A 111,713-nucleotide genomic window follows, 5' to 3' on the forward strand; every position below is an offset into this window, starting at 1 on the left:
GCGGGCAGCCGGGCGCTGGCCGGGGCCGAGGCGCTGCTGCGCTGGCGCCATCCGCAGTTGGGCCTGGTGCCGCCGGCGCGCTTCATCGCGTTGGCCGAGGAGACCGGGCTGATCAAGCCGATAGGCGACTGGGTGCTGCGCGAAGCCTGCCGCCAGCTGGCGGCCTGGGACGCGCTGGGGCTGCGGGTGCCCCGGCTGGCGGTGAACCTGTCGCCGCGCCAGTTCGGCCAGCCGTCGCTGCCGGCCAAGGTGGCGGGCGCGCTGCAGGCCGCCGGCCTCGCCGCCGGGCGGCTGGAGTTGGAAATCACCGAGAGCATGATCATGCAGAGCCCGACCGAGGCGGTGAGCCTGCTGTCCGAACTGAAGTCGCTTGGCGTATGGCTGTCCATCGACGACTTCGGCACCGGCTACTCGTCGCTGTCGCACCTGAAGCGCTTCCCGCTGGACACGCTGAAGATAGACCAGTCCTTCGTCGAGGGGCTGCCGGACGACGACGACAACGCTGCCATCGCCGAAGCGATCCTGGCGATGGCGAAGAAGCTGAAGTTCCAGGTAGTGGCGGAAGGGGTGGAGAACGAAGCGCAGGCGGTGTTTCTGGAGGGCAAGGGCTGCCATGTGCTGCAGGGCTACCATTTCGGCCGCCCGCTGCCGGCCGACGAGTTCGCCAAGCTCGCCGCCGGCTGGCGGCGCGAGGCCGAGCCGGCCTAGAGGGCGCGTTCCCTAGGCCGGTGGGCGGCTTGCGGCTACAATGGCGGGAATTGAGAATTCGAGACATCCCCGCCATGAGCAACAAACGCCTGATCCACGGCTTCCATGCCATCAACGCCCGCCTGTGGCAGAACCCGAAAAGCCTGCTGGAAATCTGGCTGGCCGGCGGCCGCCACGACGCCCGCGCCAAGGCGGTGCTGGACAAGGCCGGCGCGGAGAACGTCAAGCTGCACATCGTCGACAAGGAACGCCTGGACAGCATGAGCGGCAACGCCCGCCACCAGGGCGTGGTGGCGATGATAGACGCCAGCATGAACTACGTGGACCTGGACGACGTGCTGGAAAACCTGTCCGAGCCGCCGCTGCTGCTGATCCTGGACGGCGTCACCGACCCGCATAACCTGGGCGCCTGCCTGCGCGTCGCCGACGCGATGGGCGCGCACGCCGTCATCGCCCCCAAGGACCGCTCCGCCACGCTGAACGCCACCGTGTCCAAGGTGGCCTGCGGCGCGGCCGAGGTGGTGCCCTACATCACCGTCACCAATCTGGCGCGCACGCTGCGCGACCTGAAGGACGCCGGGGTGTGGATCGCCGGCACCACGATGGAGGCCGACACCGACCTCTACCATTTCGACGCTTCCGGCCCGCTGGCCTGGGTGATGGGCGCCGAGGGCGAGGGCATGCGCCGCCTGACGCGCGAGCACTGCGACGTGCTGGTGTCCATTCCGATGTTCGGCAGCGTGGAGAGCTTGAACGTGTCGGTATCGTCCGGCATGGTGCTGTCGGAAAGCCGCCGCCAGCGGGTGTTGAAGACGCAGGGCTGATCCGCCCGCCGCAAGAAAAGGCCGCGCAGCGGCCTTTTCAATCCTGCCCGCCCAGCGTCTCCCGCGTCAGCGCCAGCCAGGCGCGGGCGGCGTGGGACAGATAGCCGCCGCGCTGCCAGATCAGCGCCAGGTGCCAGTACAGCTTGTTGTCGTACAGCGGCACCACGTCGAACAGCTGGCGGTCCAGCCGCTCGACGATGCTGCGCGGCAGCAGGGTGACGCCCAGATTGGCCGCCACCAGCTCGACGATGAAGTCCCAGTGCGCGCTGCGGCCGACGATGTTGGGCGTCTTGCCCAGCTCGCGGAAGGCGTCGCCGACGCGGCGGCTGAGGGTGAAGTCGTCCGGGTACAGCACCAGCGGCTGATCGGCGATGTCCACCAGACGCACCAGCGACTTGTCGCGCCAGCGCGAACCGGCGGGCGCCACCAGGCACAGCGGGTCGCGCACCACCGAGTAGTGGTCGAACAACTGGCTGTCCACCGGCAGCACCGCCACGCCTATTTCCAGCTCGCCGCTCTTGATGCGGTTTTCGATCGCCAGCGCGCCGTCTTCCACCATCTTCAGCTCGATCTGCGGATAACGGCGGCGGTAACGGCTGACCACCGGGGCGAAGAAGGCGACCCCCACCATGGGCGGCAGGCCCACCACCAGCTCGCCGTGGCTGAGCGAGGCCAGATCGGCCAGCTCGTGCTTGAGCTTGTTCATCGCCGACAGCACGTCCAGGCCGCGCTCGTAAGTGACGCGGCCGGCGTCGGTCAGGCGGAAGCTGCGCCCCTCGCGCAGGATAAGCGGCATGTCCAGCTCTTCCTCCAGCTGCTTCACCATCTTGCTGATCGTCGGCTGGGTGACGAACAGCGCGTCGGCGGCGCGGGTGAAGCTCTGGCATTTCACCAGCTCGACGAAATAGCGTAGCGCGCGTATGTCCATTTGCATTCCTATATGGAATCGTCTTGATAATTTTAATTCATTTTTAGAATGAATGCCGGCTGGCTATACTTTGCTCAACTCCTAAGTTGATGGAAGCCAAGCATGGCCCGCCTGTTTCACCGCCTGTCGCAACCGCTGCAAACCTTTTCCCAGGTTCTGCTGCTGAGCCTGGTGTGGATGGCGGCCAACCAGCTGAGCCACCGTTTCCTGCCGGTAATGCCGGCCGGCGTGCTGGGCATGTTGCTGGTGCTGGCCGGGCTGTGGTCCGGTTTGCTGCCGGTGGACTGGCTCCGCCAAGGGGCCCGCTGGCTGCTGGCCGAGATGCTGCTGTTCTTCATCCCGGCGGTGGTGGCGGTGGTGCAGTATCCGGACGTGATTCTGTCCGCCGGGGTGCGCCTGCTGCTGGTGATCGTCGCTTCCACCGCGCTGGTGATGGCGGTGACCGCGTTGGTCGTGGACCGCTGCTACCGGCTGGAAATCCGGCTGCGCCGCCGCGACAGCAACCGCAAGGCGCAGATGAGGGCTGAAGTCCATGGAGCATGAGATTGCGTTGATCTCCTTCGTACTCACCGTGGTGTTGTACTGGGTGGTCAAGAAGTATTACCTGAAGACGCGCAGCTGGTGGAGCACGCCGATTTTGGCGGTGCCGTTGCTGATCATCGGCCTGGTGGTGTTGACGCGGGTGCCGTACCAGACCTACTTCGCCGATACGCGTTGGCTGACCTGGCTGTTGGGGCCGGCGACGGTGGCGTTCGCGGTGCCGATCTACGAGTACCGGGCGCTGATCCGCAGGCATTGGCTGTCGCTGGGTTGCGGCGTACTGGCCGCGATTCCGGCGGCGGTGGCCAGCTCGGTGATGCTGGCGCGCTGGCTGGATCTGCCGGATTTGATGCAGAAGAGCCTGGCGCCCAGGTCGATCAGCACGCCGTTCGCGCTGGCCGCGGCGCAGACGCTGGGCGGCTCGGCCGACCTGACCGCGCTGTTCGTGGTGGTGACCGGGGTGTGCGGCATGATGCTGGGCCAGTTGATGCTGGCGCTGTTGCCGATCCGCTCCAAGCTGGCGCGCGGCGCGCTGTTCGGCGCGGCGGCCCATGCGGCCGGCACCGCGAAGGCGAGCGAGATAGGCGCCGAGGAAGGCGTAGTGGCCAGCCTGACCATGATGCTGGCCGGAGTGGCGACGGTGTTCGCCGCGCCCTTGATCAGCCACTGGCTGTAACGATTTTGTTGTGACCTGACTGCCGTGGGGTGGTGGTCAGTGGGTTTCTCCTCTTCCCCAAACGAGCGTTGATTTAGGGCCGATCCTTGTTGGATCGGCCATTTTTTTTGGCCGTGTGGTCGTAATCCTGGCTGTGGCCGTGATTGTCCTGGCCGAAGGGCGTGTGGCAGACGCAGGGCGCGCCCTCGGCCGCCTCCACCAGCGTCTGCAGGATGCCGCAATCGGCCGCCGCGTGGCTTTCGTGGCATTTGTCGCGCAGGGCCAGCAACTGCTGCTCCAGCAGCCGCAGCGCCTCCACCTGCTGATGCACCTTGGCGATCTGCTGGTCGATCAGCAGATTGATGTCCTCGCAGTCGTGATCGTGGTCGGCCTTGAATGCGGCCAGGTTGCGGATGTCGGCCAGCGACATGCCCAACGAGCGGCAGTGCAGGATGAAGTTCAGCTCGCCCAGCTGCTCCGCAGTGTAGCGGCGATAGCCGGAGCTTGAGCGCTGCGGCGCGGACAGCAGGCCTTCGCGCTCGTAATAACGGATGGTTTCCACCTCGCAGCCGGTCTGGCGGGCCAGTTCTCCGATCAACATGACGCTCTCCCGAAAGAAACGCTTGACCCTGTAGTGACTACAGGGTGTGCAATGTGCCCAGACTACCAATGGAGGCGCATATGTCAAGCGTGACGCGTTACCGCAAGGCCGTACCGCCGCATCAAGGCCATCAACACGCCCGCGGCGGCGATTGCTGCTCGGCCAAGGCCGAAGCCGCGTTGGCGCTGAAGGGCGCGGACCCGCATCAGCATGCCCATGGCGGCTGCGGCCACGACCACCAGCCGGGCGACCGGCATGAGCACCACCAGCATGAGCGCCGGCACGGCGCGGGCTGCGGCCACGCGCATGGCCATGAGCATGCCGGTCCGTCCCGCGTGCAACTGGGAGAGGGCAAAGGCGCGAAGCAGTCGCGGCTGCAGATCCAGGCGATGGATTGCCCGACCGAGGCCAGGTTGATCGAAAAGGCGCTGGGCGGGATGAGCGGCGTGGTGGCGCTGGAGTTCAACTTCATCGAACGGGTGTTGCTGCTGCGCCACGACCTGCCGCATCTGGACGGCGTGAAAAGCGCCATCGCCAAGGTGGGTATGCAGGCGGTGGAGCTGGATGCCGGCGCTCAGGCGCAGGCGCCGCAAGGCCATGGCCGCCGCGCCAATCTGCTGTTGATCGCTTCCGGCCTGGCCGCCGCCGCGGCCGAGGGCATCGCCTGGAGCCTGGGCGACGGCCGGCTGGAAGTGGCGGCGCTGGCGCTGGCCTCCATCCTGCTGGGCGGCATTCCCACGTTGAAGAAGGGCTGGATCGCGCTGTCCACCCGTACGCTGAACATCCATTTCCTGATGTCGGTCGCCGTGATCGGCGCGATGCTGATCGGCCAGTGGCCGGAAGCGGCGATGGTGCTGTTCCTGTTCGCCATCGCCGAGCGGCTGGAGGCGATGTCGCTGGCCAGGGCCGGCGAGGCGGTGCGCGCGCTGATGGCGCTGGCGCCGGAAACTGCCTGGGTGGCCGACGGCGCCGGCTGGCGCGAGGCGCAGGCCGCCGAGGTTGCGGTGGGCAGCCGAGTGCGGGTGCGTCCCGGCGAGCGGGTGCCGCTGGACGGCCGCATCGCCGATGGCCACAGCAGCTTCAACGAGGCCAGCATCACCGGCGAGAGCCTGCCGGTGGACAAGGGGCCGAGGGATGCGGTGTTCGCCGGCAGCATCAACGGCAGCGGGGTGGTGGAGGTCGAGACCACGGCGCCGGCGTCCGGCTCGGTGCTGGCGCGCATCATCGCCACCGTGCGCGACGCGCAGGCATCCAAGGCGCCGACGCAGCGCTTCATCGACCGCTTCGCTTCGGTCTACACCCCGGTGGTGCTGGTTCTTGCCTTGGCCTTCGCCGTCGCCGCGCCCCTGCTGGGCCTGATGGCCTGGCATCAGGCCATCTACAGCGCGCTGGTGATGCTGGTGATCGCCTGCCCGTGCGCGCTGGTGATCGCCACGCCAGTGACGGTGGTCAGCGCGCTGGCCTCGGCCGCGCGCCACGGCTTGCTGGTCAAGGGCGGTGCGCCGCTGGAGATGGCGGCCCGCATCGACACCGTCTGCCTGGACAAAACCGGCACGCTGACGCTGGGCGAGCCGCGGGTCACCCGCGTGGCGGCGCTGGGCGGCGGCGACGAATCAACCGTGCTGGCGATGGCCGCCGCGCTGGACAGCCATTCCACCCATCCGCTGGCCAAGGCGGTGCTGGACGAGGCCGCGCGGCGCGGCATCGCCGTTCCGGCGGCTGAGCAGGTAAGCGAATTGGTGGGCCGCGGCGTGCGCGGCCGCGTGGACGGCCGCGCGCTGCAGCTGGGCAGCCGTCGGCTGGCGGAAGAACAGGGCGCGCTGACGCCGGAGCTGGCCGCCGAGCTGAGCCGGATGGCGGAAGCGGGCGAGGGGGCGCTGGTGCTGTTGGACGGCGGAAGGGCGCTGGGCGTGCTGGCCGTCGCCGACCAAGTGCGGCCGGAAGCCGCGGCCACCATCGCCCGTCTGGGAGAGATGGGCGTGCGCGCGGTGATGCTCAGCGGCGACAGCCCGCAGGTGGCGGCCGCAGTGGCGGCGCAGACCGGCGTCTCCGCCGCCCACGGCGGCCTGCTGCCGCAGGACAAGCTGCGCTTCATCGAGCAATTGCAGGCCAGCGGCAAGGTGGCGATGGTGGGCGACGGTGTCAATGACGCGCCGGCGCTGGCGCGCGCCGACCTGGGCGTCGCGATGGGCGCCGCCGGATCGGACAGCGCCTTGGAAACCGCCGGCGTGGCGCTGATGGACGACAAACTGTCGCGGTTGGCCGATCTGATCGCCCACGCCCGCCGCACCGCGGCGGTGCTCAAGGTGAACATCGCGATCGCGCTGGGCATCAAGCTGGTGTTTTTCGGCCTGGCGCTGGCCGGGGTGGCCAGCCTGTGGATGGCTGTGTTCGCCGACGTCGGCACCAGCCTGATCGTGATCGCCAACGGCTTGCGGCTGGCGCGGCGGGTTTAAGGCCTGATCAAGCTTTTGATCAGCATCGGGCGTAGGCCTTGGAACGACCAAGGGCTACGCCTTTCGATTTGCATTCAGTCTGTTGGATGGCCTTGCGCGGTTCGGCAAAAGACGGTGAGCGGGCCCTAGGCGTAGGTGTCGATATTGCCGCCCTTGGCCTGGGCGCTTCCGGTCGGGGCGGCGGCCTGCTGCATTTTCTGCAGCGGGCTGAGATTCTGATTGCCGTGCTGTTGCTGAAACTGCTGCGCTCGCGCCTGTTGCTCCATCTGCGAGGCCTCGGCCGCCACCGCGCGGTCCTGGCCGGACGGGTCGGACGGGGCCAGAGCGGCGGCGCGCACCGTCTGGGCGTTCTGTATGGTTTCCTGCGGCGTGCTGCCTTGGCTCAGTCGGATCGGCACTTCGCCGCCTATCGCGTACTGCTTGCCGTCCGGCCCTTGTTGGTAGGTGAAGCTGGCCGCACCGGCCAGCGCGCCGCCGGCGGCCTGGTGCGCGGCCTCGTGGCGGCGAACGTCGACGTCGCGCGATCTCAGATCTTCCACTTCCTTCTGCTGCGCGTCGTTCAAAGGCTTGCCGTCCGGCCCTTTGGGCGCGGCGGCATTGGTTTGCTGAGAGGTTTGCGCATTGCCGGAGCCATTCTGGCTGGAGGCATCGTTGCCGGCTTTGTCCCCGGCCGACGCGGGAGGCGCGGCGTTGGCGGTTTGCGGCGAAGAGGAGGCTGACGCGCTGGAAACAGGCGCAGCCTGCGAGCGCAAGGCTTGGCAGGCGGGACACTGGCAATTGGCGCCATGCATGCTGAATCCGTAGCTGGAAGAGCCGCCGGCTACACTGGAAATGGACATGAAACGCGTTCCTCTGTCCATTCAGTATAGAAGCGCCTGCCCGCTATTCCAATCAGCGTGGCAGAATGTCCGCTTGTACACATGCGGGAGCAGACGATGAGCGAAGAGGCCCAGAGGCAAAGAGAGCTGGTGATGTCGGTGCTGATGACGCCGGACATGGCCAATTTTTCCGGCAATGTGCACGGCGGCGTGCTGCTGAAGCTGCTGGACCAGGTGGCCTACGCCTGCGCCAGCCGCTATGCCGGCTGTTACGTGGTGACGCTGTCGGTGGACCAGGTGCTGTTCAAGCAGCCGATACACGTCGGCGAGCTGGTGACCTTCCTGGCCAGCGTCAACCACGTCGGGCGCACCTCGATGGAGGTGGGCATCAAGGTGGTGGCGGAAAACATCCAGCAGCGCAGCCAGCGCCACACCAACAGCTGTTATTTCACCATGGTGGCCTATCAGGACGGCAAGCCGATGGCGGTGCCGACTCTGGTGCTGGAGACCGAGGAGCAGCGGCAGCGCTTCCGCGCCGCCGAAATGCGCAAGCAGTTGCGGATCGAGATGCAGCAACGCAAGGAGTCATGAGCGGAAAACTGTGGCGGTCGCTCGGTCGATACTGCCGGGCGGCTTATGTTTCGTCGTCCTCCACGCAATTGCTCGGCGCGTATTTGGATGGAAGGCCAGTATTTGTCGGTAGTTTGCAATCCCATTTGATGCTGCCGCTGGCAGTGCTTGGAGAGAGCGTCAGGGTGTTTTTCCCCGCCTCTTCATAGACCTTTTCGTTGTAGGCGACAGTGATGACGCCGCTTGCGCCCACGTTGATGCTGGCGACCGCGTTGCCTTGGATCTTATCGCCTGCGGCCAGCCCCAGTTGTTGGTGGATGGTTTTGCCGCTTGCCTCCTCGGCGTGTTTACCATTCACCGCGTAATAAGTCACCACCGCGGTTTTAGCGCCGCTGGCCAATTGCAGGCCTTCGGTGACATGGGTTCGTCTGGTGTAGTCCTGATAAGCTGGAATCGCCAATGTCGCAAGAATGCCGACAATAGCCACGACGACCATCAGTTCTATCAGGGTAAAGCCCTGTTGCGAGGCGTGTTTCACGGAAAGTCCTTTCTGTTTTGGCGAAGGTGCGCGGTCGGTTTCGGCTGCATGCCGCGTCGCGGGAAAGGCTATCAATTTGACCTTGACATGCTCAAGGCATAATTGGTCTTTTGTTGCCATTTGTCATGTTTTGCCCGGCGTTGTCGCCGGCGCGGCGCCTGCTCTACAATCGGCGGCTGATTCGAAGCCGGAACCGCCATGTACACCCTGATTCATCAAGATCCCCGTTTCTATCTCGTCGACAAGCATCCCGGCGTCGGTTTCCACCGCGAAGACAACCAGCCCGGGCTGATGGACGCCCTGCGCGAGGGGCTGGGCGACGCGGTCTTGTGGCCGGTGCACCGGCTGGATCGCATCACGTCCGGATTGATTCTGGTGGCGCGTTCGGCCAAGGCCGCGCGCGCGCTGGGCGACGCATTGGCCGGGCGGGAGATGGAGAAGTATTACCTGGCTTTATCGGACCGCAAGCCGCTGAAAAAGCAGGGCAGGGTAGCGGGCGACATGGTCAAGGGACGCGGCGGCGCTTGGCGCTTGGCGGAGGGCAGGGAGAATCCGGCCATCACGCAGTTTTTCAGTTTTTCGCTGGAGCCGGGGCTGAGGCTGTTCCTGCTGCGGCCGCGCACCGGGAAGACCCATCAGCTGCGGGTGGCGATGAAGTCGCAGGGTGCGCCGATATTGGGCGATGCGCTATATGGCGGCAGCGCGGCCGACCGCGGCTACCTGCATGCCTACGCGCTGCGTTTCGAGCTGGATGGCGAACGCTTTGCCTTCATCTGTCCGCCAGAGGCGGGAGAGAAATTCGCCGGGGAGTCTTGCCGAGCCAAGTTGGCTGAATTGGGCGAGCCCTGGGGCCAATCCTGGCCTGGGGCCTGAGAGCCTGTTCAAAGTTTCGCGAGCAAGGGCGAGACTTTGAACAGGTTCCGAGCGTTCAGGCCTTTTACGCGGTGGCGACGGGGTCGGGCTGGAAGCGGGCGATGCAGACTCGGCGTTTGAGGCACTGTTGGGCGAAGGCGTCGCCGGCCAGGTAGTCGAATTCGCGGCTGCGGCTGGCGGCGATGGGATCGGAGGCGTCTGCGGCGGGCAGGCCGGGATGGCACATGATCAGCGCCCGGTCCGGGATCTTGGCCAGCCAAGCCTGCATCAGGCCAGGAAAATCGGCCTGGGGGTTCAGCGAATACATGCCGCCGAACCAGGGCGAGGTGGCGAAGCCGCGCTCGCGCGCCTGATCGTCGAAATTGGTGCACACGCTGCGCAGCACCAGCGCCTTCAGCCGATTGTCGCCGGGATGGCCAAGGCGGTCAGGAGAACGCAGGTAGGGCAGCGGATCCTGCTGCCAGCGCCGAAGAATGGCGTCGAACAGCGCGTCGCGTATCACCGGCAGCGCGTGAACGTGCTGGTGGCCGTCGACGAAGTCCGGCAGCCGGCCGAAGTGGTCGGCGAAGCGATCGATCTGCGTCAGAGCCTCATCGCGCAGCGTTGCCAGCGACAGCTGGCGCAACTGGCTCTTCATCAGCCAGTGCGACAGCGGCTTGACCGGCGCGTCGAACGGGTGGGTGAGGTTGAAATGCAGGCCGACGTCGACCCGTTCCGCCCGCGCCTTCAGTTCGCCGGCCAGTTCCGGCCAGTGCGGGGACTGGCTGAATGCGCTGGTGGCGGACAGGCGGCCGGCATCGATCAGTTGCAGGATGCCGGCGCTGATGCTGCCGGACTGGGCGAAGTCATCGGCGCAGAGTGTTAATCGTTTCGTCATGCGCGGTAGGACTGTCGGTGATTCCAAAAGTTTTCCGTCGTCATCGCGACTGCGTTAATTTGTTTGCGGAGCGGAGGCGAACGCCCACAGCTTGCCCAGCAGGAAGGTGAGCGCCGCCACCGCGAACAGCACGATGGCCAGCGAGACCCGGTAGTCCAGCGGAGTGAGGCGCAGCAGCGCGAAATACATGGCCTCGTTGACGCAGAAGCTCAGGCAGGACACGCCGAAAAAGCGCGGCAGCGCCTGGCGGTGCGGCACGTGGCCGGCTTCGAAGGTGAAGCGGCGGTGGCCCCAGTAGCTGAGCTGAAAGGCGCCGAGGAAACCCAGTACGTTGGCGACGAGCGGCGGCACGCCCATCGGCACCAGAACCAGGGTCACCAGCGCGAAGTGCAGCAGCATCGCCGACACGCCGACGACGCCGAACCAGAACAGCTGCTTCTTCATGCGTCCCGCCCGTCCTTGCGCTTGGAGATGCGGCTGATCAAATAGGTGGGCCGGCCCTTGACCTCGTTGAAGATGCGGCCGACGTATTCGCCGAGTATGCCTATCGACAGCAGCTGCACGCCGCCGAGGAAGGTGACGGCGACGGCCAGCGTCGGCCAGCCGCTGACCGGGTTGCCGAACAGCAGCGTGTGCACCAGCTCCCAGATCGCGTAGCCGATCGACAGCATCGAGATCACGCAGCCGACCAGCGTCCAGATTCGCAGCGGCATGTTGGAGAAGGCGGTGAGGCCGGTCAGGCCCAGATTGAACAGGCTGCGGAAATTGAAGCTGCTTTTGCCGGCGCGGCGTTCTTGCGTCTGCGTCTCCATCGCCAGCTGGGTGAAGCCCACCCAGTTGTACAGGCCTTTCATGAAGCGGTTGCGCTCCGGCATCCGCCGCAGCGCTTCCAGAATGCTCTTGTCCAGCACGCGGAAATCCTGGGTGTTTTCTGGGATCTTCAACGGCGCGCCGCTGTTCAGCAGCGCGTAGAACACGCGGGTGAACGCGCGCTTGGCCAGGGTCTCGCCGTCGCGGTTGGCGCGCACGCTGTAGACCATGTCATAGCCCTCGCGCCATTTGGCGAGGAACACCGGCACCATTTCCGGCGGATGCTGGAAGTCGCCGTCTATCAGCACGGCGACGTCGCCGCCGATATTGTCGATGCCGGCGGTCAGCGCGATTTCCTTGCCGAAGTTGCGCGACAGCTGGATCACCGTCACCGGCAGGCGCTTGGCGGCTTCCAGCGCCTTGGGCACGGTGTCGTCGCGGCTGCCGTCGTCCACCACCACCAGCTCGTGGCGATAGCCGTGCTCGGACAGCAGCCGGTGTAGGGTTTCCAGCATCGGCGCGATGTTTTCCGACTCGTTGTAGGCCGGAATCAGGCAGCTGACCAGCGGGTCGGCCGGGCGCTCGGCGGCGTGCAGCTCCAGCAGATAGGGAGGAACGAAATTGCGTGCGTCGGTCATGGCGGTTTGCGCTTTCACTGGGCCGCGGCCGGTTTCAGCAGCAGCATTCTGTCCTTCATCACCGGGAACTCCCCGGCCTTGGCGTAGCCCGCGGCGATGGCCGGCGGCAGGCTGGCGAGGTCGCGCTGCTCGGTGACGATCCAGCTGCCCGGATGCGCGGCAAGCTGCGGCGCCAGCGCATGGGCGTCGGCGGTGGTGCGTACCTTGCCCTGGCTGTAGAACTCGGCGGAGAACTCGCGGCGGCTATCCCAGTAGAATAGCCGGGCCTGTTGCGCCGGCTGCTGCGCGCGCCAGGCGGAGATCACCGGCTTCTGGGTGCGGAAGTAGCGGGCGCCGTCATGCCATTGCAGGCCGATGGCGGCCAGCACCAGCGCGCCGGAGGACAGCGCCAGCCACGGCAGCGCGCGGCCGGAGCGCTCATGGCGGCCGCGATGCCACAGCTCGGCCATCAGCAGCGCCGCGCCGGGCAGCATCGGCAGCGAGTACGGGAAGATGATGTTGCCGGACATTGTGAAGAACAGCAGCGTCATCACGGTCCACAGCGAAACGTACAGCAGCCAGCCGTCGCTTTCGCCGGCGCGGACGATGGCCGGCAGCCGGCGCGCGCGGCAGGCCAGCCAGGCCAGCATGGCGATGGACCACGGAAACAGCGCGCCCAGCGCGTACGGCCAGATCATGCCGCGCGGGGTGGCGTGGGCGAAGCCGTACTTGTCGCCCTTCCAGCCGGAATCGAGGAAGCGGCTGACGTGCTCGCCCATGATGAAGTAGTTGAGGAAGCCCGGCGTGCGGATTTCCGCCCAGGCGTACCAGGGCAGGGCGATGGCGGCGGCCAAGAGCGTGCCGGAGATCCACGGCAACTGGCGCCACAGCGCCTTCCATTGATTGCGGATCAGTACCCAGAAGAAGATCGGCATGCCCACCAGCACCACGGCCAGCGGACCCTTGGCCAACAGGCCCAGGCCCAGGCCGGCGAAGAAGGCGTAGCGCCAGATCCGGCCGCCGCCGTTCATCGCGTGCCAGAAGGCCACCTGGCTCAGCGTCACGCAGAACATCAGCGACGGGTCGGTCATCACGGTGCCGGCCGCGCCGTAGAACAGCAGGCCGCCGGCCAGCATCAGCGCGGCGGCCATCGCCGCGTCGCGTCCGGCGCGGCGGCGCATCAGATCGGCCGTCAGCCACAGCGCGCCCAGCGCCAGCAGCAGAGCCGGCAGGCGGGCGGCGAATTCATTGACGCCGAACAGGCCCATGCTGGCCGCGGACAGCCAAGTGGACAGCGGCGGCTTGGCCCAGAACGGCACGCCGTAGTCGTGCAGCGGCGTCACCCAGTTGCCGGTTTCCAGCATCTTGCGGGCGATCTCGGCGTAGCGCGCCTCGGTGGTGTCGGTGAGCGGGATCGCCCACATCGCCAGCAGGCGGATGGCCAGCAGCGCCAGCAAGGCGTAGCCGGCCGCCTTCCGCCAGGAAGAAGTTGCAGCGGTATTCATCCGTAAATTTGTTTTCAAAACGGGGTAGAGGATCGGCGCAAGGCTATCACAGACCGGGATCGGCGTCTGCCGTCCCGCCAGCGAAAACGCCGCCCGGAGGCGGCGTTGGCTTGGATGCGGCAAGCGGCGGATCAGCGGCCGTGCATCATTTTCTTCAGCACGGAGGACAGCCCGAACAGCACCAGCGAGCTGGCGCCGGCCATCATCACGAACAGCATGAAGAAGTCGTGCAGATTGGTGACCGCGTAGCCGAGGAAGTGCGGCACCGGCTTTGCCGGGTCAGGGTACAGTTCAGACAGCGTGCCGGCGAACTTGTTGGCGGCGGCGTTGGACAGGAACCAGATGCCCATCATCAAGCCGGTGAAGCGGGCCGGGGACAGCTTCACCACCAGCGACAGGCCGATCGGCGACAAGCTCAGTTCGCCGAAGGTGTGCAGCACGTACAGGCTGACCAGCCACAGCATGCTGACCTTGACGCCTGGCGCCAGGCCGTCGACGCCGAAGGCGATCACCAGGTAGCCGAGCGCGAGGAAGAACAGGCCCAGCGCCATCTTGGCCGGCGACGACGGCTCCATGCCCTTGCGGCCCAGCTTGGTCCAGATCCAGGCGAAGATCGGCGCGAAGATCACCACCGAAACCGGGTTCAGCGATTGGAAGAACGAGGCCGGGATCACGTAGCCCATCAGGTTGCGGTTGGTCTGCTCTTCGGCGAAGAAGGTCAGCGAAGCGCCGGCCTGCTCGAAGGCGGACCAGAAGAAGATCACGAAGGCGGACACGATCAGGATCACCGCCAGGCGCTGCTTCTCGATGCCGGTCAACGGCTCGTGCACCACTTTTTCGCCGCTGTCGTGATGGCGCTTGGGCGCCAGGCCGATCGGCTTGCCTTCCGGCGTCACCAGATATTTGTTCTTGAACAGGGTGAACACGACCAGCGACAGCAGCATGCCGAAGCCGGCCGCCATGAAGCCCCACTTGAAGTCGCCCGGATTGCCGGTATCGCCCAGGGTGCCGCACACCAGCGGCGCGATCAGCGAGCCGGTGTTGATGCCCATGTAGAAGATAGTGAAGGCGGAATCGACGCGCTTGTCGCCCGGGGCGTACAGCTGGCCCACCATCGACGAGATGTTCGGTTTGAACAGGCCGTTGCCGGCGATCAGGAAACCCAGGCCGCCGTACAGCAGCCAGGAGGCGGCTGCGACGTTGGTTTCATGCAGCGAGCCGGAGAAGAACAGCATGAATTGGCCGATGGCCATCAGCACGCCGCCGGCCAGGATGGAGCGGCGATTGCCCCAGTAGCGGTCGGCGATGTAGCCGCCGACCAGCGGGGTGAGATACACCAGGCCGGTGTAGGTGCCGTAGATATCCGAGGCATGGGCCTTGTCGAACAGCAGCGCCTTGATCATGTAAAGCGTGAAGATGGCGCGCATGCCGTAGTAGCTGAAGCGCTCCCACATCTCCGTCACAAAGAGCAGATAGAGCCCTTTGGGATGCGATTGTGTAGACATAAGGGTTTCCTTCGAGTGACTTGAGATATCACCAGCAACGAGCGGTGTTTTTGTTTTTTATGCATGCCTTGGATTTTGTAGGCAGCGCAAGATCATATCGATTAAATGTTGAGATGTGAAAATTTTTTTTAAGCCAGATCAATTACATTGTAATAAATGGAGCAAATACTTTTCTTTGGTGATGATTTTTTGCTAGTTAATACTCTAGGCGTGATGAGTTTATTGCATAGTGGTTATTGTTGACTGTATACAAATCAACATTGAAATAGTTTTTCCTAATCCTAAATTGTTGCGCAGTCTGACAATCCTGCCCTATCTTGAAGGTACGCCCGCGTCCGGGCGATCATGCAACTGCCTCAAGGTGTGGCGATGAATATCGAACCCCATGCTGGCCAGGCGCTGACTCACCTCAATGGCCTGCGCCCCAATTGGTACACCGTCGACATCATTCTGACGTTCGACTTCCCGCGCGCCTGACCTCCTCCGGCAATCGTTCCCTATTTGTTTCGACTGCATGATGGCCCGCCGCCGCTTCGCCCGCGCTTGTCCGGGCGGCGCGCGGCCGCGCCGAGGAGAAGATCATGGCACGACGCATTCCCGAACCTTTCCGCATCAAGATGGTGGAGCCCATCCGGCAAACCACGCCGTCAGACCGTCGCCGGGCGCTGGCCGACGCTGGCTGGAATCCCTTCCTGTTGAAAGCCGAGGATGTCTACATCGACCTGCTGACCGACAGCGGCACCGGCGCGATGTCCGATCGCCAATGGGCCGGCCTGATGATGGGCGACGAGGCCTATGCCGGCAGCCGCAATTTCCTGCGCCTGGCCGACACGGTTCGGGAGCTGTTCGGCTACGCGCACACCATCCCCACTCACCAGGGGCGCGGCGCGGAGCAGATATTGTTTCCGGAACTGGTGAAGCGTTGCCGGGGCGAGCGACCAGTGTTCCTGTCCAACTACCATTTCGATACCACCAAGGCCCATGTCGAGCTGGCGGGCGCCCGCGCGGTCAACGTGCTGACGCCGCAGGCGTTGGACACCGGCACGGCATACGATTGGAAGGGAGACTTCGACCTGGCGCGGCTGGGGCAGATCATCGAGGCCGAGGGCGACAACGTCGCCGCTGTCATCATCACCATCACTTGCAACAGCGCTGGCGGCCAGCCGGTGTCGATGGACAATATCCGCGCGGCCAGCGAGCTGGCGCGCTCGCGCGGCATTCCGGTGGTGATCGACGCCGCCCGCTTCGCCGAGAACGCCTGGTTCATCCGCGAGCGCGATCCGGCCTATGCCGGCGCGTCCATACCGACCATCGCGCGCGAAATGTTCGGCCACGGCGACATGTTCACGATGTCGGCCAAGAAGGATGCGCTGGTCAATATCGGAGGACTGTGCTGCTTCAAGTACGACGAGGCGCTGTTCCGCGAGGTGCAGGTGCGTTGCGTGCCGATGGAGGGCTTCGTCACCTACGGCGGTTTGGCGGGCCGCGACATGGAGGCGTTGGCGATAGGATTGAGGGAAGGACTGGACGATGCTTTCCTGGACTACCGCATCGGCCAGGTCGCCTACCTGGGCGAGCGGCTGCGCGAAGGCGGGGTGCCTATCCAGTATCCAACCGGCGGCCATGCCGTTTTCGTCGACGCCGCGCGCCTGCTGCCGCATATTCCGGCCGAGCGGTTTCCCGCGCACGCGCTGGCCTGCGAGCTGTATCTGGAAGGCGGCGTCCGGGCGGTGGAGATCGGTTCGCTGCTGCTGGGCCGAAATCCGCAGACCGGCCAGCAGGAACCGTCGCCGTTCGAGCTGATGCGTCTGACGATACCGCGCCGGGTGTACACCAATGATCACATGGACTACATCGCCGAATGTCTGATCGAGGTGAAACAGCGCGCGGCGGCGGTGAGGGGGCTGGCCTTCGACTACGAGCCGCCGATACTGCGGCACTTCACCGCGCGGCTGAGGCCGGCGTAGCGCTTGCGGGCGGGAGGCTGCGATTCCGCCTCCCGCGCGTGGCTGGCGTTTACGCCTTGCTTGCCTGCCACTGGGCGGCCTGCTCGGCGGCGCGCAGCAGGGCCGGCCGGTTTTTCAGTCCATCCCAGTAAGCGACCAGCTCCGGCCAGTCGCGCATATTGCCGAACTCGATGCCATAGCCGATCGTGCGGCCGACATACACGTCGGCGGCGCTGAAGCGGTCTCCCGCGAGATAGCGGCGGCCGGCGACGGCTTTGGCCAGGGTGTTCAGCGTCGCCTCGTATGAGCCGTAGCCGAACATCCGCTGTTGCTCCTGGGTGGGCGTGAAGCCCGCGGCCTGATTGGTCCAGGCGTGCTCGACACAGCTGGCGGCGAAAAACAGCCAGCGATAATAATCGCCGCGTTCGGTGGGCGCCGGTGCGAGCCCTGCCTCGGGAAAGGCGTCGGCCAGATAGGCGCAGATGGCCGCGCCTTCGGTGACGACCTGATCGCCATGGCGGATGGCCGGCACCTTGCCCATCGGATTGATGGCCAGATACTCCGGCGCCTTCATCGAGGCGCCGTACTCCAGCAGCACCGGGCGGTAAGGCGCGCCCACTTCTTCCAGCATCCAGTGCACGATATTGCCCCGCGATTGCGGGTTGGTATAGAAGACAAGCTCTTTCGACATGATCTTCAGCCTTTCTGTACGGTGGTTGCGGCTAGGACGCGGATGGCGGAACGCCAGTTTTCGCCGCCGTCCGGCTATGCATGATGCATGTCTGGCGAATGGCGGGCAAGCGGCTTGTGCGGCTGGGCGGCGATGCGCCGGGCAGGTCCCGGATCGGGATGCGTGGAGCGAGCGTCAGCCGGCGAAAGCCGGTTTGCGGATGCGCATCACGAAAGTGCAGTCGCCGATCACGTTGTAGAAGTTCTGCACCGCCAGCGTGATGTCGTCCTCGGTGAGTTGGCCGCCGTTGAAGCGGCTGGCCCAAGGCTCCAGTATCTTCACATCCGACGATTCCAGTGCCCAGTCGACATTCAGATAAATACCCAGCGGCGTGCTGGAGCCGCCTTCCTGGATGCTTTGGCGGTTCAGCTCCTGGTTGAACATTTGCAGGCCCATCGCCGTGATCGGCCGCACATGGGTGGGATCGGCCAGGTAGTTGTCGCTGCGCGGATGCGGCACGGTGATGGTGACGCGGGCATCCGGCGCGCACACCCGGTACAACTCCTTGATGATGGCCAGATAGGTGTCGGTATCGGCGCCCAGATGCTCCAGCACGTGGCTCATCACGATCTCGTCCACCGATCCGTCGGCCCAGGGCCAGGGGAATCGCTCCAGGTCGACCACCTGGTCTGGCTGGCAAGCAGCCTGAGAGTCGACATTAATGAAGCCGGTCCGCTTGTCGTGGCCGCAGCCGAGGTTGAGTTTGAGCATGGGAGGCATGGATGGGGACGAGGCTTGCAGTGTAGAGGTTGGCTGGGTTGGGCAACAAGCGGCATTCGGGGCTTGTCCATCCGCTTTCCGGCCTCATGTTGTTTGGAACGATCCAGTATTTGCGGGAGGCGCTGACCGTGTTTGAACGTTTGCGGAACATATTGGAACAGGGCCAGGCCCGTTTCCGGGTGATAGAGCATCCATCCGAGGGCAATTCGCACAAGGTGGCGGAGATACGCGGCACCGAGGTAGGGCAGGGGGCCAAGGCGATGCTGTGCAAGGTGGCGGACGCGCCTGGCCGGTTCGTGCTGGCGGTGCTGCCCGGCGACGAGCGGGTGGATTTCGCCAAGGTGGCCGCCGCCGTCGGCGCGCGCAAGGTGAAGCTGGCCGACGCGGCCGACGCCGAGGCCGCCACCGGCTGCGTGATCGGCTCCATCCCGCCGTTCAGCTTCGATCCGTCCATCCGGCTGGTGGTCGACCCGCAGCTGTTGGCGCGCTACCGGGAAGTCGCGTTCAACGCCGGCCGGCTGGATGCGTCCATCGTGCTGGACGGCGACGATTACCGGCGTCTGGCGCAACCGCTGCTGGCGGACATCCGCAAGGAGAACGCTTGATGGCTGGCGCGAGCGAGCCGCTGGCCGGCTATGCGCGGGCGATCATGGGCGGAGCCGGCGCGGAGCGCATCGTCGGCCGCGAGGATAGGCAGGACAGCTGGCGCGAGGCCGATTGCGAGGTGACGCTGCGGGAGCGCGTGTACCGTTTCGACAACGGCGTGGCGATCCGCCGCAGCATCGAGGTGGACGATTACCCCAGCGAACTGGCCTGCGCCGAGAGCTGGATCACCTATGAAGTGCTGGAGCTGGGCAGCTCGCCGGGCATCGAGCCGATGAGCAAAAGCTTCGACAACGGCTGCCGCGAGGCTTTCTGGCTGCGTTATCACTCGGACGCCGCCATCTGAGCCAGGGCTTGCTCAGAGCGGGGGAGCCAGCCACGCTTTGCCGAAGTCCATCCAGCCGCACTGCGCCAGCGTGACGCCCCGCAGCTGCGGCGCGAATTCCATCGTCTGGACATGATGCCGCAGCGGAATCAGGCTGGCTTCCTCCACCAGCGTTCGCGCCAGCGCTTCGTAGCCTTGCCAGCGCCGCTCCGCGTCCGGTTCCATCGCCAGTCTTCTTTCCGTTAGCCGGATTTTTTGTCGAGTCCCTTCTTCCAGCCAATGGCGGTAGCCGGCATCCTGGCACAGCCATTGGTAGACGCCGAAATCCACATCGTCGGCCATCACTTCGCCGGTCAGCAGCAGGTCCGCGTCGTCCAGCCAGTCGTAGCGGGCGAAATCGGGATAGGACATGACGGTCAGCGCGATCCGGCTGCCAATGTCGCGCAAGCGGCGCGCCACAGCCTCGGCCAGCTCGATATGGGCCGGCAGTTGGTAGGTGACCAGCCGCAGCGTCGGCGGCAGGCGCGGGGGCTGCGGCTGGACGGGCGCCGGGCGGTGCCGCCATTGCGGCAGCATGCCCAGCGCCGGTTCGCCGGCAAGCGCGGCTTGCCAGACGGTTGGGTGCAGCCAGTCGGCCAGCGCCCGCCGTTGCACGGCATCCAGCCGGGCCGGGTTCGCGGCCAGATAGCTGCAGCCGGCCTCCAGTTGGTACAGCGATGGCCGGACGGCAGGCTCATCCGGGTGGCAGAAGCGGGCATCCAGCCGCGCCCGCACGTCGGGGTCGTCGACGACCCATATGTCCACCGTGTCCAGCAACGGCCTTTCCTTCCAGTGGCGGTCGAAGGCGCGCAGCGTGGCGCGGTAGTCGTTATTGACCTCCAGCTTGAATGCGCCGGTGCCGATGGGGAGGTGGCCGAAGTCCGTTTGCGGCCAGCAATCGCGGGGCAGGATGGAGGAGGCGCTGTCGGCCAGCCGCCGCGGCAGCAGCGCGTCGGAGTGTTTCAGACGGATGTCGACGGTCAGCGGCGCGGGCAGGCTGGCGTCTTCCAGATGGGACAGCAAGCTTTGGTGCGGACCGGCCTCGTCGCGCAGCCGCAGCAGGGTCTGGCGGACGTCTTCGCCATCCAGCGCTCGGCCATGATGGAAGGCGACGTGGGAGCGCAGATGGAAGCGCCAGTTCCGCCATGCGCCGTCATGGCTCCAGTGGTGGGCCAGCGCCGGGACGATTTCCCCCTGGGCGCGGTCGTAGCGGGTCAGGCCGTCGAAGATCTGGCGGATCAGGTGGCATTCGGTGCGGCGATTGATCCGGACCGGGTCCAGGCTGTGCAACGGCCGGTAGAAGGGCAGGCGCAGCGTTTGCGGTTGGGCCGGCGGGACGCCGAGATAGGCGGGCAGCAGCTCGGCCACTTGGCGGCGCGCGGCCGCGGGCAGCAAGCGCATCGCCTTTTCGATGTCGCCATCGGCCAGATGGCCGCGCACCGCGTCCATCTCCAGCTGGCCGGCCGGCGCAAGCAGGCTCAGCCGCGACGCATGGCCGCGCCCCAGCCCCGGCTGCCATCGCAGCCAGCCGTTTGCCGCCATGCTCTGCATCAGTTCGCGGGCATGGCGCGGGCTGCAATGCAGGGCGGCGGCGATGTCGGCCAGCCGCGCCGGGCCGTCGTGCGCGGGGAGGGCTTGGCTCAGGCGCTGGTAGTGTTGGAGCAGGCGCATAAAAGGGGAGGAATGGTTTTAAAATGTTCCATTTTTGTCTCCGCTTTTGTGCCGGATACTGCCGCTTCTGTCAAATGTCATGGAGCGCGCATGTCCGCGGTTTCTTCCTCTTCCTTGTGGCGGCAGCCGGTGTTTACCGGCCTGTTCGCTTCCACCGCGCTGCTGGCGCTGGGCGGCCAGATTTACCAGTTGGCGCTGCCGATGATCCTGTACGAGCTGACGCATTCCTTGGCGGCGATGAGCAATCTGCGCGCGGTGGAGTTCCTGCCCAATCTGCTGTTGGCGGCCTTCATCGGCGTGTGGGTGGACCGGGTGTGCCGCCGCAGCTGGGCGCAGCGGGCCTTGCTGGCGATGGCCGCATTGCTGGGCGTCTGCGCGCTGGCGCTGGCCGGCGGCGGAATGGCCGCGTGGCTGTTCTATCCGCTGACTTTCTGCGTGATGCTGTGCAACTACGTGACCGCTATCTGCCGGATGGCTCTGGTGAAGGAGAGCGTGCCGGCGGCGCAGCTGGTGCAGGCCAATGGCTATCTGGGCAGCTTGTTCGACGTGTTCGCCGTCAGCGGCCCGATGTTGTCCGGCCTGCTGATCGCCTGGGCCAGCCCGCACTGGAGCCTGGGCGCGCCGGCGCTGATGTTTTTATTGTCCTCGTTGCTGATGGCCAGAGTGCCGGCGCTAGCGCCGCGGGGGAGCGGCGAGCGGCGTTTCTTGGCGGAGCTGGCTACTGGCTGGCGGACGCTGCGCGGCAATTCGGCGCTGTGGCAACTGAGCTGGGTGGTGGTGCTGGCTAATGGCGCGGCCGGCGTGGCCGAGGTGTTGTTCCTGTTCCGCGCCCGCGACCAGCTGGGTTTTTCTCCAGGGCAACTGGGGCTGCTGTTCGGCTGCGCCGGCGCGGGCGGCATTGCGGCCGGCTTGTGCGTGGCGCGAGCGCGGAGGGCGCTGGGACTGGGGCGGATGATCTGTCTGGCCCTGCTGCTGGAGGCGGCCGGCATGGCGGCGCAGGCTTTGTTGAGCGAGATGCCGTGGCTGGCGGGCGCGATGGCGCTGCAGAGCTTTGTCGTGGTGTGCGGCAATGTCGGCGTGTGGAGCTACCGGCAGGAAGCGACGCCGGCGGCGCTGATCGGCCGCGTGTCAGGGCTGACCGGCTCCTTGTTCAAGCTGCTGATGCCGTTGGCGCTGGTTTTGGGCGGCGTGTTGTCGGCCGGCATGCCGCTGCGGGACTTGATGCTGGCGACGGCGGCGTGGCAGGCGGGCGCGGGCGCGCTTGCCTGGCTCAGCCGGGTGAGGGCGGTGGCGTAGTTCGGGGGGCGGCCAGGCAAAGAAAACGGCCCGCGCGTGGGCCGTTTTGATAGGGGTCGAGTTTGGCGCTCAGTGCTCGACCGGTTCCAGATGCGGCTGGCCCAGCATCGCCATCTGCCCGGAGCCCGGCTTCCATTCGCCCTGGATCCGCCATTTCTTGTCATGGTCTTCCAACTGTACGTACCAGTGGTTGGCGTTGACCGGGATCTTGGGCAGGATGCCCTGGTACAGATTGGGACCGGCCATGGTCATCACGGCGGACAGGTCGTAATCGTCCTGGGCCGGGTGGATCATGTTCAAGGACAGGGTGTCGGGCAGCTTGACCTTGCTGCTTGTGACCAAGCGCAGGCTGCGGCCGTCGCTGCCGAACATCAGCTGGGCGGACAGGCCCATTTGCGCCGCGGCCTTGTCGCGCCGCAGCTCCATATTGATCGCCTTACCCTTCTTGTAATAGTCGTCGGTGACCAGGCCGTCGTCGGACTTGATCGCCGCCATCAGGAAAAAGATGCCGACGACGACGGACACCGCCGGCAGGCCGAACAATATCCAGGGCCAGGGTTCCTTGTACCAGGGGCGGGACGGGTGGTGGGCGGTGTGCTGCATGTCATTCTCCGATGAAGCTGGATTTTTCTTCTACCCGCAGCGAGGGATCGCCGGCGGATTCTACGATGAAGCGGATCGGGTGGCTGCCCTTGGTCGCGTACTGCGGATCGGCTTCCACGTGCACGGTTGCGCTGTCGGTGGCGGCGGCGGGAATGGCCACCAGCGGCGTTTCGGTCTTGACCTTGATGTCGGGCAGGCCTTCGGCGGTGATCCGGAATTGCTGCGGACGTTCCGTGGTGTTGATGATCTTGATGATGTAGGTGTTTTCCAGCCAGCCTTCGTCGGTCTCGCGCACCAGCGAGGCGCGGTCGCGCAGGATGTCCACCTTGAACGGCTTGCGCATCGCCAGCGAGGTGACGGCGGCGATGATCACCGCGCTCAGCACCAGGATGTACAGCACCACGCGGGGCCGCTTCAGCCGCGACGCGATTTCCTTTTCCGGGTACTTGCCTTCCAGCGCGTTCTCGGTGGTGTAGCGGATCAGGCCGCGCGGATAGCCCATCTTGTCCATCACTTCGTCGCAGGCGTCGATGCAGGCGGCGCAGCCTATGCATTCGTATTGCAGGCCGTTGCGGATGTCGATGCCCACCGGGCACACCTGCACGCAGATGCTGCAGTTAATGCAGGAGCCCAGGCCTTGCTCCTTGGGGTCAGATCCCTTCTTGCGCGCGCCGCGTGGCTCGCCGCGGGCCTCGTCGTAGGAGATGATCAGCGTGTCGGCGTCGAACATCACGCTCTGGAAGCGGGCGTACGGGCACATGTACTTGCACACCTGCTCGCGCATGAAGCCAGCGAACAGATAGGTGAAGCCGCCGTAGAAGAACATCCAGAACGTCTCCCACGGACCGTAGCCGAAGCTGGGCAGCGCTGCGATCAGGCTGCGAATCGGCGTGAAATAGCCTACCAGCGTGAAGCCGGTCCACAGCGAGAAGACGATCATGATGAAGTGCTTGGCGGTTTTCAACCTGAGCTTGCGCATGCTCATCGGCGCGGCGTCCAGCTTGATGCGCTTGTTGCGGTCGCCCTCCACCCATTGCTCTATCCACAGCATGATCTCGGTGTACACCGTCTGCGGACAGGAATAGCCGCACCACAGCCGGCCGGCGATGGTGGTCCAGGTGAACAGGCCGAAGGCGCAGCACATCAACAGCGCGGCGAGATAGACGAAGTCCTGCGGCCAGACGGTGAGGCCGAACAGGTAGAACTTGCGATCGGCCAGATCGAACAGCACCGCCTGGCGGCCGTCCCATTGCAGCCAGGGCAGGCCCAGGTAGACCAGCTGGGTGCCGAGCACGAACAGGATGCGGAGGTTGTTGAACATGCCTTTGGCGGCACGGACGTAGATTTTCTGGTGGGATTCGTACAGCGAGACGGTTTCGTTGTCCTGGCCGGCGCCTTCAACCTTGATCGGGATTTTCTTCAGCGATTCGGACATGTCGTTTTCCTGAAGAGGGTTTGGTGAAACTCACCGGTCGATGCGCTCTACCAAAGCCTCTGGGTGGGGGAGAGGCGAAGCGCGCCGCCCGCGCGGGGCGGACGGCGCGCCGGGCAAGGCGCTTACTGCTGCGCCTTGGGGTTGTTGGACAGGCTCCAGACGTAGGCGGCCAGCAGGTGTACCTTGCCTTCGCCGAGGAAATCCTTCCAGGCCGGCATCTGGCCGTTGCGGCCGTTGGTGATGGTCTCGATGATAGCCTTCTCGGTGCCGCCGTACAGCCAGCTGCCCGACGGATGGGTCAGGTTGGGCGCGCCCAGTTGCTGGTTGCCTTTGCCGTCCGGTCCGTGGCAGGTGGCGCATACCGCGGCGAAGGTTTCCTTGCCTCGGGCCGCGCGCTCCGCGTCGAACTTCTTCTTGTGTTCGGACAGCGACATCACGTAGTTGGCCACATCCTTGACCTTCTCCTCGCCGAAGGCCGCGCCCCAGGCTGGCATCTGGCCATGGCGGCCATTCAGAATGGTGGTCTTGATGGTGTCCGGCTCGCCGCCGTAGATCCAGTCATGGCTCACCAGATTGGGGAAGCCCTTGGCGCCGCGGGCATCCGCGCCGTGGCACTGCACACAGTAGGTCTGGAACAGGCGACGGCCCATTTCCTGGGCTTTGGGATCGGCGGCGACCGACTTCATATCCTGCTTCAGGTACTTGTCGTACAGCGGCTGGTATTTTTGCTCAGCGGCCTTGCTCTCGGCCTTGTACTGGTCGATCTGGGTCCAGCCGAAAGCGCCCTTGTAGTCGCCCAGGCCCGGGTACAGCACCAGGTAGACCACGCCGAAGATCAATGTGATGTAGAACATCAGCATCCACCAGCGCGGCAGCGGGTTGTTGTACTCGGCCAAGTCGCCATCCCAGATGTGGCCGGTGATGTCGACTTCTTCGCCCTTTTTGACCGTGGTCTTGGATTGGGTGAACACCAGCAGCGTCAAGCCGATGATGCCGCCCAGTACGATCACGATAATCCAGATATTCCAGAAACCGCTTGTGAATTGACTCATTTTCTTGCTCCGTGGGCAGCCTCGTCGTGCGGGGCTTCCTCTACCTTGTCGTCGTCCAGGAAGGGCAGGTTGGCCGCCTCCTCGTACCGGTTCTTGGAGCGTTTGCTGTAGGCCATGATCAACACCATGATGAAGAACGCGAAGCAGACCACGGTGAACAGCGAACGCCCGAAAGTGACCCAGTCCATGGCTTAGCGCCTATTCTTCACGGCAAGGCCCAGGCCCTGCAGGTAGGCGACGACGGCGTCCTGCTCGGATTTGCCTTCCACTTGAGACTTCGCCTCGGCGATGTCTTTGTCGGTATAGGGCACGCCGACCAGGCGCAGGGCTTCCATCTTCTTCGGCACCACATCGGCGTCGGCTAGGTTCTTGGACAGCCACGGGAAGGCCGGCATGTTCGACTCCGGCACCACGTCGCGCGGGTTGTTCAAGTGCACGCGGTGCCATTCGTCGGAATAGCGGCCGCCGACGCGGGCGAGGTCGGGGCCGGTGCGCTTGGAGCCCCACAGGAACGGGTGGTCGTACACGGATTCGCCGGCCACGGAGTAATGGCCGTAACGTTCGGTTTCGGCACGGAACGGGCGGATCATCTGGGTGTGGCAGGTGGTGCAGCCTTCGCGGATATAGATGTCGCGGCCAGCCAGCTGCAGGGCGGTGAACGGCTTGACGCCGGCCACCGGTTCGGTCACGGATTTCTGGAACGCGAGCGGCAGGATTTCCACCAGGCCGGCCACGCTGACCACCAACAGGGTCAGCACGATCAGCCAGCCTACATGCTCTTCAATCAGTTTCTGGATTCTGTCCATGATTATTCTCGCCTGTTAATGTGCTTCTGCGGTGATGGCCGGGATCTTGGCATCGACGGCGCGGCCTGCGACGACGGTGCGGTAGGTGTTGTAAGCCATCAACAGCATGCCGGAGAGGTACAGGAAGCCGCCCAGCAGACGCACCGTGTGGTACGGGTAGGTGGCTTTCACCGCCTCGACGAAGGCGTAGGTCAGGGTGCCGTCCGGGTTCAACGCGCGCCACATCAGGCCTTGCATCACGCCGGAGATCCACAGCGCGGCGATGTAGAGCACCACGCCGACGGTGGCCAGCCAGAAGTGGGCCTCGATCAGCTTGACGCTGTGCATGGTTTCGCGGCCGAACAGGCGCGGGATCAGGTAGTACATGGAACCGATGGTGATGAAGCCCACCCAGCCCAGCGCGCCGGAGTGCACGTGGCCGATGGTCCAGTCGGTGTAGTGGGACAAGGCGTTGACGGTCTTGATCGACATCATCGGGCCTTCGAAGGTGGACATGCCGTAGAACGACAGCGATACCACCAGGAACTTCAGCACCGGGTCGGTGCGCAGCTTATGCCAGGCGCCGGACAGGGTCATGATGCCGTTGATCATGCCGCCCCAGGACGGCGCAAGCAGGATCAGGGAAAACACCATGCCGACGGACTGGGTCCAGTCGGGCAGCGCGGTGTAGTGCAGGTGGTGCGGACCGGCCCACATATAGGTGAAGATCAGCGCCCAGAAGTGCACCACCGACAGACGGTAGGAATATACCGGACGGCCTGCCTGCTTGGGAACGAAGTAGTACATCATGCCGAGGAAGGCCGCGGTCAGGAAGAAGCCCACCGCGTTGTGGCCGTACCACCACTGCACCATCGCGTCGACGGCGCCGGAGTACACCGAATAGGATTTCCACATGGTCACCGGCACGAAGGCGGAGTTGACGATGTGCAACAGCGCCACGGCCAGGATGAAGGCGCCGTAGAACCAGTTGGCCACGTAGATGTGCTTGACCTTGCGGATGGCGATGGTGCCGAAGAACACGATCGCGTAAATCACCCAGATCACGGCGATCAGCAGTTTGATCGGCCATTCCAGCTCAGCGTATTCCTTGGAGGTGGTGAAGCCGAGCGGCAGCGTGATGGCCGCCAGCACGATCACCAGCTGCCAGCCCCAGAAGGTGATAGCGGCCAGCTTGTCGGAAATCAGTCTGACGTTACAGGTACGTTGCACCACGTAGTAGGAGGTGGCGAACAGACCGCAGCCGCCAAAGGCGAAGATGACGGCGTTGGTGTGCAAGGGGCGCAGGCGGCCAAAGTGGAACCAGGGCCCGAAATTGAGCTCCGGCCACACTAACTGGGCCGCAATGATGACGCCCACCAACATGCCGACTATGCCCCAAACTACGGTCATGATGGCAAATTGGCGCACCACCTTATAGTTATAAGTGGATTGCGTTTCCATTTAAGGTTTTCTCCAAGGTTGCTAACTCAGAACATGACAAACCGAGGCGGCTTGAACTTTTCAACCTCATCCCAATCTGGAAATAGGAAAGCAAGCCGCGGGGAACCGTGTAGTGAAAGTCGAATCAGGTGCTTGACCTGTACCGATAGGCTTTGATGTCTGTATTAGCAGTTTGCCGGCCTTTTCGATAGCACCAAATTTCCACGTATCCAATGCCGTTATTCTAAATCAAATGCCTTATGCGAGCCAGTTGCATAGTCGGCTTGGATCGGTTCTTGTCTGTCCCAATTCTCGCGGTATTACGAGGGTAGCGATACGAATAGTACATGTTGCTACGCATGCAATTGTATTGTCGTATTGGTATGACTTCTTGACATGGATCAATACGCCACGAGGACAACCGCCGAAATCGCGGAAATGCTAAAATCATCAAGTTTTGCAACGCTTGCAGGCCGATCATGACCCAATCCGTCCCAGTACATTACACGCTGCGCCCGGTGTCGCCGGATGCGCATCTGTTCGAGGCAACCGTCACAGTCACGCACCCGGCCAAGGATGGCCAGGTGTTTTTTTTGCCGGCATGGATTCCCGGCAGTTATATGATCCGTGAATTTTCCAAGCACATCGTCGAGATGGAGGCCCGCGCCGGCGGCAAACCGGTGGCGCTGCGGCAGCTGGAAAAGAACCGCTGGCAGGCGGCGCCGGCAAAAGGTGCGCTGACGCTGCGCTATCTGGTTTACGCGTTCGACCTGTCGGTGCGCGGCGCCTATCTGGATGGCGAGCGCGGCTTCTTCAACGGCACCAGTGTGTTCCTCGCGGTGGAAGGCTATGAGGGCGAGCCCTGCGCCGTGGACATCCACGAGCCGGAAGGCAAGGTCTACGCCGGTTGGAAAGTGGCGACCAGCCTGCCTGCCGTCGACGTCAAGAAAAAGAGCGGCTTCGGCGCTTACCAGGCATCCAATTACGATGAGCTGATCGACCACCCGGTGGAAATGGGCGAGTTCCAAAAGGTCAGCTTCAAGGCTTGCGGCGTGCCGCACGAGTTTGTCGTTTCCGGCCGGTTCCAGGGCGATCTGAAGCGATTGGCCGAAGACACCAAAAAGATTTGCGAATACCAGATCAAGCTGTTCGGCGAGCCGGCCCCGTTCGATCGCTACGTGTTCATGCTGTTCGTCGGCAAGGACATCTATGGCGGCCTGGAGCACCGCGCGTCCACCGCGCTGGTGGCCAATCGCGACGATTTGCCCGCGCCTGGCGCGACCGATATCGGCGACGGCTACCTGAAGCTGCTGGGCCTGATCAGCCACGAGTACTTCCATAGCTGGAACGTTAAGCGGATGAAGCCGGCGGCGTTCACGCCCTATGACCTGAACCGCGAAGGCATGACTCGGTTGCTGTGGGCATTCGAAGGCATCACTTCTTATTACGACGACCTGACCCTGGTTCGCTGCGGCCTGATCGACGAGAAGCGCTACCTGGGCCTGCTGGCCGAAACCATCACCAGCGTGCAACGCGGCGCGGGTCGCCTCAAGCAGACGCTAGAGCAGTCCAGCTTCGAGGCCTGGACCAAGTACTACCGCCAGGACGAGAACAGTCCCAACAGCATCGTCAGCTACTACACCAAGGGTTCGCTGGCCGCGCTGGCGCTGGATCTGCTGATCCGCCGCGACAGCAAGGGCAAGCAGTCGCTGGACGACGTGATGCGCGCGTTGTGGAGCAAGTGGCTGGCCGACGGCAAGGGCCTGGAAGAGGACGAGTGGGAAAAGATCGCGATCGAAACCACCGGCCTCAAGCTCAAGCCCTTCTTCGACTTAGCGCTGCGCAGCACCCAGGACCTGCCGTTGGCCGAGCTGCTGAAGAGCCAAGGCGTGGAACTGAAATTCGAGGCCGCACAGGGCGCGTCCGACCGCGGCGGCGTGGTGGACGCCTTCGCCGGCAAGCCGGCGCCGCTGACGCTGGGCGTCAAGGCCGCGGCCGACGCCGTCGGGGTCAAGCTGGTTCAGGTGCTGGACGGCGGCGCGGCGCAACAGGCCGGCCTGTCCGGCGGCGACGTGGTGGTGGCGGTGGACAAGCTCCGAGCCTACGATTTGGACAAGCAACTTGTCCGCCTGTCTGCGGGTGACAAGATCAAGCTGCACGCCTTCCGCCGCGACGAACTGATGACGTTCGACGTCGCGCCGCAGGCCGCGCCGGAGGACACCTGCCGCCTCAAGTTGGAAGCCGACGGCGGCAAATGGATTGCAGGCCGCTGACAGAACGGCTGATTTCGACCAGGAGCGGCGCTTACCGGGCGCCGCGCCGTCTATGAAAGAGACCGGCCACGAGCCGGACCGCAAGGAGACACGAATGGCTCAACAGCCGGAAGTGAAGTACCGCAAGGATTATCAGGCCCCCGCTTTTCTGATCGACCGCGTCGATCTGGTGTTCGACATCGAGGACGAATCCACCCGCGTGCAGTCGCGGCTGGTGGTGACCCGCAACGGCGAATCCGCCGAGCGTGACCTGAAGCTGGACGGCAGTGCCAAGCTGGTGGCGGTGCTGCTGGACGGCGAGAAGCTGGACGAAACCCGCTACGGCCTGGCCGATGACGTGCTGACCGTGAGCCAGGTGCCTGACAGCTTCATCCTGGAAGTGGAAACTGAGCTCGAACCGGCTGCCAATACCAGCCTCATGGGCCTGTACGCGTCCAGCGGCAACCTGTTCACCCAGTGCGAGCCGGAAGGCTTCCGCAAGATCACCTACTACCTGGACCGTCCGGACGTGATGGCCAAGTTCACCACCACCATCAAGGCCGACAAGCAGAAGTACCCGGTGCTGCTGTCCAATGGCAACAAGGTGGGCGAGGGCATGGTGGACAAGAAGCGCCACTGGGTTAAGTGGGTAGACCCGTATCGCAAGCCGTCCTATCTGTTCGCGCTGGTGGCCGGCAAGCTGGTGGCCTTGCGCGACAAGTTTGTGACCATGCGCGGCCGCGAAGTGGCGCTGGAAATCTGGACCGAGCCCGCCGACCAGGACAAGACCGCGCACGCGATGGAGTCGGTCAAGCATTCGATGAAGTGGGACGAGGAGCGCTTCGGCCTGGAATACGACCTGGACATCTACATGATCGTCGCGGTCGGCGACTTCAATATGGGCGCGATGGAGAACAAGGGCCTCAACATCTTCAACACCAAGTACGTGCTGGCGCGCCAGGACACCGCCACCGACGCCGACTTCGAAGGCATCGAGGCGGTGATCGGCCACGAATACTTCCACAACTGGACCGGCAACCGCGTCACCTGCCGCGACTGGTTCCAGCTGAGCCTGAAGGAAGGCCTGACCGTCTATCGCGACCAAGAGTTCAGCGCCGACATCTACAGCCGCGCGGTGAAGCGCATCGAGGACGTCAAGGGCCTGCGCATGGCGCAGTTCCCGGAAGACGCCGGCCCGACCGCGCACCCGATCCGCCCGGACAGCTATATCGAGATGAACAACTTCTACACCATGACCGTGTACGAGAAGGGCGCGGAAGTGGTGCGGATGTATGAGACGCTGCTGGGCCGCGACGGTTTCCGCAAGGGCATGGATCTGTACTTCAAGCGCCATGACGGCCAAGCCGTCACCTGCGACGACTTCCGCGCCGCGATGGCCGACGCCAACGACGTCGACTTGTCGCAGTTCGCGCTGTGGTACAGCCAGGCCGGCACGCCGCGGCTGGCCGTTTCCTCCAGCTACAATCCGGCCGAGCGAAGCTACACGCTGACCGTCAAGCAGAGCTGCCCGGCCACGCCGGGCCAGCAGGCCAAGCTGCCGTTCCACATCCCGCTGGCGCTGGGCCTGATGGGCGCGGACGGCCAGGACCTGCCGCTGCGCCTGAAGGGCGAGGCGGAGGCCGTCGGGGCCTCGCGCGTGCTGGACGTCAAGGCCGCCGAGCAGAGCTTCACCTTCGTCGACATCCCGGCCGAGCCGGTGCCGTCGCTGCTGCGCGGCTTCTCCGCGCCGGTGAAGCTGGAATACGACTGGCGCGACGACCAGCTGGTGTTCCTGATGGCCAACGACAGCGACAGCTTCTGCCGCTGGGAAGCCGGCCAGATCTTCGCCGAGCGCCTGTTCAAGCAGTTGCTGGACGACGCGGCCGCCGGCCGCGGGCTCAAGCTGTCGGAAACCTTCATCGGCGCCTTCCGCGCGGTGTTGAAGGACCATAGCCTGGATCCGGCGTTCAAGGCGCTGATGCTGAATCTGCCGAGCGAGGGCGAGATTCTGGAAATGGTGGACGTGGCCGATCCGGCGGCGATCCACCTGGTGCGCGAATTCGTGCTGGACCAGCTGGCGCAGGCGCTGCGCGGCGAATGGCGCGAGGCTTACGAGCTCAGCCTCACCCGCGACTACAAGCCGCAGGATTCCGGCAAGCGCAGCCTTAAGAACCGCGCGCTGTGGATGCTGAACCGCCTGGACGACGCCTGGCCGGCCGAGATGGCCGCCAAGCAGTTCCGCGACGCGGACAATATGACCGACCAGATGGGCGCGCTGCTGGCGCTGCGCGACCGCGACGGCCAGGAGCGAGACGATTGCTTCACCGATTTCGCTTCTCGTTGGCAGAACGAGGCGCTGGTGATGGACAAGTTCTTCACCTTGATCGGCGGCAGCCAGCTGGACGGCACGCTGCAGCGGGTGGAGGCGGCGCTGCATCACCCGGCGTTCAGCATCCGCAATCCGAACAAGGTGCGCTCGCTGCTGGGCGCTTTCGGCGCCAATCTGCACCACTTCCATGCCGGCGACGGCAGCGGCTACCGTTTCATGGCCGACCGCATCCTGGAGCTGGACGCCATCAATCCGCAGGGCGCCAGCGGCCTGACCCGCGCCTTCCGCCGGATGCAGAAGCTGGAGCCTGGCCGGCAGGCGCTGATGCGCGCCGAGCTGGAGCGGATGGCCAAGGCCGAGCTGTCCAAGGACGTGTACGAGATCGTTTCCAAGATCCTGGCCTGATTCGCGTCATCGCCAGTGAAAACGCGCCGGGAGACCGGCGCGTTTTTTATTGCCGCGGGGCCGAGGCTGAGCTTATTCGATCCGCAGCCGCTGGCCGGCGCCGCCGCTGCGGCGCTTCGGCAGCGTCAGGCTCAGCACGCCGTTTTCATACCGGGCGCTGGCGGTTTCGCGGTCGATGTCCTGCGGCAGCTGGAAGCTGCGCGACACCAGGCCGTAGTAACGCTCGCTGCGCAGCGGACGTTCGTCTTTGCCTTGCTGGTCGAACTGTTTGATCTCGGCTTTGATCGTCACCAGCGCGCCGTCGATGTCGACGTGGATGTCTTCCTTGCCGACGCCCGGCAATTCGGCTTCCACCTGATAGGCGTCGCCGGTTTCCTTCACATCCATCTTGATCTGCGCCGGCAGCGCGTCGCCGTGCAGCGGCTTGACGAGGAACCCCGGGGTGAAATCGCGGAAAAACTCGTCAAACAGGCTATGGTGGGCAGGTAGCATGCTCATTTGCTTCTCCTTTCAGTTCATGGGCTTACGGCGGATTCGCCGTCCTGTGGATGAAGATGAGGCGCATCTCCGCGGTTTCAAGCGGCGGAGCGCGTTCTGACTTGACGCGCGTCAACTCAGCCGCGCAGCCACAGGCCGGCGAAGTCGGTCCAGCCGTTGCCGCCCAGCTGCAAGCCGGCCAACTGCGGGCTGGCGTCGTGGCCCAGGGTCTCGTGCGACAGCGGCAGCATCCAGCCTTCGGCCACCAGCCAGTCGCCGGCGCGGCGGTAGCCGTCCTGGCGCGCGGCGAATTCCGGTTCCGCCTGCAGGCTGCGCATGTCCCGGGCCAAGCGGGCGGCGGCGTCGGGCGCCAGTCCCAGTTGCAGCGTGCTGCAGCCGCTCAGCCATTCGAACATGCCGTAGTCGCGGTCGTCGTGCAGCAGTTCGCTGCACAGGATCAGGTCGGCGCGGTCGCGCCAGGCGGCGCTGTCGAAGAATTCGCGTCGGGACAGGCTATGGATGTCGAGCTCGACGCCCTGTTGCGCGAGCCGCTGCGCCAGCGCGGCGGCCAGCGGCGGGAAGCAGGGCAGATCGTAATGGAACAGCGTCAGCCGCGCGCCATCCAGCCGAGGCGGCGGAACCGGCGCCGGGCGCGGATGGCGCCAGCCCGGCTGCAGCCCCAGCGCCGGCGCGCGTTCATCGCAATCGGCCACCGGATGCGGCTCGGCCAGGAAGCGCATCAGCGGCAGCCGTTGCCCGGCCGCCACGCGGACGCTGCGCGGCGACAGCAGCAGATAGGTGCAGGCCGACTGCTGCATGGTGGCGCCGCGCTGATTGCCGTATTCCAGTCGCAGGTGGAAGTCCTGTTCGGCCGGGGAAGGGATGATCCACAGCTCGATCGAGTCCAGCAGCGCGCGCTCGCGGTAGTGTTGGTCGAACGCGGCCAGCTTCAGCCGCTGCGGGCTGCTCAGCTCGACGCGGAACGGCCCGCTGCCCACCGGCATGCGCTCGAAATCCGCGCCGCGCCGCATCGGCACGATGGACGAGTTGGCGGTCGCCAGCCGCTGCGGCCACAGCTGGTCGGCTTCGGACAGCCGGCAGCTGAACGACAGCGCGTCATGGACGTCGATCTGCCGCAGATGGCCGTACAGCGAGTGGTAGGGATTATCCGGCTGTTTGAGCCTGAGCAGGCTGGCGGCCGCGGTTTCGGCGTCCAGCGCTCCGCCGTCGTGGAAGCGCAGGCTGGGACGCAGCCAGAATCGCCAGTTCCGGCCCGCCGCGTCAGCCTCCCAATGGTGGGCCAACGCCGGTCGCAACTCCTGGCCCAGGCGGTCGTGGCGGCACAGCCGATCGAAAATCTGCCGCACCAGGTGGGACTCCAGCCGGGAGTTGACGTGCTGCGGGTCCAGCGTCAGCGGTGGGTGCGGAATGGGAATGCGCAGGCTGCGTCCGCTGTCGCCGGCGCCCAGGTGCTGCGGCAGGGCGGCCAGCAGCCGCTGCTGCCTGGACGGTTCCAGCCGGGAGAAAGCCTGCTCCAGCTGGCCTCGCGCCAGCATGCCTTGCAACTGCTGCCACTCCAGCTCGTCCGGCCGCTGCAGCAGCCTGAGCGTGGAGCGGTGGCCGCGTCCGCGGCCAGCCCGCCATTCCAGCCAGCCCAGTTCGCGCATTCTGGCCAGCTGCAGCCGCGCGTTGCGTTCGCCGCATCGCCATAACTCGGCCAGCTGCGGCAGGCCGGGCTGGGCCGGAGCGTCGCCGTAGGCCAGGTAGAGTTGCTGGTATTGCTGCTGCAGGCGCATCGGGTCTCCTGTTGGGATGGGCAGGATAAAAGCGGAAGTATTTATTCTGGATTGTATCCATTTTTACATTCCGCTTTATCGGCAATACTGCAGCGGTTCCCTTTGCTTTACAAGGTGTTGTCGTGGATCTGCGTTCTTCCGTGGTGCGGCGCGTGCTGCTGTCTTCTTTTTTGTTGTCCCTGTCGCGGGCGGTGATCTCGCCGCTCTTGGTGCTGGCGCTGGGCAAGCAATTGCAGTTGTCGGTGCAGGCCACCGGCACGCTGCTGGCGGCGGTGCTGCTGGGGTCCGCCTTGTTCGGACTGTATGGCGGCTACTGGCTGGACCGGCTGCCGAGGGGGCCGGCCCTGCGCGGCGCGGCGGTGCTGATGGGCGCGGGCGGCGTGTTGCTGCCTTACGGCCACAGCTACGCGACGGTGGTGACGGCGCTGGCGGCGGGCGAGCTGGCGATGGTGGTGTACAGCATCGCGGTGAAGGCGATACTCAGCGACGTGGTGTCCGAGCAGTGGCGCAGCAAGGCGTTTTCTATGCGCTACACGCTGGCCAACGTGGCCTGGGCGTTGGGGCCCATGCTGTGCGCCGGCATGTTGTTCTGGCACGAGACGGCGCCTTATTGGCTGGGCGGCCTGCTTGCGCTGGCGGGCCTCGCGGCGCAGCCCCAACTGCCGGAGAGGCGGCATGATCCCGCGGCGCTGCCCGACGGTTTCGCCGCCACGCTGCGCACTTTGGCCGGCGACCGGGTGCTGGTGTGGTTCACCCTCAGCAGCTTGTTGGCCTATGTGGTGTACGGCCGTTTTTCCGGCTATTTGCCGCTGTTCCTGCTGACGCGGATGGACGAGGCCGAGGCGATGCGCTGGATGTCGGCGCTGATCAGCTGCAACGCGGTGGTGGTGGTGCTGCTGCAATATCCGCTGGGCCGGCTGTTGAAGCCGAATCGTTTGATGCGGGCGATCGTCGGCGGATTTCTGCTGATCGGCGCCGGCATGCTGTGGCTGGGCAGCGTGGACAGCCTGCCGCTGATGTGCGCGGCGATCGCGCTGTTCACTCTGGGCGAGATCGTACTGGTGCCGGCCGAATACCTGTACATCGACGCCATCGCGCCGGACGCGCTGAAGGGCAGCTATTACGGCGCGCAGAATCTGGCTTCGCTGGGCGGCGCGCTGGGGCCGGCGATGGTGGGCGTGCTGCTGTCGCATGGGCCGTCCTGGGTGGTGTTCGCCATATTGGCGCTGCTGTGCGTGGCTGGCGCGGGGCTGGCGCTCTACAGCGAGCGGCTGCGTTTGCGGCAGGACGGCGCGCGAACGGCTTTTCCTTTGCCGGGTTCTTTGTCATGATCAAGCGTTTGCTTGAATTGCCGCGCAGACGGCGATGGCATCGGCCAGCGAGGAAAATATGGAGAAACTGCAGCAGGATTTATGGGTGCCGGTCGGAGACGGCGAGCGTTTGTATCTGAAGCGCATCTGCGGCCGCGAAGGCGGCGCGCCGGTGCTGATGGCGCATGGCGTGATGGCCAACGGCCGCACCTTTTATACCGAATCAGGCAAGGGCCTGGCCCACTTCCTGGCCGACGCCGGCTACGACGTGTACGCAGCCGACCTGCGCGGCCGGGGCCGCAGCACGCCCAAGATCGGCCCGCATTCCCGCCACGGCCAGACCGAGACCATTTGCGAAGACCTGCCGGCGCTGCATGACTTCGTCCGCAGGAAAAGCGGCGGCCAGCAGGTGCACTGGATCGCCCATTCATGGGGCGGCGTGCACATGACCAGCTGCCTGGTTCGCTTCCCGGAAATCGCCGCCCAGGTGGCGAGCGTGGTGTATTTCGGCTCCAAACGCAGCGTGCGGGTGCGCAATCTGAACAAACTGATCGAAGTGGACTTCATGTGGTGCACCGCCGCGCGCTGGCTGATCAAGGCTTGCGGCTATCTGCCGGCGCGGCGCATCCGGCTGGGCGCCGACGATGAGAGCGACAAGAGCCATTTGCAGAGCAAGCTGTGGGCCCAGCCCAGGCCGTGGGTGGACAGCGACGATGGCTTCGATTACGCGGTGGCGGCGGAGACCGGCCATTTGCCGCCGATTCTATACTTCGCCGCGGCCAATGACCCCTGCCGCGGCCATCCGGAAGACGTGCGCCGCTTTCGCGACGAATCCGGGCCGCATTTGTCGCGCCTGCATTTGCTGGGGCGTCGGGCCGGCCATCTGCACGACTACAACCACGTGTCGCTGCTGACCCACCCGGATGCGCCGCGCGACCACTTCCCATTGGCGCTGGACTGGCTGGCGGGGCGCTACGACGCGGTGGCGGAGAATTATTGAGCCGGCTTGGCTGGGTGGATGGCTGGGTCTTGGATTTCAGCGCCCATTCTGCATTTTTTGCGTGAGAGAGGCCGCATGGATGCCATGCGGCCTCTCAAGTATTTTTAGCTGCGCCACCGCGCCACGCGCGAGCGGCTTTCCCCGGCTGGCGAGTCATGGCCGCGCGCTAATTTATAACTCGGCCTCTCATTTAAAAACGTGATAAACAACTAATCATTTGGCGCCGAATATTGTCGATGTTGATCATTGTCAAATCCAGCTTCTGTGGAATATGTTTGATCTTGCAATTTTAAAGAGCAGGTGTGAATAAAAAGGCAGTGTGAAGTATTAGCATTAAAGAGCAGTTTTAGTTGAATATGCGACATGATGGATGGCTATGTCCTGTGGCGGCGGCCTTTTACTCAATTCGAATTGATTCTTTACGCCTTGTTTTATGGTCGAGCCGTATTGACAGACCAGGGCGATAAACCGATAAAATCCAGAATCTTGATTGCATTGCTTCCATTTCTCGCGATTTCGGCCTTGATTGGTTTTCGCTTTTGCCAAGGCTTTATCTTGTTGTGGAACGGATTAAATAATGGTAATGCCAATGGAGCGGCGGTTGTCGATGGCGAAGCGATATATATTCGGCCATGCCGCGGATTAATTCGAACGAAACAGGTATACCATCATGAGTAGCTTCAACGCGGTACTGGCAAGGAATTCGGAAAAGGCGCCAAATGGAATGGGGCGGTATTCCCAAACGGTAGCCTTCTCGCACTACAACAATTTGTCGGCTCAGTTGCCGGTGGATCCCGCGACGGGGCGCTTGGTGGCCGGCGGAGTGAAAGAACAGGCCGAAAGATGCTTCAAAAATATCCAGGAAATTATAAAAAGCATCGGCCATGAGATGAGCGATGTGGTGAGGATCACCATTTTTCTGCAAGATATCTCCGACATGGATGCGGTCAATGCGGTGTATTCCGCCTTCTTCCCGGATTATGTTCCTACCTTGACGACTGTCGCGGTCGCGGCTTTGCCGATGGGAGCCTTGTTGCAGGTGGAGGCTCTGCTTTCCAATGGCGAGGGCACGATTCCCAATGCGCCGCAGGCTGGCGATCTGGTTAAGGTCGCAAGCGATAGCCGCAATGCGCCGACCAGCCATTTGTCTACCCAATCGGTAGCCTTTTCCCATTACAACAATATCTCGGCTCAGTTGCCGATTGATCCTGAATCCGGAAAACTGGTCGCCGGCGGCGCAAGAGAGCAGGCAGTTCAGTGCTTGAAGAATATCCGGGCGATTCTGGAAAATATCGCAGTGCCGTTTGACGATATTGTCAAAGTCAATATTTTCCTTAAAAACCTGTCGGATATCGAATCGGTAAACGAAGCTTATCGCGCGTTCTTCCCGGATTCGGCCATCGCCAGGGCCGTGGCCTATGTTCCGGCGCGCACGGTAGTGGAAGCCACGCTGCCTATGGACGCTTTGGTGCAAATTGAAGCGGTGGTGTCGCATGGGGACGGCACGCCGCCGCAAGCGGTTGAAGACAGGCACGGCATCGTGATCAACGCGCATAACACTGACAACGCTCCCCGCTGCCCGCTTTCTACGCAAACGGTGGCGTTCTCCCATTACAACCATCTTTCCGCTCAATTGCCTTTGCATCCGGAGACGGATGAAATGGTGGCCGGCGGCGTGAAAGAGCAGGCCGCGCAGTGCTTGAACAACATCAAGGCCATCGTGGAGAGCATAGGCCACGCGATGGGCGATGTGGTCAAGGTCAATGTTTTCCTTAAAAACATCGCGGATATGGATGCGGTGGACGAGGTTTACGCCACCTTCTTCCCGGGCGGCGTTCCCGCGCGGCGGGTGGTGGGCGTTGGCGCCTTGCCTCGCGGCGCGATGATACAAATCGATGCCGTGGTGGCGAATGCCGAGGGCACGCCTCCGAAAGCATAAACAGTCGTTTTTTTGGCTAAAGAGAGCGGGATTATTTCCGCTCTCTTTTTGCATTGCCCGCGCAGAGCCTGCCCAAGGCTGGCCTGCCCGGAGCCCGCTTGAGGGTTGCGGAGACGCCGTCGCTCGCGGCTCGGCCGGATAAGCGTGCAAGGATTGATATTCGACATTCGCCAGCGGGTGCGGCATGTGGTAGAAAGCGTCAGCCCGTTTTCTGGACAACTTCGACATGACCGCGCTGCAATTCGAACTCGACGCCGTACTCGACACCCTGGCCGACCAGGGCTGGATCGTCATCCCCCGCGCCTTGCCGGCGGAATTGGTCGCCAATCTGCGCGAGGCCTGCCTGCAAGTGTGGGACGATGGCCGCTTCCACGAGGCCGCCACTGGCCGCGCCGATGGCCAGGCGCGCCGGGCAGAGATCCGCTCCGACTCGGTGCTGTGGCTGGATCAGGTGGATGGATTGCCGGCGGTGCGCGCCTACAACGCCGCGATGGACGAAATCATGCAGGCGGTGAATCGCGGCCTGTACCTGGGCCTGACCGAGCTGGAGTCGCATTTCGCCGTCTACCCGGAAGGGGCGTTCTACAAAAAACACCTGGACCGCTTCCGCGACGACGACGCTCGCGTGTTGACCACGGTGTTCTACCTAAACGAGAACTGGCCGGCCGACGGCGGCGGCCAGATCCGCCTGTACCTGGACAATGCCTGCCAGGAATTCATCGACGTGGAGCCGGAAGCCGGCACCTTGGTGTTGTTCCTGGCCGACCGTTTCTGGCATGAGGTATTGCCGGCCAAACAGCAGCGCTTGTCGGTCACGGGCTGGTATCGCCGCCAGGGCGGCAGCTTGCCGTGGTGAACATAGAGCGAAAAAGATCTGATTTTACGTTGTGTCTTGTCGCGGCATTGTCTGTGACGGCATGCTTTATCTCAGAGTTTTTGTCTTCGGTGCATGATGTTTGAGGTCTATTTGTGACCTCTTGCATGATTTTGAAGGCTGAGCGCGAGAAACCACGTTTTCAATGTGACCCGATCCCTTTAAGCCTGCCGCCGGGTGGCAGGCCTGAGGTTTTAAGCGGCTGCCTGTTTGAGCCCCGCGACGCTAGCGCGGGGCGAGTTCAGCCGCGCCTCGGGCCTGACGGGTCCCGGCGGGGAGCCGAAGGCCAGGCTTGCAGGGTGGCCTTTAGGGGTGGAGGGGATATTTGGCCACCCAAATATCCCCTCCCTGCCTGCCGGGCAGCCCCGGCAATGAAAATTTATTATCCGCGCAGCGGATTCAAAAGCAGGGTGATTGGAGCAAGTCCTTAGCTCTTGGCTAAGCAGGCCTGCCTCGCCAACAGCGCCGCCCAGCGCGGATCGGCGGCGCTGCCGTCTTTCAGCCCCACCCCGGTAGCCTGGCGCAGCGCGGCGTCTATCAGCCAGGCGAGCTTGAAGGCCGCCAGCGGATAGGGCAGGCCGTCCGGCCGCACATTGGAAATGCAGTTGCGTTCGGCGTCGCTGCGGCCGGCGCGCGGCGCGGCGGTCAGGTACAGGCCCAGGCTGTCCGGCGAGCTCAAGCCCGGCCGCTCGCCTATCAGCATCGCTGTCATTCTTGCGCCCATGATTTCCCCGGCCTCGTCGCCCAGCGCCACCCGTGCTTCGCGCGCGATCAGCAGCGGGCCGACGCTCAAACCCATCTCCCGCACCCGCGGCAGCAGCTCGCGCAGCAGCGGCGCCGCGTGCAGGGAGGGCGCGCGCGAGGACAGGCCGTCGGCGATGAGGATCAGCAGGTCGCAGCCCTTGTCGGCTTCCGCCAGCAGTAGTTCGCGGCTGGCTTCGTCCAGCTTGCGGCCCAGGTCCGGCCGCTGCAGGTATTCGGCGCGGCTGCCGGCGGCGCTGCGGATGTCTATGACGCGATGGCCGTCGGCCGCGAGTTCGCCGGCCAGCGCGGCGGCATCCAGCGGCGTGTGCACCGCGTCGCGCGCCTGGGCGTGGGCCAAGGCGAAGCGCAGCGTTTCCCTGCAGGGCAGGCTGCTGCCGGCTCGGCCCAGCGCGATGCGGGCGGCGGTGAGGCGGGACAGCTCGCTCCAGCCGTCCTCGGTGATTGGATTTTGCTTTTCTTTCACGCCACGCCCTCCATCAGCGCCAGCAGCCGCTGGCGCTTGTCCTGCGGCAGCAGCCTGCCGCCGCGGGTGATCTCCATTGTCTCCAGCCAGTCCTCGAACTCCGGCGCGCGCTTCAGCCCCAGCGTATTGCGCAGGTAGAGCGCATCGTGGAAGGAGGTGCTCTGGTAGCCCAGCATGATGTCGTCGGCGCCGGGCACGCCGATGATGAAGTGCACGCCGGCCGCGCCCAGCAGCGTCAACAGCGCATCCATGTCGTCCTGGTCGGCCTCGGCGTGGTTGGTGTAGCAGATGTCGCAACCCATCGGCAGGCCCAGCAGCTTGCCGCAGAAATGGTCCTCCAGCCCGGCGCGGATGATTTGCTTGCCGTTGTACAGATACTCCGGGCCGATGAAGCCGACCACGGTGTTGACCAGCAGCGGCGAGTAGCGGCGCGCCACCGCGTAGGCGCGCGCCTCGCAGGTCTGCTGGTCCACGCCCCAGTGGGCGTTGGCCGACAGCGCGCTGCCCTGGCCGGTCTCGAAATACATCACGTTGCCGCCCACCGTGCCGCGCTTCAGCTCCCGCGCCGCCTGATGGGCTTCGTCCAGCACGGCGAGGCTGACGCCGAAGCCGGCGTTAGCTTTTTCGGTGCCGGCGATGGACTGGAACACCAGGTCCACCGGCGCGCCCTGGCGGATCAGGTCCAGCGTGCTGGTGACGTGGGTGAGCACGCAGCTTTGCGTCGGGATCGCGTAACGTTGACGGACCTCGTCCAGCAGGGTCAGCAGGTTGCGGATGTCGTCTGGGCTGTCGCCGGCCGGGTTGATGCCGATCACCGCGTCGCCGGCGCCGTAGAGCAGGCCGTCCAGCGTGGCGGCGGCGATGGCGCGCGGATCGTCTGCCGGATGGTTGGGCTGCAGCCGCACCCCCATCCGTCCCGGCAGGCCCTGGGTGTTGCGAAAGGCGGTGACAACGCGGCACTTCTTCGCCGCCTGCACCAGGTCCTGGTTGCGCATCAGCTTGGACACGGCCGCCGCCATTTCCGGGGTAAGGCCGGGCGCCAGCGCGGCCAGCGTTTCCGCGGCGGCCGCGTCGGACAGCAGCCAATCGCGCAGGCCGCCCACGGTCAGGTGGGAGACGGCGGCGAAGGCGGCGGCGTCGTGGCTGTCCAGGATCAGCCGCGTGACTTCGTCCTCCTCGTACGGGATTAGCGCCTGGTTGAGGAAGACGGTCAGCGGCAGATCGGCCAGGCACATTTGCGCCGCCACCCGCTCCTCGGCGCAGGCGGCGGCGACGCCGGCCAACTGGTCGCCGGAGCGCAAGGGGCTGGCGCGCGCCATCAGCGTTTTCAGGTCGGCGAAACGGTAGGTCCGCGGTCCTATGGCGATGGCGTGGCTCATGTTTGGCTCCGGATGGTGGGAGAGGACTCGGCGGCAATCTCGGCCGAACCTTGCAGTTGAGCGTCGATGCCGGCTTCGGCGCGCTGGCGGGCGGTGGCGAGGAAGTACAGGTAGCCGGCGGCCAGCATCGCGGCGAAGATGCCGGCCAGCAGCCGGTTGTAATAGACCATGGCGACCAAGCAGATCAGCGAACAGCCCAGCGCCAGCGCCGGCAGCCACGGATAACAGGGCGCGGAGAACGGCCGGGGCAGCGCCGGCTCGCGGCCGCGCAGCCGAAACAGCGCCAGCATCGACACGATGTACATGACGATGGCGCCGAACACCGACAGCGTGACGATGTTGGCGGTCAGCGGCTGGCCGGCGATCTGCACCAGATCGTCGCTGAAAATGGCGGCGATGCCGACCGCGCCGCCGGCCAGAATCGCCCGGTGCGGCGTCTTGAAGCGCGGATGGACGGCTGCCAGCGCGCGCGGCAGGTAGCCGGCCCGCGCAAGAGCGAAGATCTGCCGCGAATAGCCCATGATGATGCCGTGGAACGACGCCACTAGGCCGAATAGGCCCAGCCATACCAGCATGTGCAGCCAGCCGCTGTGCTCGCCGACGATCAGCTTCATCGCCTGAGGCAGCGGGTCGTTGATATTGGCCAGCCGGCTCCAGTCGCCGGCGCCGCCGGCCATCACCATCACGCCGAAGGCCAGCACCACCAGGGTGAGGATGCCGGCGATGTAGGCGCGCGGGATCGTCCGCGCCGGGTCCTTGGCCTCTTCGGCGGCCATCGCCGCGCCCTCTATCGCCAGGAAGAACCAGATCGCGAACGGCAGGGCGGCGAACATGCCGCCGACGGCGCCCCAATGGAAGGCGTCCTGTCCGGCCCAGCCGTGGCGCATGAAGTTGTCCCAGCTGAAGCCGGGCGCCACCACGCCCATGAATACCAGCAGTTCGAAGATGGCCAGCAGCGTGACCGCCAGTTCGAACATCGCGGCGATGCCGACCCCGGCGATGTTCAGCGCCATGAACGCCAGATAGGCGCCGCAAGCGGTCCATTTGGGCGCCAGCGACGGAAATTGCACATTGAGGTAGGCGCCGATGGCCAGCGCGATGGCCGGCGGCGCGAACACGAATTCGCACAGCGTGGCGAAACCGGCGATGAAGCCGCCCAGCGGGCCGAAGGCGCGGCGGGCGTAGGCGAAGGGCCCGCCTGCGTGCGGAATGGCGGTGGTCAGCTCGGTGAAGCTGAAGATGAAGGCGGCGTACATCAGCGCGACGAACAGCGTGGCGCACAGAAAGCCCAGCGTGCCGGCCTGCGCCCAGCCGTAGCTCCAGCCGAAGTATTCGCCGGAAATCACCAGCCCCACGGCGATGCCCCATAGTTGCCAGCCGCCGAGCTTGCGCGCGAGGCCGGGTGTCGATGCGTTCATGGCAGACTCCTGTCCGATTGGATGGCCTTCCCGTCGGGAAGGGCGGGCATTCCCGCATCGCCCATTTATGCAAAAAGAATGCCAGCGTCCGCTGCCGATTTCAATGCGCGCCGCAGCATGGCTGCTTGCTGCGCGCGCCATGCTAGAATCGATGACGATACGCAATCAGCGGCAGGGGAAAGCAGATGTCAGGCAGCAGCATGGGACGATTGTTTACGGTGACTTCCTTCGGCGAGAGCCACGGGCCGGGCATAGGCTGCGTGGTGGACGGTTGTCCGCCGGGACTGGCCTTGACCGAGGCGGACATCCAGGCGGAGCTGGACCGCCGCAAGCCCGGCACCAGCCGCCACGTCACCCAGCGCCGCGAGCCGGACACCGTGGAAATCCTGTCCGGCGTCTACGAGGGCAAGACTACCGGCACGCCCATCGCGCTGCTGATCCGCAACACCGACCAGCGCAGCAAGGACTACGGAAATATCGCCGAGACTTTCCGTCCCGGCCACGCCGATTACTGCTATTGGCATAAATACGGCACCCGCGATCCGCGCGGCGGCGGCCGCTCCTCGGCGCGCGAGACGGCGGTGCGCGTCGCGGCCGGCGCCATCGCCAAGAAGTGGCTGAGCGAAAAATACGGCATCGTCATTCGCGGCCACATGACCCAGATCGGCGAAGTGCAGATGCCGTTCAAGGGCTGGGAGCATGTGGGCGGCAATCCCTTCTTCAGCGCCGACCCGGACATCGTGCCGCGGCTGGAGGAATATATGGATTCCATCCGCAAGAGCCTGGATTCCATCGGCGCGCGGCTGCGCGTGGTGGCGGACAATGTGCCGGTGGGCTGGGGCGAGCCGGTGTTCGACCGCCTGGACGCCGACATCGCCTACGCGATGATGAGCATCAACGCGGTCAAGGGCGTAGAGATCGGCGCCGGCTTCGGCTGCGTGGCCCAGCGCGGCAGCGAGCATGGCGACGAACTGACGCCGCAAGGCTTCGCCAGCAACCACGCCGGCGGCGTGCTGGGCGGCATCTCCACCGGCCAGCAGATCGACGTATCGATCGCGATCAAACCGACGTCGTCCATCGCCCAGCCGCGCCGCTCGATCAACAAGCAAGGCGAGGCGATAACGATGGAAACCCACGGCCGCCACGATCCCTGCGTCGGCATCCGCGCCACGCCGATCGCCGAGGCGATGCTGGCCTTGGTGCTGATCGACCATGCCTTGCGCCACCGCGCGCAATGCGGCGACGTGCGGGTGGAAACGCCGAGAATTGCAGGTCATATCGGCTAGAATGCACATATACCGGCCGGGCAGCTCGAGGCCAGTTCAACTCTGGGATGACACCATGCTGAAAAATCTGATAGATGGATTGGCCGGACGTCTGAAGAAGAACGCGCATGAGGAAGAGGCCCCGCATCATGAAGCGGGGCCAGAGCCGCTCGACACCATCATCCTGCCGCCGCCGGAGGAGGAGGAGCCGGTCGATCTGCCCGCCACGTTGGGCTTCGTGTCCCACCAGCCGGTGATGGACCGTCAGCAGCGCGTCGTCGCCTACGATTTTTTCGTCCGCCAGGGAAAGCGCAATATCGAGGCCGGCAAGCAGCAGGAATTCGACCGTCTGCTGCTGGCCACGCTGCACAATATGGACATCTTCCGGCTGCTGGCTTACCGCCGCGCCTTCGTCCACATCGCGATGACCTCGCTCGACGATCCTCAGCTGCGCGGCATGCCGGCGGGCAGCGTGATCTTCGTGCTGGAGCCGCTGCCGGGCATGGAGGTGGCGGAGCACATGCTGCGCCAGCTGGACGAGCTGCAGAAGCTCGGCCTGCGCTTCGCGCTGGAGCCCGCGGCCTACGATCAGAACATGCTGAGCCCGGGTTTGCAGGCCGATCTGTTCAGCCGGGTCGACTTCATGGTGCTGGATTTCGCCGGTCCGTCCACCCGGGTGCTGGCGCCCATCCTGGACCAGTTGCCCAAGCGCTATCCCGGCGCCCGGTGGCTGGCGCGCAATGTCGGCACCGCCGAGGATCTGGACGTTTGCCTGCGCGGACCGGGCAATAATCGGTTCGCGCTGTTCCACGGCCCCTTCGTCACCACCGCCCATGCGTTGGAGGGCGGCAAGGTGGACACCAACCAGACCCGCGTGCTGCAGATCATGCGCCTGTTGCGCACCAGCGCCGATCCCAAGGAAGTGGAAGCCCAGTTCAAGCTGGACTCGGTGCTGTTGTTCAAGCTGCTGCGCTTCATCAATTCGCCGATACACGGCTTGTCGCGCAAGGTGCAGACGATAGAGGAGACCCTGTTGTTGCTGGGGCGGGAGACCTTGTTCAAATGGCTGTCCATGCTGCTGTTCACTTCGCGCAAAGAGGACGGCACCGCTGTCGCGCTGCTGGAAAAGTCCTTGATCCGCGCCCGCTTCATGGAGAAACTGGGCGGATACCGCGGCAACAAGCTGGAGGCTGAGCATCTATTCCTGACCGGGATGTTCTCGTTGCTGGACGTGTTGCTCAACCAGCCCTTTCCCGATGTGCTGGACCCGCTGGAGCTGCCGCTGACGGTGAGGGAGGCGGTGGTGGAGGGCAAGGGCATCTTCTCGCCGCATCTGTCGCTGGCGATGGCCTGCGAGCAGGGCGACAACCCGCAGATCGAAGCGCTGGCTAGGGTGTTGGACTTCGACCTGGACCTGGCCAACCAGTATTACCTGGATGCGGTGGTGTGGGCGCAGGTGGTGCTGCGCGACAGCGAAGTGCACAACAACGTCGAGGCGGTCTAGCGCCGCAGGCCGAAGGGCCAGGCGGCTTGGGCGCCCGGCTCCTCGCGTAATCAGAACAGCATCAGCACGTCGTGCTCCGCCTGCTGGGACAGGTCTCCCCATATTTCCTTGATTTCCAATAGCTTGGGCAGCGCCGCGTCGAACACTTCGACCAGCCTGGGCTCGAAATGGATGCCGCTGCCCTGGCGCAGCGTGGCCAGCGCCTTTTCCATCGGCCAGGCATCCTTGTAGGGACGGCGCATCGTCAGCGCGTCGAACACGTCGGCCAGGGAAATGATGCGCGCCGATTCGGGAATGGCCTCTCCGGCCAGTCCGTCCGGATAGCCGCTGCCGTCCCATTTCTCATGATGATACAGTGCGATTTCCGCCGCCAGTCTGAAGACCGGCGCTTCGCTGCGGATCAGGATGTCGTAGCCGATGCGGGTATGGGTTTTCATGATTTCCCATTCTTCCGGCGTCAGCGGGCCGGGCTTGCGCAGGATGGCGTCCGGTATGCCCAGCTTGCCGGTGTCGTGCATGGGCGCGGCCAGCTCCAGCAGATGGCAGGACGGCGCGTCCCAGCCGCTGGTCGAGGCCAGCATCGCCGAATAGCCCGCCATCCGCCAGATGTGGACGCCGGTGTCGGTATCGTTGAAGTGGCCGGCCTGGCCCAGCATGTAGATCGCGTCACGGTGGCTTTTCTCCAGCTGTGTGGCCTGAACCAGCGATAGATGGGTGCGTACCCGCGCCTGCACGATGGATGGCGAAACCGGCTTGACCAGATAGTCCACCGCGCCGGCGTCGAAACCGGCTGCTTCGTTGCCGATTTCCGCCAACGAGGTGACGAAGATCACCGGGGTGGCGGAGGATTGCGGATCTTTCTTGAGGCGGCGGCAAACCTCATAGCCGTCCATGTCCGGCATCTGGATGTCTAGCAGCACCAGCGAGGGCCGGTGCTTGGCGGCCGCCGCCAGCGCTTCGGCGCCGTTGCGGGCGAAGACCAGCGGGTATTGCGGCGCCAGCACCTGGCGCATCGCGGCCAGGTTTTGCGGTTCGTCGTCGACAACGAGCAAGGGAGGGGAGGGCTGCATGTTTCACTGTTCCTGGGAAAGGCCCAGCGTTTTGGCCAGGGCATGGGTGGCGGCTTCTCCGCCGCGGAAATCGAAGTTCTCCGCCGCGTCGCGCAGCGGCGCGACCTGCTGATCTGACAGCAGGGCGGCCAATTGGGCGAGAACGGGCTCCACCGCGGCGGGATCGTCCCGGTTGAAGGCCTGCAGCGCTTGCAGAAGCAATGGCTTCAACTGTTCGGCGTCGACGGCGGTGGCGCTTGCGCTTGCGGTTTCGCCGGCCTGCGTCGCCGGCGCGTAGCGCGAAATGGAGTCCAGCGCCCGTACCAGCGCGGTGCGTAAAGCGTCCAACGCCGGGCCGGGGTCGCTGCCGGCCAGCAGCCGATTCTCCACGTCGGCGGCGCGCGCCGACACCTCGTCCAGCGCCAGATTGCCTGCGGCGCCTTTCAGCTTGTGGGCCAGCGCCTGCGCGACAACCTTGCCGGCCAGGCGCATGGTGGACGCGCTGTCGCCGTAGTCGCGAGCGAACTTGCGCAGGTATTGCCGGTATACGTCGGCGTCGCGCCAGATCTGCAACCCGCGCGAAATCGCCAGTCCGGGCAGGTCCGATTGCAGCGTCGCCTGGCTGGCAGAGGGCTCGCCCGTCGGCGCGGTGGTTCGGCGCCCAACCAGCCGGCGCAGCTGACCGATGGCGATTTCGACATCGAACGGTTTGGCGATGTAGTCGCTCATGCCCGCTTCGCGCGCGGCGTCCTGCTGCGCCTGGAAGGCGCCGGCGGTCAGCGCCACCACCGGCAGGTGGGCTAGCGCCGGGGTGGCGCGGATTTGCCGCGTCGCTTCGTAGCCGTCCATCACCGGCATTTGCACATCCATCAACACGATGTCCACCTCGCCGCCGTGCAGCAGCAGCCAGTCGAGCGCTTCGCGTCCGTCATTGGCCAAAGACACCACGGCGCCTTCGTCCTCGAAAATACGCTGCGCCACTTCGCGGTTGATGTCGCTGTCGTCCACCACCAGCAGCTTCAACCCATGCAGCCGGCCGGCATGCTGCGCCGGCGGCGGGATCTGCGGCGCGGCCTGCTGCGGCCGCAGCGCGCGGGCGACGGCGTTGTACAACCCTGACGGCGTTACCGGCTTGTTCAGCACCTCGGTCACCGTGTCGGCGGCGGGTTCGGCCAGCAGGATCTCGCGAGAGTAGGCGGTGGCCATCAGGATGATGGGCATGCGTTTGCCGCGGCAGGCCAGGCGGATGCCCTGCGCCGCCTCCAGGCCGTCCATGCCCGGCATTTTCCAGTCCAGGATCACCACGTCGACCGCCTGGTTCCCGCCCAGCGAGGCGATCACCTGGTCCACCGCCTGCTGGCCGGAGTCGACGGCGAGCGTTTTCCAGCCGAGTTCGTTGGCGGTGACGCCCAGCGTCTCGCGCGCGATGGGGTTGTCGTCGGCGATCAACACATTGAGATTGGCCATTTCCGGCGAGGACAGCCTGACGCCCTGCTCGCGGGGAAGGCGCAGCGTGAACCAGAAAGTGCTGCCGCGGCCAGGCTCGCTGTCCAGGCCGATCTCGCCGCCCATCAGCGCCACCAGCCGCTGGCTGATGGCCAATCCCAGGCCGGTGCCGCCGAAGCGGCGGGTGGTGGAGGCGTCGGCCTGGGTGAAGGGCCGGAACAGTTCGCGCTGCTTGGATTGGGCGATGCCGATGCCGGTATCTTCCACCGCGAAACGCAGCCGCACTTGCTTCGGTCGGACCTCCAGCGGCTGGATGGTGACTTTGACGTGGCCCTGCTCGGTGAATTTGATCGCGTTGCTGGTCAGGTTGATCAGCACTTGCTCCAGCCTGAGCGCGTCGCCGCGCAGATAGTCGATGTCAGACGGCGGCGGCGCGATAATCAGTTCGACATCGCGGTTGCCGACATTGGTGCTCATGATGGTGGAAAGGTTGTCCAGCACATCGGCGAGACGGAACGGCGCCCGTTCGATTTCCAGATTGCCGGCCTCGATCTTGGAGAAGTCGAGAATGTCGTTGATGATGGCCTGCAGCGAGCGGCCGGCAACGCGGATCTTGTGCACCAGATCCAGCGCCTCGGCCGGCAGGCCGTGTTTCTCCAGCAGATAAGCGAGGCCGAGCACGGCATTCATCGGCGTGCGGATTTCGTGGCTCATATTGGACAGGAAGTTGGCTTTGGCCCGGCTGCCGGCTTCGGCGGTTTCCTTGGCCTCGCGCAGCGTGGTTTCGACATTGTGCTGGATGGTGATGTCGCGATTGATGCCGGTGACGCGATACGGCCGATTGTCGTCGTCGAACTCGACCAACGCGCCGGCCTGGATGTGGCGGATTTTCCCGTCCGGCAGCACGATGCGGAATATCGGCGCATAAGTGCCGCGGCCGGCCACCGCGTCCATCAGCTCGCGTTCCACGGCATCCACGTCATCGGGGTGGAGGCGGTCGCGCCAGTGCCTGTAGGTCAGGCCTTCCTGATGCAATTCCGGCGGGAATTGGTACATGTCGAACATCCGCGTGTTCAGCGCCAGCGCATTGTCGGCCAGCCACCAGGTCCAGATGCCGAGTTCGGCGACTTCCGCCGCTTTGGCCAGTTGATCGCGGGCGCTCAGCAAGTCGCGCTGATATTGCAACTGGGCGGATATGTCGGCCGCCATGCCGAGAAAGCCCTGCAGGGCGCCGTCGTCGTCGCGCAGCTCGGTTATCGCGATCGATGTCGGGATGCGGCGGCCGTCGCTGGCGGTGACTGTCCACTCCTGTTGACTGGACTTGCCGCCGCGGGAGCGCGAGACCAGCGTTTCAAAGGCGTCTGTCTGCGGGGGCTGGTTTTCTTCGGCCTGTTGCCGCGCATGCCGCTCCAGCTCCGATGCGTCCAGCCAGTCGGTGATGCGGTGGCGGCCGACGACCTCGACGGCATTTTCGCCCAGCAGCGCTTCCGCCGCCGGATTGAACAAGGTGATCAGGCCGTATTGGTCGGTGGCGATGATGGCGTAGCTGGAGTCGTTGAGAATGGCGCGTTGCCGCGCCGCATATTGCTGGACCTCCTGCGTGCGCTGCAGGACCTCGCTTTCCAGCGAGGCATTCATGTCGCGGATCTGCTTGTGCAAGAGGTTGCGTTGGCGCTGGTACACCCAGGCAAGGGCCGCGACCAGCAGGCCGCCCAGGCACATCGCCAGCAGCGTGTCGCGGCGGGCGATGGCCACGGCGCCGTCGATGATGGACTCGGGGAGGGCTTCGGTGATGACCAGATGGCGTCCATCGTGTTTCTGCGGTGCCAGCGCCAGCTGGCGGGTCACCGCAAAGACGGCTCCTCCGGCCGATTGCAGATGCTGCAGGCCGGCATGGCCGTCCAGAGGAGAAAGCGGCTGGAACTCGTCCTGCCAGCGCCAGCGTTTGCCGCGCTCTTTGCTGAAAGTTTTATTCGGGTCGGGATGGTCGAGGAAGTCGCCATCCTGATTGGAGATGTAGACGCGCACGTTTCGTTCGCCGCTGCCCACCCGCAAATAGGACATCAGATGGCGGGCATCAAGATTTATGGACAGCACGGCGAATAGTTTTCCGTTGGCGGCATAGATAGGCGTAGCCAGTCTCAGCACTGGTAGCGGCGATTCTTTTTCCGCTTGACTGCGGTCCCGGCTGAGCCGGATGTCGGACAGGTGAACCTCTCCTTGAGATAAGAGGATGGCCTGCTTGTAGTAATCGGAACCGGTTTTATGCTCTAGTGCTGATGGCGGCAGCGCTACCGGGCCGCCGCGGCCATTGATCACATGCACCAGTTCCAGGCCGTTATTGGCGGTGCCGATCAGCCGCAGTTGCAGCGTTTCCGGAGCGGTGGCGGCATAGGCCCGGAAAATCGCCGCCAACCGCCGCCTCCATAACTCGCCGGAGCTTTGCTCCTTGGCGTCGAAGTCGTTGTTCAGGCTGGCGCGGGCCAGGCCCGCTACCGGCGGCGTGTCGGCTAGAAAACGTACGCTTTGGCTGTAGCGCTCCAGACTCTGGCTCAGTATTTCCAGCCGTAGTTGAACCAGCGAGGCCAAACGGTTGTGCATCGAGGTCAGCGCGCGCTCGCGCTCGTGCTCGCCGGCGATCCAGGTGACGGCCGCGGCCAGCAAGCCCCACAACAGCAGACCAAGCAATGCGATCCGCCTGTCGAAACCAAACAGTCTTTTTGACTGTGATTCTGTCATCACGGACTCCATTTCGGCCCCCTCTCTCGATGCGGGGGGGCGTCTCATCCATTCAAGTTAGTTCATCGCATTGCCTTTTGGCATGAGCGTAGGCTCGAATTGGATGGCGTTTGGCCTTTAATCAAGACAAGTGGATGATTTCTAGTAGAAATACGGATGCGGTTTCAGTCCGCCGGTCAAGGCTTCAGGACGAAAGGTTTGTCTTTGGGTTGCATATTCCTTCTGTCATTTCCTCATGGTTTGCGGGCCGGAAGGCGCTGGCCGCGTCCTTCGTCGAGGCGTACCGGGCTAGGGGCGGGCCGCGTCTGGGCCAGGCCTGGGAGCGTCTGGTCCATTCTGGGAAATAAAATGGAAAACGGAAACTCTGAAATTTTATTTTTAATGACAATGGATATTCTGCGCGGCTTGAGCGGAAGGCTGGGGAGGGCGGATGGGATTTGCCGCTCAGCCTTTGATGGCGAAGGCGGATTTCTTTTGTATTTCAAGGGATCTGACGGATTTCCATCAGCTTGGGTGGCCAGTTCTGCTGAGAAGAAACGGCTCTTTATGGCGGGATATTTTTCAGCACGTTTGGATCAAATGTAATGTTTATCATGCTGTTTTTTCTGCAATATCAAGATTATTATGGTGTTTTTGAATATTAGATTGTTTGCATGTTGTTTTGCGCGATGTTATAGTGCTTGTGAAGTTCATCGGCGCGCAACGCGCCACTCAATTCTTCGGGCTCGTCCCGTTCCCGCGTTTCACGCACCTCGTATCCGGCTTGGCCGGATGTCTTGAAAATCTACTGGCAGCTCTCTGGTTGTCGCGATCATTACAGCGGATCGCCGGCGGTTTTGTCGTCGCTATCCGCCAAGGAGGACGCAGATGCACAAAAGAGCGTTTGGCAAGCGCAGCATGATCTGGCTGATCCTGGCCGCCTTGGCGGCGGCGGGACTGTATTACGGCCTTGGCCCGGCCGTGTGGGCTGAATACCGCGAAGACCTGCTCTATCTGGGCGGGCGGCATCTGTATCTGGTCGGCGCGTCGATGGCGCTGGCGCTGGCTGTGGGCTTGCCCAGCGGCATCCTGCTGAGCCGGCCGCGGCTGCGGGGCAGCGCCGAATCTTGGATGCAAATCTTCAATATCGGCAACACCCTGCCGCCGATGGCGGTGCTGGCGCTGGCCATGGTGGTGGTGGGCATCGGCGACGCGCCGGCCATCGCCGCCTTGTTCCTGGCATCCCTGCTGCCCATCGTGCGCAATGTCTATGCCGGTCTGGCCGGCCTGCCGCCGGCCTTGCTGGAGGCGGCCGACGCGCTGGGGATGACGCCGCGGCAGCGGCTGTTGCGCGTGGAACTGCCCAATGCCTTGCCGGTGATTCTCTCCGGCGTGCGGATCGCGCTGGCGCTGAACGTCGGCACCGCGCCGCTGGCCTTCCTGATCGGCGCCAGCAGCTACGGCGAGCTGATCTTCCCCGGCATCTATCTCAACAACCACACGGCTTTGCTGCTGGGCGCCGGCGGCACCGCGCTGATGGCGTTGGCGCTGGACCAGTCAGTGGCGCTGATCGGCCGCCTGGCCGCCGCGCGCGGCGTCGCCTGAGCGGGCCCGCAGGAAGGATTACCTATGAAAATGATTGCGTGTTTTCGACGCTGGCTGGCCTCTGCCTGTCTGGCGGGAGCGGCGATGGCGCTGTTGCCCGCGGCGGCCGCGGCCGCCGGCCTGACCCTGGGCAGCAAGAATTTCACCGAACAGCACCTGCTGTCCGAGTTGACCGCGCAGTATCTGAGCGGCAAGGGCTATGAGGTGGCGCAGAAGCCGGACCTCGCCACCGTGATCCTGCGCAATGCGATGGAGCATGGACAGATCGATCTGGCCTGGGATTACACCGGCACCGGGCTGATCATCCACCATGGCATCCAGCAGAAATTGAGCAATGAGGAGGCCTACGCCATGGTCAAGCGCCTGGACGAGCCCAAGGGCCTGATCTGGCTGAATCCTTCAGCGCTCAACAACACCTACGCGCTGGCGATGAGGCGCGATCGGGCCGAGGCGGAGGGCGTGCGCACGCTGTCGGAGCTGGCGCGGGCCGTGAACCGGAGCAATGGCGGCGACAAGCGCGGGCAGCTGGGTTTCGACATGGAATTCGCTGGACGCCCGGACGGCCTCAAGCCGCTGCAGCAGCTGTATGGCATGGAGTTGAGCCGGCCGCAGATCCGGCAGATGGATTCCGGCTTGGTGTACAACGCCATTCGCGACGGCTTTGTCGATGCCGGCCTGGTCTACACCACCGATGGCCGGATCAAGGGTTTCGAATTGCTGGTGTTGCAGGATGACCTGAATTTCTTCCCGGCCTATGCGGCGACGCCGGTCGTGCGCAAGGAGGTTCTGGACCGCAATCCCGGCCTCGCCGACGAGCTGAACCGTCTGTCCGCCTTGCTGGACAACGATGCGATGTCGACGATGAACGCGGAGGTGGATATCCGGCATCGCCCGGTCCGAGAGGTGGCGGCCGAGTTTCTGCGCAGCCGCGGGCTGGCGAAGGAGGGCGCGTGATGGAAACCCTGCTGGAAACCGGCCGCTACATGCTGGCCAATCTGTCTTATATCGGCGTTTTGGCCGGGCAGCATCTGACGCTGGTCGGCATCGCCGTCAGTCTCGCCGTGCTGTTGGGCGTGCCGCTGGGCGTGCTGATCGTGCGCTTTCCCGCCATCGCCGACGTGGTGCTGAGCCTGGCCACCGTGTTGTTGACCATTCCGGCGATCGCGCTGTTCGGCCTGATGATCCCGCTGTTTTCGCTGATCGGCCACGGCATCGGCGCGGTGCCGGCCATCTCCGCCGCTTTTCTTTACTCGCTGCTGCCCATCGTGCGCAACGCCCATGCGGCGCTGACGCAGCTGGAGCCGGGCGTGCGCGAGGCCGGCCGCGGCATCGGCCTCACCTTCTGGCAGCGTCTGCGCTGGGTGGAGCTGCCGCTGGCGGTGCCGGTGATCTTCGGCGGCATCCGCACTGCGGTGGTGCTGAACATCGGCGTGATGGCGATCGCCGCCATCGTCGGGGCCGGCGGCCTGGGCACGCTGATCCTGCACGGCATCAGCCAGAGCGACATCCGCAAGCTGATCGCCGGCGCCCTCGCCGTAAGCCTGCTCGCCGTGGCCATGGACTGGCTGCTGCTGCGCGCCCAGCGCGCGTTGACACCGAAAGGAATCCGCTGATGATAGAACTGCAAAATCTCTGCAAGCAATTCACTCAAAAGAACGGCCAGGCATTCAAGGCCGTGGACAACGTCAGCCTGAAGGTGGCCGAGGGCGAGATCTGCGTGCTGTTAGGCCCGTCCGGCTGCGGCAAGACCACCACCATGAAAATGATCAACCGCCTGATCGAACCCACCTCCGGCAAGGTGCTGATAGGCGGCGAGGACACCGCGGGCATCGATACCGTGACGCTGCGCCGGCACATCGGTTACGTGATCCAGCAGATCGGCCTGTTCCCCAATATGACCATCGAGGAAAACATCACGGTGGTGCCTCGCATGCTGGGCTGGGACAAGAAGCGCTGCCGCGAGCGCGCCCGCGAGCTGATGCATATGGTGGCGCTGGATCCGGACCGTTTCCTGCAGCGTTACCCGAGAGAGATGTCCGGCGGCCAGCAGCAGCGCATCGGCGTGATCCGCGCGCTGGCGGCCGACGCGCCGGTATTGCTGATGGACGAGCCGTTCGGCGCGGTGGACCCGATCAACCGCGAGCAGATCCAGAACGAGTTCCTGCAGATGCAGCGCCAGCTCGGCAAGACGGTGATGCTGGTCAGCCACGATATCGACGAGGCGATCAAGCTGGGCGACCGCATCGCGGTGTTCCGCCAGGGGCGGATGGTGCAGTGCGCCGGATCGGACGAGGTGCTGGCGCATCCGGCCGACGACTTCGTCGCCAGCTTCGTCGGGCACGACCGCACGCTGAAGCGGCTGCTGCTGGTGAAGGCAGGCGAGGTGGCCGAACAGCGGGAGACGCTGACCGCCCGGCTGGACACGCCGCTGTCCGCCGCCTACGGCATGATGGACGACGCCGATCTGCTGCACCTGACCGTGGTGGGCGAGGCCGGCGAGCCGCTGGGCTTCGTCAAGCGCCGCGACGCCAAATCCGGCGACGGCCGCTGCCGCGACAAGCTCAATCGGATCGAAGTCACGGCCGGCGTCGGCGAGAACCTGCGCATCGTGCTGTCCCGGTTGTACGAGCACAACCTCACCTGGATGCCGGTGGTGGACGAGTCCGAACGTTACTGCGGGGAGGTGTCGCAAGACTATATCGCCGATTACCTGCATTCGGGCCGCACCCGAAGAAAGGGCGTCGCGCTGGCGTGATGTTGTCGTAGATTGGCCAAAAGGCGCGTATTCGCGCCTTTTTTGTTGCGCTGAGTTTGGGGGGGGGGGCGTGCGGGCGGCGATTTGGGGCGGGATGCGAGCATTCGGACGGCTGCAATCCGGAGCGGGTGGCCATGTATTTGTCGAAGGCAACAAAAAAGCCCTTGATTGCTCAAGGGCTTGATTGCGTTCTACTGGCGGAGAGGGAGGGATTCGAACCCTCGGTACGCTCGCACGTACGCCTGATTTCGAGTCAGGTACATTCGACCACTCTGCCACCTCTCCGGTGTCAGTCGAGGAACGCATTATGTCCGTGCGGGCCCGTACTGTCAATAGTTTCTTGCAGTTCTCCGCCCATGAAAAACGCCACCGCGAGGGTGGCGTTGGCGTGGGGGAGGAAGCTGCTCAGTGGCGCTTCAGTTCGCCTTCCCACTTGGCGACCACGGCGGTGGCGACGGAATTGCCCACCACGTTGGTGGCGGAGCGTCCCATGTCCAGGAAGTGGTCGATGCCGAGTAGCAGCAGCAGGCCGGCTTCCGGGATGTTGAACTGCGCCAGGGTGGCGGCGATCACCACCAGCGATGCGCGCGGCACGCCGGCCATGCCCTTGGAAGTCAGCATCAGGATCAGCAGCATGGAGATTTCCTGGGCCAGCGTCAGGTCGATGCCGTAAGCCTGGGCGATGAAGATCACCGCGAAGGTGCAGTACATCATCGAGCCGTCCAGGTTGAACGAATAGCCCATCGGCAGCACGAAGCTGGCGATCTTGTTGGACACGCCGAAGCGTTCCAGTTGTTCCAAGGTTTTCGGATAGGCGGCTTCCGAGCTGGCGGTGGTGAACGACAGCAGCAGCGGCTCCTTGATCATGCCCATCAGGTGCAACAGGCGCGGGCCGACGATCAGCACGCCGACGGCGATCAGCAACAGCCACAGGATGCCGATGGACAGATAGAACTGGGCCATGAACTTGCCGTAGGTGCCGAGAATGGACAGGCCTTCCTTGGCCACGGTGGCGGCGATGGCGCCGAACACCGCCAGCGGGGCGAAGTTCATCACGTAGCTGGTGACCTTCAGCATCACGTGGGCGATGACATCGATCACGTCGATCAGCGCCTTGGAGCGCTCGCCCAGAGCCGCCATCGCACTGCCGAAGAACACCGAGAAGATCACGATCTGCAGAATTTCGTTGTTGGCCATCGCTTCGAACACGCTCTTGGGAATGGCGTGGGTGACGAAGTCCTTCAGCGAAATGGCGCCGGCCTTGATGCCGGAGTCGGCGTGCATGTCGGGCAGCGGCAGGTTCAGCGCCACGCCCGGCTTCAGGATGTTGACCATGATCAGGCCAAGGGTCAGCGACGCCAGCGAGGCGCAGATGAACCAGCCCATGGTCTTGCCGCCGATGCGGCCCACCGATTTGGCGTCGCCCATCTTGGCGATGCCTACCACCAGCGTGGAGATCACCAGCGGGGCGATGATCATCTTGATCAGCCGCAGGAAGATGTCGGTGAGGATGGACATGCCGTCGACGAAGGATTTGATCGCGGCGGCATCATCGCCGGCGTGTTGGCGGAAGAGGTAGCCTACGAGGATGCCCAGCAGCATCCCGACCAGAATCAAGGCCGTGAGTTTTTTAGACTTCATTCAGTTGTTCCTGCCTGTTCTTGAGACGTTTTCAAACGAGCGTCGCATTTTCATGACATGACATGCGGCTTAATGGAGGGAGTCATGTGTGCGTGCCGTGTGTCCGGCATGTTTCGCCATGTAGCGGCCGGGCTACTTTGTTGTTTTTAGCCCGTTTTCAGGGACTTGTACCTGTTGTTGTCCGACAGGAGCAGCCGGCTGAAGGTTAGCGATTATAGAGTGTTAGTACGAGGTTGTCTTGACGGGATTTCGACAATTGCTGTTCGAATTCGAATATTTCGCAATGATCTTAAAGACTTAAGAATTCCATGATGCGCTAAAGAAGCGCATCGCATGGAAAGGGCTGCCGCGTTGATGCCGTTCGTGTAGCGCGACGACAACGCGGCGGGCGGGGATCAGTGGTGGATGTCGAGGGTGACGTCGCCGCGCTCTTCGGCGACGGTTTGCAGAATTTCCAGCACGGTGGCGTAAACGTCGGCGCCCATCCCGCGGCGCGCTTCCTCGGTGTCGCGCCAAAGCAACTCGAACGGACCGGCCACGTCGTTGGCCAGGCTGTCGTACAGCGCGTCCAGGTTGCGGCCGAAATGGGCGGGCAGCGACAGCTGGCGCTCCAGCTCGTCGTAGAACTGCTCCAGGCTGCGGATGTGGCGCAGCTCGCATACTTTTACTTGCATGGCGCGACCTCGATGAAGCTGTTGTAGTGATCCACGGTGACGAAGCGCTGGCCCTGGCGGCTGAACAGCAGGCGCTTGGCTCCGCGCTTGCCGCCGGTGTAGCCCAGGTCGGCTTCTTGCCACTGGCCGGCGGGCAGACGTTTTTCGTAATTGCCGAAGCGGTCGCCGCCCATGGACTTGCCCTGCAGGCCGGGCGCGCTCCACAGGCTGCGGCCCGGCTTCCAGCCGGCGGCCTGGGCCTGGCGCTTGGTGACGAACTTGTCCGGCAGCCGGCCATCGCGGTTGAGGCTTTGCAGCATGTCGCCCAGCTCGGCCACGTCCAGCTGGCGGGAGGCCTGCAGATTGACCTTGGCGGCGACGTCGCGACAGGAGGGCGCGGCCAGCGCCGGGAGGCTCAGCGCCGACAGCAGCAGTAACAGCAATCTTGTTTTCATGATGAAACCTGAGGCAAAGGGTTGCCGCGCCATTCTAGCGTCGGGGCGGCGGGGGGAGAAGCGCTCAATCCAGCGGCTGCGACTCCACCGGGTAAGGGCGGCCGATCAGCTGCGGCAGCCGCAGCGCCATCTCGCCGGAGTCGGCCGAGGTGGTGATGAAGCGGTAGTAGCGGTCGCCCTGGCTGTCGCAGCCGTGCTGGCGCAGCAGGTCGCCGACGCGGCGGGCGATGGCCTCGGCCGGGTCGTACAGCTGGATGCGGTCGCCGGTGACTTCGCGGATCAGCGGCTCGAGAAACGGGTAGTGGGTGCAGCCCAGCGCGATGTGGTCGATGTTTTCGCCCATCAGCGGCTCCACCACGCTGCGCACCAGCGCGCGAGTGCGTTCGCTGGACAGTTCTCCGGCCTCCACCTGCTCCACCCAGCCGTGGCCGGCGCGTCGCAGCACGTCCACGCCGTCGGCGTGGTCGTCGAGCAGCGTTTTCACGCGCGCGCTGGCCAGCGTGTACTCGGTGGCCAGCACCGCGATGCGGCCGGTGCGGCTCATCGCGGCGGCGGGCTTGATCGCCGGCTCGATGCCGACGATGGGCAGCGACAGCTCGGCGCGCAAAGCGGCGATGGCGGCGGTGGTGGCGGTGTTGCAGGCCACCACCAGGATGGTCGCTCCCTGGCTGACCAGGTAATGCCCCACCTTCAGCGCCCGGGCGATGATTTCGTCGCGGCTGCGCGGGCCATACGGGCAATAGGCCTGGTCAGCCAGATAAGTGATCGGCCAGTCGGGCAGGGCGGCGCGCACCGCGCGCCACACCGACAGCCCGCCCAGGCCGGAATCGTACATTGCGATCATGCTGAGGCTCAGTTGTTCTGGATCACGATCTTGGGGAACTTGCCGGAGAAGTCCTGAGCCTTTTCTCCCACCTTCACCGCCACGCGGCGGGCGATGGCGCGGTACAGCTCGGCCGGCTTGCCGGACGGATCGGCCGCCACGCTGGGCTTGCCTTCGTCCACCGCCAGGCGAATGGCCAGATCCAGCGGCAGCGAGCCCAGCAGGTCCACGCCGAAGTCCTGCGCCATCTTGGCCGCGCCGCCTTCGCCGAAGATGTGTTCGGTGTGGCCGCAGTTGGAGCAGATGTGGATCGCCATGTTTTCCACCAGGCCCAGGATGGGCACGCCCACCTTCTGGAACATGGTGACGCCCTTGCGCGCGTCCAGCAGGGCGATGTCCTGCGGGGTGGTGACGATCAGCGCGCCGGTGACCGGCACCTTTTGCGACAGCGTCAGCTGCACGTCGCCGGTGCCCGGCGGCATGTCGATCACCAGATAGTCCAGATCGTCCCAGCGGGTGTCGTTCAACAGCTGCTGCAGCGCCTGGCTGACCATCGGGCCGCGCCATACCATCGCCTGATCGGCGTCCACCAGGTAGCCGATAGACATGGTCTGCACGCCGTGATTGGACAGCGGCGTCAGCTTGCCCTCGGCCGATTCCGGACGCTGGCCCTGCAAGCCCATCATCAGCGGTTGCGACGGGCCGTAGATGTCCGCGTCCAGAAGGCCGACGCGCGCGCCTTCGTCCGCCAGCGCCAGCGCCAGGTTGGCGGCGGTGGTGGACTTGCCGACGCCGCCCTTGCCGGAGGCGACGGCGATCACGTTCTTCACGCCGGGCAGCAGCGGCACGCCGCGCTGGGCGGAGTGGCTGGCGATCTGGCTGCTCACCGCCACCTTGACGGCGCGGCCTTCCGCCAATGGGGCCAGAGCCGCCTCGAACTGCTGGCGGACGGCGTTGAACTGGCTCTTGGCCGGGTAGGCCAGCACCACGTCCAGGCTGATCTCGGCGTCGCCACACTTGAGGTTCTTGACGTTTTTGGCCGCTACGTAGCTTTTGCCGGTATTGGCGTCGATCAGCGGCTTCAGGATTTCGAGGATCTGGTTTTCGAGCTGTGCCATGGTTTCGTTCTGGGTGGCCCGGTCGGCTTGGCCGCCGAACAGGCGGGTGAGTTTGGAGAACATGCGAGGTTCCGGATGGATATTTCCGACAATTTTAATCGGATTTTGTCTCGGGCGCATCGCGCTCCGCGATGTCCGCATCTTACTCCTGAGCGCTTTCCTAGGGCAGGGAATTTATTGCGTATCAGCGTTTGGTTTATAAGTTTTTTTTGATAAAAGTCTTTGAAAAGCGTAGTATTACCGGTTCTTTACGCAATGCGCGACGCTTGCGTTCCAAGGCTCGGCCCCGTCAGGCCGCGGGCCCTGCTCTTTGATCGAAAGGCTTTCTCCGCTTTATGCAGTCCAAACACGCCAAGCTTACCTGGGCCAATCTGCTGTTCCCGCTGGCCCTGGTCCTGTTCGAATTCGCCGTCTACATCTGCAACGACATGGTGCAGCCTGCCATGCTGGCCGTGACCCGCGAGTTTCTGGTTGACGCCTCTTGGGCGCCGACGTCGATGACCGCTTTCCTGATCGGCGGCGCGTTGCTGCCGTGGCTGACCGGCCCGCTGTCCGACCGCATCGGCCGCCGCCCGGTGCTGCTGTTCGGCGTCGCTTACTTCACCATCGCCTGCCTGGCCACTTATCTGGTCAGCTCGATCGAAGCCTTCATCGCGCTGCGCCTGCTGCAGGGCGTGGGCCTGTGCTTCATCAACGCGGTCGGCTACGCCTCGCTGCAGGAATCGTTTGAAGAAAGCGCCGCAGTGCGCGTGACCGCGCTGATGGCCAATGTGGCGCTGATCGCGCCGCTGGTCGGCCCGCTGGCCGGCGCGGCGCTGCTGGAGCTGGCGCCGTGGCGCAGCGGCTTCCTGTTCATCGCCGGCCTGTCTTTCCTGGCGTTGATCGGCCTGTACCTGCGGATGCCGGAAACCGTCGAGCCCAGCCATGAGAAGCTGCCGCTGTCCAGCATGGGCCGCGACTACCTGAAGGTGTTCGGCCACAGCCGCTTCGTGCTGGCCGCGCTGTGCATCCCGCTGCTGGCGCTGCCGCTGATGGGCTGGATCGCGATGTCGCCGGTACTGCTGGTGCGCGACCTGCACATGAGCACCGTCGAGTACGGCCTGATGCAGCTGCCGGTGTTCGGCGGCCTGATCGCCGGCAACCTGGCGCTGGCCGTGATCGCCGACCGCTGGCCGCTGGGCCGTTCCGCGCTGGTGGGCATGTGGCCCATCGTCGGCGGCCTGGCCGTGATGGTTGGCGGTGTGCTGTTTTCGTCGGCGCCGCAGTACTGGATGGTGGCCGGCATGAGCCTGATGGCTTTCGGCGAAGGCCTGGCTTTCGGCGTGCTGTACCGCTTCGCGCTGATGTCCTGCGACCTGGCTGGCCGCGGCACCATCTCCGCCAGCATGAGCATGATCTCGATGGCCGGCTACGCGGTGGGCATCGAGCTGTTCCGCCAGGTTTACCAGACCAGCGGGCTCGCCGGTTTCGCGGTGCTGTCCTTGTGTTTCTCGCTGGCCTACGTGCTGCTGGGCCGCAAGATGGTGGGCATCGCAATGGCCGAGCGCGCCGCGCCGGCGGAACGACAGGGCGAATTGGCTGGCCAGAGCGCCTGATCCGTCCGTTTAGACCATGACAAGCCCGGCCGCCGCGCGTTCCGGGCTTGTGTTTTTTATGCGCGGCAATATCGGCGGCGCGGCGCGATGGCCGCCCGTCCGTTCTGTCTCTATAATCGATCGCTTGAGATTGCCGATACGGATTACCCAACCATGACAAAACGCAAGATTCTGGTGACCAGCGCGCTGCCTTACGCCAACGCGGGGTTGCACCTGGGCCACATGCTGGAACAGATCCAGACCGATATCTGGGTGCGCTTCCAGAAGATGCGCGGCCACGAATGTTATTACGTGTGCGCCGACGACACCCACGGCGCGCCCATCATGCTGGCCGCCGAGAAGCGCGGCATCACGCCCGAGCAACTGGTGAATGAAGTGCGCGAGCTGCACGTCGCCGATTCGCAGGGTTTCCTGATCGGCCACGACAACTACTACAGCACCAACAGCCCGGAGAACAAGGCGCTGGCGGAGCAGGTCTACCTGGCGCTGAAGGCCGACGACAAGATCGCCTGCCGCACCATCGAGCAGCTGTTCGATCCGGAAAAGCAGATGTTCCTGCCGGATCGCTTCGTCAAGGGCGAATGCCCGAAGTGCGCGTCCAAGGACCAGTACGGCGACAACTGCGAAGTCTGCGGCGCCACCTACGCGCCGACCGAGCTGAAGAACCCGTACTCGGCGGTGTCCGGCGCCAAACCGGTGCTGAAAACCTCCGAACACTACTTCTTCCGCCTGGGCGAATGCGCGGACTTCCTGAAGGCCTGGACCAGCGGCTCCAGCCGCCGCGCCGACGGCGCCGTGCAGCAGCATCTGCAGCCGGAATCGTTGAACAAGATGAACGAGTGGATTGGCGGCGGCCTGCAGGATTGGGACATCAGCCGCGACGCGCCGTATTTCGGCTTCGAGATTCCTGGCGCGCCGGGCAAGTACTTCTATGTGTGGCTGGATGCGCCGATCGGCTATATGGCCAGCTTTAAGAACCTGTGCGAGCGTCTGAGCCTGAACTTCGACGAATGGTTCGCCAAGGATAGCCAGACCGAGATGTACCACTTCATCGGCAAGGACATCCTGTACTTCCACGCGCTGTTCTGGCCGGCGATGCTGAACTATTCCGGCCTGCGCTCGCCGACCGGCGTGTTCGCCCACGGCTTCCTGACCGTGGACGGGCAGAAGATGTCCAAGTCGCGCGGCACTTTCATCCAGGCCAAGAGCTATCTGGATTGCGGCCTGAATCCGGAGTGGATGCGCTATTACATCGCCGCCAAACTGAACGGTCGCATCGAGGACATCGATCTCAACCTGAACGACTTCGTCGCGCGGGTGAACTCCGACCTGGTCGGCAAGTTCGTCAACATCGCCAGCCGCTCCGCCGGCTTCATCGCCAAGCGCTTCGACGGCATGCTGGCCGCCCAGGTGTCCGACGGCGAGATTCTGGCCAAGCTGCAGGCCGCGGCCGAAGAACTGGCCGCCGCCTACGAGGCGCGCGAATACGCGAAGGCGCTGCGCGACGTGATGGCGCTGGCCGATGTGGTGAACGGCTACGTGGACGCCAACAAGCCGTGGGAACTGGCCAAGCAGGAAGGCCAGGACGCGCGCCTGCAGGACGTTTGCACCGTGCTGGTCAACGCCTTCCGCCTGCTGGCCATCTACCTGAAGCCGGTGCTGCCTAAGCTGGCCGAGGGCGTGGAAGCGTTCCTGGACGTGGCCCCGCTGTCCTGGGGCGACGCGGAAACCTTGCTGCTGGGCAACAAGATCAATGCCTACCAGCACCTGATGCAGCGCATCGACCCGGCGCTGATCGACAAATTGATAGAAGCGAACAAACAGAATATGCAAGCTACCCAAGACGCGCCGGCCGCCGCCGCGCACGAGCCGCTGGCCGAAACCATCAAGATCGACGACTTCGCCAAGGTGGATCTGCGCGTCGGCAAAGTGCTGGAGTGCAACTTCGTCGAAGGCTCGGACAAGCTGCTGCAGTTCAAGGTGGATCTGGGTTTCGAAACCCGCAACATCTTCTCCGGCATCCGCAAGGCATATCAGGAACCGGAAAAGCTGGTGGGCCGCCACGTGATCGTGGTAGCCAACCTGGCCGAGCGCAAGATGCGCTTCGGTGTGTCGCAGGGCATGATCGTCTGCGCGTCCGGCGTGGACGACAGCGAAGGCCTGTTCCTGCTGGACGTGGACGCAGGCGTCAAGCCGGGCATGCGCGTCGGCTGATTTCCACCGTCCGCCATTGACCTAGGTCATGGCGGATAAGTAGTATCACCAGGTATTTTGATGATACTTGGTTATATTGGCCCCGGTTGCCATATTGGTAACTGGGGTCTTGTTTTACCCTTAAGGAAAGTTGCTAGGAGGCAGGGACTGCTTTCTTGTCCGAGCACCGCCACGGTCTTTTGTCATCGCCGTGTGGCGAACACTGACAAAAGTCCAGCTGCGGAGAACCGTCGGCTTGCTATAGCATGGTGGATTGCGCGGATGCTGCTGTTGTGTCGCGCGGATCAGCCCCGTAATGGGCGCTTGCGGATGATGGACTTCGTCACGGGCTTGTCATTCACGCCTGCTAGATTGCAGGCAGGCAGCAGATTGACTGTGTGCTTGGTTGGAACTTTTTCCGACGGATGCTGACAAACAACGAATATCTATTTGTTTTTTATCGAAAAAAAGAATAAGGATTGAATTATGAAAATCTCGCAACTGAAGCCGGGCTACAAAGTTTTCGAACATAAGGAGTGCGGCGATGTGGTTCACTATGAAGTGATCAGCGTGCGCCAAGTCGGCAAGATGTTTGAAGTGACTTTCAAGTCCGCGCTAGGATTGGCCAGCGCGATGTATCCGGCCAACGGATTCATTCAGGCCGCGGCCTGAGTCTTCCCAATTCCGAATCGTCGGCCCGAGCGCCGGCGCGCCAAGCCCCGCCTAGAGCGGGGCTTGGTTTTTTGCGCGGCGACGAAGATGGCTTCGCATTGACAATTGCATGATGGGTCTGCACTGTAACGATTTTATTTTGGAGTCCGCGCCATGCCGCGACGCGCCTTGCTGCTGCTCGAACTGGTCGTCAATTTCCTGCTGCCCTGGCTTTGTTACCATTGGGCCAAGCCGCATTGGGGCGAAATGGGCGGCTTGCTGCTGTCGGCTGCGCCGCCGATAGCCTGGAGCTTGTGGGAGCTGTGGCGGACGCGACGGGTGGATGCCCTCAGCATGATGGTGCTGCTGGGGATCGCGCTGTCGCTGCTGGCGATGTTGCTGGGCGGCGGAGAGAAAATGCTGCTGTTGCGCGAATCCCTGCTGACGGGTTTGTTCGGCGCGGCATTCCTGTTGTCCTTGTTGTTGCCCCGTCCGTTGGTTTTCTATCTGGCGAGGGCGACGATAGAGCGCAAGGAAGATGGCGGCCGGGAGCGCTGCGAGCGGCTGTGGCAGCAGACGGCTTTCCGTGGCGGGATACGGACGATGACTGTGATGTGGGGCGTGGGCTTGGTGGCGGAAATGGCGCTGCGCAGCTGGCTGGCCTGGCATTGGCCGGTAGAGCGTTCGGTGCTGCTGTTGCCTTGGATCAGTTATGGCGTGATGGGTGCGCTGACCGCGGCGACCTTGCTGATGCGCAAGCGAATGGGGGCAGGGCTGCCGCGAGCGACTGCCAGCAGCTGAGCAACTGGTATTTTATTGGCATTTTTTATCTATTTGGTATATGATCAGCCGGCCGGGCAAAAAAAGAGGGCCGCGCGAGGCGGCCCGAAGTTCCGTGATGAACACTTAGGAGAACAGGCATCGCCTGGGCTGTAGGCGCTGGCAGTCGCATGCAGCTTGCAACACCTGTCAAAATGCACAAGAGGCCGGTTGGCTCTCCATCAGGTTGGCAGACCCGGATGGCAAGCTGGTCGTCTTTGCTTTCGCATCAACGCCGACCACGATGTCAATGTAGCGGCTTTTTGTTGACCGCTTATGTTTTTGCCGCCGACATCTGTTAAAGATTATGAAGTCGAAGTACGATGGGTTTTAAAGAAAGTTTCATGTGGCTGTTGACAGTAAATACACTGTTCGGTATAGTTCACTTCTCTGCACGAAACGCAGAAAAGAATTCAGACGCGGGGTGGAGCAGTCTGGTAGCTCGTCGGGCTCATAACCCGAAGGTCGTAGGTTCGAATCCTGCCCCCGCAACCAATAATCAAAAAACCGAGGCTTATGCCTCGGTTTTTTGCATTTCTAGTCAAATCACGCCGCAAAAGCTTTTAGCGTCTCGTCCGTGAGGCGGTAGTAGACCTTTTCTTCGACAATGCCGGCGCCTATGCGGCGATAAAACTCTATCGCGTCGACATTGCCGCGCTCGGCAGTCCAATCCATTCGCTTGCATCCGGTTTTCAGCGCATGGCGGGCCAGGGCTTGCATAAGAGCTTTGCCGATACCGCGGCCGCGGGCTTTCTGGATGGCAAACAAATCCTTCATGAGCAATTGTCCGCCATATTCCGGCGCAGGGTAGAGCAGCGAGAAGCTGGCCAGGCCCATTGCTTGCCCATCTTGCTCGGCTAACATGATGCTCACGCCGCAATGGGTTTGGAACAGGTTGCGCGCCACGTAGCGCGCTGATGCTTCCCGGCTGGAGCGCCTGTGGCCGAAGTAATGCAGGTCGATCCGGTAGAAGAGCTCGGCCAGAGCGGCTGTGTCGGCCGGTGTGGCTAGACGGGTGGTGATCATGCCGTTGTCTTTAAGGAAAAGCGTGATCTTAATGGCGACGGATGGGGACTGCCAGTTTATTTGCGGTCGCGGCGAAATACCAGGTCCACTCGTCGGCAGTTGTGGCATCGAAGGCATGGCCTGCGCTGTTGCAACTATGTGCTTGCTCCGAGTCGATGATGCCGTGTAGGTGCGGACTGATGATCCTGTGTGGCTTTGTAACCTTGTGTTGTCGCCGCCAGAGTATCGATGGCCGCATCTTGTGCCGTGTGATCCGCTGGTTTTAGACAATCATTTTTGTTTGCCAGCATTTGTCCTGTCGTCTTCTGATGAGCCATCGCGGATGGATCATCCGTTCCCTTTTTTGTCCTGATGATTGGAATGGCGGTCCAGTTGCCTATCTTCTTTGGAGGGGCTGTGAGGCTTCATTTGCTGCGACCCCGTTTTGCGCTTGGAGAGGTGTGTTGGTTCGTTCTTTGTTTGCGAAGCCTTGCGTGGTGGGTGGGGAAGGTGCGGAAGAAACTGAAATAAATATTTATTACGCATTAAATATTGAAAATGAATCTTGTATGTGATAATTTCACTGGCATTAATATTGATAATAATTAATATTTTGTCATTAACAGGCTTCGCGCCAAGGAGAGATCATGCTGCAAGAAATGTCTGATGTGACGTTGGTGCGTCGGGACGATATTCCGTCTATGCGCACGGTGGTTGTGGATGGTGTCGAGCACTGGCTGGGCCATGTCAAGGATTTCACCAAGAATGCGCCGCTGACCCAGTTTCTCCCTAAGGACAATCGCATATCCATGGCTTGGGTAAGGCTAGAAGCCGGCGAACGCCTGGATGCGCATATTCATCCGGTTGAGTCGATGATCGTGATGTGCGAGGGCGGAGCCCGCACTTTGGGCGACGTGCGGGAGACGATGAACGCGGGAGACATCCTGCTGGTTCCGCCTGGAAAACTGCATGGTTTCATCGGCATGCCGCCTAGCGGATTCTGGGGGCTGTCGATCCAGTTCGATTCGCGCGGCCTGTACGAGGACATCGCTGATCCCTGGGCGACTTTCACCGACGAGCTGGAACAGCAGAATGGCGCCGGCAGCGTCGTCGAGCAATTGCTGCTCAAGAATGAAGAATACATGGAGCGTTTCGACAAGCATCGTCTGTTCGCGATGGTCCGAAACGGCTTGTTGAGCGACGCCGCGGCGAAGCGGCGCTTCCTGGATTGCTTCCAGGTATGGTCCAACTATTTCCAGAAAATGGTGCTGATGCGCGCGGTTACCGCGCGGCAAAAAGGCTTCGACGATCTAGCGTGGCAGCATTTGTACGAAGAGCTTGGGCACAACCAAAGCCTGGCTAAGAGTCGCGACGACTTGCAGACAGTGTTCGATCCTCTGCTGGAAGCTACCTGTTCATGGTTCGCTTCCAAGATGGAACATATCGGCGAGGCGGAAAAGGTCGTGCTGAGCCATGTGGTCGTCGAGGCCTCCGCCACCTATTTCTACAAGCATGTGCAACCGATTCTGGCGCAGACCGATGTCAAGGATCATTTCGACGTTCATTCCGTCGTTGACGAAGATCATGTCGAGATGGGGTATGCCTTCCTCCGGACGCTGTCCATAGAAGACGGACATTCGCTGTTCGAGATCCAGCATCAGGGTTGGGCGATGCTGATGGCGGTTATGGCGCGCATCGCAGACCTGACCGTGCACCATACCGGCGGCGGCCCCGAGGCGAGCGCAGAAAAGGACCGTAGCGATGCAGTCGCCGATGCAGTGGCCGTCTGAGGGCGCTCGCCGCGTGCCTGCGGCGGTTTATACCGACCAAGAGCTGTATGAGCGCGAGCAGGACCGCATTTTCCGCGGCCGCACCTGGAACTACGTCGGGCTGGCTGCGGAAGTGCCCGCGCCCGGCGATTTCATCCAAAGCTATGTCGGCAGCACGCCGGTGGTGCTGGTGCGGGACAGGGAGGGCGAGCTGCGCGTGTTCGTCAACCGCTGTACGCACCGCAATGCGCAGGTCTGTCATGAACCGCGCGGCCATGCCAAGGTATTTACCTGTCCTTACCATCAATGGTCGTTTGGTCTGGACGGTAGGCTGATTGGAATTCCGTTCCGGCGCGGCATTAACGGCAAGGGCGGCATGTCTTCCTGTTTCAAGGCGGAAGAGCACAATCTGGAGCAATTGCGGGTTGCCGAGCGCCATGGAGTGGTATTCGCCAGCTTCTCCCATGATGTGGAGCCATTGGAAGCGTATCTGGGGCCGACCATCCTGGCTTATTTCGATCGCGTCTGCGATGGCAGGCCGCTGCGCGTGATTGGTTCGATGCGGCATCGGGTGGAGGCGAACTGGAAACTGCAGGTCGAGAATCTGAAGGATCCGTTCCATGCGGCCTTGTTGCATTCCTTCTTCGTTACGTTCGGCATCTGGCGTTCCGATCAGGAAACCGAAGTCAAGGTGGACGAACTGGGTCGCAGCAGTGTGTTGGTGTCGACCGCCAGTTTCAAGCGGGCGACGCAGGAGGCTGTGGAACAGCGCCCCGCCGCCAGTGGCGATTTTCGGCTGGAGGATGCGAGCATCATCGCACATCAGCGCGAATATGAGCATGGCACCGGGGCGATACTCACCATCTGGCCCAATTTGATCATTCTGCAGCAGCTGAATTGCCTGGCGATGCGCCATGTGCGTCCGGACGGACCGGATGCCTGTGTGAAGAGTTGGACTTTCTTCGGATACGAATCGGATACGCCTGAACTGCTGGAGAAGCGCCTGCTGCAGGCCAATATGCTTGGGCCGTCGGGACTGGTGACGATAGACGATAACGAAGTCCTGGCGATTTCGCAGGCCGGTGCCCGCAGCGCGCCAGACTCGGCGGCGGTGCTGGAGGCTGGCGAAGGAACGGGCAGCGCGGATCACATGCTGACCGAATCCGCGATCCGAGCTTTCTACCAGTACTATCAAAAAATCATGGAATGACAAACGGATGAATACTTTGTCCGATCGCTATCTCCTGACTGCGGAGATAGAGCATTTGTACGCCCACTACTGCGAAACGCTGGACGATGGTCGAATCGACCTTTGGCCGGAATTTTTCGTCGAGGACTGTCTGTACCGGCTGACCACCCGCGACAACGAGGAGCGCGGCATGCCGCTGAGCCTGGTGCTGTGCAAAGGCCAGGCCATGATCCGCGACCGCGCGCTGGCCTTGCAGAAAACGGTGATGTTTCGCAGCCGGCGGCAGCGCCGCATGTTGAGCGGCATCCGTCTGTTGGAAGGCGTCGACGCGGATGGCGAGGGCGTGAAAACGCGCGCGTCATTCGTCCTCTACGAAAGCGTCGGGGATGAGCCGACCCGGGCGCTCGCCAGCGGCTGTTCCCATGATGTCGTGGTGAGGCGGGATGGCGCGCTGAAATTCAAGCAGCGCCTGCTGGTGGTCGACGCGTCCGTGATGACGGATTCGCTGGTGTTCCCTGTTTGATCCGATGCCGCCGCCTATCGGGCGGCGGCCGGATGCCGAATTTTGCGAAAAGGATTCCCCATGTCGTATCTGCCGCTGGAAAAAGTGGTGGTATTGGATTTGACGCGCCACCGAGCGGGACCGGTGACCTCCCGCCTGCTGGGCGACTTCGGCGCCATCGTCATCAAGATCGATGCGCCGACTGATCTGGGCGACAGCATGGGTGGCAGCCGGGAGGGGTTTGATTACCAGAACCTGCACCGGAATAAGATGAGCCTGTCGCTCAATCTGAAAACTGATGAGGGACGGGCTGTCTTTTACGATCTGGTGCGCAAGGCGGACGTGGTGCTGGAAAACTTCCGTCCTGAAGTCAAACACAGGCTGGGCGTGGACTACGAGACGATTAGCGAGGTCAATCCCCGCATCGTATACGGCAGCATTTCCGGTTTCGGGCAGACCGGGCCGTACCGGACGCGTCCCGCCGTGGACCAGACAATACAGGGCATGTCGGGCCTGATGTCCGTTACCGGTTTTCCGGGGCAGCCGCCGGTGCGGGCCGGCGCGGCCGTCGCCGACATCAGCGCCGGCATGGTGCTGTCGCAAGGCGTGTTGATGGCGTTGTACCACAGGGAGAAGACGGGCGAGGGGCAGTGGGTGCATACCTCGCTGCTGGAGTCGCTGGTTTCCATGCTCGACTTCCAGGTAGTTCGGTATCTGGACTCCGGCGAGTCGCCGCGGGCCGTAGGCAACGACCATCCTACTCTGATGCCGACCGGCCTGTTTCCCACCGCGGACGGTCACGTCAACATCGCGGCGGCGGAAGAGCTGAAGTTCAAAGCGCTGTGCGAAGCGTTGGAGATTCCCGAACTGGTTTCCGATCCATTGTATGCGGACACGGCTTTGCGTTCCGAGAATCGGACGGCGCTGTGCGACATACTTGCGCGGAGAACCCGCGTTTACAGCAGCGAGGAGTTGCAGCGGAAGCTCGACGCCGCCGGCATCCCATGCGGGCAGCTGTACACGATAGGCCAGATGATGGAGGACGCACAGATGCAGTCGCTGCGGATGGCGGATGAAGGACAGCATCCCCATCTGGGCGCGGTGCCGCTGCTTGGGCAGCCCCTGCATTTGGAGGGTTGCGGAGGACGTCCGCCGGTGCGTTTCACGGCGCCGGATCATGGGGAGCATACCGACCAGATCTTGTCCGAATGGTTGGGAATGGCCCGGTACGATATTCAGGCGTTCCGCGAGCGCGGCATCATTTGACTTTTTGGGCGGCCGATTCGCGCCGCCGCATCCGATAGTTCAATGCGAGAGGAGTCCTCCCGTGTCTAACAACAGTGCTTCGGCCGGATTGCGCACGAGCGCCGCGGGCAATGCCTTCATCGCGCTGGCGCTATTGTGGCTGGCCGGTGCAGGCTTGCGCCTGACCATTCTGGCGCCGCCGCCTGTGATTTCATTCATCCACGACGACCTGGGATTGTCGGAAACGCAGATCGGACTGCTGTCTGGCATTCCCGCGGCGCTGTTCGCCTGCGCGGCGGTACCCGGGTCGTTGCTGATCGCGCGTTTCGGCGCCTTGTCCACCTTGGTCATCGGTCTGCTGGTGACCGCGGCCGGCTCGGCTTTGCGCGGAGCCGCGCCGAGCGCCGCCTGGCTGTATGCAGCGACTGCTGTCACTGGTCTGGGCGTGGCCTTCATGCAGCCAGCGATGCCTTCTCTGGTGCGGGCCTGGTCACCCAAGCGCATCGCTTTCGCCACCGCGGTGTATATCAACGGTTTGTTGATGGGGGAAGTGTTGCCGGTCGCGTTGACCTTGTCACTGGTATTGCCGCTGGTGGGCAGCTGGCGCTGGGACTTCGTCGTCTGGGGCGTCGCGTGCGCGCTTATCGCTGTGCTGATGCTGGCGTTTTCCCCATCGTCGGATGTGCCGGCTTCGTCCGCGCCGCGCAAGTGGTGGCCCGACTGGCGCAATACGTTGGTTTGGAGGCTGGGCATCATGATGGGTTGCGTTAACGCCACCTATTTTTCCACCAATTTCTTTATTCCGCGTTTCCTGCATGCGATTGGACACGCCGGCGTGACCGGGCCGGCGCTGACCGCACTCAATCTCGGCCAGATACCGGCTTCCATCTTGCTGCTAATGTTCGGTCGAGGATTGGAGCGCCGCGCTTGGCCTTATGTGGTAGGCGGTCTGTTGTGCCTGGTTGCTGTGTCCGCCATCGTGTCGGGCAATGACCTAATGGTAGTGGTCGGCGCCGCCGGGGTGGGTTTCGCTTCCGCCATCGTGCTGATCCTGATGCTGGCCTTGCCGCCGCAATTGGCAGAGGCCGACGACGTGCATCGCACCACCTCGGCGATGCTGACGATCGGCTATTCATGCGCGGTGATCGTTCCGGTGTTCAGTGGGCTGGCCTGGGATATGACCGGACACCCTGTCATGGCGTTTGCGCCGATCATTTTGTGCGCCTTGTTGTTGATCGCAATCGCCACGACGACTTGCCGTCGTTTGGAAACCGTGACGGCCTCGCTTGCGAGAGCGGGCCTTTCCTCCCATCAGTAAAAGAAAGCCATGATTATGTTCAATGAAAGCAAGCAGGAATCTAACACTCCTTTCAATGTCCGCAGGCTGAGCCGGTATTTTGTCGGCGAGGTCACCGGGGTGGATCTGAGCCAGCCGTTGGATCCGTCCTGTGTCGCGGCGCTTTCGAATGCTCTGGCCGAGCACGAGGTGCTGGTGTTTCCCGATCAGAACCTGTCCCGCGAGGATTTGATGAGGTTCGGCCGATATTTCGGCGAGTTGACCGTGCACCCCTTCGCGGAGAATGACGAGCAGGTTCCGGAACTGATCGTTTTCGATAATCAAGAAGGCAATCCCCCGGTGCTGACCGACCACTGGCATTCCGATGAAACTTACCGTGAATGCCCGCCTCTGGGCACCATGCTGTATTCCAAGGTCGTCCCGGAAATCGGCGGCGATACTTGCTTCTCCAGCATGACCGCCGCTTACGACCTGCTGTCGGACCGTATGCAGCAATTCCTGTCCGGTCTAGAGGCGGTGCATGATTTCGCGACCTTCAAGTATCTGTTCCCGAATACCGACGAAGGACGGCGCCAGTTGCGCAGCTGCGAAGAACGCTTCCCGCCGATGAACCACCCAGTGGTGCGCGTGCATCCGGTGACCGGCAAGAAAGCCTTGTTCGTCAATCCTCACTACACCCGCTTCATCAAGGACATGGAGGACAGGGAGAGTCGTGCGCTGCTAGACACGCTGTTCCGCGCCACTTCGGTATTGGAGTATCAATACCGCCACCACTGGAAGCCCAATACTGTCGTCTTCTGGGACAACCGCTCGGTACAGCATGCGGCGGTGCATGACTATTATCCGCAGCGCCGCTTCATGGAGCGCGTGACGATCAAGGGCGATCGTCCGTTCAGCACCGAACCCGCGGCCAAGGCCGAGGAACTGCGTAAATTCAAGGTCGCGCAATACGATCATAACGACGAGCGCAGGTCGGTGCGGCAGTTTGAGCGAGACGCCGAGACCGCTCAAGCTTCCTAAAGATGCGGCGTGTCGGCGCAGGCCGGTCCGGCTTGCGTCGATTGTGTCTAGCCAGTTTGTGGATATGTAGAACCGATATGCCGACCATTATTTTTGAATATCCCCAAGGGGAGTGGACAGCGGAAGCGCCCGCCGGCGGCGCGCTTGCCAGCGTGTGCGATGTCGCCGAGTCGCCAGTGCCGTTTCATTGCCGGAGCGGCAACTGCGGGACGTGCCGCGTCGCGATACTGGAGGGAGAGGCTTTGCTGGAGGCCGCGGACGGGAAAGAGCGCGGCGTGTTGGCGACGCTGGGGTTATCCGCGCCTGCCCATCGGCTGGCGTGCCAGGTCAAGGTCGGAGAGGGCGCGGGGCAGATACGCGTGCGACCGCTTTCGCCGCGCATGCCTCGGGCCGGCGGATTAAAAGTGCCGGTACGGCGGGATGCCGAGGCAGGGCGCCTGCTGGTTCGCCTGAGCGATGAGCGCACGGGGGAGATTGCGATCCCGGGCGTATCGGAGCCGGAGGCGGACGCGGTGGTGGTGATCGAATTCCAGCCCCTAGGCGAAAAACGAGCGCGCGAGGTGATCGCGCGCATCGTAGATTGCGAGCCTGACGGCGATCCGGGGCTGTACCTTGTAGAGCTAGAGCTGCTGGAGCAGGACGAACTGCTGATGGAGCTGTTCAGGGAAAATGCGGCTGCAACGCCGTCTTGAGACAAGCAGGCAGGAGGCATCAATATGACTTTGAAAGGCACGGTCGATCTGCAGCACCTTATCGATAGCCGACGTTTTTCTCCTTATCAGTGGCTGGTGTTGGCGCTGTGCTTCTTGATCGTGGTGATGGATGGTTTCGACACCGCGGCCATCGGCTACATCGCGCCGTCGTTGATCGCCGACTGGGGCATCAGCCGGCCGGCGTTGGCGCCGGTCGTGAGCGCGGCGCTGTTCGGGCTGGCAGTGGGAGCTATCTTCGCCGGACCGTTGGCCGACCGTTTTGGGAGGAGGATGGTGCTGATCGTGTCGGTGCTGTTCTTTGGCGGCTGGAATCTGGCTACGGCGATGGCGGATTCCGTCCAGACGCTGACGGCCTATCGCTTCGCTACCGGTCTGGGTTTGGGCGCCGCCATGTCCAACGGACTGACGCTGATTGCGGAATATGCGCCCAGCCAGCGCCGCGCGTTGCTGATGAGCGTGGTGTTTTGCGGTTTTCCGGCTGGAGCGGCTCTCGGAGGATTGTTTGCCTCCTGGCTGATTCCGTCCCACGGCTGGCGAAGCGTATTGCTGGTGGGTGGCTGGGCGCCGCTGGCGTTGTCGGTTTTCTTGCTGTTCTGGTTGCCGGAGTCGGTGCGTTACATGCTGCTGAGCGGCAAACCGATGGAGAAGGTATTCCGGACGGTGGCGCGCGTTATGCAGGATCCGTTGCAAGGGATACAGAAAATCGTCTGCATGGAGGACAAGCCCGTCACCGGCGGTTCCGCCATCGGACAGATTCTGTCCAGCAAGTACCGGCTGGGCTCGTTGATGCTGTGGTTGACATATTTCATGGGCTTGCTGATTTTCTACGTTTTGACTGGTTGGATGCCGCTGTTGATGAAGGACGCGGGTTTTTCCACCAGCAAGGCGGCATTGCTGACGGCGCTCTTCCCGCTTGGCGGCGCCATCGGGACGGTGATCGCTGGTTGGCTGATGGACAAGCTCAATCCGCGGCGCGTGGTGATGACGACTTTTTTGCTGACCGGGATTTTGCTGTTCTCAGTTGGACAAGTCCATGCTCTGGGTTTGCTCAGCCTGTTGATCTTCTTGGCCGGGGGAACGATGAATGCAGGGCAAACCTCGATGGGGTATCTGGCGGCGGATTTCTACCCGACGCAGTGCCGCGCCACCGGCATGTCCTGGATGCTCGGCTTTGGCCGATTCGGCGGCATTTCCGGCGCGCTGCTCGGCGCCGAGTTGATGAGCTTGCAGCTTGGATTCTCCGGCTTTTTCGGCTTGCTCGCGATTCCCGCCTTGATCGCGGTGCTGGCTCTTGCCGTGCTGCAGGGGCTTTACGCGCGCAGGGCGGTGGGCAAGGTGGTGATGTCGGAAGGTTGAGGAAACAATGTTGAGCGATTCGGATAGGACGGTCCGCAGGGAAATGAAGTGCAAACTTGCCATCATAGGCGCGGGGCCGTCCGGCCTGTTGTTGGGCCAATTGCTGCTGCGGGCCGGCATCGATAACGTCATTATCGAGAAAAAGAGCGCGGACTATGTTCAGGGGCGCATCCGAGCTGGCGTGTTGGAGCAAGGCACGGTGGATTTGTTGCGCGAGGCGGGTGCCGGGCGCCGAATCGATGATGAGGGAATCGTCCATCGCGGATTGGAATTGGTGTTCGGCAGATGCCGCGACCGCATTGATCTCCAGGGGCTGACCGGCGACGGAGCGGTGACGATTTACGGCCAGACCGAGATGACGCGTGACCTGATGGAGGCGCGCGAGGCGAGCGGCGGCCTCAGTTTCTACGAGGCCGAGGACGTGCGCTTGCACGATGTGGATGGCGAGCGTCCGTATGTGACGTTCATGCACGATTCGCAGCCATACCGGCTGTCATGCGATTACATTGCCGGCTGCGACGGCTATCATGGCATCTCTCGCCATTGCATTCCACAGGACGTCTTGGTCGAGTACGAGCGGGTGTATCCATTCAGCTGGCTGGGATTGCTGTCGGATACGCCGCCGGTTCACCACGAGCTGGTGTATGTCAATCACGAGCGCGGTTTCGCCTTGTGCAGCCAGCGCTCCGCGTCGCGCAGCCGCTATTATCTGCAAGTGCCGCCGACGGACAGGCTGGAAGAATGGCCGGATTCAAGATTCTGGGCGGAGTTGAAACGCCGGTTGCCGGACAAACTGTCGCAGCGTCTGGTCACCGGGCCCGCGCTGGAAAAAAGCATTACCCCGCTGCGCAGCTACGTGGCGGAGCCCATGCAATACGGCAAGCTGTTCCTGGTTGGCGATGCCGCCCACATCGTTCCGCCTACCGGCGCCAAAGGGTTGAATCTCGCCGCCAGCGACGTCGGCACGCTATACCGCATCCTGAAAAAGGCTTATCAGGAAAACCGCTTCGATGTGGTCGGCCGCTATTCCGAGATTGCTTTGCGCCGGGTGTGGAAGGCGACTCGTTTTTCGTGGTTCATGACTTCGTTGATGCATACTTTTCCTTCTCGCGAAGAGATGGCTTTCGAGCGCAGGATGCAGCAGGCCGAATATGATTACTACGTCAATTCGAGCGCTGGCCAGAAAACGATTGCCGAGAATTATGTCGGCTTGCCACATGACCTAGTGGACTAGGCAAGCTTTGCATCCGCTGCGCAAAAGCGGTGCGCTCGGGGCGAAGGTCGCGCTCTGTCCAATGCGGCCAGGCATGCATCTTGATGAAGCCGCCCCGTTTGTCTATTCGCGGTCGCGGCGGAATACCCAGCTCAGTTCGCTCGAAGCCGCAGGGTCGAAGGCGTAGCCCTCGCTGTCGAAGCCTCGCAGTTGCTCCGGATCGACAACGCCGCGCTCGGCGGCCCAGCGCGCCATCAGGCCGCGCGCGCGCTTGGCGTAGAAGCTGATGATCTTGTACTGGCCATTCTTTTTGTCCTGGAACACCGGCGTGACGATGGTCGCATTGAGCGCCCGGGGCTTCACCGATTTGAAATACTCATCCGACGCCAGGTTCACCAGCGTGCGCTGGCCTAGCGCTTCCAATTGCGCGTTGAGCCTGGCGGTAACCGTTTCTCCCCAGAACTCGTACAGATTCTTACCGCGTCCGTTGGTCAGGCGGGTGCCCATTTCCAGCCGGTAGGCCTGCATCAGGTCGAGCGGGCGCAGCACGCCGTACAGGCCGGACAGGATGCGCAGATGGTTCTGCAGGTAGTCGACGGCGGGTTGAGCCAGGGTGGCGGCGTCTAGGCCTTCGTAGACATCGCCCATGAAGGCGTAGATTGCCTGCTTGGCGTTGTCGGGAGTGAAAGGACGCTGCCAGTCGGCGTAGCGGCCGACGTTGAGATTGGCCAAGGCGTCGCTGATGCTCATCAGTTTGGCGACGTCCAGCGGGCTTTTTTGGCGCAGGACGCCGATCAGCTCGGCGCTGTGGTCCAGCAGGTCGGGCTGGCTGTATTGGTCGACGGCGGGCGGGTTTTGGTAATCCAGCGTCTTGGCCGGCGAGATGACCATCAACATGCGGCGTTTCCTTTTCTTGAGTTGGCGCTATTGTACCGAAGCGCGGCGGCTCGCGTCCGCCGCGAAGGAGTGGGTAGAATGAAACGAGAGTCACGACGAGGAATGTTCGAATGCGGGTGCTGGTGCAAAGGGTAAGTCAGGCGGCGGTGAGGGTGGAGGGGCGAACGGTGGGCGAGATAGGCGCCGGAGCCTTGCTGTTGGTTGGCGTGGAGGAGGCGGATGGATCGGACGACATCGTCTGGCTGACGCGCAAGATCAGCCAGCTGCGCATCTTCAACGATGAGGCCGGGGTGATGAACCGCAGCCTGCTCGATTGCGGCGGCGACGCGCTGGCGGTCAGCCAATTCACACTCCATGCCAGCGTGAAGAAGGGAAATCGGCCCTCGTACTCGCGCGCGGCGCGCGGCGAGATCTCGCAACCGCTGTTCGACCGCTTCGTCGCCGAGCTGGCCGTCGCGCTGGGTAAGCCGGTGCCAACCGGCCTATTCGGCTCGGACATGCAGGTCAGCCTGATCAACGACGGCCCGGTCACGATCTGGCTGGACAGCCGGAATCCGGAGTAGGGCCATGGGCGGGAGATGGCAGCATCCGTGGCGGGTTCTGGTGGTGCCTTACTACCTGAACCGCTACGCGCGACAGGCCCATGTGTTGCGGGTGGCGTTGGCTTTTCTCGCCGGCCTGGCGCTGGTGCTGGCCACCGGCATCCCTCATGGCGGCTGGATGCTGGTGACGATCCTGATCGTGCTGGGCGGGGTGCCGCACTGGGGCGGCGTCAGGCGCAAGGCGCTGGAGCGGATGGGGGGCTCGCTGCTCGGGGCGATGGCGGGGTTGGCCGCCATCCTGTTGCACGGCGTATCGCCGTATCTCTGTTATGCCTGGATGTTGGTGGTGGTGGCGCTCAGTTGCTGGCACGCGCAGGGCAAAGGAGGCTATCTGGCATTGCTGACCGGCATCACGCTGGTGATCGTCGGCGGGCTGGGCGATGAGCCGATCAACGAGGCGCTGTGGCGCAGCTGCAATGTGCTGATCGGTTCGCTGATCGGCATGGCCGCCGCCGCCACGCTGCCGCTGCGGGCGCTGGACAGCTGGCGCTTCCTGCTGGCGGACAATCTGCGCGAGGCCGCGCTGCTGTACAACCGCATCGCGCGCCGGCTGCCGGTGGAGGGCGACGCGGCGCTGGACCAGTTCAACAGCCGGCTGATCCGTTTGCGCGGCCTGCTGTCCGCAGTGACGCAGGAGTCGGCGCTGTCGCACCGCCAACTGGATCAGGTCCAGCGTTGCCAACGCAGCATCTGGACCTTGCTGGACAGGATGGGCGAAGTGTCGGCATCGACTCCGGCCTTGGCGGAAGAGCGTTCGCCGCGGCGGGCCATCGTCCGCACCTTGCTGCGGGCGGCGCACGCCTTGCGCTTCAACCAGCCGCAGCTGCTGGCCGACTCCTTGCCCGCGGCCGACAATCCCGCGCGGATGCGCGAGCCCACGCATTGCCATTGGCTGGTGGCCGAGTTGTCGTTGACGGTCGAGGAGCTGCGCGGACAATTGCAGGATATCCTGCCGCAATTGATTGCCGCGCCGCCGCCGGCGCGGAGCCTGGTGAGGAGGATGCGCGGCGCGCCCAGAAAGTCCTGATGATTTAATGAAAATCGGCCCGGTATTTCCGGGCCGATTTCATGCGGGCATTGCCGTTTTCCGATTGATTACAGGCCGACGATCTTGACCTTCTGGCCCGGTTGCAGATGGTTGGGGTGCCGGCTGCCGTTGATGCGCTGAATGTCGTTGTGGGTGACGCCGAAACGGCGGGCGATGCTGAACAGCGTGTCGCCGCGCTGAACCACGTATTCCTTGCTGCGGTGGGCATGGCTTGCGTTGGCGGCCTGGCGGCGCTCGGCTACCTTGACCAAGGCTGGATCCGCGCCGTCGTCGTCGCTGTTGGCGACGAGATTATCGGTTGCGCTGTCGGCTTTCAGTTTCAGTTTTTGGCCAACCTGGACCAGATTGCCGTCCAGTTGATTCAGCGTTTTCAGGTCGTTGATGTCGAGGTTGCTGCGGCGGGCGATGCTGTACAGCGTGTCGCCGCTGGCGACGGTGTAGCTGCCGAGATCGCGGGTGGCCAACGAGCGGGCGGCGGCGCTGTCTTCGACGGTATTGGCCGAACTGGCCAGCAGCACGGCTTGGCGCGCGGCGAGGCCGGTGTCTGTTGCTGGCTGCGGCGTGATTTGCGGCTGGACGGAGGCGACGGCGACGGCTGTCGGCGCCGCGGCCTGCGGCGTTGCTGCCAGCACGACCTGCGTCACCGCAGGCTGGGCCGTAGCAGGGGCCGGTTCGGCTTGCGCGATCAGCGTCGCGCCGGCACTGATCGGCGCATCGCCGATCGGGGTATCCACCGATTCGAACGACTGGCCGTCGTTCAGCGGCTTGTTCATCGCCACCAGCACCGGCTGGCCGGCTTTCAGCGTGCCGCCGCTGATGCGGTTGGCCGCGATCAGCTGGCCGCTGCTCATGCCGTGGTCGCCGGCGACGGCGTTGATGTTCTCGTCGCTCTTGGGAACGTAAACTTCCCAGGTCAGAAGCGGCTTGCTCCACTTGTCCAGATTGGCCTGGAACTTGTCGACCTTGGCGGCCGGCAACAACATTTGGCGGCCGGCCTTGTAGGCGAACACCGGCAGGTTGAAGGCCGGGTTCAGCTCCTTGAATTCCGCCACCGAGATGCCGGCCAGCTTGGCGGCGATGTCGATGTTCATGTGCTTGCCGGTGGAGACGGCGACGAAGTAGGGCTTGTTGGGGAACTTGTCCAGGTGGACGCCGTACTTTTCCGGGCTGAGCAGAATGTTGCGCACCGCCAGCAGCTTGGGCACGTAGTTGCGGGTCTCGTTCGGCAGGCGGATGTTTTCGTAGGTGGGCTCGATGCCGCTGGCCTGGGCCTTGGCGATCGCGCGGGCCAGATTGCCTTCGCCCCAGTTGTACGCGGCCAGCGCCAGGTTCCAGTCGCCGAACTGGGCGTACAGGTTCTGCAGGTAGTCGAGCGCGGCGCGGGTGGCGTCGGTCACATCGCGGCGGCCGTCATACCACCAGGTCTGCTCCAGCCCATAATGGCGGCCGGTGGCTGGCATGAACTGCCACAAGCCGGCGGCGCCGACGCGGGAATTGGCGGTGGGCACGAAGGCGCTTTCCACCATCGGCAGCAGCGCGATCTCGGTCGGCATGCCGCGGCGCTCCACCTCGTTCATGATGTGGAACAGGTATTTGCGGCTGCGGTCCAGCGTGCGTTTGAAGTATTCGGGGCGGCTGGCGTAGAAACGCTCCTGGCGGCGGACGGTGTCGGCGTTGACCTCATCCAGCTGAAAGCCTTCGCGCACGCGCTTCCATACGTCGTCGCCGTTGCGCAGCAGGCTGGAGTTCAGCAGCATCATGTCGAGGCCGGCGGCCATCGCCTCGTCCACGCCGGAAGACGGCGCGGGGCCGGCCAAGGCCAGCGATGCGAATGGCAATGCGAGCGACACGGCGAGTGCCAATGGAGTGAAGCGTTTCATTCAGACGAGCCCGTATTTCTGATTCCGGCTGATGCTAAACATGCGTCAGGGGGGTGTCAATTGAAAAAGGCAAATCATTTCATGCGCTTTCATTGCTTATAGCCCATTTCGCGAGCAAGTGAAGGGCTCCGCGGATGGACTGCGAAAAGTTACGTATCCGGCATGCCTGTCAGCGAAAATCGTTCTTCCATTCCCGCAGCATGGCGAAGCAGGTTTCCTCGCTGTCGCCCGGATGTCCGCCGCGCTGCCGCAGCGCTTCGCGCAGCGCCGGTTCGCCGCTGCGGAGGAAGGGGTTGCTGGCGGTTTCCAGCGCGATGGTGCTGGGCAAGGTGGGCAGTCCGCGTTCGCGCAGCGCGCTGTCGCGGCTGCGGCGCATCGCGAGTATCGGATTATGCTGATCGGCAGCCAGCGCGAAGCGCAGATTGGACAGCGTGTATTCGTGGGCGGGGTAAACCTTGGTTTGCGGCGGCAATCGGGCCAGTTTTTTCAGTGAAGCCAGCATCTGTTGCGGCGTGCCTTCGAATACCCTGCCGCAGCCTGCGGCGAACAGGGTGTCCCCGCAAAACAGCGCGTCGTCCAGCAGGTATGCCAGGTGATCCAGGGTGTGGCCGGGCACTTCCAGCACCTTGGCCTGTCCCATGTCCAGCTCGATGGCGTCGCCTTCCATCACCGGATGGCTGACGCCGGGAATGCCGGCTGGGCCGTAGACAGGAATGCCCGGACAGGCGCGCAGCAGCTCCGGCAGACCACCGCAGTGGTCGGCGTGGTGATGGGTGATCAGCACGGCTTCCAGCCGCAGCGCTTCCTGTTCCAGATAGCGCAGCAGCGGCGCGGCTTCGCCGGGGTCCACGGCGACGGCGCGAGCGCCCTCGCGCAAAACCCAGATATAATTGTCAGTGAATGCCCCTACCGGGGCGATGCTAAACGTGGCTGCCATAAGGCTTTCCCCCATGAAAAATTCGTTTGGCGCCTGGCTGACCGGCACCGAGCTCGGACGTTACCTGCTGCAGCGCGAGCAGGAGTATTTCGAGCGGGCGGTGGCCGACGCCTTCGGCTACCACGCGGTGCAGGTCGGGTTGCCGGAAATGGACTGCTTGAGCGGCAACCGCATTCCTTGGCAGTGCCGGGTGGCCGATTACGGCGACGTCGACGTGCGCTGCGATCCCGCCTTCCTGCCGTTCGAAACCCGCAGCTTGGACCTGCTGGTGATGCCCCATGTGCTGGATTTTACCACCCAGCCGCACCAGGTACTGCGCGAAGCGGACCGCGTGCTGATGCCGGAGGGTCGGCTGATTCTGACCGGCTTCAACCCGCTGTCGCTATGGGGTGTGCGCAGGCTGATCCAGGGCAGGGAATCGGTGCCTTGGAACGGCAATTTTTTCACCCAGCTCCGGATCAAGGACTGGCTGGCGCTGCTGGACCTGGAGCTGGAGGAAAGCGCCTTCATGGTGTACGCGCCGCCGTTTTCGCGCCAGGACTGGCTGGGACGCTGCGGCTTCATGGAAGACGCGGGCGAGCGCTGGTGGCCGCTGGCGGCCGGGGTATATGGAATCGAGGCGGTCAAGCGCCAGCGCGGCATGCGGCTGATCACGCCCAACTGGAAGCAGCAGGCCAAGAAGAAGGGCGCGCTGGGCGTGGTGGCGGGCAACGAGCGCCAGCACACGCACAAGCGGCCGGAAACAACCGAGCGGGACGGCGTATCGTCCTGCCAATGAACGAGACAGCATGACGACAGAAGACAGAGTCGAGATTTACACCGACGGCGCCTGCAAGGGTAATCCCGGCCCCGGCGGCTGGGGCGCGTTGATGCGTTACAAGGGCAAGGAAAAGGAATTGTTCGGCGGCGAGCGCGGCACCACCAACAATAGAATGGAAATCATGGCCGTGATCCGGGCCCTGGCAGCGTTGAACCGGCCGTGCAAGGTAGTGGTCTACACCGACTCCCAGTATGTGCAGAAGGGCATTTCCGAATGGATACACGGCTGGAAGGCGCGCGGCTGGAAAACCGCGGCCAAGGAGCCGGTGAAGAACGCCGACCTGTGGCAGGAGCTGGACGCCGAGCGCAACCGCCATCTGGATGTGGAATGGCGCTGGGTGAAGGGCCACTCCGGCCATGAGTTCAACGAGAGAGCCGATCAACTCGCCAACAAGGGCGTGGAGTCGGTCTGACCAGCAGACACACCGCGCCGCCGTCGATACGGCTTCGCGGGCAGGACGCAGCATGAGACAGATTATTCTCGATACCGAAACCACCGGTCTCGATCCGCAGCAGGGCCACCGCATCATTGAGTTCGCCGGCCTGGAAATGGTCGGCCGCAAGCTGACCGGCAAGCACCTGCATCTTTACATCCATCCTCAGCGGGAGATCGATCCCGACGCCCAGCGCGTGCACGGCATCTCGCTGGAGTTCCTGGACGGCAAGCCGGTGTTCTCCAAGGTGGGGCAGGAAATCGCCGATTTTCTGCGCGGCGCCGAGCTGATCATCCACAACGCGCCTTTCGACGTCGGCTTCCTCAACGCCGAGTTCGCCAAGATCGGCATCGAGCCGATCGACAAGCTTTGCGCCAGCGTGATCGACACGCTGCGCGAAGCGCGCGACATGTTCCCCGGCAAGCGCAACAGCCTGGACGCCTTGTGCGACCGCTTCGAGATCGACCGCTCCAACCGGACGCTGCACGGCGCGCTGGTGGACTGCGAGCTGTTGTCCGAAGTCTATCTATGGATGACGCGCGGCCAGGAAAGCCTGGCGATGGACATCGAGGTGGAGCTGCCGGGAGACGCCGGCGCCATCCAGTTCGAGCGCAAGCCGCTGAAAGTGCTGGCCGCCAGCGAGGCCGAAGAGGCCGAGCACCAGGCTTATCTGGATGTGTTGGACAAGACGGTGAAGGGAGCCTGCGTCTGGCGCGGCCTGGAGCAGCCGGCGCAGGCGGGGGATTGAGGCGATGGCCAGAATGATCGCGCTGGTGCCGGCGGCGGGCTCCGGCAGCCGCTTCGGCGCGCCCAGCCCCAAGCAATATCTGCAATTGAACGGCAAGCCGCTGATGTGGCACGCGCTGGCCACGCTGGCGGCGGTGCCGGGGGTGGACGAAGTGGCGGTGGTGGTGTCGCCGCAGGACGAATGGTTCGACGGTTTCGACTGGGATCTGCCCAAGCTGTCGGTGCGCCGAGTCGGCGGCGCCAGCCGCGCCGAAAGCGTGGCCAACGGACTGGCCGCGCTCGCCTGCGCCGAGGACGACTGGGTGCTGGTGCACGACGCGGCGCGCTGCTGCCTGTCGGTGGCGGCGGTGGAGCGCCTGATCGCCGCCTTGTCCGGCCATGAGGTGGGCGGCCTGCTGGCGCTGCCGGTGCCTGACACCGTCAAGCGCGCCGACGCCGACGGCCATGTCGCCGCCACCGTGCCGCGCAACGGCCTGTGGCTGGCGCAGACGCCGCAGATGTTCCGCGCCGGGGTGCTGGAGAACGCGCTGCGCGGCGTGGCGGCCGAGGACATCACCGACGAGGCTGCCGCCGTCGAGCGCCTGGGGCTGAAGCCGCTGCTGGTGGAGGGCGACGCGCAGAACTTCAAGGTCACCTATCCGCGCGATCTGGCGCTGGCCCGAGCCATCCTGGCCGCGCGCGAAGACTACTGAACCGCAAGGAAGAACATGTTTCGCATCGGACAAGGCTACGACGTGCACCAATTGGTGGCAGGCCGCCCGCTGATCCTGGGCGGAGTGGACGTTCCGCATGACAAGGGCCTGCTCGGCCACTCGGACGCCGACGCGCTGCTGCACGCGATCACAGACGCGCTGCTGGGCGCCGCCGCGCTGGGCGACATCGGCCGCCATTTCCCGGATACCGCAGTCGAATTCAAGGGCGCAGACAGCCGCGCGCTGTTGCGCGAAGCGGCGGCGCGGGTGCGGGCGGCCGGCTGGCGGCCGGTCAATGTGGACAGCACGCTGATCGCGCAAAGGCCGAAGCTGGCGCCGCACATCGACGCGATGCGCGCCAATATCGCGGCGGACCTGGGGCTGGAGGTCGGCGCGGTCAACGTCAAGGGCAAGACCAACGAGAAGCTGGGTTATCTGGGCCGCTGCGAGGCGATAGAGGCGCAGGCTGTCTGCCTGCTGATGCCGGCCTAAGCGACGCGGCCAAAAAACGCTGATCCAGAGCCGAGCCTCTGCGCCGCGTGGCTTGAATGGCTCGCTTTGGCGAGCCTCGGGCCAGCGGGATGATCAATTTGCTCTGCAAGATTTTGAACAAGCGGCCAGGCGTCATGCCGGCGCAGTCCGCTTATGGGATAATCGCGCATCATCGCTCATGCCGGGCATGGGCGGCACAACACCAACCAGGAGGCCCCATCATGCTGACCCAGGATCAACTGAAACTCGCCGTCGCCAAGAAGGCGCTGGAATTCGTGCCGGAAGACGCCATCATCGGCGTTGGCACCGGCAGCACCGTCAATCTGTTCATCGAGGAACTGGCCGGCATCAAGGGGCGCATCAAGGGCGCGGTATCCAGCTCCGAAGCCTCCACCGCGCGGCTGAAGGCTCACCACATTCCGGTGTTCGACCTGAACGAAGTGGAGAAGCTGCCGGTGTATATCGACGGCGCCGACGAGATCAACCACCACCTGCACATGATCAAGGGCGGCGGCGCGGCGCTGACGCGCGAGAAGATCGTCGCCGGCGTGGCCGATGAGTTCATCTGCATCGCCGACGAGCAGAAGTACGTGGCCATGCTGGGCACTTTCCCGCTGCCGATCGAGGTGATTCCGATGGCGCGCAGCTACGTCGCGCGCGAGCTGGTGCGTCTGGGCGGCCACCCGGAACTGCGCCAGGGCGTGACCACCGACAACGGCAACGTGATCCTGGACGTGCACGGCCTGCAGATCATGAAGCCGGTGGAGCTGGAGGAAATCATCAACCACATCGCCGGCGTCGTTACCTGCGGCCTGTTCGCCCGCCGCCGCGCCGACGTGCTGGTGCTGGGCAAGCAGAGCGGCGTGGAAGTGCTGCGCTGAGGCGAATCCTGTCCGCCCCGGCCGACTGGACGCGGCCGGGCGAAGATGGCATGTCACGCGGCTGTCATCTGCTTGTCTTACAATTTACCATTTTCGCGAGATTCCCGAGGCAAACATGGCAGAACACATTTCCAAGCAGTTCGATCTGGAGCTGGAAACCATCCGTACCCGTGTGCTGCAGATGGGCGGCCTGGTGGAGCAGCAGATCCTGTCCGCCGTCGATGCCCTGATGGCCGGCGACGTGCCGCGGCTGGACAAGGTGATGGCCGAGGACGCGCTGGTCAACGCGATGGAAGTCGGCATCGACGACGACTGCCTGCATATCATCGCCCGCCGCCAGCCGGCGGCCAGCGATCTGCGCATCGTCTTCACCGTGATCAAGATCATCACCGATCTGGAGCGCATCGGCGACGAAGCGGCCAAGATCGCGCGGATGGGCAAGACCATCCACCAGTCCGAACGCTTCCAGATGCCGCGCTTCCGCGAAATCGAAAAGATGGCAGACGTGGCGCTGGCGATGCTGCGCCGCGCGCTGGACGCCTTCGCCCGGCTGGACACCAGCGCCGCGCTGGAGCTGGCCGAGGAAGACCAGCGGCTGGACGAGAATTTCGCGTCCGAGCTGCGCCAGCTGATCACCTTCATGATGGAAGATCCGCGCACCATCAGCATGTCGATCGACACGCTGTTCATCTCCAAGGCCATCGAGCGCATCGGCGACCACGCCAAGAACATCTCCGAATACGTGGTCTACCTGGTCAAGGGCAAGGATATCCGCCACACCACGCTGGAAGACATCAAGCGCGAAACCATGGGACGCTGAGCGGCGCGGTCCGGACATGACGCTGAGCGCAAAATGGCGGTAACATCTCGCGGTTACCGCCATTTTGCTTGCCGGGCGCGCCGGGCGTTGTTCGCTCCGCTGCGGCCCCGCGGGCGCAACCGAACAAGAAAAGGGGTGTCCTTGACACACGCCACGCCCCCGCACACCGTGCTGGCCACCATCGATCTGGGTTCCAACAGCTTCCGGCTGCAAGTGTCCCGCGTGGTGGACGACCAGCTGTACGCCCTGGACGTGATGAAAGAAACCGTGCGCCTGGGCGCCGGCCTCACCGCCGACAAACACCTGAACGACGACACCCAAGCGCGCGCGCTGGCCTGCCTGGCCCGTTTCGGCGAACGGCTGCGAGGCTTCGTGCCCGCCCAGGTCCGTGTGGTCGGCACCAACACGCTGCGCGTGGCCAGGAACGCGCCGGCCTTCATCGCCGAGGCCGAAGAGCGGCTGGGCTTCCCGATCGAAGTGATCGCAGGGCGCGAAGAGGCGCGGCTGATCTACCTGGGCGCCGCCCACTCGCTGCCGGACACCAAAGAGCGCCGGATGGTGGTGGATATCGGCGGCGGCTCCACCGAATTCATCATCGGCAGCCATTACAAGGCACTGGTCACCGAAAGCCTGCCGCTGGGCTGCGTCAGCTACACGATGCGCTTTTTCCCGGACGGCAAGCTGACCCGCGGCAATTTCCGCGACGCCACGCTGGCCGCCCGCAACGAGATCCAGCGCATCCGCCACGAATACCGTCCCAGCGAGTGGCAGATCGCCGTCGGCACTTCCGGCACCGCGCGCTCGCTGCGCGACGTGCTGGAGATCAACGACTGGAGCCGAGCCGACATCACCCTGGCCGGCATGGAGCAGTTGCGCGAGGTCTTGATCAAGCAGGGCAGCATAGACGCGGTCAAGGTCAACGGCCTGAAGGCCGATCGCGCGCCGGTGCTGGCCGGCGGCCTCGCCATCATGATCGCGGTGTTCGAGGAGCTGGAGGTCGAGAAGATGATCGTCACCGAGGGCGCGCTGCGCGACGGCGTGCTCTACGATCTGCTGGGCCGCCAACGCGAGAAGGACATGCGCGACAGCACGGTGGCGCTGTTCAAGCGCCGCTACCATGCCGACACGCAGCAGGCCGAGCGCGTCAACCAGCTGGCCGAGCGCCTGTACCGGATGCTGGCCGGCGAGGACGTGGACCAGGACATGCTCAAGCGCCTGTCGTGGGCGGCCAAGCTGCACGAGATCGGCCTGACCATCGCCCACACCGCCTACCACAAGCATTCCGCCTACATTCTGCAGAACGCCGACATGCCGGGCTTCTCCAAGCGCGAGCAGGCCACGCTGGCGGCCATCGTGCTGGGCCACCGCGGCGACATGGGCAAGATGGCGCAATACATCAGCCAGCCGGCGTTGTGGCAGGCGGTGGTGGCGCTGCGCGTCGCGGTGCTGTTCTACCGCAGCCGCATCAACGCCGCCTTGCCGGCCGAGCTGGACCTGCGGCAGCATGCGCGCGGCTTCACGCTGTCGCTGAGCGGAGACTGGCTGGAGGCCAATCCGCTATCGGCCAGCAGTTTCCAGCAGGAAGTGGGCCAGTGGAAGAATGTCGGCTTCCAGCTCGACATCGTGCAGAAATAAGCCGCCGATGCGCCATCCGGAATTGAAGGAGAGGCTGCCGACGCTGGGCGAGCAGGCGGGGACGCTGCTGCCGGTGGGCGAGGCCAAGCACGCGGGCACCAAGTTGTCGCTGTTCGACTTCTGCGCCGACGAGGCGATCGAGCTGGCCGACCTGCCGCTGGCCAATCTTGCCAGCTACCGCCGCCGCGGCGAGGTGCTGTGGCTCAATGTCTACGGCCTGAGCGACGCCGCCGCCATCCAGGCGATAGGCGAACGCTTCGGCCTGCACCCGCTGGTGCAGGAGGACATCCTCAACGCCCGCCAGCGGCCCAAGCTGGAAGACTACGAAGACTATCTGTTCCTCGCCTGCCGCGTGTTCGATTACCAGCAGGGCGGGCGGCTGCAATCCGACCAGATGTACCTGGTGCTGGGCGACGGTTTCGTGCTGTCGTTCCAGGAGAAGCCCACCGGCGTGTTCGAGCAGGTGCGCGAACGGCTGCGCAAGGGGAGAGGGGCATTGCGCCGGCGCGGCGCCGACTACCTGGCCTATTCGCTGCTGGACGCCATCATCGACGACTACTTCGGCGTGCTCGGCCAGTTCAACGACAAGGTGGAGCGCACCGACGGCCAGCTGCTGGCAGGGCGCGACAACGGCGTGCTGCGCCAGATCCAGCGGCTGAAGCGCGATTGCCTGAAGCTCAGGCGCGCGCTGCTGCCGCTGCGCGAGGTGCTGCTGTCGCTGAACCGCGGCGACGAGGAGCGCTTCGGCGAGGATACCCGCGTCTATCTGCGCGACGCCTACGACCACGTGGTCCACGTGCTGGAGTCGCTGGAGATGAACCGCGAGATGGTCGGCGACATGATGGACCTCTATCTGTCCACCCAATCGCACCGGCTCAATCTGCAGATGCGGGTGCTGACGGTGATCACGATGATCTTCATGCCGCTGACGCTGATCGCCGGCATCTACGGCATGAACTTCGAGTACATGCCGGAGCTGAAGTGGCACTACGGCTACTTCATCGTGCTGCTGGCGATGGGCGGCATTTCCGCCGGCATGAGCTGGTGGTTCTGGAAGCGGCGGTGGATTTGACGCTCTATCTTCGCGGTGCCATCATGAATCGAAGCTTAAATAGGCTATTGATTTTAGTGAGAATTACGGGAGAGAGCCATGAAGCCGTTTTCGGTCCATGCAATCTGGGACGATGACGCCGGTGTTTGGGTGGCCAGCAGTAAAGATGTACGAGGGCTGGTCGCAGAAGCGGCTACGCGTGAGGAACTGGTGGCCATGCTTAAGGCTCGCATTCCGGAGTTGCTGGAGCTGAATGATCAGCCTTTGCCCGAGGGAGAGATTCGTTTTCGTCTGAAATCGGAACAGGTCTCAACCGAGGTAATTTGTGACTGACTTTACCGCTGCGGTAAAGACAAAGTTGAAGGAGCATGGCTGCCGCTTTGATCGCCAAGGGAAAGGCGACCACGAAATCTGGTATAGCCCCATCACAGATACGAAATTTCCGGTGGATAGCAGTATTCGGTCCAGGCATACCGCCAATGAGATCATGAAGCAGGCGGGCATCCACCACCATTTCTGATAGCGAATCATGTCAATCAGCCGGCAATGCACCGGCTGATTGTGTTTTACACCTCGTCGGAGCGCAGCCGCTTGACGCCGGCCTGGCGCATCTTCATCCAGGCCTCGGCCAGCGAGCCGTCCATGTCTATCGCCCGGCAGGCATCCTCCACCACGAAGGTCTCGAAACCCGCGGCGCGGGCGTCGATGGCGCTCCAGGCGACGCAGAAATCAGTGGCGAGACCCGCCAGCCATACCTTTTTGACGCCCAGAGCGTTCAAGTAAGCGGCCAGGCCGGTGGTGGTGGCGCGGTCGGCTTCGACGAAGGCGGAATAACTGTCCACCTGGGCGTGGACGCCCTTGCGCACGATTAGCCGGGCATGTTGGGTCTCCAGCTCGGAGTGGAAGCCGGCGCCATGGCTGCCGGCGACGCAGTGGTCCGGCCACAGCGTTTGCGGGCCGTAGGGCAGGTCCAGGCTCTGGAAGGGCTGCATGCCGGGATGGCGGGAGGCGAACGACACGTGCCCGGCCGGATGCCAGTCCTGGGTCAGCACCACGTTTTCGAACAGCAGCGACAGGTGGTTGATCAAGGGCACCACTTCGTCTCCGCCCGGCACGGCCAGCTCGCCGCCCGGACAGAAACTGTTCTGCACATCCACCACCAGCAATGCGCAGTCGGCACCATAGCGTTTCAGGGGCATGGGACTACCTTGTTGTTGTCGTCTTCCATCTTGTTAACACGGGCAGGCCCGCGGGTAAAGGGGGAGCGGGTCTTTCCACTCTTGCGTTTAATACCCCATGGGGGTATAACGAAGGCAGGAGGATGCGATGACACAATCCCTGTTGACGCTGCCGGTCGCCGGCATGAGCTGCGCCGCCTGCGCGGCCCGCATCGAGAAGCAGCTGAACCGCATGGACGGCGTGGAAGCGGCGGTCAGCTTCGCCAATGAAAGCGCCCAGCTGCGCTACGACCCGGACCAAACCAAGCCGCAGCAACTGGTGGACGCCATCGTCCGCTGCGGTTTCGATGTGCCGCGCCAGACGCTGGAGCTGGGCATCGGCGGCATGAGTTGCGCCGCCTGCGCGGCCCGGCTGGAAAAGGCGTTGGGCCGATTGCCGGGCGTGGAGGCCAGCGTTAACTTCGCCGCCGAGTCGGCGCGGGTGGATTTCTTGCCAGGATTGATGGACCGCGACCGGGTGCTGGATGCGGTGCGCAAGGCGGGTTTCGAGCCTTTGTTGCGCGAGGATGGCGGCGGCGAGGCCGAAGCCGCCGCCCGCTACCGCCGCGAGTTGGCGTGGTTCGCCGCGTCGGCGTTGCTGACGCTGCCTTTCATGGTGGAAATGGCGGCGATGTTTGCTGGCGGCCACCACGGCTGGCTGCCCAGGATGTGGCAGCTGGCGCTGGCGACGCCGGTGCAGTTCATCGTCGGCTGGCGTTTCTACCGCGGCGCCTGGCAGGCGTTGCGCGGCGGCGTCGCCAATATGGACGTGCTGGTGGCGCTGGGCACCAGCATGGCCTGGCTGCTGTCGGCTGCGGTGACCTTGTTGGAGCTTGAGGGCCAGCATGTGTATTTCGAGGCCAGCGCGGCGGTGATCACGCTGGTGTTGCTGGGCAAGCTGCTGGAGGCGAGGGCCAAGGGCAAGACCTCGGCGGCGATCGCCGCGCTGGTGAAGCTGGCACCCCGCACCGCCCGCGTCGAGCGCGATGGCGAGCTGGTCGAGGTGGCGGTGGACAAGCTGCAGCGCGGCGACGTGGTGGTGGTGCGCCACGGCGACAGCCTGCCGGTGGACGGCGAGGTGGTGGGCGGCCAGGCTTGGCTGGACGAGAGCATGCTGACCGGCGAGAGCCGGCCGGTGGCCAAGCAGGCCGGCGACAAGGTCTACGCCGCCACCCGCAACCAGGACGGCATGCTCAAGGTGCGCGCCACCGGCGTCGGCGGCGATACCCAGCTGGCCGAGATCGTGCGCATGGTGGCGGCTGCCCAGGGCAGCAAGGCGCCGATCCAGCGTCTGGCCGACAGCATTTCGGCGGTATTCGTGCCGGCGGTCAGCGCGGTGGCGCTGCTGACTTTCCTACTGACCGGCTGGCTGAACGGCAACTGGGCGCAGGCCCTGATCCACGCGGTGGCGGTGCTGGTGATCGCCTGCCCGTGCGCGCTGGGCCTGGCCACGCCGACCGCGGTGATGGTGGGCGTGGGCAACGGCGCGCGCCGCGGCATCCTGTTCCGCAACGCCGCGGCGCTGGAGCAGGCCGGCAAGGTGGACGTGCTGTTGGTGGATAAGACCGGCACGCTGACCGAGGGTCGGCCGACCCTGCGCCACGCGCTGGCGCTGGACGGTGATGAAAACCGGTTGATCCAGCTGGCCGCCAGCGCCGAAGCCGGCTCCGAGCATCCGCTGGCCCACGCTTTGCTGCAGCGGGCGAAGGAGTCGGAACTGCCGCTGCTGGCCTGCGAGCGTTTCCGCGCCGATGTCGGCAACGGCGTCGAGGCCGCGCTGCCGGGCGTGGGCACGGTCAAAGTGGGCGTGCCGTCCTGGATAGGCCTGGACCTGCCGGCCGAAGCGGCCGTCTGGCCGCTGGAAGGATGCACGGTGGTGGCAGTCAGCTTGGACGACAAGCCGCTGGGCCTGCTAGCGCTGGCCGATCCGCTGCGCGGCAGCTCCAAGGGCGCGGTCGCCGCGCTGCGCGGGCTGGGCGTCAAGGTGGTGATGCTGACCGGCGATCATGAGAGCACCGCGCGCAGCATCGCCGCCGAGGCCGGCATAGACGAATGGCGCGCCGGCATGAAGCCGCAGGACAAGGCCGATGTGGTCAAATACTGGCAACAGCAGGGCAGTAAGGTGGCGATGCTGGGCGACGGCGTCAACGACGCGCCGGCGCTGGCCGCGGCCGACGTCAGCCTAGCGATGGGCGCGGGCTCCGACGTGGCCATCGCCGCCGCCGACATCACGCTGATGCACGGCGACCTGGCGCACGCGGTGGACGCCATCCGCCTGTCGCGCGCCAGCCTGGCCAAGATTCGCCAGAACCTGGCTTTTGCCTTCGTTTACAACGTGCTGGGCATTCCGCTGGCGGCCGCCGGCATGCTGAACCCGGTGATCGCCGGCGCGGCGATGGCGGCGAGCTCGGTGTCGGTGGTGTCCAACTCTTTGCTGCTTCGGCGCTGGCGCTGAAGCTTTAACCAACTTTTGTTCTAACGATGGAGATGAACATGGCAGAACTGGTTTTGAACATAGACGGCATGACATGCGGCGGCTGCGTGAAGAGTGTGACCGGCGTGCTGAACGGCATGGCCGGCGTCAGCGATGCCCAGGTGAGCCTGGAGGAAAAACAGGCGCGCGTGGCTTACGACGCTGAAACGGTATCGCCTGAGGAGCTGGCTGCGGCAGTCGCGGATGCAGGCTTCGATGTGACATTCTGATTTCCCGCGCAATCGCCCGGACCGTCTCGTCGCCCTGCGGGGTCGGGACGGTCTTCGCCATTTTGAGCCAAACCCCGGCCTTACTTCTCTCCCAGCATGCCGTATTCCACCGGCGTCTTCACATAGAACACCTTGATGCCTTCGCCGCGCAAGCGGTCCAGCAACAGCTCGGCCTCCTGCGAGCTGAGCGCCATCGTCACCTCCTCGGGCTGGTCGGCCAGCTCGAAGAAGCGGGCGGCGTGGATGCGGCGGTCGCCGCCGAAGCCCTCGCTGGCGGCGAACAGCGTGGCGCCGCCTATGCCCAGCCTGTGGGCTTCCTGCAAGATCCATTCCGCCAGCGGCACACCGTGATGGCGGTGTCCCTGCTGGGTGAAGAACGACAGTTGGTAGCCTTGCATCGCGGGGGCTCCAGGAGACGGATCACGGTTGGGTCGTGCTGTCGGCGGGCATGTCGTCCGCCGACACCTGCATTGTAGACCCGGCCGCCGTGGCGGGCGGCCAGAGCGTGCTCAGCGGATGATGCCAACCGGGTAGAGGTAGCGGTTGCTGTCGGCGAACGGCGTGCGCTCGTAGAACCAGTTGAGCCGGGCGTTGCGGTCCTTGGCGAACTTGGGGTCGGACTTGAGCCTGGCGGCGAAGGCTTTGCGCAGTTCCGGGCTTTCCGCCAGCATCCGCCGCGCCATTGGCTCCATCACATAGGCTTCAGGCGCTTCGGCCGAGGTCAGGTTGGCGTTGAAGAAGCCCCAGCTGAGGAAGGAGTCCGGGCTGGACGGCTCCAGCAGCACCATGGCCAGCGCGCCCAGCGGCTGGTCGGGGTTGATCAACACCGAGCCGGCCGGATAAGTGACCTTGCGCGGCATCGCCACCGGCTTGCCGCTGATCAGCAGCCGGCCTTCGTAGCCGGGAATCTTGTCGGCCGATTCGCGGTCCGGTTCGAACGGCGTGCCCAGCTTGACCTCGTCCAGCCGGTAGGCGGTGACGTCCAGCGCGGTCGGCTTGTCCAGCGTGGTCATGGCGATGCCGTGCGTCTTCAGCCTGTCTATCACTTCCCGCCATTGCGCCGGCACCACGTAGGCCTTGGGCCGCGCGACGACCAGATCGGGCTCGGATTGCGGCGTGATCGGGATCTTGTAGTCCTGCGGCTGGTTGCTCCAGCGCACGATCTTGTCGCCGGTGATCGGCGATTGCGCCTTGTCGAATTTCACGCCCTTGAAGTCCACCATCTGCGGCTGGCCGTCGGCCGCTTTCCAGGTCAGCGTCACGTTCTTGGGCCGCGCCGCGCGGTCAGCGGCGATGGCGGCGCGCAGGCTGTCCCGATTGGCGGCTACGCTTTCCAGGATGGCCTTGTACAGCGCGTAATTGCCCAGCACCTGCTGCTTGTACGGCTTGAGCGCGTGCAGCTCCACCAGGATGGCGGGGATGCCGCGCACGTCGGCGTACTGGTTGGAGAAGCGCGCCAGATCGCTGTAGTAGGGGTAGTAGCCCTTGCCGATGTCCTCGTTGTCGTTCATCGAGATGCAAACGTTGGGTTCGTGGCCGTAGGCGCGCAGCTGGCTGTAGACATAGGGCGTCATCACTTGGTCCATCCAGCGGCTGGACGCCAGCGACCAGCCCTGGCCGTTGTTGCAGTAGGTGACGTCGTACTGGTAATTGACGCCGTCGGTGCTGTGGGTGTCGATGAAGAAGTCCGGCTGGTACTGGCCGAGCACGCGCGCCACGTTGCGGATTTCCGGGCTGTCCAGTTTGGCGAAGTCGCGGTTCAGGTTGAGGTTGCGGCTGTTGACGCGCCAGCCGGTCTCGTCCGGACCATTCTGGTTGATGCGGCCGTATTTGCCATAGCGCACGTCGCCGTCGATGTTGACGGTGGGAACGAACAGGATGTTCACCTTGTCCAGCAAGGCGCGCTGCGCGCCGCCGACGGTCAGGTCGCGCAGCAGCATCAGGCCGGCGTCCTTGCCGTTGGCTTCGCCCGGGTGGATGCCGGCTTCGATGTAGACCGTCGGCTTGCCGGAAGCCTTGAGTCCGGCCGCGGACTTGTCGGCGCTGCTGGACGCCACCGCCATCATGAACGGCCGGCCCTCGCCGGTTTTCTCTTGCAGCTCGGTCAGCTGGATCAAATCGGGCTTCGCCGCCGCCAGCTTTTGCAGATAGGCCAGCGTTTCCGGGTAGGGCGGCGTGTGGGCGAAACCGGAGGCTTCTAGCGGCGTGGCCCAGGGATCGTCTTTGGTTGCGGCGAACTGCTGGCTTTTGCCGTTCCAGGGAATGTCGGGCGGCAGCACGCGCTGGCCGGCGGACTGGAGAAACTGGCCGGGATCGACATAGTCGGGCGCGGCCGGAGAGGCGCCGGCGGGCAGGCTGGCCAGCGCGGCGGCGAGAAATGTCAGCGAAGGGAGGAGGCGGCTCATCGTATGCTCCGGGAGTGAGGATCGCGCCAGCTTACGCCTTGTGTCGTTGGTTTCCGGTTATCTGATTCATCCTGCTTGATGGCTGTCAAATGCGAGATGCTTCCTGCTTTTTTCTTGTGGTTTTTGTTATGAAAATTTTAATTAAGCATAATTCCATTTGCATGTTGATGGCTGGGTGGCCTGGCAGTACCATCATTTTTCCGCGCGAAACCGCGCTTGGCGCCGGGCCGCTACGATGGCCGGATTCCACGTCCCTATCAAGAAAGAAACCGTGTTGAAAACGAAAACTCTGACTGTGCTGCTGGCGTCGCTGCTGTCTGGTTCCGCGTTGGCGGCGGATATCCCGCTGCGCGACTTTTTCCGCAATCCCGAGCAAAGCAACTTCACGGTGTCGCCGGACGGCAAGAGCGTGGCCTTCCTGTCGCCGTGGGAGTCGCGCCGCAATATCGTGGTGCGCCGCCCAGGCCAGCCGGACAAGCGCGTCACCGCGATCAAGGACCGCGACCTGTCCGGTTATTTCTGGAAGGGCAACGACAGGCTGGTGTACGTCAAGGACAATGCCGGCGACGAGAATTTCCACCTGTACAGCGTGGACCTGAAGAGCGGCAAGACCCGTGATCTGACGCCGTTTCCCGGTGTGCGCGCCGAGATCGTCGATGGTCTGATCGACAACGACAAGCAACTGCTGATCAGCCTGAACAAGCGCAACCCGGAGATCTTCGACGTCTACCGCATCGACCTGCAGACCGGCAAGCTGACCCTGGAAGCGGAAAACCCGGGCAAGGTGGCCAACTGGATCACCGATCACAAGGGCAATATCCGCATCGCGATCGAGACCGACGGCGTCAACAACACGGTGTTATACCGCGACCAGCCCGGCGGCAAATTCCGCAAGCTGATGACCACCAATTTCCGCGAGAACTTCACGCCGCTGTTCTTCACCTTCGACAACCAGCGCTTCTATGCTTCCAGCAGCCTGGGTCGCGACAAGGCCGCCATCGTAGAGTACGACCCCAAGACCGGCAAGGAGGTGAAGGAGATCTATGCGCGCCAGGATGTCGATGTTTCCGGACTCGACTTCTCGCACAAGCGCAAGGTGATCACTTGCGCCGGCTTCGAGACCGACAAGCCGGGCCGCGAGTGCTTCGATCCGCAATCGCGCGAACTGTACGCCAAGCTGCAGTCCCACTTTCCGGGCTATCAGGTGGACATCACCTCAGGCAATCGCAACGAGGACCGTTTCGTGGTGGCGGCCTGGAGCGACAAGACCCAGGGCAAGCGCTATCTGTACGACAAGAAGAGCGACAAGCTGACGCTGCTGGCCGAGATCACGCCCTGGCTGCCGGAAGACAAGATGGCCAGCATGAAGCCCATCCAGTACCGCAGCCGCGACGGCCTGACCATCAACGGCTACCTGACGCTGCCCAAGGGCAAGGAAGACGCCAAGGACCTGCCGGTGATCGTCAACCCGCATGGCGGACCGTGGTATCGAGACAGCTGGCGCTTCAATCCGGAAGTGCAGTTCTTCGCCAGCCGCGGCTGGGCGGTGCTGCAGATGAACTTCCGCGGCTCCACCGGCTATGGCCGCCAGTTCTGGGAAGCCTCGTTCAAGGAGTGGGGCGGCAAGATGCAGGACGATGTCAGCGATGGTGTTGACTGGCTGGTCAAGCAAGGCGTGGCCGATCCGAAGAAGGTGTGCATCTACGGTGGCAGCTACGGCGGCTACGCCACCTTGTCCGGCATCACCAAGACGCCGGAACTGTACCGCTGCGCGGTGGATTACGTCGGGGTGTCCAATCTGTTCACCTTCATGACCACCATTCCGCCGTACTGGAAGCCGTTTCTGGATTCGATGTACGAAATGGTGGGCAATCCGGAGAAGGACAAGGACCTGCTGCGCGAGCGCTCGCCGGTGTTCCACGTCGACCGCATCCAGTCGCCGCTGCTGGTGTTGCAAGGCGCCAAGGACCCGCGCGTCAACATCAACGAGTCCAACCAGATCGTCGACGCGTTGAAGAAGCGCGGTGTGGACGTCGAGTACATCGTCAAGGACAACGAAGGCCACGGCTTCCGCAACGAGGAAAACCGCTTCGCCGCCTACGGCGCGATGGAGCAGTTCTTCAAGAAACATCTGGACTGATCGGTTACCGCGCCAGTCATCTCTGCCCGCCTTCAGGCGGGCTTTTCCATTTAGGCCCGCTGACAAAACTCCTGATCCTGCGTCGCGTCTCCTTGTCGTACGGATTTGGCACTGTCTGCGTGGGCGAGCCTTGGTTCGCGGCGCTTACAGCATCAGCCATCCAGCCGCCGCGCACAGGCCCACCACCAGCCAGGGCGGCAGCTTCCATGCTGCCAGCGCCAGTAAAGCCAGCAGAACGGCCGCGAAGTCGGCCGGCGCGCGTACCGAGCTGCTCCAGGCCGGATGGTACAGCGCGGCCAGCAGCAGGCCCACCACCGCGGCATTGACGCCGGCCAGAGCCGATTGGGCGCCGGGCGCGGCGCGCAGCCGGTGCCAGAACGGCAGCGCGCCGGCCAGCAGCAGGAAGCCGGGCAGGAAGATGGCGATCAGCGCCAGCGCGCCGCTTTGCCAGCTGCCGTCGCCGGCCGTGCCGAGAAAGGCAGCGAAGGCGAACAGCGGGCCGGGCAGCGCCTGCGCGGCGCCGTAGCCGGCCAGGAAGGCATCCCTGGGCACCCAGCCGCTGGCGACGGACGCGGTTTCCAGCAGCGGCAGCACCACGTGGCCGCCGCCGAACACCAGCGCGCCGCTACGGTAGAAAGCGTCGAACAGGGCCATCCGGTAGCCGGGCCAGGCCGCAGCCAGCAGCGGCAGGCCGGCCAGCAGCGCGAAGAACAGCGCCAGCCAGATCGCGCCGCGGCGGCGGCTGGGCATCGGAGCGTCGTCGGCAATGGCAACGCCCGGGGCGGGAGCGGCCAGCCACAGGCGTCCGGCGGCGCTGGCCAGCGTGATGACGGCCAACGGCAGCCAGGTCGCGGCGATCAGCAAGGCCAGGCAGCAGGCGATGGCCATCAGCGTTAGCCGCGGCCGGTCGGGGCATAATTGGCGCGCCATGCTCCACACCGCCTGCGCCACCACCGCCACCGCGGCCAGCTTCAGTCCATGCAAGACGCCGGGCGGAATGGTCTGCGCGTGATGCGACAGGCCCAGCGCCAGCAGCAGCATCAACAGCGCCGACGGCAGCGTGAAGCCCAGCCAGGCGGCCAGCGCGCCGGACAGTCCGCCGCGCGCCATGCCCAGCGCCATGCCCACCTGGCTGCTGGCCGGTCCGGGCAGGAACTGGCACAGCGCCACCAGGTCGGCGTAATCGCGCTCCGGCAGCCAGCGGCGGCGCTCGACGAATTCGGCGCGGAAATAGCCGAGGTGGGCGACCGGGCCGCCGAAGGAGGTGAGGCCCAGCTTCAGGAAAACCAGTAGGATGCGCCAGAAGCCGCGGTCGTTCGCCGCATGGGTTGGATGCATGGCATGAAAGAGGGAGAGGGAACTGCGCCACCTTAGCGGAAAACGCCGCCGGCTTGAAGCGCTATGGCTGCGTCCGCGGTTGCCGCCAGCGACGCGCGGCCAAGTGCCCGCCGAATTGCAGCAGGCTGCACAACAGCAGATAGCCGACGGCGATGGCGCTGAAGATTTCCAGCGGATACACCTGCTCGCGGTTGTTGACCTGGGTGGCGACGAAGGTGAATTCGGCGACGCCGACGATATAGGCCAGCGAGCTGTCCTTCAGCAGCGACACCCACTGGTTGACGAAGGAGGGCAGCATGATGCGCAGCGCCTGCGGCAGGATCAGCCAGCGCAGCGTCTGCCAGCGCGAGAAGCCCAGCGCCAGCCCAGCGTGCCATTGGCCGCGGCCGACCGCCGCCAGGCCGGCCAGCACCGCCTGGCCCAGATAGGCGGAGTGGATCAGCGCCAGCGCCAGGATCACGGTCGCGAGGCCGGGGATGTCGACGCCGAACAGCAGCGGCAGCAGGAAATAGCACCAGAAGATCAGCATCAGCACCGGGATCGCGCGCAGCACCGCGGTGGCGGCCATCAGGCCGCGCCGCAGCGCGGCGCCGCCCATCAGCTGGGCGATGCCCAGCGCCAGCCCCAGCCCGCTGGCCAGCAATGCCGCGGCCAGGCTCAACAGCGCGGTCAGCAGCAGGCCGCCGGGTTCGCCGCCGGACAGATTGCCCCACAAGAGGTAGTCGAGATTGTCTTGTATCACCGCCGGAATCATCGCAGCGTCCTCCATTCAGGCTCCGGCCGCTGGGCCAGCAACTGGGTGATCAGCACCAGGACCAGATACAGCGCGGTGGCGGCGGCGAAGGATTGGAAGGCCAGCAGCGTTTCCGTCTCCACCTGGCGCGAGGCGTAGGAGAGCTCCGCCAGGCCGATCGCCATGGTCAGCGAGGTGTTCTTGACGATGGCGGTGTACTGGCCGACCAACGGCCGCTTCACCAGCTGCCAGGCCTGCGGCAGCACCACCAGGCGCAGCACTTGCCAGCCGCTCATGCCCAGCGCCCGCGCCGCCAGCCGCTGGCCCTTGGGCACCGCGTTCAGTCCGGCTTGCAGCTCGCCGCTGATGAAGGCGGCGCTGTACAGCGTCAGCGCGGTGAAGGCGGCCAGGAATTCGAACGATGGCCAGGGCAGGGTCAGATCGAACGGCAAGGCCAGCGCGCGCGGGGTGTTCAGCCAGATTTTCGCCTCGTCCGGCAGCAGGCCGGACACGCCGAAATACCACAGCAGCAGCTGCACCATCAGCGGCGTGTTGCGGTGCAATTCCAGAAACAGCCGCGTCGCCAGCCGCAGCGGCCGCGGGCCGCCGTCCAGCAGCGCGGTGAAGGCGATGCCGAGCAGGCTGGCGGCGGCGATGACCAGCAGCGACAGCCAGCCGGTCAGCAGCGCGCCCTTGCCCAGCCAGAGTAGGTAATGCGGCTCCAGCCAGTTGTGGCCGAGCCAGGCGGGTGGTGTCATGCGTGTGTCTTTCTACAGCGGTGAAACGGCAAAACCGCCGGGGACGCCGGCGGTTGCGAAGCGGGACGGGCCGGAATCAGGCCGCGTCGCCGATCTTGAAGTCGCGCGGCAGCGGCGCCTTGGTCTTGGGGCCGAACCAGTGGTCGTAGATCTTGGCCGCGTCGCCGCTCTTCTCCAACTGCTGCAGCGTCTCGTTGACCACCTTGGTCAGCCGCGCCTCGCCCTTGGGCAGGCCGATGGCCTGGTATTCGCGGGTCAGCGTGAACGGCGCCAGCTCGTACTTGGCCTTGTCCGGCGCGTTGGCCAACAGCGCGGCCAGCTTGGAGCCATCCTGGGTGATGGCCTGTACGTTGCCGTTGCGCAGCGCGGTGAAGGCCAGCGGGGTGTCGTCATAGGCGACGACGGTGGTCTTCGGGTATTTCTCGCGCAGATACACTTCCTGGGTGGTGCCCTTGTCCACGCCTACGCGCAGGCCGGCCAGCTGTTCCGGCTTCTGCAGCGCGCCCTTGCGGACGATGAACTGCTGGCCGGAGGCGAAGTAGGGCAGGCTGAAGTCCACCTGCTTCTTGCGCTCGTCGGTGACGGTGAAGTTGGCGGCGACGATGTCGGCCTTGCCGGATACCAAGAGCGGCACGCGGTTGGCCGGGTTGGTCGGGATCAATTGCAGCTTCACGCCCAGCTTCTTGGCGATGTGCTGGGCCACGTCGACGTCCAGGCCGGAGATCTGGCGGGTTTTGGCGTCCAGGAAGCCGAACGGCGGGTTGCTGTCGAAGGCGGCGACGCGCAGCACGCCGGCTTTCTTGATGTCGTCCAGGCGGTCGGCCAGGGCGGCGGTGGAGGTCAGGGCAACGGCGAGTGCGACGGCGATGGTCTTTTTCATGGCGAGCCTTGTATGGTTGTGTGCCGATGTGAAGCGGATTGCCGCCATCTTACCCGAATGAATTAATATCCAGAAATTATAAAAAATTAGTTATATATTCCTGAATTTGTTTTAAAGCCAGCGTCTTCCGTTTTCAGGACGCAAAAAAGGCCGGGATGTCCCGGCCTTTCGCGTTGGAACCGCTCAGCCTTGCTTGCGGCGGCTGAAGAAGGCAAACAGCGCGACGCCGATGACGATCATCGGCAGGCTCAGCCACTGGCCCATGCTGATCACGTCCGATTTGCCGAAAATGCCGGCGTCCGGATTGCGGAAGTACTCGCTGATGAAGCGGGCCAGGCCGTAGCCGATCAGGAACAGCGCCGACACCTTGCCGGTGGCGCGCGGCTTGGCGCTGTAGATCCATAGCGCGCCGAACAGCACGATGCCTTCCAGCGCGAACTCGTACAGCTGCGACGGGTGGCGCAGCAGGCCGCCGTACTGCATCAGCATGTTCATCAGATCGGCCGATTGCTGCGCCTCGGCGATGTCTTCCATGCGTGCCTGCGGGAACAGCATCGCCCACGGCAGGTCCGGGCTGGCCACGCGGCCCCACAGCTCGCCGTTGATGAAGTTGCCGACGCGGCCGGCCGCCAGGCCCAGCGGCACCAGCGGCGCGACAAAGTCGGTCAGCTGCCAGAAGCCGCGGCCCACCTTGCGGCCGTAGATCGCCACCGCGATCAGCACGCCGAGGAAGCCGCCATGGAAGGACATGCCGCCTTTCCACACCATGAAGATTTCCAGCGGATGGCTGAAATAGTAGCCGGGCTGGTAGAACAGCACCTCGCCCAGGCGGCCGCCGACCACCACGCCGACCGCGCCGTACATCAGCATGTCGTCCAGTTGGGGCACGGTAAGCACGTCGTTGCCGTTTTTCAGGCGGTACTTGCCCATGGTGAGGAACAGGGCGAAGCCCAGCAGGTACATCAGGCCGTACCAATGAACGGCCAGCGGGCCCAGGTGGATGGCCACCGGATCGAACTGAGGATGAATCAGCATTTGTCAGTGATGTGCGTTTGCGGTAAAAGAAATGTGACGAGATTATACGGAAAGCGTTCCCCGCCGTCGCGCCGCTCACCCGCGGCGATGCGGCTCCCTGGTTGGTCCACCCGGCACCCGCGGACCAGCCGCCGCCAGCTTACCCTGCTGGCGTGACGGAATAGCGACCGGTTTTGTTTACAGATTAAGGATGCATCATGCCTCAATACCGCTCCCGCACTTCCACCGCCGGCCGCAATATGGCGGGTGCCCGCGCGCTGTGGCGCGCCACCGGAATGACCGACGCCGACTTCGGCAAACCCATCATCGCCATCGCCAACTCCTTCACCCAGTTCGTGCCCGGCCACGTGCACCTGCAGAACATGGGCCAGCTGGTGGCGCGCGAGATTGAAAAAGCCGGTGGCGTGGCCAAGGAATTCAACACCATCGCCATCGACGACGGCATCGCCATGGGCCACGGCGGCATGCTGTACAGCCTGCCTTCCCGCGATCTGATCGCCGACAGCGTGGAATACATGGTCAACGCCCACTGCGCCGACGCGCTAGTGTGCATCTCCAACTGCGACAAGATCACCCCCGGCATGCTGATGGCGGCGATGCGGCTCAATATCCCGGTGGTGTTCGTCTCCGGCGGGCCGATGGAGGCCGGCAAGGTGCAGTGGGGCAACGAAGTGCGCAAGCTGGACCTGGTGGACGCGATGGTGGAGGCCGCCAACAGCGCGGTGTCCGACGAAGACGTCGACCGCGTCGAGCGCTCCGCCTGTCCCACCTGCGGCTCCTGCTCCGGCATGTTCACCGCCAACTCGATGAACTGTCTGACCGAGGCGCTGGGCCTGTCCCTGCCCGGCAACGGCAGCCTGGTGGCCACCCACGCGGACCGGAAAGAGCTGTTCCTCAAGGCTGGCCGCCTGATCGTGGAACTGGCCAAGCGCCACTACGAGGGCGAGGACTATTCCATCCTGCCGCGCGGCATCGCCACCAAGGAGGCGTTCGAGAACGCGATGAGCCTGGACGTGGCGATGGGTGGCTCCACCAATACCGTGCTGCACCTGCTGGCCGCCGCCAGCGAGGCGGGCGTTGACTTCAAGATGGCCGACATCGACCGCATCAGCCGCGGCGTGCCCTGCCTGTCCAAGGTGGCGCCGGCGACGCAGAAGTATCATATGGAAGACGTGCACCGCGCCGGCGGCGTGGTGGCGATCCTGGCGGAGCTGGATCGCGCCGGCCTGATCCATCGCGACGTGCCCACCGTGCACAGCAGAACGCTGGGCGAAGGGCTGGAGGCCTGGGATGTGATGCGCCAGGCGGAGGACAGCGAAGCGCGCCGCTTCTACCGCGCGGCGCCGGGCGGCGTGGCCACCACCATCGCCTTCAGCCAGAGCATGCGCTATCCGACGCTGGACGACGACCGCGCCGACGGCTGCATCCGCGACAAGGCGCATGCCTATTCGCAGGACGGCGGCCTGGCGGTGCTGTACGGCAATATCGCTGAGCGCGGCTGCATCGTGAAAACCGCCGGCGTCGACGAGTCCATCCTCAAATTCACCGGCCGCGCCCGCATTTTCGAGAGCCAGGACGCGGCGGTGGAGGGCATTCTGGCCGACCAGATCGTCGCCGGCGACATCGTCATCATCCGCTACGAAGGGCCGAAGGGCGGGCCGGGCATGCAGGAGATGCTGTACCCGACCTCCTATCTGAAGTCCAAGGGTCTGGGCAAGGCCTGCGCCTTGCTGACCGACGGCCGCTTCTCCGGCGGCACCTCCGGCCTGTCCATCGGCCACGCTTCGCCGGAAGCGGCCGAAGGCGGCGCGATCGGCCTGGCGGAAGAGGGCGATACGGTGGAGATCGACATCCCCAACCGCCGGATTCATTTGGCGGTGCCGGACGAGGAGCTGGCGCGCCGCCGCGCGGCGATGGAGGCCAAAGGCCGCGATGCCTGGAAGCCGCTGGGCCGTAACCGAGTTGTCAGCCCGGCATTGCGTGCCTACGCGGCGATGACCACCAGCGCCGACACCGGCGCGGTGCGCGACGTGTCTCAGGTCGAACGCAAATAAAAAAGCGTAGGGTGCGTCACCCCGCTAGGGGCGACGGCGACACGTCGAAATAGAAGGGGAGGCCGAGCGCCTCCCCTTCCTCATGTTTCCAGGCGGGCCTGAAAATTTCGCCGCAGTCCCGTTCGGGACGGTGGAATTTTCGGGCCTGGCTGACTTATACCGTGGACAGCGTCACCACAGCCGCCGCGACGATGCCGATGCCGGCCCAGCCGATCGGCTTCAGTTTTTGCTTGTACAGCAGGCGGCCGCCGATGGCGGTGCCGAGAATGCCGATGGAGCCCCACAAGGCGTAGGCGATCGCCAGGTCCATGCCCTTCACCGCTTGGCCCAACAAGGCAAAGGCCAGCCACACCAGCAGGATGGCGCCTATGCCCCAGGCGCGGCGGCGGAAGCCGTCGGATTTTTCCAGCATCAGGTTGGCGCCCACTTCAATCAAGGCCGAGGCCAGCACGAACAAGAGGTATACGGTTTTCATGCCGCGGCCTCCTCGTCATGGGTTTCGCCCATCGTCACAAAGACCAGACCCAGCAGCGCGAGGCCCAGGCCCAGCACTTCCTGCGGCACCAGCTTTTCGCCGAATAGCCAGACGCTGACTGCGGTCAGGCCGACCAGGCCCAAACCTTCCCATACCGCGTAGGCGACGCCGACCGAGATCGCGCGCAGGGCGAGGGATAACAAGTAATAAGACAGGGCCAGCGCCAATGACATCCAGAGATAACCCAGATAGCCGCCGCTGCGGGCGGCGATCGCCATGAACGAGGTTCCGACGATTTCACAGACGATGGCCGCCATCAGGATCAGCCAAGCAACCATTAAAGGGGAGAAGAATTTTTTATACATAGTGTTCAATAAAATAAACAAGACAGGGGTAGGACCTTGACGTTATGGCCGGAGTTCCCCGCATATCGCGTTACTGGATTGGCATATGGGCGAAAATCGGCGAATTTAGCCAAAAAGAGCATGCAAAAAAGCCGCCTTGCGGCGGCTTGGGCGCTGCGAAGATCAGTCGTCCAGCAGCTGGGTTTCGCCGTCCTGCTGCGTGAGCTGAAAGGTTTTCAGCGGACGATGGCGGCGGATGCGTTCCGCCAGCTCCGGCGAGTGGCTGGTCACCCACAGCTGGCTGTGGCGGCTGGCTTCGGCGATCAGCCGCGCCAGCGCCGGCAGCAGCGCCGGATGCAAGCTGTTTTCCGGCTCGTTCAGCGCCATGAAGGCGGGCGGCCGCGGACTGAGCAGCGCCACCGCCAGACACAGAAAGCGCAGCGTGCCGTCGGACAATTCGGCGGCCTCCAGCGGCCGCAGCAGGCCGTCGCGCTGCATCAGCATCTGGAAGCGTCCTTGCTGCGTGTCCACCAGAAAGCGGCAGTCGGGGAAGGCATCTGCCAGCATGCTGTCCAGCAGCTCGCGGTCGCCGATCTCGACGATGGTTTGGAACGCGGCGGCCAGATTGGCGCCGTCGTGCGCCAGCACCGGCGAGCGTATGCCGACCTGGGGCGCGCGCAACGGCGAGCCGGGCCAGACGGCGAATTCGTGGTAGAAGCGCCAATTGCGCAGGGTTTCGCGCAGTTGCGACAGTTCCGGGTAGCGGTGGGGCTCGGCCAACTGGCCGAAGATGGACTCCTCGGCGCGCAGGCTGGCCGGGTAGCTGTTGCGCTCGCCCTCCACGCCGCAGAGAAAGGCGGCCTGGTTGCGGCGCTCCAGCAGCAGCGTGGAAGGCCGCCGGCCGTGTCCGGCCAGCCATAGGCTTTCCTCCTTCACCAGCGGGTCCAGCGAGAATAGGCTGAGGCTGGGTTCCGGATAGCCCAACTGCAGTTCGTAGTCGTAGTCGTCCAGGCGGGCGGACAGGATCATTCGCTTCGGCGCGCGCGCCTTGTCGCCGCGGCGGGCGCCGCCGGCCCACATCGCCTTCTGCGCGCCCCCTTCCTGGGCCAGAGCGGCGGACAGCCGGCCCTCCGCCGCCGCATGCAGCAGCTGGATGGCCTTGTACAAATTGGATTTGCCGCAACCATTGGGGCCGACGACGACATTGAGCGAGTCCAGTTCAAGCGTCAGCTTGCGTATCGAGCGAAACCCGGCGAGATGGAGACTGTGTATCGGCATGTGGAAAGGTTTGGGCGAAGGGAAGGGTTGAGACCGTACGGCGGGGATGGCGGTTCCTGGTCCGATGGATGGCGACGCCAGTCTGGGAGGGGGGGGCGAAAGTTATTGGGTATTGATCATTGTCATAATGCCGCAGCGCGATCCTGTTAGCATATGCCGGCGCTGTCAGACAGTAGGGAACTCGTCAAGCCGCGCGCGGTCCGTTCTGGTATTCCTCCCCACGCCTTTCCCCCAGCTTGCTCGGTTCACTTCGTGAAAAACCGAACAATACTGTCCGTTGAAGATTCGTTTTGTTTCGAAAATGAAATATCTGTTAAATGCATATGGAATTGATATATTTTCAATTATACAACAATGGCATTTTGATAGACTGCTGAGCATTGATGGAAAAGCAGCATCGCCGCTTGGATGACGGGCTGCGGGAGCGCGGTGATCCAGGTGGTTCATTGTGACGGAATGTCCGTATCGCAATGATTTTTAATATTTTCGGGGGTGTTTGTGTGACGAGCAGGCAAAAAAAATGCGCGGTGCCTTACGGCCCGCGCCAAGTCTACAAAGGAGAAATAGAGGAGAAACTATCAAGAAGCAATTGCTGCATCTCAACGAGAACGGATTATCCGGATTGCGGTACTGAGTGTCAACATGTGCGTTTTCGAAAATGTCGAGAAATGTAAGTTTTTGTCGCGCCTTGATACATTGCCAGCTGGAATGCCTGATTTTCCATTGCTTCAGCTCGTTGGCATGTCGCGTTTCCCTCCGCGCAAGAACGTGGCGGCTGTGCCACAATAGGCGTTTTCGATAGTTGCAGGATGTCAGCACCATGGACGCCGTCCGCCATATTCTTCCCGATCCGCGCCAGTACCACCCGCAGGTTTCCCTGACCAATCGCCTGATCCATCACGCCCAGTCGGTGCTGGACGCGCCGAATGCGGACGACCGCGAAATGTGGCGCCAAGGGCTGGCGGGCGCGATGGACGAGATGCTGCAGCGCCGCGAGCTGCTGTCCATCTCCGTCGCGCTGGCGATGGTGCCGTCGCAGGCCTGCTACCAGGTGGTATGGGATGCGCTGCGCCAGACCGTGGAGGGCGGGAGCGCCAATGTCGCGTTGTTCGCGCTGCCGCTGGTGCTGGTGGCGGGCAGCCGCGAGCAGGCGACGCTGCCGGCTGAAATCGCCGATATCGACGGCCTGAACGATCTGCTGCGCCGGCACGGCGTGTTCGCCGACGGCGACGCCGCGCTGGGCGGCGCGCTGCTGCACCCTGACAGCCTGACCGGGCTCGACGCCGTCAAGCTGTACGAGATGTCGCGCCAAGGCGCGGACGCGCGCGCCAGCTTGCCGAATCAGCCGGCGCCGATCACGGTGAAAGAGGAGGGCGTGTTCCTGCGCTATCTGCTGGGCGCGGCGATTCTGCGCGACGGCGCGGAGCCGCCGGTGAAGCTGGGCGGCTCGGTCGGCGCCTGGGGCATGCCGGTGATGAAGTTTCTCGGCGAGCAACTGAAAACCGACGGCGTGACGCTGTTCCCGATCGCCCGTCCGCCGCTGCCGGCGATGCAGGCGCTGGTGGCCGGCAATTTCGCCCGTTTCGAAGTGGCGCTGCAGGTGTTCGCCAGCAGCCAGATCCGCCGCCTGCGGGAGCTGGACAAGGAGCCGGTAGCCATCCTGTCCGCCCACGACAACGGCGAGCTGCATTTCACCTTGTCGGCCAAGGGCGACGATCGCAATTGGGAAGGCTTCGTCTGGCCGCTGGCGTCGCTGGACAACGTCAAGCTGATCGAAGAGAACTTCCGCGAACTGATGCGCGAATGCCATGTGCGCGATGTGCATGTGCTGCCGGAGCTGCAGCCGGAAAGCCGCGACGGCGTCCCGCTGTTTTTCACCGCCGACGATCTGTAAGGCGGCAGCCTCGCAATATCGGCCCCGCCTGGCGCGGGGCTTTGCTTTGCCTGTCAGCCGGCGGCGTCTTCCCTCCGCACCCAGGGCGCGCCGGCCAGCTTTCCCGCCAGATAGTCGATCAGCGCCTGCACGCGCGCCGGCCGTCCGCGTCCCGGCGGCGTCAGGATGTACAGCGCGATGGGGTCGACCTCCCAGCCCAGCATCGCCGCCTCCAGCCGCCCCGCTTGCAAGTCTTCCCAGGCCAGAAATTCCGGCTGCAAGGCCAGTCCCAGCCCCGCCCGCAGCGCCGGCGCCAGCGCTTCCGCGTTGTTGACGCTCAGCGCCGTCGGCATGTCCAGCGCGAACTCTCCTTCTTGAGGATGGCGGAAGCGCCAATGGCGGTTTGGCGCGTTGCTGTAGCGCAAGGCGCGGTGCCCGGTCAGTTGGCTCGGATGGACCGGCCGGCCGTGGCGTTCGAAATACGAGGGCGCGCCCACCAGCAGGATGCGCACCGCGCACAGGCGTCTGGCCAGCAGGCTGGAATCGGCCGGCGAGGCGATGCGCAAGGCCAGGTCCATCCGGTTCGCCACCAGGTCCACCTGTTCGTCGCTGAAGTGAAAATCCAACTCCACCTCGGGGTGGCGGGCCATGAATTCCGGCAGCAGGGGCGACAGGTGGGAGATGCCGAAGGACATCGGCGCGGCGACGCGCACCGTTCCGCGCAGGCTGCCGGACTGCTCGGCGACATCAGCCTCCACCGCCTCGCCTTCCGCCAGGATGCGCGCCGCCCGCTCCAGCGCGGCGTCGCCGGCCGCCGTCAGCGACAGCCGGCGGGAGGTGCGGTGCAGCAGCGTGGCCTTGATCCGCGCCTCCAGCCGCGTCACCGCCTTGGACACGGTGGCCTGCGATAGCGCGAGCTCCTCGGCCGCGCGGGCGAAGGAGCCGCATTCGGCCACTTTGGCGAAGATGGCCCAGGCTTCCAGATCGGGGAGTCGTTTCATGTTCTATGCCGGAAAAATCGGGACGGATGCCGAAGTCTATCAGTCAACTGCCAGGATGGCGCATTGATCATAATGAAAATAGAAATGATGCTATTCAATCTATTCCATTTTAATCCTGATATCGGCTGTTTATAGTGGCTACATCATTCTTCCGCCATCGCAGGAGCACGCCATGATCGAACATCGCCCCCACGCCAGCCTGGGCGCCGCCCGCCACGGCTGGCTCGATGCCAAGCACCATTTCTCCTTCGCCGACTACCGCGACCCGGCGCGCATGCACTGGGGCGCGCTGCGGGTGTGGAACGACGACACCATCGCCGCCGGCACCGGCTTCGATCCGCATCCGCACGCCGATATGGAAATCATCACCTATGTCCGCGAAGGCGCGATCAGCCACGAGGACAATCTGGGCAACCGCGGCCGCACCGAGGCCGGCGACGTGCAGGTGATGAGCGCCGGCAGCGGCATCGTCCATTCCGAATACAACCTGGAGCCGATCGCCACCCGCATCTTCCAGATCTGGATCTACCCGGACAGCCGCGGCGGCGAGCCGTCCTGGGGCAGCAAGCCTTTTCCCAAGGCCGACCGCTCCGGCGCCTTCGTCGCGCTGGCCAGCGGCATGGCCGGAGATGACGGCGCCTTGCCGATACGGGCCGACGCCCGGGTGCTGGGGGCCACGCTGAAGGCCGGTGAAAGCGCTGATTATCGGCTGGGTGCGGGCCGCAGCGGCTATCTGGTGCTGTCGGCCGGCTCGGCCCGGGTGAACGGCGTGGCGCTGCGGGCTGGCGACGGCGCGGCCATCCGCGACGAGGACATGGTCCGAGTGGAGGCCGGCGAAGACACCGAACTGATCCTGGTGGACACCCGGGAATGACACGCTTGGCGAGCAGCGGGGCGGCGGCCCCCACTGACGCCCGTCCCGCTAACCGGCCGCCGGCATATTTACAATGGAGAAACCGTGATGAAACCGACCGCAACCGCCGTACCCAGCCCCTTGCTGCTGACCCCGCGCGACCACACGCTGATCATGATCGACTACCAGTCGCAGATGGCCTTCGCCACCCATTC

General features: G+C 64.1%; 105 protein-coding genes and 2 tRNA genes (1 of these 107 running past the window's edge). 60 read left to right on the forward strand and 47 right to left on the reverse strand.

The features are described from left to right. The coding region (locus LQR33_RS07455) for a putative bifunctional diguanylate cyclase/phosphodiesterase (RefSeq protein ID WP_231468205.1) at positions 1-708 on the forward strand (708 nt) is incomplete at its 5' end. Positions 709-782: 74 nt separating this feature from the next. After that, on the forward strand, positions 783-1,532 hold the full coding sequence (gene rlmB / locus LQR33_RS07460; protein ID WP_046157559.1) for a 23S rRNA (guanosine(2251)-2'-O)-methyltransferase RlmB: 750 nt from the start codon (positions 783-785) through the stop codon (positions 1,530-1,532). 37 nt (positions 1,533-1,569) lie between these two features. On the opposite strand, the gene LQR33_RS07465 is transcribed toward rlmB, so the two are convergent. Next, positions 1,570-2,460 carry a LysR family transcriptional regulator gene (locus LQR33_RS07465; protein ID WP_021478544.1) on the reverse strand — a complete coding sequence of 297 codons (891 nt, stop codon included), beginning with the start codon at positions 2,458-2,460 and terminating at the stop codon, positions 1,570-1,572. Between the two features lie 102 nt (positions 2,461-2,562). On the opposite strand from LQR33_RS07465, the gene LQR33_RS07470 reads away from it, so the two are divergent. Together LQR33_RS07470 and LQR33_RS07475 are read left to right on the forward strand one after the other, a co-directional pair. Then, positions 2,563-3,003, forward strand: a complete 441-nt coding sequence (locus LQR33_RS07470; RefSeq protein ID WP_221668221.1) for a CidA/LrgA family protein — start codon at positions 2,563-2,565, stop codon at positions 3,001-3,003. After that, positions 2,993-3,676, forward strand: a complete 684-nt coding sequence (locus LQR33_RS07475; RefSeq protein WP_231178768.1) for an LrgB family protein — start codon at positions 2,993-2,995, stop codon at positions 3,674-3,676. The genes LQR33_RS07470 and LQR33_RS07475 overlap by 11 nt, the downstream gene beginning before the upstream one ends. A gap of 73 nt (positions 3,677-3,749) precedes the next feature. Here LQR33_RS07475 and LQR33_RS07480 read toward each other — a convergent pair whose 3' ends face one another. After that, positions 3,750-4,256 carry a Cd(II)/Pb(II)-responsive transcriptional regulator gene (locus LQR33_RS07480; RefSeq protein ID WP_166439018.1) on the reverse strand — a complete coding sequence of 169 codons (507 nt, stop codon included), beginning with the start codon at positions 4,254-4,256 and terminating at the stop codon, positions 3,750-3,752. Positions 4,257-4,336: 80 nt separating this feature from the next. Here LQR33_RS07480 and LQR33_RS07485 point away from each other — a divergent pair, with 80 nt between their 5' ends. Next, on the forward strand, positions 4,337-6,712 hold the full coding sequence (locus LQR33_RS07485) for a heavy metal translocating P-type ATPase (protein WP_166439017.1): 2,376 nt from the start codon (positions 4,337-4,339) through the stop codon (positions 6,710-6,712). 125 nt (positions 6,713-6,837) lie between these two features. On the opposite strand, the gene LQR33_RS07490 is transcribed toward LQR33_RS07485, so the two are convergent. Then, on the reverse strand, positions 6,838-7,551 hold the full coding sequence (locus tag LQR33_RS07490) for a putative metalloprotease CJM1_0395 family protein (RefSeq protein ID WP_231468207.1): 714 nt from the start codon (positions 7,549-7,551) through the stop codon (positions 6,838-6,840). A 96-nt stretch (positions 7,552-7,647) separates the two neighbouring features. On the opposite strand from LQR33_RS07490, the gene LQR33_RS07495 reads away from it, so the two are divergent. Further along, the gene (locus tag LQR33_RS07495; RefSeq protein ID WP_166439016.1) at positions 7,648-8,121 is read left to right on the forward strand and encodes an acyl-CoA thioesterase; all 474 of its coding nucleotides are present in this window, start codon (positions 7,648-7,650) and stop codon (positions 8,119-8,121) included. A gap of 43 nt (positions 8,122-8,164) precedes the next feature. Here LQR33_RS07495 and LQR33_RS24200 read toward each other — a convergent pair whose 3' ends face one another. Beyond that, on the reverse strand, positions 8,165-8,758 hold the full coding sequence (locus LQR33_RS24200) for a pilin (RefSeq protein ID WP_221668219.1): 594 nt from the start codon (positions 8,756-8,758) through the stop codon (positions 8,165-8,167). A gap of 78 nt (positions 8,759-8,836) precedes the next feature. Here LQR33_RS24200 and LQR33_RS07510 point away from each other — a divergent pair, with 78 nt between their 5' ends. Further along, positions 8,837-9,511: a TIGR01621 family pseudouridine synthase gene (locus LQR33_RS07510; protein ID WP_231468209.1), complete on the forward strand. Its 675-nt coding sequence runs from the start codon at positions 8,837-8,839 to the stop codon at positions 9,509-9,511. Between the two features lie 64 nt (positions 9,512-9,575). Here LQR33_RS07510 and LQR33_RS07515 read toward each other — a convergent pair whose 3' ends face one another. The 5 genes from LQR33_RS07515 to LQR33_RS07535 form a co-directional block, all read right to left on the reverse strand. Next, complete coding sequence (locus LQR33_RS07515; RefSeq protein WP_231178764.1) at positions 9,576-10,388, reverse strand: ChbG/HpnK family deacetylase; 813 nt, start codon at positions 10,386-10,388, stop codon at positions 9,576-9,578. Positions 10,389-10,442: 54 nt separating this feature from the next. Next, positions 10,443-10,832, reverse strand: a complete 390-nt coding sequence (locus tag LQR33_RS07520; protein WP_166439012.1) for a GtrA family protein — start codon at positions 10,830-10,832, stop codon at positions 10,443-10,445. Further along, positions 10,829-11,836 (reverse strand): glycosyltransferase family 2 protein, encoded by a 1,008-nt coding sequence (locus LQR33_RS07525; RefSeq protein ID WP_166439011.1) that lies wholly within the window; start codon positions 11,834-11,836, stop codon positions 10,829-10,831. Before LQR33_RS07525 ends, LQR33_RS07520 begins: the two co-directional genes overlap by 4 nt. Before the next feature lie 14 nt (positions 11,837-11,850). Then, positions 11,851-13,320 (reverse strand): ArnT family glycosyltransferase, encoded by a 1,470-nt coding sequence (locus tag LQR33_RS07530; protein WP_166439010.1) that lies wholly within the window; start codon positions 13,318-13,320, stop codon positions 11,851-11,853. Positions 13,321-13,451: 131 nt separating this feature from the next. Then, the gene (locus tag LQR33_RS07535; RefSeq protein ID WP_166439009.1) at positions 13,452-14,825 is read right to left on the reverse strand and encodes a peptide MFS transporter; all 1,374 of its coding nucleotides are present in this window, start codon (positions 14,823-14,825) and stop codon (positions 13,452-13,454) included. A 345-nt stretch (positions 14,826-15,170) separates the two neighbouring features. On the opposite strand from LQR33_RS07535, the gene LQR33_RS24205 reads away from it, so the two are divergent. Then, positions 15,171-15,302: a hypothetical protein gene (locus LQR33_RS24205; RefSeq protein WP_269326224.1), complete on the forward strand. Its 132-nt coding sequence runs from the start codon at positions 15,171-15,173 to the stop codon at positions 15,300-15,302. Between the two features lie 104 nt (positions 15,303-15,406). Next, entirely contained in the window at positions 15,407-16,792 is a 1,386-nt protein-coding gene (locus LQR33_RS07540; RefSeq protein ID WP_231468211.1) for a tryptophanase, read from the forward strand. 49 nt (positions 16,793-16,841) lie between these two features. On the opposite strand, the gene LQR33_RS07545 is transcribed toward LQR33_RS07540, so the two are convergent. Together LQR33_RS07545 and LQR33_RS07550 are read right to left on the reverse strand one after the other, a co-directional pair. Beyond that, positions 16,842-17,462, reverse strand: a complete 621-nt coding sequence (locus LQR33_RS07545; RefSeq protein WP_221668213.1) for a glutathione S-transferase family protein — start codon at positions 17,460-17,462, stop codon at positions 16,842-16,844. Positions 17,463-17,636: 174 nt separating this feature from the next. Further along, a complete protein-coding gene (locus LQR33_RS07550) occupies positions 17,637-18,212 on the reverse strand; it encodes a class I SAM-dependent methyltransferase (protein ID WP_221668212.1) in 576 nt (191 codons plus the stop codon). Positions 18,213-18,349: 137 nt separating this feature from the next. Here LQR33_RS07550 and LQR33_RS07555 point away from each other — a divergent pair, with 137 nt between their 5' ends. Both LQR33_RS07555 and LQR33_RS07560 read left to right on the forward strand, forming a co-directional pair. Continuing rightward, positions 18,350-18,826, forward strand: a complete 477-nt coding sequence (locus LQR33_RS07555) for a YbaK/prolyl-tRNA synthetase associated domain-containing protein (protein WP_221668211.1) — start codon at positions 18,350-18,352, stop codon at positions 18,824-18,826. Continuing rightward, positions 18,826-19,170, forward strand: a complete 345-nt coding sequence (locus LQR33_RS07560; protein WP_166439004.1) for a hypothetical protein — start codon at positions 18,826-18,828, stop codon at positions 19,168-19,170. Before LQR33_RS07555 ends, LQR33_RS07560 begins: the two co-directional genes overlap by 1 nt. A gap of 12 nt (positions 19,171-19,182) precedes the next feature. On the opposite strand, the gene LQR33_RS07565 is transcribed toward LQR33_RS07560, so the two are convergent. Beyond that, a complete protein-coding gene (locus tag LQR33_RS07565) occupies positions 19,183-20,859 on the reverse strand; it encodes an SgrR family transcriptional regulator (RefSeq protein ID WP_231468213.1) in 1,677 nt (558 codons plus the stop codon). A 90-nt stretch (positions 20,860-20,949) separates the two neighbouring features. Here LQR33_RS07565 and LQR33_RS07570 point away from each other — a divergent pair, with 90 nt between their 5' ends. Next, a complete protein-coding gene (locus LQR33_RS07570) occupies positions 20,950-22,155 on the forward strand; it encodes an MFS transporter (RefSeq protein ID WP_231468215.1) in 1,206 nt (401 codons plus the stop codon). A gap of 69 nt (positions 22,156-22,224) precedes the next feature. On the opposite strand, the gene LQR33_RS07575 is transcribed toward LQR33_RS07570, so the two are convergent. From LQR33_RS07575 to ccoN, 6 genes are all read right to left on the reverse strand, one after another. Beyond that, positions 22,225-22,758: a FixH family protein gene (locus LQR33_RS07575; protein WP_021478129.1), complete on the reverse strand. Its 534-nt coding sequence runs from the start codon at positions 22,756-22,758 to the stop codon at positions 22,225-22,227. A 1-nt stretch (position 22,759) separates the two neighbouring features. Then, complete coding sequence (gene ccoG / locus LQR33_RS07580; protein ID WP_231468217.1) at positions 22,760-24,193, reverse strand: cytochrome c oxidase accessory protein CcoG; 1,434 nt, start codon at positions 24,191-24,193, stop codon at positions 22,760-22,762. 122 nt (positions 24,194-24,315) lie between these two features. Continuing rightward, positions 24,316-25,245 (reverse strand): cytochrome-c oxidase, cbb3-type subunit III, encoded by a 930-nt coding sequence (gene ccoP, locus LQR33_RS07585; protein WP_104946330.1) that lies wholly within the window; start codon positions 25,243-25,245, stop codon positions 24,316-24,318. After that, the gene (locus LQR33_RS07590) at positions 25,242-25,433 is read right to left on the reverse strand and encodes a cbb3-type cytochrome oxidase subunit 3 (protein WP_166438999.1); all 192 of its coding nucleotides are present in this window, start codon (positions 25,431-25,433) and stop codon (positions 25,242-25,244) included. The genes ccoP and LQR33_RS07590 overlap by 4 nt, the downstream gene beginning before the upstream one ends. 3 nt (positions 25,434-25,436) lie before the next feature. Next, the gene (gene ccoO, locus LQR33_RS07595) at positions 25,437-26,051 is read right to left on the reverse strand and encodes a cytochrome-c oxidase, cbb3-type subunit II (protein ID WP_046157332.1); all 615 of its coding nucleotides are present in this window, start codon (positions 26,049-26,051) and stop codon (positions 25,437-25,439) included. A 15-nt stretch (positions 26,052-26,066) separates the two neighbouring features. Next, on the reverse strand, positions 26,067-27,491 hold the full coding sequence (gene ccoN, locus LQR33_RS07600) for a cytochrome-c oxidase, cbb3-type subunit I (RefSeq protein WP_166438998.1): 1,425 nt from the start codon (positions 27,489-27,491) through the stop codon (positions 26,067-26,069). A 458-nt stretch (positions 27,492-27,949) separates the two neighbouring features. Between ccoN and LQR33_RS07605 the strand changes: the two genes are divergently transcribed. Both LQR33_RS07605 and pepN read left to right on the forward strand, forming a co-directional pair. Next, the gene (locus LQR33_RS07605) at positions 27,950-29,743 is read left to right on the forward strand and encodes a M61 family metallopeptidase (RefSeq protein WP_221668207.1); all 1,794 of its coding nucleotides are present in this window, start codon (positions 27,950-27,952) and stop codon (positions 29,741-29,743) included. A 94-nt stretch (positions 29,744-29,837) separates the two neighbouring features. Continuing rightward, on the forward strand, positions 29,838-32,456 hold the full coding sequence (gene pepN / locus LQR33_RS07610) for an aminopeptidase N (RefSeq protein ID WP_221668206.1): 2,619 nt from the start codon (positions 29,838-29,840) through the stop codon (positions 32,454-32,456). A gap of 72 nt (positions 32,457-32,528) precedes the next feature. Here pepN and LQR33_RS07615 read toward each other — a convergent pair whose 3' ends face one another. Together LQR33_RS07615 and LQR33_RS07620 are read right to left on the reverse strand one after the other, a co-directional pair. Then, a complete protein-coding gene (locus tag LQR33_RS07615) occupies positions 32,529-32,954 on the reverse strand; it encodes an Hsp20/alpha crystallin family protein (RefSeq protein ID WP_231468219.1) in 426 nt (141 codons plus the stop codon). A 116-nt stretch (positions 32,955-33,070) separates the two neighbouring features. Next, complete coding sequence (locus tag LQR33_RS07620) at positions 33,071-34,729, reverse strand: SgrR family transcriptional regulator (protein ID WP_231468221.1); 1,659 nt, start codon at positions 34,727-34,729, stop codon at positions 33,071-33,073. Positions 34,730-34,851: 122 nt separating this feature from the next. Between LQR33_RS07620 and LQR33_RS07625 the strand changes: the two genes are divergently transcribed. From LQR33_RS07625 to LQR33_RS07645, 5 genes are all read left to right on the forward strand, one after another. Then, on the forward strand, positions 34,852-36,060 hold the full coding sequence (locus LQR33_RS07625; RefSeq protein ID WP_231178755.1) for an MFS transporter: 1,209 nt from the start codon (positions 34,852-34,854) through the stop codon (positions 36,058-36,060). Between the two features lie 58 nt (positions 36,061-36,118). After that, complete coding sequence (locus tag LQR33_RS07630) at positions 36,119-37,039, forward strand: alpha/beta fold hydrolase (RefSeq protein ID WP_166438992.1); 921 nt, start codon at positions 36,119-36,121, stop codon at positions 37,037-37,039. A 363-nt stretch (positions 37,040-37,402) separates the two neighbouring features. Then, positions 37,403-37,717, forward strand: a complete 315-nt coding sequence (locus tag LQR33_RS07635; protein ID WP_221665140.1) for a hypothetical protein — start codon at positions 37,403-37,405, stop codon at positions 37,715-37,717. Next, complete coding sequence (locus LQR33_RS07640; RefSeq protein WP_166438990.1) at positions 37,710-38,978, forward strand: RidA family protein; 1,269 nt, start codon at positions 37,710-37,712, stop codon at positions 38,976-38,978. Before LQR33_RS07635 ends, LQR33_RS07640 begins: the two co-directional genes overlap by 8 nt. A gap of 226 nt (positions 38,979-39,204) precedes the next feature. Next, positions 39,205-39,834: a 2OG-Fe(II) oxygenase gene (locus tag LQR33_RS07645; RefSeq protein WP_231468223.1), complete on the forward strand. Its 630-nt coding sequence runs from the start codon at positions 39,205-39,207 to the stop codon at positions 39,832-39,834. A gap of 445 nt (positions 39,835-40,279) precedes the next feature. Here LQR33_RS07645 and eutC read toward each other — a convergent pair whose 3' ends face one another. From eutC to eat, 3 genes are read right to left on the reverse strand one after another with little or no spacing between them, the layout of a single operon-like run. Continuing rightward, positions 40,280-41,080, reverse strand: a complete 801-nt coding sequence (gene eutC, locus LQR33_RS07650; protein WP_166438988.1) for an ethanolamine ammonia-lyase subunit EutC — start codon at positions 41,078-41,080, stop codon at positions 40,280-40,282. Then, positions 41,077-42,459 (reverse strand): ethanolamine ammonia-lyase subunit EutB, encoded by a 1,383-nt coding sequence (locus tag LQR33_RS07655; RefSeq protein WP_231178754.1) that lies wholly within the window; start codon positions 42,457-42,459, stop codon positions 41,077-41,079. Before LQR33_RS07655 ends, eutC begins: the two co-directional genes overlap by 4 nt. Next, positions 42,456-43,877, reverse strand: coding sequence for an ethanolamine permease (gene eat, locus LQR33_RS07660; protein WP_231468225.1), 1,422 nt, complete (start codon positions 43,875-43,877; stop codon positions 42,456-42,458). Before eat ends, LQR33_RS07655 begins: the two co-directional genes overlap by 4 nt. Positions 43,878-44,062: 185 nt before the next feature. On the opposite strand from eat, the gene aroC reads away from it, so the two are divergent. Together aroC and LQR33_RS07670 are read left to right on the forward strand one after the other, a co-directional pair. Beyond that, positions 44,063-45,163: a chorismate synthase gene (gene aroC, locus LQR33_RS07665; RefSeq protein WP_021476937.1), complete on the forward strand. Its 1,101-nt coding sequence runs from the start codon at positions 44,063-44,065 to the stop codon at positions 45,161-45,163. A 55-nt stretch (positions 45,164-45,218) separates the two neighbouring features. Further along, positions 45,219-46,646 (forward strand): EAL and HDOD domain-containing protein, encoded by a 1,428-nt coding sequence (locus LQR33_RS07670; protein WP_166438985.1) that lies wholly within the window; start codon positions 45,219-45,221, stop codon positions 46,644-46,646. A 50-nt stretch (positions 46,647-46,696) separates the two neighbouring features. Here the strand turns inward: LQR33_RS07670 and LQR33_RS07675 are convergent, their stop codons facing one another. Beyond that, a complete protein-coding gene (locus LQR33_RS07675; RefSeq protein ID WP_221665136.1) occupies positions 46,697-47,716 on the reverse strand; it encodes an HD domain-containing phosphohydrolase in 1,020 nt (339 codons plus the stop codon). 3 nt (positions 47,717-47,719) lie between these two features. Beyond that, positions 47,720-51,880: a response regulator gene (locus tag LQR33_RS07680; RefSeq protein WP_231468227.1), complete on the reverse strand. Its 4,161-nt coding sequence runs from the start codon at positions 51,878-51,880 to the stop codon at positions 47,720-47,722. A gap of 348 nt (positions 51,881-52,228) precedes the next feature. Here LQR33_RS07680 and LQR33_RS07685 point away from each other — a divergent pair, with 348 nt between their 5' ends. The 5 genes from LQR33_RS07685 to LQR33_RS07705 all read left to right on the forward strand — a co-directional run bounded on the left by LQR33_RS07685 (position 52,229) and on the right by LQR33_RS07705 (position 56,219). Beyond that, on the forward strand, positions 52,229-52,465 hold the full coding sequence (locus tag LQR33_RS07685) for a hypothetical protein (RefSeq protein ID WP_231468229.1): 237 nt from the start codon (positions 52,229-52,231) through the stop codon (positions 52,463-52,465). 282 nt (positions 52,466-52,747) lie between these two features. Next, positions 52,748-53,464 (forward strand): ABC transporter permease, encoded by a 717-nt coding sequence (locus LQR33_RS07690; RefSeq protein WP_269326225.1) that lies wholly within the window; start codon positions 52,748-52,750, stop codon positions 53,462-53,464. A 24-nt stretch (positions 53,465-53,488) separates the two neighbouring features. Continuing rightward, the gene (locus tag LQR33_RS07695; RefSeq protein WP_221668197.1) at positions 53,489-54,418 is read left to right on the forward strand and encodes a glycine betaine ABC transporter substrate-binding protein; all 930 of its coding nucleotides are present in this window, start codon (positions 53,489-53,491) and stop codon (positions 54,416-54,418) included. Continuing rightward, positions 54,418-55,077 carry an ABC transporter permease gene (locus tag LQR33_RS07700; RefSeq protein WP_269212254.1) on the forward strand — a complete coding sequence of 220 codons (660 nt, stop codon included), beginning with the start codon at positions 54,418-54,420 and terminating at the stop codon, positions 55,075-55,077. Before LQR33_RS07695 ends, LQR33_RS07700 begins: the two co-directional genes overlap by 1 nt. After that, positions 55,077-56,219, forward strand: a complete 1,143-nt coding sequence (locus LQR33_RS07705) for an osmoprotectant ABC transporter ATP-binding protein OsmV (RefSeq protein WP_166438980.1) — start codon at positions 55,077-55,079, stop codon at positions 56,217-56,219. Before LQR33_RS07700 ends, LQR33_RS07705 begins: the two co-directional genes overlap by 1 nt. A 195-nt stretch (positions 56,220-56,414) precedes the next feature. Here LQR33_RS07705 and LQR33_RS07710 read toward each other — a convergent pair. From LQR33_RS07710 to apbC, 6 genes are all read right to left on the reverse strand, one after another. Beyond that, positions 56,415-56,504 (reverse strand) — tRNA-Ser (locus LQR33_RS07710). A gap of 120 nt (positions 56,505-56,624) precedes the next feature. Next, a complete protein-coding gene (locus LQR33_RS07715) occupies positions 56,625-57,860 on the reverse strand; it encodes a dicarboxylate/amino acid:cation symporter (RefSeq protein WP_166438979.1) in 1,236 nt (411 codons plus the stop codon). Positions 57,861-58,255: 395 nt separating this feature from the next. Next, positions 58,256-58,534 carry a barstar family protein gene (locus tag LQR33_RS07720; RefSeq protein WP_166438978.1) on the reverse strand — a complete coding sequence of 93 codons (279 nt, stop codon included), beginning with the start codon at positions 58,532-58,534 and terminating at the stop codon, positions 58,256-58,258. Further along, complete coding sequence (locus tag LQR33_RS07725) at positions 58,525-58,968, reverse strand: ribonuclease domain-containing protein (RefSeq protein ID WP_166438977.1); 444 nt, start codon at positions 58,966-58,968, stop codon at positions 58,525-58,527. Before LQR33_RS07725 ends, LQR33_RS07720 begins: the two co-directional genes overlap by 10 nt. A gap of 64 nt (positions 58,969-59,032) precedes the next feature. After that, complete coding sequence (gene murI / locus LQR33_RS07730; protein ID WP_166438976.1) at positions 59,033-59,812, reverse strand: glutamate racemase; 780 nt, start codon at positions 59,810-59,812, stop codon at positions 59,033-59,035. Positions 59,813-59,820: 8 nt separating this feature from the next. Then, positions 59,821-60,909: an iron-sulfur cluster carrier protein ApbC gene (apbC, locus tag LQR33_RS07735; protein ID WP_378076634.1), complete on the reverse strand. Its 1,089-nt coding sequence runs from the start codon at positions 60,907-60,909 to the stop codon at positions 59,821-59,823. 335 nt (positions 60,910-61,244) lie between these two features. On the opposite strand from apbC, the gene LQR33_RS07740 reads away from it, so the two are divergent. The 5 genes from LQR33_RS07740 to LQR33_RS07760 all read left to right on the forward strand — a co-directional run bounded on the left by LQR33_RS07740 (position 61,245) and on the right by LQR33_RS07760 (position 66,662). Further along, complete coding sequence (locus tag LQR33_RS07740) at positions 61,245-62,504, forward strand: MFS transporter (RefSeq protein ID WP_231468233.1); 1,260 nt, start codon at positions 61,245-61,247, stop codon at positions 62,502-62,504. 153 nt (positions 62,505-62,657) lie between these two features. Then, positions 62,658-64,718 carry a methionine--tRNA ligase gene (gene metG / locus LQR33_RS07745; RefSeq protein WP_231468235.1) on the forward strand — a complete coding sequence of 687 codons (2,061 nt, stop codon included), beginning with the start codon at positions 62,658-62,660 and terminating at the stop codon, positions 64,716-64,718. Between the two features lie 465 nt (positions 64,719-65,183). Further along, on the forward strand, positions 65,184-65,369 hold the full coding sequence (locus LQR33_RS07750) for a hypothetical protein (protein WP_021476952.1): 186 nt from the start codon (positions 65,184-65,186) through the stop codon (positions 65,367-65,369). Between the two features lie 153 nt (positions 65,370-65,522). Beyond that, entirely contained in the window at positions 65,523-66,149 is a 627-nt protein-coding gene (locus tag LQR33_RS07755) for a VC0807 family protein (RefSeq protein ID WP_221667689.1), read from the forward strand. A 436-nt stretch (positions 66,150-66,585) separates the two neighbouring features. Next, positions 66,586-66,662 (forward strand) — tRNA-Met (locus LQR33_RS07760). Between the two features lie 51 nt (positions 66,663-66,713). On the opposite strand, the gene LQR33_RS07765 is transcribed toward LQR33_RS07760, so the two are convergent. After that, positions 66,714-67,193: a GNAT family N-acetyltransferase gene (locus LQR33_RS07765; RefSeq protein ID WP_231468237.1), complete on the reverse strand. Its 480-nt coding sequence runs from the start codon at positions 67,191-67,193 to the stop codon at positions 66,714-66,716. Between the two features lie 626 nt (positions 67,194-67,819). Here LQR33_RS07765 and LQR33_RS07770 point away from each other — a divergent pair. The 9 genes from LQR33_RS07770 (at position 67,820) to pobA (ending at position 77,497) form a co-directional block, all read left to right on the forward strand. After that, positions 67,820-68,962 carry a cupin domain-containing protein gene (locus tag LQR33_RS07770; RefSeq protein WP_231468239.1) on the forward strand — a complete coding sequence of 381 codons (1,143 nt, stop codon included), beginning with the start codon at positions 67,820-67,822 and terminating at the stop codon, positions 68,960-68,962. After that, on the forward strand, positions 68,934-70,151 hold the full coding sequence (locus tag LQR33_RS07775) for an aromatic ring-hydroxylating oxygenase subunit alpha (RefSeq protein WP_231468240.1): 1,218 nt from the start codon (positions 68,934-68,936) through the stop codon (positions 70,149-70,151). The genes LQR33_RS07770 and LQR33_RS07775 overlap by 29 nt, the downstream gene beginning before the upstream one ends. Positions 70,152-70,158: 7 nt before the next feature. Continuing rightward, the gene (locus LQR33_RS07780) at positions 70,159-70,653 is read left to right on the forward strand and encodes an aromatic-ring-hydroxylating dioxygenase subunit beta (protein WP_166438971.1); all 495 of its coding nucleotides are present in this window, start codon (positions 70,159-70,161) and stop codon (positions 70,651-70,653) included. A 60-nt stretch (positions 70,654-70,713) separates the two neighbouring features. Further along, complete coding sequence (locus LQR33_RS07785) at positions 70,714-71,898, forward strand: CaiB/BaiF CoA transferase family protein (protein ID WP_231468242.1); 1,185 nt, start codon at positions 70,714-70,716, stop codon at positions 71,896-71,898. 61 nt (positions 71,899-71,959) lie between these two features. Beyond that, positions 71,960-73,195: an MFS transporter gene (locus LQR33_RS07790; protein ID WP_231468244.1), complete on the forward strand. Its 1,236-nt coding sequence runs from the start codon at positions 71,960-71,962 to the stop codon at positions 73,193-73,195. Positions 73,196-73,204: 9 nt separating this feature from the next. Beyond that, positions 73,205-74,194: a TauD/TfdA dioxygenase family protein gene (locus tag LQR33_RS07795; RefSeq protein WP_205692434.1), complete on the forward strand. Its 990-nt coding sequence runs from the start codon at positions 73,205-73,207 to the stop codon at positions 74,192-74,194. A gap of 77 nt (positions 74,195-74,271) precedes the next feature. After that, positions 74,272-74,886: a 2Fe-2S iron-sulfur cluster-binding protein gene (locus LQR33_RS07800; RefSeq protein ID WP_166438968.1), complete on the forward strand. Its 615-nt coding sequence runs from the start codon at positions 74,272-74,274 to the stop codon at positions 74,884-74,886. A 24-nt stretch (positions 74,887-74,910) separates the two neighbouring features. Next, positions 74,911-76,263 (forward strand): MFS transporter, encoded by a 1,353-nt coding sequence (locus tag LQR33_RS07805; RefSeq protein ID WP_221665589.1) that lies wholly within the window; start codon positions 74,911-74,913, stop codon positions 76,261-76,263. Positions 76,264-76,270: 7 nt separating this feature from the next. Next, entirely contained in the window at positions 76,271-77,497 is a 1,227-nt protein-coding gene (pobA, locus tag LQR33_RS07810) for a 4-hydroxybenzoate 3-monooxygenase (RefSeq protein WP_231468246.1), read from the forward strand. A 102-nt stretch (positions 77,498-77,599) separates the two neighbouring features. Here pobA and yaaA read toward each other — a convergent pair whose 3' ends face one another. Then, complete coding sequence (yaaA, locus tag LQR33_RS07815) at positions 77,600-78,373, reverse strand: peroxide stress protein YaaA (RefSeq protein WP_221667687.1); 774 nt, start codon at positions 78,371-78,373, stop codon at positions 77,600-77,602. 110 nt (positions 78,374-78,483) lie between these two features. On the opposite strand from yaaA, the gene dtd reads away from it, so the two are divergent. Both dtd and LQR33_RS07825 read left to right on the forward strand, forming a co-directional pair. Then, the gene (dtd, locus tag LQR33_RS07820) at positions 78,484-78,936 is read left to right on the forward strand and encodes a D-aminoacyl-tRNA deacylase (RefSeq protein WP_231178739.1); all 453 of its coding nucleotides are present in this window, start codon (positions 78,484-78,486) and stop codon (positions 78,934-78,936) included. Between the two features lie 4 nt (positions 78,937-78,940). Then, positions 78,941-80,002 carry an FUSC family protein gene (locus LQR33_RS07825; RefSeq protein ID WP_166438964.1) on the forward strand — a complete coding sequence of 354 codons (1,062 nt, stop codon included), beginning with the start codon at positions 78,941-78,943 and terminating at the stop codon, positions 80,000-80,002. A gap of 68 nt (positions 80,003-80,070) precedes the next feature. Here LQR33_RS07825 and LQR33_RS07830 read toward each other — a convergent pair whose 3' ends face one another. After that, complete coding sequence (locus LQR33_RS07830; RefSeq protein ID WP_221665592.1) at positions 80,071-81,903, reverse strand: lytic transglycosylase; 1,833 nt, start codon at positions 81,901-81,903, stop codon at positions 80,071-80,073. 169 nt (positions 81,904-82,072) lie between these two features. Then, positions 82,073-82,840 carry a hydroxyacylglutathione hydrolase gene (gloB, locus tag LQR33_RS07835; RefSeq protein ID WP_231468248.1) on the reverse strand — a complete coding sequence of 256 codons (768 nt, stop codon included), beginning with the start codon at positions 82,838-82,840 and terminating at the stop codon, positions 82,073-82,075. 13 nt (positions 82,841-82,853) lie between these two features. Here gloB and LQR33_RS07840 point away from each other — a divergent pair, with 13 nt between their 5' ends. The 11 genes from LQR33_RS07840 (at position 82,854) to LQR33_RS24380 (ending at position 90,931) form a co-directional block, all read left to right on the forward strand. Next, positions 82,854-83,618, forward strand: a complete 765-nt coding sequence (locus LQR33_RS07840) for a class I SAM-dependent methyltransferase (RefSeq protein WP_221667684.1) — start codon at positions 82,854-82,856, stop codon at positions 83,616-83,618. 10 nt (positions 83,619-83,628) lie between these two features. Next, positions 83,629-84,072, forward strand: coding sequence for a ribonuclease HI (gene rnhA, locus LQR33_RS07845; RefSeq protein ID WP_046157298.1), 444 nt, complete (start codon positions 83,629-83,631; stop codon positions 84,070-84,072). Positions 84,073-84,124: 52 nt separating this feature from the next. Continuing rightward, complete coding sequence (dnaQ, locus tag LQR33_RS07850; RefSeq protein WP_166438960.1) at positions 84,125-84,841, forward strand: DNA polymerase III subunit epsilon; 717 nt, start codon at positions 84,125-84,127, stop codon at positions 84,839-84,841. Positions 84,842-84,845: 4 nt separating this feature from the next. After that, complete coding sequence (gene ispD, locus LQR33_RS07855) at positions 84,846-85,532, forward strand: 2-C-methyl-D-erythritol 4-phosphate cytidylyltransferase (RefSeq protein ID WP_221665594.1); 687 nt, start codon at positions 84,846-84,848, stop codon at positions 85,530-85,532. A gap of 15 nt (positions 85,533-85,547) precedes the next feature. Further along, the gene (gene ispF, locus LQR33_RS07860; RefSeq protein ID WP_221665595.1) at positions 85,548-86,024 is read left to right on the forward strand and encodes a 2-C-methyl-D-erythritol 2,4-cyclodiphosphate synthase; all 477 of its coding nucleotides are present in this window, start codon (positions 85,548-85,550) and stop codon (positions 86,022-86,024) included. A 221-nt stretch (positions 86,025-86,245) separates the two neighbouring features. Continuing rightward, complete coding sequence (gene rpiA / locus LQR33_RS07865; RefSeq protein ID WP_166438958.1) at positions 86,246-86,905, forward strand: ribose-5-phosphate isomerase RpiA; 660 nt, start codon at positions 86,246-86,248, stop codon at positions 86,903-86,905. A 115-nt stretch (positions 86,906-87,020) separates the two neighbouring features. Continuing rightward, complete coding sequence (gene phoU, locus LQR33_RS07870) at positions 87,021-87,725, forward strand: phosphate signaling complex protein PhoU (RefSeq protein ID WP_021476968.1); 705 nt, start codon at positions 87,021-87,023, stop codon at positions 87,723-87,725. A 141-nt stretch (positions 87,726-87,866) separates the two neighbouring features. Then, the gene (ppx, locus tag LQR33_RS07875; RefSeq protein WP_205692447.1) at positions 87,867-89,360 is read left to right on the forward strand and encodes an exopolyphosphatase; all 1,494 of its coding nucleotides are present in this window, start codon (positions 87,867-87,869) and stop codon (positions 89,358-89,360) included. Between the two features lie 7 nt (positions 89,361-89,367). Further along, positions 89,368-90,432, forward strand: coding sequence for a magnesium/cobalt transporter CorA (gene corA / locus LQR33_RS07880; RefSeq protein ID WP_021476970.1), 1,065 nt, complete (start codon positions 89,368-89,370; stop codon positions 90,430-90,432). A gap of 78 nt (positions 90,433-90,510) precedes the next feature. Next, complete coding sequence (locus LQR33_RS07885) at positions 90,511-90,744, forward strand: DUF1902 domain-containing protein (protein WP_166438957.1); 234 nt, start codon at positions 90,511-90,513, stop codon at positions 90,742-90,744. Continuing rightward, positions 90,737-90,931 carry a type II toxin-antitoxin system HicA family toxin gene (locus LQR33_RS24380; protein ID WP_346561006.1) on the forward strand — a complete coding sequence of 65 codons (195 nt, stop codon included), beginning with the start codon at positions 90,737-90,739 and terminating at the stop codon, positions 90,929-90,931. Before LQR33_RS07885 ends, LQR33_RS24380 begins: the two co-directional genes overlap by 8 nt. Positions 90,932-90,977: 46 nt before the next feature. On the opposite strand, the gene pncA is transcribed toward LQR33_RS24380, so the two are convergent. Beyond that, complete coding sequence (pncA, locus tag LQR33_RS07890) at positions 90,978-91,610, reverse strand: bifunctional nicotinamidase/pyrazinamidase (protein WP_231468251.1); 633 nt, start codon at positions 91,608-91,610, stop codon at positions 90,978-90,980. A gap of 127 nt (positions 91,611-91,737) precedes the next feature. Here pncA and LQR33_RS07895 point away from each other — a divergent pair, with 127 nt between their 5' ends. Further along, positions 91,738-94,083 carry a heavy metal translocating P-type ATPase gene (locus LQR33_RS07895; protein ID WP_231468253.1) on the forward strand — a complete coding sequence of 782 codons (2,346 nt, stop codon included), beginning with the start codon at positions 91,738-91,740 and terminating at the stop codon, positions 94,081-94,083. 38 nt (positions 94,084-94,121) lie between these two features. Beyond that, entirely contained in the window at positions 94,122-94,331 is a 210-nt protein-coding gene (locus LQR33_RS07900) for a heavy-metal-associated domain-containing protein (protein ID WP_021476973.1), read from the forward strand. Between the two features lie 80 nt (positions 94,332-94,411). On the opposite strand, the gene LQR33_RS07905 is transcribed toward LQR33_RS07900, so the two are convergent. Both LQR33_RS07905 and LQR33_RS07910 read right to left on the reverse strand, forming a co-directional pair. After that, the gene (locus LQR33_RS07905) at positions 94,412-94,729 is read right to left on the reverse strand and encodes a DUF190 domain-containing protein (RefSeq protein ID WP_166438954.1); all 318 of its coding nucleotides are present in this window, start codon (positions 94,727-94,729) and stop codon (positions 94,412-94,414) included. 111 nt (positions 94,730-94,840) lie between these two features. Further along, positions 94,841-96,736: a M14 family metallopeptidase gene (locus LQR33_RS07910; protein WP_231468254.1), complete on the reverse strand. Its 1,896-nt coding sequence runs from the start codon at positions 96,734-96,736 to the stop codon at positions 94,841-94,843. A 271-nt stretch (positions 96,737-97,007) separates the two neighbouring features. On the opposite strand from LQR33_RS07910, the gene LQR33_RS07915 reads away from it, so the two are divergent. After that, entirely contained in the window at positions 97,008-98,876 is a 1,869-nt protein-coding gene (locus LQR33_RS07915; RefSeq protein WP_231178733.1) for a S9 family peptidase, read from the forward strand. A gap of 144 nt (positions 98,877-99,020) precedes the next feature. Here LQR33_RS07915 and chrA read toward each other — a convergent pair whose 3' ends face one another. From chrA to lgt, 5 genes are all read right to left on the reverse strand, one after another. Beyond that, complete coding sequence (gene chrA / locus LQR33_RS07920) at positions 99,021-100,214, reverse strand: chromate efflux transporter (RefSeq protein WP_231468256.1); 1,194 nt, start codon at positions 100,212-100,214, stop codon at positions 99,021-99,023. A gap of 61 nt (positions 100,215-100,275) precedes the next feature. Beyond that, positions 100,276-100,983, reverse strand: a complete 708-nt coding sequence (locus LQR33_RS07925) for an amino acid ABC transporter permease (RefSeq protein ID WP_231468258.1) — start codon at positions 100,981-100,983, stop codon at positions 100,276-100,278. Then, the gene (locus LQR33_RS07930) at positions 100,965-101,705 is read right to left on the reverse strand and encodes an amino acid ABC transporter permease (protein ID WP_231468259.1); all 741 of its coding nucleotides are present in this window, start codon (positions 101,703-101,705) and stop codon (positions 100,965-100,967) included. Before LQR33_RS07930 ends, LQR33_RS07925 begins: the two co-directional genes overlap by 19 nt. A gap of 76 nt (positions 101,706-101,781) precedes the next feature. Next, positions 101,782-102,585 (reverse strand): ABC transporter substrate-binding protein, encoded by an 804-nt coding sequence (locus tag LQR33_RS07935; RefSeq protein WP_231468261.1) that lies wholly within the window; start codon positions 102,583-102,585, stop codon positions 101,782-101,784. Between the two features lie 183 nt (positions 102,586-102,768). Beyond that, positions 102,769-103,620, reverse strand: coding sequence for a prolipoprotein diacylglyceryl transferase (gene lgt, locus LQR33_RS07940; RefSeq protein ID WP_104946364.1), 852 nt, complete (start codon positions 103,618-103,620; stop codon positions 102,769-102,771). A gap of 197 nt (positions 103,621-103,817) precedes the next feature. On the opposite strand from lgt, the gene ilvD reads away from it, so the two are divergent. Further along, positions 103,818-105,674, forward strand: a complete 1,857-nt coding sequence (gene ilvD / locus LQR33_RS07945; RefSeq protein ID WP_231468263.1) for a dihydroxy-acid dehydratase — start codon at positions 103,818-103,820, stop codon at positions 105,672-105,674. A 154-nt stretch (positions 105,675-105,828) separates the two neighbouring features. Here the strand turns inward: ilvD and LQR33_RS07950 are convergent, their stop codons facing one another. The 3 genes from LQR33_RS07950 to LQR33_RS07960 all read right to left on the reverse strand — a co-directional run bounded on the left by LQR33_RS07950 (position 105,829) and on the right by LQR33_RS07960 (position 107,771). Continuing rightward, positions 105,829-106,149 carry an SMR family transporter gene (locus tag LQR33_RS07950; protein WP_021476982.1) on the reverse strand — a complete coding sequence of 107 codons (321 nt, stop codon included), beginning with the start codon at positions 106,147-106,149 and terminating at the stop codon, positions 105,829-105,831. Next, positions 106,146-106,487: an SMR family transporter gene (locus LQR33_RS07955; RefSeq protein ID WP_021476983.1), complete on the reverse strand. Its 342-nt coding sequence runs from the start codon at positions 106,485-106,487 to the stop codon at positions 106,146-106,148. The genes LQR33_RS07950 and LQR33_RS07955 overlap by 4 nt, the downstream gene beginning before the upstream one ends. A gap of 189 nt (positions 106,488-106,676) precedes the next feature. Continuing rightward, positions 106,677-107,771 carry an AAA family ATPase gene (locus tag LQR33_RS07960; protein ID WP_221667674.1) on the reverse strand — a complete coding sequence of 365 codons (1,095 nt, stop codon included), beginning with the start codon at positions 107,769-107,771 and terminating at the stop codon, positions 106,677-106,679. An 820-nt stretch (positions 107,772-108,591) separates the two neighbouring features. On the opposite strand from LQR33_RS07960, the gene LQR33_RS07965 reads away from it, so the two are divergent. Next, the gene (locus LQR33_RS07965) at positions 108,592-109,665 is read left to right on the forward strand and encodes a hypothetical protein (RefSeq protein WP_231468265.1); all 1,074 of its coding nucleotides are present in this window, start codon (positions 108,592-108,594) and stop codon (positions 109,663-109,665) included. Positions 109,666-109,718: 53 nt separating this feature from the next. Here the strand turns inward: LQR33_RS07965 and LQR33_RS07970 are convergent, their stop codons facing one another. Continuing rightward, entirely contained in the window at positions 109,719-110,645 is a 927-nt protein-coding gene (locus LQR33_RS07970) for a LysR family transcriptional regulator (protein WP_231468267.1), read from the reverse strand. Between the two features lie 172 nt (positions 110,646-110,817). Between LQR33_RS07970 and LQR33_RS07975 the strand changes: the two genes are divergently transcribed. Beyond that, entirely contained in the window at positions 110,818-111,519 is a 702-nt protein-coding gene (locus LQR33_RS07975; protein ID WP_231468268.1) for a pirin family protein, read from the forward strand. Positions 111,520-111,606: 87 nt separating this feature from the next. Next, a protein-coding gene (locus tag LQR33_RS07980; RefSeq protein WP_231468270.1) for a hydrolase crosses the window boundary here: on the forward strand, positions 111,607-111,713 show its start. 547 nt of this gene lie beyond the right edge of the window; the window shows 107 of its 654 coding nt (coding positions 1-107); its start codon is at positions 111,607-111,609; its stop codon lies off the right edge, out of view.

It is taken from the genome of Chromobacterium piscinae (genome assembly GCF_021129175.1).
Classification (GTDB): domain Bacteria; phylum Pseudomonadota; class Gammaproteobacteria; order Burkholderiales; family Chromobacteriaceae; genus Chromobacterium; species Chromobacterium piscinae.

Coding starts and splice junctions, on each gene's coding strand:
- rlmB (WP_046157559.1), top strand. CDS start 783: ATGAGCAACAAACGCCTGATCCACGGCTTCCATGCCATCAACGCCCGC.
- LQR33_RS07465 (WP_021478544.1), bottom strand. CDS start 2,460: ATGGACATACGCGCGCTACGCTATTTCGTCGAGCTGGTGAAATGCCAG.
- LQR33_RS07470 (WP_221668221.1), top strand. CDS start 2,563: ATGGCCCGCCTGTTTCACCGCCTGTCGCAACCGCTGCAAACCTTTTCC.
- LQR33_RS07475 (WP_231178768.1), top strand. CDS start 2,993: ATGGAGCATGAGATTGCGTTGATCTCCTTCGTACTCACCGTGGTGTTG.
- LQR33_RS07480 (WP_166439018.1), bottom strand. CDS start 4,256: ATGTTGATCGGAGAACTGGCCCGCCAGACCGGCTGCGAGGTGGAAACC.
- LQR33_RS07485 (WP_166439017.1), top strand. CDS start 4,337: ATGTCAAGCGTGACGCGTTACCGCAAGGCCGTACCGCCGCATCAAGGC.
- LQR33_RS07490 (WP_231468207.1), bottom strand. CDS start 7,551: ATGTCCATTTCCAGTGTAGCCGGCGGCTCTTCCAGCTACGGATTCAGC.
- LQR33_RS07495 (WP_166439016.1), top strand. CDS start 7,648: ATGAGCGAAGAGGCCCAGAGGCAAAGAGAGCTGGTGATGTCGGTGCTG.
- LQR33_RS24200 (WP_221668219.1), bottom strand. CDS start 8,758: ATGGCAACAAAAGACCAATTATGCCTTGAGCATGTCAAGGTCAAATTG.
- LQR33_RS07510 (WP_231468209.1), top strand. CDS start 8,837: ATGTACACCCTGATTCATCAAGATCCCCGTTTCTATCTCGTCGACAAG.
- LQR33_RS07515 (WP_231178764.1), bottom strand. CDS start 10,388: ATGACGAAACGATTAACACTCTGCGCCGATGACTTCGCCCAGTCCGGC.
- LQR33_RS07520 (WP_166439012.1), bottom strand. CDS start 10,832: ATGAAGAAGCAGCTGTTCTGGTTCGGCGTCGTCGGCGTGTCGGCGATG.
- LQR33_RS07525 (WP_166439011.1), bottom strand. CDS start 11,836: ATGACCGACGCACGCAATTTCGTTCCTCCCTATCTGCTGGAGCTGCAC.
- LQR33_RS07530 (WP_166439010.1), bottom strand. CDS start 13,320: ATGAATACCGCTGCAACTTCTTCCTGGCGGAAGGCGGCCGGCTACGCC.
- LQR33_RS07535 (WP_166439009.1), bottom strand. CDS start 14,825: ATGTCTACACAATCGCATCCCAAAGGGCTCTATCTGCTCTTTGTGACG.
- LQR33_RS24205 (WP_269326224.1), top strand. CDS start 15,171: ATGCAACTGCCTCAAGGTGTGGCGATGAATATCGAACCCCATGCTGGC.
- LQR33_RS07540 (WP_231468211.1), top strand. CDS start 15,407: ATGGCACGACGCATTCCCGAACCTTTCCGCATCAAGATGGTGGAGCCC.
- LQR33_RS07545 (WP_221668213.1), bottom strand. CDS start 17,462: ATGTCGAAAGAGCTTGTCTTCTATACCAACCCGCAATCGCGGGGCAAT.
- LQR33_RS07550 (WP_221668212.1), bottom strand. CDS start 18,212: ATGCTCAAACTCAACCTCGGCTGCGGCCACGACAAGCGGACCGGCTTC.
- LQR33_RS07560 (WP_166439004.1), top strand. CDS start 18,826: ATGGCTGGCGCGAGCGAGCCGCTGGCCGGCTATGCGCGGGCGATCATG.
- LQR33_RS07565 (WP_231468213.1), bottom strand. CDS start 20,859: ATGCGCCTGCTCCAACACTACCAGCGCCTGAGCCAAGCCCTCCCCGCG.
- LQR33_RS07570 (WP_231468215.1), top strand. CDS start 20,950: ATGTCCGCGGTTTCTTCCTCTTCCTTGTGGCGGCAGCCGGTGTTTACC.
- LQR33_RS07575 (WP_021478129.1), bottom strand. CDS start 22,758: ATGCAGCACACCGCCCACCACCCGTCCCGCCCCTGGTACAAGGAACCC.
- ccoG (WP_231468217.1), bottom strand. CDS start 24,193: ATGTCCGAATCGCTGAAGAAAATCCCGATCAAGGTTGAAGGCGCCGGC.
- ccoP (WP_104946330.1), bottom strand. CDS start 25,245: ATGAGTCAATTCACAAGCGGTTTCTGGAATATCTGGATTATCGTGATC.
- LQR33_RS07590 (WP_166438999.1), bottom strand. CDS start 25,433: ATGGACTGGGTCACTTTCGGGCGTTCGCTGTTCACCGTGGTCTGCTTC.
- ccoO (WP_046157332.1), bottom strand. CDS start 26,051: ATGGACAGAATCCAGAAACTGATTGAAGAGCATGTAGGCTGGCTGATC.
- ccoN (WP_166438998.1), bottom strand. CDS start 27,491: ATGGAAACGCAATCCACTTATAACTATAAGGTGGTGCGCCAATTTGCC.
- LQR33_RS07605 (WP_221668207.1), top strand. CDS start 27,950: ATGACCCAATCCGTCCCAGTACATTACACGCTGCGCCCGGTGTCGCCG.
- pepN (WP_221668206.1), top strand. CDS start 29,838: ATGGCTCAACAGCCGGAAGTGAAGTACCGCAAGGATTATCAGGCCCCC.
- LQR33_RS07615 (WP_231468219.1), bottom strand. CDS start 32,954: ATGAGCATGCTACCTGCCCACCATAGCCTGTTTGACGAGTTTTTCCGC.
- LQR33_RS07620 (WP_231468221.1), bottom strand. CDS start 34,729: ATGCGCCTGCAGCAGCAATACCAGCAACTCTACCTGGCCTACGGCGAC.
- LQR33_RS07630 (WP_166438992.1), top strand. CDS start 36,119: ATGGAGAAACTGCAGCAGGATTTATGGGTGCCGGTCGGAGACGGCGAG.
- LQR33_RS07635 (WP_221665140.1), top strand. CDS start 37,403: ATGATGGATGGCTATGTCCTGTGGCGGCGGCCTTTTACTCAATTCGAA.
- LQR33_RS07640 (WP_166438990.1), top strand. CDS start 37,710: ATGAGTAGCTTCAACGCGGTACTGGCAAGGAATTCGGAAAAGGCGCCA.
- LQR33_RS07645 (WP_231468223.1), top strand. CDS start 39,205: ATGACCGCGCTGCAATTCGAACTCGACGCCGTACTCGACACCCTGGCC.
- LQR33_RS07655 (WP_231178754.1), bottom strand. CDS start 42,459: ATGAGCCACGCCATCGCCATAGGACCGCGGACCTACCGTTTCGCCGAC.
- eat (WP_231468225.1), bottom strand. CDS start 43,877: ATGAACGCATCGACACCCGGCCTCGCGCGCAAGCTCGGCGGCTGGCAA.
- aroC (WP_021476937.1), top strand. CDS start 44,063: ATGTCAGGCAGCAGCATGGGACGATTGTTTACGGTGACTTCCTTCGGC.
- LQR33_RS07670 (WP_166438985.1), top strand. CDS start 45,219: ATGCTGAAAAATCTGATAGATGGATTGGCCGGACGTCTGAAGAAGAAC.
- LQR33_RS07675 (WP_221665136.1), bottom strand. CDS start 47,716: ATGCAGCCCTCCCCTCCCTTGCTCGTTGTCGACGACGAACCGCAAAAC.
- LQR33_RS07680 (WP_231468227.1), bottom strand. CDS start 51,880: ATGACAGAATCACAGTCAAAAAGACTGTTTGGTTTCGACAGGCGGATC.
- LQR33_RS07685 (WP_231468229.1), top strand. CDS start 52,229: ATGGAAAACGGAAACTCTGAAATTTTATTTTTAATGACAATGGATATT.
- LQR33_RS07690 (WP_269326225.1), top strand. CDS start 52,748: ATGCACAAAAGAGCGTTTGGCAAGCGCAGCATGATCTGGCTGATCCTG.
- LQR33_RS07695 (WP_221668197.1), top strand. CDS start 53,489: ATGAAAATGATTGCGTGTTTTCGACGCTGGCTGGCCTCTGCCTGTCTG.
- LQR33_RS07700 (WP_269212254.1), top strand. CDS start 54,418: ATGGAAACCCTGCTGGAAACCGGCCGCTACATGCTGGCCAATCTGTCT.
- LQR33_RS07705 (WP_166438980.1), top strand. CDS start 55,077: ATGATAGAACTGCAAAATCTCTGCAAGCAATTCACTCAAAAGAACGGC.
- LQR33_RS07715 (WP_166438979.1), bottom strand. CDS start 57,860: ATGAAGTCTAAAAAACTCACGGCCTTGATTCTGGTCGGGATGCTGCTG.
- LQR33_RS07720 (WP_166438978.1), bottom strand. CDS start 58,534: ATGCAAGTAAAAGTATGCGAGCTGCGCCACATCCGCAGCCTGGAGCAG.
- LQR33_RS07725 (WP_166438977.1), bottom strand. CDS start 58,968: ATGAAAACAAGATTGCTGTTACTGCTGCTGTCGGCGCTGAGCCTCCCG.
- murI (WP_166438976.1), bottom strand. CDS start 59,812: ATGATCGCAATGTACGATTCCGGCCTGGGCGGGCTGTCGGTGTGGCGC.
- apbC (WP_378076634.1), bottom strand. CDS start 60,909: ATGGCACAGCTCGAAAACCAGATCCTCGAAATCCTGAAGCCGCTGATC.
- LQR33_RS07740 (WP_231468233.1), top strand. CDS start 61,245: ATGCAGTCCAAACACGCCAAGCTTACCTGGGCCAATCTGCTGTTCCCG.
- metG (WP_231468235.1), top strand. CDS start 62,658: ATGACAAAACGCAAGATTCTGGTGACCAGCGCGCTGCCTTACGCCAAC.
- LQR33_RS07750 (WP_021476952.1), top strand. CDS start 65,184: ATGAAAATCTCGCAACTGAAGCCGGGCTACAAAGTTTTCGAACATAAG.
- LQR33_RS07755 (WP_221667689.1), top strand. CDS start 65,523: ATGCCGCGACGCGCCTTGCTGCTGCTCGAACTGGTCGTCAATTTCCTG.
- LQR33_RS07765 (WP_231468237.1), bottom strand. CDS start 67,193: ATGATCACCACCCGTCTAGCCACACCGGCCGACACAGCCGCTCTGGCC.
- LQR33_RS07770 (WP_231468239.1), top strand. CDS start 67,820: ATGCTGCAAGAAATGTCTGATGTGACGTTGGTGCGTCGGGACGATATT.
- LQR33_RS07775 (WP_231468240.1), top strand. CDS start 68,934: ATGCAGTCGCCGATGCAGTGGCCGTCTGAGGGCGCTCGCCGCGTGCCT.
- LQR33_RS07780 (WP_166438971.1), top strand. CDS start 70,159: ATGAATACTTTGTCCGATCGCTATCTCCTGACTGCGGAGATAGAGCAT.
- LQR33_RS07785 (WP_231468242.1), top strand. CDS start 70,714: ATGTCGTATCTGCCGCTGGAAAAAGTGGTGGTATTGGATTTGACGCGC.
- LQR33_RS07795 (WP_205692434.1), top strand. CDS start 73,205: ATGATTATGTTCAATGAAAGCAAGCAGGAATCTAACACTCCTTTCAAT.
- LQR33_RS07800 (WP_166438968.1), top strand. CDS start 74,272: ATGCCGACCATTATTTTTGAATATCCCCAAGGGGAGTGGACAGCGGAA.
- LQR33_RS07805 (WP_221665589.1), top strand. CDS start 74,911: ATGACTTTGAAAGGCACGGTCGATCTGCAGCACCTTATCGATAGCCGA.
- pobA (WP_231468246.1), top strand. CDS start 76,271: ATGTTGAGCGATTCGGATAGGACGGTCCGCAGGGAAATGAAGTGCAAA.
- yaaA (WP_221667687.1), bottom strand. CDS start 78,373: ATGTTGATGGTCATCTCGCCGGCCAAGACGCTGGATTACCAAAACCCG.
- dtd (WP_231178739.1), top strand. CDS start 78,484: ATGCGGGTGCTGGTGCAAAGGGTAAGTCAGGCGGCGGTGAGGGTGGAG.
- LQR33_RS07825 (WP_166438964.1), top strand. CDS start 78,941: ATGGGCGGGAGATGGCAGCATCCGTGGCGGGTTCTGGTGGTGCCTTAC.
- LQR33_RS07830 (WP_221665592.1), bottom strand. CDS start 81,903: ATGAAACGCTTCACTCCATTGGCACTCGCCGTGTCGCTCGCATTGCCA.
- gloB (WP_231468248.1), bottom strand. CDS start 82,840: ATGGCAGCCACGTTTAGCATCGCCCCGGTAGGGGCATTCACTGACAAT.
- LQR33_RS07840 (WP_221667684.1), top strand. CDS start 82,854: ATGAAAAATTCGTTTGGCGCCTGGCTGACCGGCACCGAGCTCGGACGT.
- rnhA (WP_046157298.1), top strand. CDS start 83,629: ATGACGACAGAAGACAGAGTCGAGATTTACACCGACGGCGCCTGCAAG.
- dnaQ (WP_166438960.1), top strand. CDS start 84,125: ATGAGACAGATTATTCTCGATACCGAAACCACCGGTCTCGATCCGCAG.
- ispD (WP_221665594.1), top strand. CDS start 84,846: ATGGCCAGAATGATCGCGCTGGTGCCGGCGGCGGGCTCCGGCAGCCGC.
- ispF (WP_221665595.1), top strand. CDS start 85,548: ATGTTTCGCATCGGACAAGGCTACGACGTGCACCAATTGGTGGCAGGC.
- rpiA (WP_166438958.1), top strand. CDS start 86,246: ATGCTGACCCAGGATCAACTGAAACTCGCCGTCGCCAAGAAGGCGCTG.
- phoU (WP_021476968.1), top strand. CDS start 87,021: ATGGCAGAACACATTTCCAAGCAGTTCGATCTGGAGCTGGAAACCATC.
- corA (WP_021476970.1), top strand. CDS start 89,368: ATGCGCCATCCGGAATTGAAGGAGAGGCTGCCGACGCTGGGCGAGCAG.
- LQR33_RS07885 (WP_166438957.1), top strand. CDS start 90,511: ATGAAGCCGTTTTCGGTCCATGCAATCTGGGACGATGACGCCGGTGTT.
- pncA (WP_231468251.1), bottom strand. CDS start 91,610: ATGCCCCTGAAACGCTATGGTGCCGACTGCGCATTGCTGGTGGTGGAT.
- LQR33_RS07895 (WP_231468253.1), top strand. CDS start 91,738: ATGACACAATCCCTGTTGACGCTGCCGGTCGCCGGCATGAGCTGCGCC.
- LQR33_RS07900 (WP_021476973.1), top strand. CDS start 94,122: ATGGCAGAACTGGTTTTGAACATAGACGGCATGACATGCGGCGGCTGC.
- LQR33_RS07905 (WP_166438954.1), bottom strand. CDS start 94,729: ATGCAAGGCTACCAACTGTCGTTCTTCACCCAGCAGGGACACCGCCAT.
- LQR33_RS07910 (WP_231468254.1), bottom strand. CDS start 96,736: ATGAGCCGCCTCCTCCCTTCGCTGACATTTCTCGCCGCCGCGCTGGCC.
- chrA (WP_231468256.1), bottom strand. CDS start 100,214: ATGCATCCAACCCATGCGGCGAACGACCGCGGCTTCTGGCGCATCCTA.
- LQR33_RS07925 (WP_231468258.1), bottom strand. CDS start 100,983: ATGGAGGACGCTGCGATGATTCCGGCGGTGATACAAGACAATCTCGAC.
- LQR33_RS07930 (WP_231468259.1), bottom strand. CDS start 101,705: ATGACACCACCCGCCTGGCTCGGCCACAACTGGCTGGAGCCGCATTAC.
- LQR33_RS07935 (WP_231468261.1), bottom strand. CDS start 102,585: ATGAAAAAGACCATCGCCGTCGCACTCGCCGTTGCCCTGACCTCCACC.
- lgt (WP_104946364.1), bottom strand. CDS start 103,620: ATGCTGATTCATCCTCAGTTCGATCCGGTGGCCATCCACCTGGGCCCG.
- ilvD (WP_231468263.1), top strand. CDS start 103,818: ATGCCTCAATACCGCTCCCGCACTTCCACCGCCGGCCGCAATATGGCG.
- LQR33_RS07950 (WP_021476982.1), bottom strand. CDS start 106,149: ATGAAAACCGTATACCTCTTGTTCGTGCTGGCCTCGGCCTTGATTGAA.
- LQR33_RS07955 (WP_021476983.1), bottom strand. CDS start 106,487: ATGGTTGCTTGGCTGATCCTGATGGCGGCCATCGTCTGTGAAATCGTC.
- LQR33_RS07960 (WP_221667674.1), bottom strand. CDS start 107,771: ATGCCGATACACAGTCTCCATCTCGCCGGGTTTCGCTCGATACGCAAG.
- LQR33_RS07965 (WP_231468265.1), top strand. CDS start 108,592: ATGGACGCCGTCCGCCATATTCTTCCCGATCCGCGCCAGTACCACCCG.
- LQR33_RS07970 (WP_231468267.1), bottom strand. CDS start 110,645: ATGAAACGACTCCCCGATCTGGAAGCCTGGGCCATCTTCGCCAAAGTG.
- LQR33_RS07975 (WP_231468268.1), top strand. CDS start 110,818: ATGATCGAACATCGCCCCCACGCCAGCCTGGGCGCCGCCCGCCACGGC.